Raw genomic sequence first — 115,343 nt, forward strand, 5'->3', positions numbered from 1 at the left:
GGAGGGCGGGAATAATCATTGCTTTTGTAATGTCTAATTATTGAAGAACTTGAATTGTTCGCTGTGTTCCTTTGTGCCATCTTCTTAGCAAGTTGACGGCATAAATAAAACTCGCTACGCTCGGACAGTGATTTATGCTATCCTCATCTTGCGTCAGCGATAGACAGTCGGAACATTAGGCTTCCAATTCATTGTCCTCCAGTTTTGAACAGACTACAACACTAAAGCGAAGTCAGTTATTCCTTGCCCTTCATTTTAATCGATTTGGTTGTTGGAGAGTGATGGAGAAAGAATGCAAACAAAATGAAAAAGATCTTTAACAAAATAGGACAGGTGCTGCAGCTGGTGCTGGCGGCGCCTGTTAAACTACCGGGTAAGGTGGGGAATGTATTGCGGTATGTGGCTATTGGATTGGGAATATTGGAGACCGTACTGGATGAGGAGGAGCAGCCGCCAGAAGTAAATAAGCCATCTGTCGATAGTCCCCCTGACTTTAGCGAAGAAAGGAGTGGTGCCGATGAAGCTGAATGATCTCCGTATCTCCACTATCGGTGGAACAATCTGCTCCATCTGGGCGAGTATTTCCCTCGGTGATGTACTGCAGACTGTCCTTACGGCTGCTTTGGGTACACTGGTAAGTTTTGCAACCAGTCGTTTACTGGGTCGTTATAGTAAGCGAAGACGTCCATAATGGATGACAAGGCGCACCCAAACGGTGCGCCTTGCTCATTTAGATGAGGTCGGAGATGGATATATATAGGAATATCACGAATCGTGATTAAGAATTGAAACCTTAATTTCCATGGTGCAGCAATTCCAGTTCGCGATATTTTTCTCTAATTTCCATACTGCGGCGAATGATTTCATCAAAATTTTCTATACTCATATCTTTACTATTGTTTAGTCCACATTGGATTTGTTTCTAATATAGTCATAATCCGTAGATAATTCTCACCGTTAGTTTTGAAACTAATTCAAAAAGTGTTATACTTATTTTTTACTAAAAATATTAGTTTTATTAAATTATTTTTGCGATATTTACATGCAACAACCAATTATTGAATCTATGAGCGAGCCAGTTTATATAGATCTAGTTTCAGACTATGCTTTTAAGCGCATTTTTGGATCCGAACCCAATAAGGATTTATTGATTTCACTATTGAATGGGTTATTCCGTGGACGGAAATCTATTGTCGATTTATTGTACGAAAAGAATGAACATGTAGGAGATAGCGAGGAGATCGGTACCGTGATCTTTGACCTTATCTGTACTGCTGATAATGGTGAGAAGTTTGTGATTGAAGTACAACGTACTGCACAGATAAATTTGAAAAAACGTATGCTTTACTACAGCAGTAAGCTGATTGCGGATCAGGCTCCCAAAGGAAAACGGCGAGCGTGGAATTATGCGATAACCGAAGTATACATTGTGGTACTCATGGATGGATTTACTTTTTCACAAGCAGAAGAATCCAGCGCTGTTATTCACGATATCTGTTTGTGTAACAGGGAGACAGGTCGAGTTTTTTATGAAGAGTTGGGGTTTATTTACGTTCAATTGCGTAACTTTACAAAAGTAGAGGCAGAATTAGAAAATGATCTTGATCGTTGGCTTTATGTTTTACGTAATATGTCAAAACTGAACAAGATCCCGGTCTATCTGAAGAAGACTATATTTGAAAAATTATTTAAAATAGCGGAATACGCAAAGTTGAATAAGGAGGAACGAGCAATGTATGATGTAAGTCTAAAACGTAAATGGGATGCTGAAGCTGTGCGCCAATATCAGGAGCAACAGCTTAACGAGGCTATTCAGAAAGGCCTCGAAACAGGTATCGAACAAGGTATCGAAAAAGGTATCGAACAAGGTATCGAACAAGGTCTTAAGAAAGGGATTAAAGAAGGAATTGAGAGGGGTGCTGAGGCGAAAAGCTATGAGGTAGTGGAAAATTTGATTAATGAACTTAAGCTTACCGATGATATTATTGTGCGTGTTGCTGAGGTTTCGCTTGATTTTGTACAGAAAGTACGGGCTGATCTAGCCAGAGACAAAAAGTAAGTATTCCCAATATAGACGAAGACCCGATTTGTAGGCAATTGTATCTTTTGGACCTACAGGAAGAACGCCTGAAACTACGATAGGGGATCGGCCAAACGACTGGGAGCCAATCCAAATTGCTTTTTGAAAGCAAATGAAAAATGGGAGAGATTTTCAAACCCTACCTCATAACAGACTTCCAAGGGCTTTTTTTTCTTTTCTGTAAGCTGATAATAGGCAAGTTCCAAACGTTTACGGGTTAACCAACGTTGTGGAGTCATGGTGAAAGCCTTTTTAAAGTCCCGCTTAAAGGTTGTAAGACTTCTGCCTGTGAGGTAACCAAATTTTTCCAGTGGAAGATTGAACATAAAATTCTTTTCCATATAATCGACAAGGTTGATTTTTCCGGGCTCCTCAAAATTAGCAAGCACATGATCGATCTCTTGGTTCAGCGTTCGGAGAATACTGATGGCTTCGGTAATTTTAATGGAAGCAATATCCACAGGGATATCCTTCATATCGAAATAGGGGATAAGCGATGCCAGGCAACTTTCCAGGAGCGGGTGATTATTGAAACAAAAAATCTTTGGTGAATTTTTGGGTTGGGGATTTATATTCTTGCCTGCATAGAAATTCTTTAAAGTCTCTAATGATAGATGCATGACAACAGTTTTATGAGGCTCACCGTCTTTAGGATAATTAATAATAGTCGCCAACTGATTTCTGGGAATTAGAAAAATATCCCCTTTTCCAAATATATAGGTAGCATCAGCCTGTACAATCTTGGTTTCTCCGGAAAGAAACCAGACCAGCATATGCTGGTCAAACATAATATCTGATTTGAAAAACTTGTCTTCGTAGCTTGAAAGCTTTATATCTTCGGTAATGTATCGGGCTTGGTATTCCATGATTTTTGCTTTTTTATGAAGGAAATTAATAACTTAAAGATAAGAAATAATAGCATTTACTTTGTTTAAAAGTTCATTGCGAAATTGGGGCAAAATGCAAATCCTGCCCCAGTAGTAAGCTGATTTACGGATTGAAGCGAATACCCGTCATCTCTTCTGTCAGTTTCCATAGTTTCTTCGCATTGGTTTCATCAAGTGAATAAGGATGTACGCCTTTTTGGTCGGTCATATCTGATGATAGTATTGCAATGTCCCCATCCTCACAATAGACTCCTCCAATATGCTCAAGCAAAGGGCTTGTAGCACACCATACTGTTGTAGCTGCTCCTTGTGGGATCGTTTTTAATGATGCCGCTACCTCAGGCAACATATGGCCATCAGCATCCACAAAACCCATTTTCTGAAATAGTTCCAGGGGAGCTTCTCTGCCTAATTCAGTTCCACCAATAGAACCTGGATGAACGGCATAGCTTCTGATATTGGAAGATTGTCCCCGCACATCCAGTTCCATTGAAAAAAGATTGACAGCGGTCTTGGATTGTCCGTACCCCTGTAACGTTTCATATGCTCTGTGGAGGAAATGGGGATCATCAAAATTAAAAGGCGCAAAATGATGACCGTGGGAAGAAACATTGATCACGCGTGCTCCATTGGCTTTTTTTAGTGACGGCCATAATCTGGCACTGAGCTGGAATAGGGCTAAATAGTTGGTCGCCAGCTGGGATTCTATACCCCGTGCATCTCTGCGAAGTGGTACCCACATAATACCTGCATTGTTGATCAGTAAATGTAAGGGCCTTCCTGAGGCAATAAAATTTTCCGCGAAAGCATCAATAGATGTGGGAGACATTAAATCCATTGCGACAATTTCGACATTTCTAATTCCTTCCAGATTCTTCCTTGCCTTTTCAATATCGCGTGCAGGTATGACTACTGTAGCTCCGGCTGCGGCGAGAACTTTTGTGGTTTCTAACCCAATTCCTGTGTTGCCGCCAGTGACAATAGCGATTTTTCCGGTAAGATCGATGTTTTGAATGACATCATCAGCTGTTGATTTTGCATTGAAGCCCGAACCGATAGGCTGTTGTTGAACTCCCTGATAATTATTCTTTTCCATTTTGAATACGTTTAATTGTTATTACTGAGACAAAATTAGGACGGATTAACATGCGCCGTTTTGTTCAAAAGTCCTAATTAGCTTTGTTCAAAAGGGCAGGTGATTTTATAACAATACCAGTAGTTCGTTTTTCTTTGTTTTGGTTAGGATAATCCTCATTTTGGCAACGTAAGGTATAGCTATTTAGGAGCAACTTTGCATTAAGATTAATACAATTAACAAATGAAAAATAAACAGAAAGAAAAAGTTTGGTTCATTACAGGATCTTCAAGAGGATTTGGAAAAATATGGACAGAAGCCGCTTTGAAGCGTGGAGACAAAGTGGCAGCTACAGCACGTAATATCGATAGTATTTTCCCATTAAAAGAAAAGTATGGCGATCAGGTTTTGATTCTCGAAGTGGATGTAACTAATGCCTCGCAAGTGCAAAACGCTATTAGCAAGGCCAATGAATATTTTGGAAGATTAGATATTGTATTCAATAATGCCGGGTATTCTTTGGTAGGGACCATTGAAGAGGGCAGTACTGATGAGGTAAAAGCGATGTATGAAACCAATATTATTGGCCCTATCCATGTAATTCAGGCAGCATTACCTATATTTCGAACTCAAGGTTATGGCCATATTTTGGGGACGTCGAGCGCTGTTGGTATTTATAGTAATCCTCTTATTGGGTATTATTGTTCTTCAAAATTTGCGTTTGAAGCGATATACGATAGTTTATCTAAAGAAGTCGCGGCCTTTGGCATCAAAGTAACGCTGATTGAACCGGGGGCTTATCATACTGAATTTGGAAGTGCTGAATCCCTAAAAATAGCCAGCAAAAAATTGTCGGAGTATGATGCTTTAAAGAGCAGTTTGATGGAAAATTTACAAAAGCTGGAACGAGGAAATCCTATTGCCACTATCGAGGCTATATTTGCTGTTGTAGATGATCAAAATCCACCATTGAGATTACTACTGGGTAAAAACGATTTGCCACATATTCAACAAATCTATGCTGAACGCATTCAGGAATGGGAAACTTGGAAAACTATTTCAGAAGCAGCCCAAGGTTGATCCATCTATGATGTTTTTGACATGCTTTTATTCGCTTTTCTTTTTTGTGAGGAAAAGCGAATATTGCCTAACTTGTAATCTGGAATTTTTATAACATGGCTTCAAAAAAATCGAATCATTCCTTAAAAAGATTTAATACACTGGCTGAGGTAATGGAGGCATCTGGTTTTCCGCCCCCAAAGCACCCTTTAATCGTTTTGTTAAACGGTGTAGACAAACCTCTTAAAGGTCGTGCACCTAATAGATCGCACGTACTGAATTATTATAAAATAGCTTTTAAACCGGATGCTGGAGGAGAGTTAATGTATGGTCGTACTAAATTTGACTTTAAAGAGGGAGGTTTGTTTTTTGTGGCTCCACAACAAATTCTCTCTTCAATAGAAGAGAAGGATAAAGAGGAAACTGTGGAACAAACAATACTTAGTCCGCAGGTCACACTCCTTATAGATCCTGACTTTTTACTACAATACCCTTTGGCACAAAAGATCCATCAGTATCACTTTTTCTCTTATGCGACCAATGAAGCGCTGCATCTTTCGACCAAAGAAAAGGAAACCATGCTTTCGCTATTCAGAGCTATAGAAGACGAGCTTGAAAGCCGTATAGACGACATGAGCCATAATGTGATCATCTCCCAGATTGAACTGTTGCTAAATTATGCCCAACGATTTTATAACAGGCAGTTTCTGACCAGAAAACAAAATTATCCTAGTCTTACCGACAGTATAGATCAGTTGCTGGAAGGTTATTTTAATAGTGATAAGGGCATGAATGCCGGAGTTCCAACCGTCAATTATGTAGCTGATCAGCTGCATATGTCAGCAAGTTATTTAAGTGATCTATTACGAAATCTTACAGGGCAAAACACGCAGCAAATTATCCATGATAAAATGATTTACCGGGCTAAAAATAAGTTATCTACTACAGCGCTAACTATTTCCCAAATTGCGTTTGAATTAGGTTTTGAACAGCCCCAATCCTTTAGCAGATTATTTAAATTGAAAACAAACCAGAGTCCACAGCAATATAGAGCTCAATTCAATTAATTTTTTACAGCAATTGATTTTGCAGGAGGTTCAATAACCGAGGAGTACACTTAATAGGAATTATTCTTGCCGATAGACCAGGTCTTTGCTGATGCAATGTTCTTCCCAGGGCATTTCTATAAGCCGGCTATGTGCGTTTTGTGGAATGATGCTTTTTGATGTCGGCAGGTAAAAATGGTTTTTATTTCCACTTCTCAAGGTATCGCGTAGATCGGGGATCTTTTTGAGGTTGCGCTGCAAGGCCGCAAAAAATGCTTTTGCGGATTTGTCAGCTTGCTTCATGATCTGCCGCAGGTGGATGATTTCTCTTGTCTGATCAGTTTCATACCCGCCGCTTCCTGCGATTGTATATTCGCCCACAGGCGAATCGTAGAAGAGACTGGAGCTTGTTATATCCTCCTGATCTGAAAAGGGATAAGTGGTTAGGAAAAATCCATAATAATCCGCTGATGAAAAGCTTTCCAAAAATGCCGACTGATTTTCCTTGCTATATTTTACATAATTACGCTTGCCTGAACGACGGTTTATCGTTTCAATATAGGCGTGTGCATGATGTTTTTCCATCGTTTCGCCGCAATACTGAAAAAACAGCTGTGCAGGTATTGCAATCCAAAAGTATTGACCCATTTTCTTTCTTGTATTTAATTTACGTATATGGCGTTCTTATCGTAAAGCTTCTATCCAGCCACATCCTTTTTCAGCTTGGCAAATGCGCGTACAGGAAATGTCCCCACACCTTTAAACTTCGGTGGAGCAGCCGTAAACGTAAAGTTGTCTTCAGGCAGTAGGTCCAGATGGCACAAATGTTCGACAATCAGGATTTCTGATCCCAGAAGAGTGGAATGCACGGGACGTGATCGTCCACTGGTATCATCGATATTGTGTGAATCAATGCCCACCAGTTTAACACCACATTCCACAAGGTATGTTGCTGCCGCTGCGGTCAGGTAAGGATGGTTTTCATAATAGGCTTCGGTATTCCAATGGCTATCCCATCCGGTATGGATCAGTACCGCACGGTTTCTAATCTCCCTGTTTTTGAGCTGCTGATCGGTAATGGCCAGTCCATTGCGGTAGGGAACCCTGATGACAACGGCGTCCAGATCCACAAAAGCCTTTAAGTCCATTTCGGCGGTATCCTTGCCATGTTCATAGCGGTGAAAAGGGCAGTCAATATAGGTACCGGTATTACTGACCATCTCTATTTTGCCGATCTGAAATTCGGTACCTTCATCGTAATAGCTCCTGGAGTCTGCTCTGGATAGGTAATCGCAGATAATCGGGGCGGGAAGCCCTTTGTAGGTAACAAGGCCATTTTCGATCGTATGGCTGAGGTCAATAAGTTGTTCCGTTGCGGTTTCTACCGGCGCAACTTTACGCTTATGGGCTTCTTCAAATATTTCCTTATTGAGGATATTTACTTTTCCGGCCATCAGCAGCCGGAGATCCTGAATAATATAGTCGGCGAGCTCCGTGTCGCTAATCGTATCGCCGTTGATATCCAAGCGGAAATCTTCGCCTTTGAGGCTGCCACCATTGGTAAAGTATACTTCAAAATCAAATTTTACGCGTTTATCCATGTTGGTCTGTATGCAAGTTGATAAAAATAAACGGAAATGTTATGATAACGAAGTTAATGAAAGTGCGGTTTATTTTTAACATGAGTGTACCAAAATATTTTGGTCTCCATTTGACGGTGTGATAATTTTTGTTGACTTATGCTAGCGCTGAGTTGTTGTGGAATACGCTCAATTGTTTGATTTTTGTAAGCTATTGTTTCTATTTTGTTAACCCTGCCGGGCATTGAAGTGCTAATTTTGTCCTATAAATAAGTTTAATATGAAGACAAATAAAGTATGGTTTATAACCGGGGCCTCCAAAGGAATGGGGCTATCGTTGGTGAAAAAGCTCATCGAAAAAGGGTATAGCATAGCAGCAACAAGTAGAAAATCTCAACATTTAATTGACGCCGTCGGGCATTTTGACGAGCAACAGTTCTTACCATTGGAAGTGGATCTGACAAGTGAGCAATCTATCCGTGAAGCGTTGGAACGTACGGTTGCACAGTTCGGGAAAATTGATGTGTTGGTAAATAATGCAGGCTATGGGATAGGTGGAGCTGTGGAAGAATTAGGTCAGAAAGAAATCAAGGATAGTTTTGACATCAACGTAATGGCCGTTATCAAAACGATGCAGGCTGCGATGCCTTACTTCAGGCAACAGCGATCGGGCCATATTATCAACATTTCATCTATTGCCGGATTTGCCCCGGGAACGGGCTGGGCAATGTATGCGGCAACAAAATATGCGGTAACAGGGCTTTCGGAGGTGATGGCAGAGGATGTGAAAGAGTTTGGTGTGAAAGTAACAGTGGTGGCACCAGGGGCATTCCGGACGGAGTTTCTACAAGATAGCTCGCTGGTTTTAGCTGAAAAGAAAATCGACAGCTACACTGCGATTACAGCCTCTCACGGAAAATATGCAGCAATGAACGGAACACAAATCGGTAACCCCGAAAAGCTGGCTCAGGTGTTTATTGATCTGACAGAGAATCCAAATCCCCCTGTACGGCTATATCTCGGAAGCGATGCCTATAAAAGGGCAACGGAAAAAATTAAGTTGCTTTCAGAAGAACTGGAAAGCAACAAGAATATTTCTTATTCTACTGATTTTAATTAAAATCTTAATCCAAAAACAAAAAGTGTTGCCACTCCCGAGTGGCACCACTTTTTGTTTGATTTTCGTATATTTATCCTATGGAAAAAATGCAGTCGCTGGAGGGATTTTACCAATCTAAATTTGACCGGGTCCCCGAAAATATCCGAAATGGGGTGGGGCATTTCAATGTTTTTAAAATAGATGAATATATAGGTAAGCATACCAAGCCTGTGGTCTACAGCAGGAAAGATTATTTTAAAATTACCTTGATAATCGGCAGAAATAGAATACATTATGCTGATAAGGTCATTGAAATTAAAAAGCAGGCCTTATTTTTTACAAATCCGCAGATCCCTTACAAATTTGAATGGATTGACGATTATAAAGCTGGATTTTTTTGTGTTTTTACAGCATCATTTTTTCACCATTTTGGCAATCTCAACGACTACGAAGTTTTTAAACCCAATGCCATACCTGTTTTTGAGCTCACCGATGAGCAATTGGAAGATATAAAGCAGGTGTACCTCAAGATGCAGGATGGATTAAATTCGGATTATGAACATAAATATGATCTGCTGAGAAATCTCGTGTTTGACCTGCTGCACTATACCCATCGGATGAAAACGGCTTCAAAAGTTGAAAAGCAACAAACGAATGCTTCCCAACGGATCACCCATATGTTCCTGGAACTTTTAGAGCGTCAATTTCCAATTGAAGATGTGAGGCAGCGGATCAGCTTTCGTTCGCCCTGTGAATTCGCGGACCAGCTCGCCGTTCATGTCAACCATCTAAATAGGGCCGTCAAGGTGACTACAGAAAAAACAACCTCCACGGTTATTGCAGAGCGTTTGTTGCAGGAGGCAAAAATATTACTGAGACATACCGAATGGAACGTCTCAGAAATCGCTTACTCTTTAGGTTTTAAAGAGGCTACCCATTTTAATAATTTCTTCAAAAAAATGACGCAGCTGGCACCGATCCGCTTCAGGGAGGTGAATGGGCTAGCATAAAATTACAGGAACATGGACCGGTTACTGAATAGGTTAATAGGGCCATGATGAAAAGCTTTCCAGAAATGCCGACTGATTTTCCTTGCTATATTTTCACATAATTTCGCTTGCCCGAACGGTGCGATTGTGCTGTTTGCTTTCTATCGTATCAAGCCTTCGCAAAAGGATATGTTTCATCAATATATTCTAACCTGAGTGGAAGATATCCAAAGCCAGATACACTGGAAAACTGGACCGTCTTGCCGGCAACGATTGCGTAAATATGTTTAGCAGTTTGTATGATAAATACTTAATTTCAAAATGCAAGCGGTTGCACGACCGCAAAGGGAAATAATTAAATTATAAACTTAACAACCTTATGAGACCAAAGATTGAATGGGAGAGTAGGATCCTACTGCCTACTGCCCTAAGCGCGATGCTTGTTTTGTCCGCGCCCAACGCATGGGGACAGGAACAAAGTGTCAAAGGGACAGTGAAAGATTCCCAGGGGAAGCCGCTGTCTGGAGCGACAATTCGCTCGGTGGGCAACAACTCTATATCGACATCATCGGATGTCAATGGAAATTTTTCACTCAAACTGCCCAAAGAGGTCAAACAACTGTCTGTCACCTATCTGGGGGCAGATGCCCAGAATGTGACGATCGTGCCTGGAAAAGCACTCTCGATCGTTCTCCAGTCCAATGATTCACAACTCGATGAAGTCGTTGTCGTAGGCTACGGTACGGTTAAGAAACGTGACCTGACGGGCTCTGTTGTCTCGGTCAAGGGGGACGAAATTGCCAAAGTACCATCGGCAAATATGCTGGAGTCCGTCCAGGGCAAAGTCTCGGGGATGGATGTGACACGCAGCAGCGGATCGGCATCCTCAGGGGTCAATATCACGATCCGGGGCAACCGCTCCATAACGGCTCAAAATGGCCCTTTGTATATTGTGGATGGGATCCAGTACAGCAATATTCAGGATATCAACCCAAATGACGTAGAATCGATGGAAGTGCTCAAAGACGCTTCTTCTACGGCGATCTACGGTTCCAGGGGAGCCAATGGTGTGATCATCATCACGACAAAAAAAGGTAAAACCGGAGCTGCACAAATTGCTTTCAACGCATACGCTGGTATATCCAAGGTAGCGCGTTATCCCGAGGTCATGAACCTCGACCAATGGGTGAAACTTCGACGAGAGGCTTATCGCACCACAGGTAAATGGAACAGCGAATCGGATGATGCTGCCATCTTTAATACCGCCGAGCTCGATGCGATAAAAAATAACGAATACACCGACTACTTCGATCTTTTGGTCAAGGATGGATTTCAGCAAAATTATCAGGTCGGCATTAATGCCGGGACCGAGAAAACGAAGGTTTACTTTTCTGGCGACTTTTTAAATGAAAGGGGGATCTTCGAGCAGGATAAATCCAACCGTTTTGGTGGCCGGCTGAACATAGATCAAGAACTAGGCACCTACTTTAGGGCGGGGATGCAGTCGCAGGTGACACATTACAAAATTCAGGCAGCCCGCGATCCTTTAAATCAGGCCAATAAGATCAGTCCGCTGGGAAAAATCTATAACGATGACGGCAGTTTGATCCTTTATCCATTAAATGGCTCGGCTATCAATCCGCTGGCCGACCTCGAGCCGAATGCATATGATGCGCAAAATATCGTGACCCGTACCCTTATCAATGGTTATCTCGAACTAAAGCCCTGGAAAGGATTTTCGGGTAAATCAACGATTGGGGTGACACTGAATAATAACCGTGAAGGTTCCTTTGCCGGAATGTACACCATTGACCGTAATGGATCGGCCTCCAAGGCCACTTATGGCACCGAAAATAGCCATTTAGTCAATTGGGAAAATGTATTGTCGTATCAAAACTCATTTGGCGACCATAATTTGACGGTGACAGCGGTCAATAGTATCCTCTGGAACAGATCTGACCATATTGATGCATCGGGTGAAGGCCTCATCCTGGATAGTCAGCTTTTCTATGCCTTGGGCAATGCGTCGAAAAACCTGGCCACCACCACGGGATATAGCATGAATAATTTACTTTCTTTTGCTGGACGGGTCAACTACAGCTACAAAGGAAAATACTTGCTTACAGCCACGGGGCGCTCTGACGGATCGTCCATATTGGCCAAGGGGAGTAAATGGGCCTTTTTCCCATCAATCGCTGCGGGATGGCGCATTGTGGATGAATCGTTTATGAAGAATCAAACCTTGTTTAGCGAATTAAAAGCCAGATTGAGCTGGGGTAGAGCAGGTAACTATGCGGTGTCGCCTTATTCGACACAGAGCAACTTAAGCCGGGTCGCTTTTGCCTACGACGATGCCTCGGCAACGGGATACACCTTTGCGCCTCAGATCGGAAACGCCAATCTGGGCTGGGAGATCACCGCGACGACAAACGCGGGATTGGACTTCGGCTTCATGAAAGGACGTATCTCCGGTACCATCGATTATTACGACTCCAAAACCTCAAAATTATTGCTCGAACGAGGACTTCCGCCTTCGACAGGCGTAAGCAATGTGATCCAGAATATTGGAAAAACCCGGAATCGCGGTTTTGAAATAACCGTAAACGCGGATGTTCTGAAAGACAGTAACTTGAAGTGGAACACCTCCATTTCTTATACACGTAATAAGGAGGAGATCGTCGAACTGGTGACCAATGCCGATGATATCGGAAACGGCTGGTTTATCGGTCAGCCAACGACGGTGTTCTACGATTACGACAAACTAGGCATTTGGCAGTTGGGTCAGGAGGAAGAAGCTGCTAAGTTTAATCAGAAACCAGGCGATATCCGTGTAAGGGACGTCAATGGTGACGGAAAGATAGATGCGAGCAACGACCGCGTTATCATAGGTACGCCAAGACCAAAATGGTTCGGCTCCTGGGACAATACCTTTAGCTATAAGGGCTTTGATCTCAATATATTGCTGTTTGCACGTTGGGGCCAAACACTACAGCCCAATTTTTTGCGGCGCTATGATCCGCAGGGGCTAGGGCAAAGTACAGCCATCATCGACTATTGGACTCCGGAAAATCCGACTAATGCCAATCCTAGGCCAAACTCAGGGCTCTCACTGGCGAGCACACTGTACTCCAGCTCCCTGGGTTATGTGGACGGGTCTTACCTGCGCATCCGGAACATATCACTGGGCTACAATTTTCCGCAATCCATATTAAAAGATGGCTTTATCAAAAAGTTGAGGGTATATGGTACGGCCAAGAATCCGTTTACCTGGACAAAATCGGATCTGCTGAACTCATACGATCCTGAAAGGGGTGGATCGGAGAACTTCCCGATGACCAAATTGTTTGTTTTCGGTGTGAATGTTGGATTTTAATTGCTAAAAAAATGAAAAGAACTATTAAAAATATCCTGTTAGCTGCTGTGGTCGTGCTCGCTTCGTCGAGCTGTTCAAAAATCCTGGATGAATACAATCCGAGTGGGCTGACCTCAGAATCTGTTTTCGCGACGCCCGAGGGCTTTGAGTCGCTGGTAAATGCTGCCTATGCTTATCAGCGCTGGTGGTATGGTAAGGAGGAGGGCTACAGCATGTCCGAAATGGGAACAGATCTTTGGATGAGCGGCGCCGGCGACACCTTTCCTGATCTGATGAAATATATTAATCTTCAGGGTAATAATGCAGCCCTGGAGACCGAATGGAAAGCATTGTATTCGGCTGTCAATGTCTGTAACGCAGGTATTGGCCGTATTGACGCTGCTGGTCTAGCGCCGGACACCAAGGCTATCCGACTGGCCGAACTGCGTTTTCTACGGGCATTTTACTATTGGCATATCCTGCAGACCTGGGGCGGTGTGCACCTGAGCACCACGGAAACCGCAGGCATCATCACGACGGCTAATAAAACTGCGCCCGAAGAGTTTTATGCCCTGATTGAATCGGACCTGCTCGCAGCGATCAAGGATCTACCTAACACAAGCAAAGATTATGGCCGCGTGACCAATCCTGCTGCCCGCGCTTTTTTGTCGCGCGTATACCTGTCTCATGGAAAATATAAAGAAGCCAACGACTATGCATTGTCGGTCATCAAAGGCAACTATGGTTTTGAACTGCTCAAAAACTATGCGGATCTCTGGAATATGGCCAATCTGAAAAATAAAGAAGTGGTCTATACAGTCAATTATTCGACTGACCTGGCGTTAAATGATAAAAGCGATGAAATATTGAATCCCCTCGGACACAACCGGGGCAGCAACAACGGGCACCTGCTATTTCTTATGAAATACGACACGGAGACCGGCATGCTGCGCGACCTGGGAAATGGCCGGCCATTCAACCGGTATATGCCAACACGTTTTCTACTGGATCTGTACCCCGAAGGGGATAGCCGATACGCAGCATCGTTTAAAGAGGTCTTCTATTCGAATAACCCGACGGCAACCGTCAAACTGGGCGATACCGCCGTGTATGCTACGCGCCGGACGGTAAGCAATGTGGGCAAAGCCTATAAGGTATACGACCGAAACTATATTTATGCCAGCGACGGCAAGGTAAAAGATCAATTGCGGTATCCGACACTGAGCAAATTTTTGGATCCGACGCGCCCCTCGTCCAATGAAGCGCAGAGTGCGCGGGATGTGTTTGTTATACGCTTTGCGGAGCTCTATCTCAATGCGGCCGAAGCACAGTTGCGTCTGGGCAATAGGGATTCGGCAGCACACTGGGTCAACATCATCCGTGTCCGTGCAGCACAATCCGGTAAGGAAGAAGACATGAAAGTCACAGCGGCACAGATGACGCTTGACTTTATCCTGGATGAACGGGCAAGGGAGTTTGCCGGTGAACAGATCCGCTGGTTTGACCTCAAACGTACCGGAAAATTGCTTGAACGCGTGAAAGCACACAACCCCGATATCGCCACCTATATCCAGGATTACCATCAGGTAAGGCCGATACCGCAAGCGCAGCTGGATGCCATCACCAATAAAGATGAGTTTACACAAAACCAGGGTTACCAATAATGACAACAGAAAAAGGGTCTATCCAACTTGGATAGACCCTTTTTCTGTTTCATAGACAATAGGTTGGCCGTTAGCTGAAAAAAATCTTTTTTTCTATAACATGATGATGATTTTTCTGAATATTGTATCGCTTAATATTAATATTTCTATAAATTTTATTGTTTTTAAGCTGTTACATTGATAATTGTTTGGTTAAAGTTTAATATTGTTGAAAATATTATTGCCAACTATTATCAAGATTATGTTCGCTAAATTGTTTATTTATGAATAGAAAAATGAAAACAGTAGCTTTCCTGTCGCTATTGTTTATAACGACCGGTATTCAGGCGCAAGTCGGGAAATATCAGTGGAAAGAGACCTCAGAGGGGGGCTATACCTATAAATATGTGACCAACGACCCGGTTCAAACGCGGTTTTACAAATTGAAAAACGGATTGACCGTTATTTTAAGCCCCAATAACAAACAGCCTCGCATACAAGCTTATATCGCAACCAAAGCTGGTAGCAAAACAGATCCAAAAGATCATACTGGACTGGCACATTACCTGGAGCATATGCTCTTTAAAGGAACCGACAAGTTTGGTAGTTTGGACTGGTCCAAAGAAAAACCGCTGCTGGACGAGGTCGACAACCTCTATGAAAAATACAACCATAGTACAGATGCTAATGAACGCACGGCTATCTATAAAGAAATCGACCGTGTATCGGGGGAGGCATCAAAATATGCCATTCCGAATGAATATGATAAACTGATGAGCAGCATGGGCTCCAAGGGTACGAACGCCTTTACCTCCTTTGAGCAAACGGTCTACGTGGAAGATATCCCCAGCAATGTCATTGATAAATATCTGACCGTACAAGCGGAGCGATTCCGCAATCCCATCCTCCGTTTATTCCACACAGAGCTTGAATCAGTCTACGAAGAAAAAAATATAAGTTTAGACAACGATAACAGAAAGTCGATCGAAGCTATTTTTGCGGCCATGTTTCCCAATAATAACTACGGCAAGCAAACCGTTTTGGGGTCTGTGGAGCACCTTAAAAATCCATCGCTCAAAGCAATCCGTGAATATTACAACACCTATTATGTTCCGAATAATATGGGTGTGATTATGTCGGGTGATTTTAATCCCACCGATGTGATTAAGCGCATAGACAAGGCATTTTCAGGCATGCAATCCAAACCCGTGCCGGCATATACCTTTGAGCAAGAGCAGCCCATCACAAATCCAATTTCAAAGACTGTCAAAGGCCCTGCTGCTGAATACGTCTTAATGGGTTTTCGTTTCCCCGGTGCAGCACATCCGGATGCACAGATCCTCAATCTAATGGCTAATGTACTTACCAATGGATCTGCCGGTTTGATCGACCTGAACCTTGTTAAGTCGCAGAAATTATTGGGAGCAGGTGCATTTCCTTATGTTCTAAAAGATTATTCGATGCTTATTCTTCAAGGTAATCCAGGTACCGGTCAGAGCCTTGAAGATGTCAAAAAATTGCTGTTGGCTGAATTGGACAAATTGAAAAAAGGAGATTTCTCTGCGGACTTGTTGACATCTATCATCAATAATGAAAGAAAATCACAGATTAAGCTCTTCGAAAACTACTCCAGTACCGCCGAGCAACTGATGTCTGGCTTTAATTCAGAGTTGGATTGGGCAAAAGAGTTGGCTTATACAGACCGCTTGTCTAAGATTACGAAAGAAGATATTGTTCGCTTTGCCAATAAATATATTTCTGACGTCAATTATGTGACCATTTTCAAGGAAAAAGGGCAGGACGCCAATGTAGATAAAGTAGTCAAGCCAGCCATTACGCCTATTACGGTCAATCGGAATGTGGAGTCTGCATTTTTGAAACAGATTAATGCTATGCCGGAGCAGAATATCAGTCCTAAATGGTTAGATTTTGATCAGGAGATTTCCAAAGCAAAACTGAAGGATTTGGATGTATTGGCTGTTCAAAACAAAGATAACGAACTATTTAGCCTGACTTATCATTATGATTTTGGTAGCTGGGACAACAAGTTACTGGGCTTGGCCGTCGGATACCTGGAATTTTTGGGTACGAAGAATAGGAGCAGTGAAGAGTTTAGCAAAGCATTCTATAAGCTGGCCTCAGACTTTTCAGTTTCTTCCGGAAATGAGGAAAGCAGTGTTTCAATTTCGGGTTTGGGCAGTAATTTTAAGGAGTCAGTCGGTCTGCTGCAAGATCTGATGCATAACTGTGTAGCGGATGAGCGCGCATTTACGGCATTCATTGACCGTGTTAAAAAATCCCGTACCAATGCCAAGGAGAATAAAGCTTCTATCATGGAGGGTCTAAAAGCCTATGCGCGTTATGGTGCCAAAAACCCATTTAATTACACCTATACCGATCAGGAACTGGATGGATTGAAAGCGGCAGACCTAGTCGCGGTATTGCATAAGTTAGCGAATGCGAAACACCGTATTCTCTATTATGGACCGGAGCCTGTAAATACGTTGGTGAAAAATCTGACACCGCTAAAAAATAACAACACGGCCTATGCAACTATAGAAAAGGGCGTGAAATTTGTAGAAAAGCCGACCGACGAGAACAAAGTATTCTTTGCACAGTATGGTATGAAGCAGGTTGAAGTATTCTGGATCAGAAATTCAGGGTTATTTGATAAAAACCAACTGCCGACGGTTGCATTTTTCAATGGCTACTTTGGTGGCGGTATGGGCAGTATTGTATTCCAGACGCTTCGGGAATCTAAAGCTTTGGCCTATACGACTTATGCCTACTATGCACAACCACAAAAGAAAGAAAACCATGGCCTGGTCGGTGCTTATATCGGCACGCAATCGGATAAGTTTAAAGACGCTGTAGGTGGTATGAATGAGCTTTTGAATGAACTGCCAGAATCAGCTGTAGGCTTGGAATCGGTGCGTACGAATTTATTAAAATCATTGGCTAGCGAACGTATCACGGGGACCGGTATCCTTTCGAGCTATATGGCGGCACAACGCCGTGGACTTACCGAAGATTCAAGAAAAATGATCTTTGAAAAAATCCCTCAATTGTCATACAGCGATCTTAAACAATTTCACAGCGATAATATCAGCCGCAAGCCCTATAGCTATTGCATTGTGGGCGAGGAGAAGGACCTAAACCAGGACCATATCACCGCGCTTGGTAAAATCACTAAGCTTAGCTTAAATGAAATCTTTGGATACTAATCCAAACGGAGAAAATATTTTTAATAGTTTATAGTTTTATTAGGGACCGCGTTGGCATACGTCGGTCCCTTTTTTATAAGTGGCTTATTGCTTCGCTCATGTATTGGGTTCTGAAGGTATTGTATTCCTCTCTCCAGACTTCATGTCGTACCATTCAGCTCTACGGCGGGAAATTACCTTTAAACGCAAAAATAGGAAATCAAAAGAACCCCTGAGGAGAGGTCAATGAAATAATTGTCTGAATGCTAAAGGTGAAACATTGGTCTTCTTCTTAAATAGTTTGTTGAATGACTGTGGATGTTCAAAGCCGAGCTTGTAGGCAATTTCTGCCACTGAGAGACTTGTGGCCGTGAGCTTTTCTTTGGCTTCTTCAATTAACTTGTCGTGAATATGCTGTTGGGTGTTTTTACCCGTCAGTGACCGTAGTAAATCGCTTAGATAACGTGCTGAAACATGGAGATTTTCTGCTAAATACTCTACCGTCGGAAGCCCCTGCTTTAATGTTTCTTCGCTGTCGAAATAGGCATCCAGCAATTTTTCCAATTGTGTCAGAAGCGCATTGTTAACAGCTTTTCGTGTGATGAATTGACGCTCGTAAAACCGGTTGCTGTATTGCAATAGCATATCAATTTGTGACAAAATAATACCTTGGGTATGTTTGTCGATATGTTGATACTCTTTTTCGATTTTAAGAAAAATTTCTACAATGTCTTTTTCTTCCCGTTCGGAGAGATGTAATGCTTCGTTAAGGGCATACGAAAAGAAATTGTAATTTTTTATTGTGCTTGCAAGTGTGTGCTTATACAAAAAATCAGGGTGAAACATAAGCATATAACCTTTTCCGCATTCAATGTTCATTTTTCTGATTTCAGAAATCGTTAACGACTGAATCTGTCTGGGCGCTATAAAGTTCATGGTTCCTTTGTCGAAATCGTAATATTGTTGTCCGTACTTTATTTTTGCGGTAACATCTTTTTTGAGGGAAATGCTATAAAAATTGACGCAGAACTGCTCCCAAATGTTGCTTTCATCAGGTTTTATTCCAGCGACATCAATTACACTGATGAGCGGATGTAACGGCGCCGGCAATGACAATTGCTTATGAAATTCGGATATGGAATTGATAATATGCATCCTGTTTTTGTTTTACAAATTTACAAAAAACAACTGCCTGTAAAGACAGTTGCCGATTTAAAAATTAAGCCTCAAATTGTTTCGCGATTTCTTGCCTGAAAGCTTCTTTTCCGATTGACAGACGTCTATCATATAAGGCATTTGCATCTACACCCGCCAAATAGCGTACCTGATCTTTATTGTCCGTTGCGGCTTCATATACCACCTGGGCAATTTGCTCCGCCGTGGATGCGTTTTGCATCATCAGATCCATTTGTTCTAACAGTTTGTTTTCGATGTCTCCATAGTCGGAAGATCGATTCATATCCAATGAACGACCTGCAAAATCTGTCGCGATTCCTCCTGGAGCAACAGTCTTGATCGCTATCCCAAATTTTTTCAATTCAAAGGACATACTTTCGCTCCAGCCTTCCAAGGCGAATTTTGTTGCATGATAGATCGAATTTAGCGGGAATCCCATAAAACCACCAATTGATGTGGTCGAAATAAATAAACCACTTTGCTGTGCCCTAAAATGTGGGATAAATGCTTGTGTAACACGCAATACACCCAACAGATTGGTGTTGATTTGACGAAGTATTTTTTCGTCACTCAAGGTTTCAAACGCGCCCATCAATCCATAACCTGCATTATTGAAAACGACATCGATTTTGGCCAAAGAGATTGCTTTTTCAACAGTTTCTTTGATCTGTGCAGGATCGGTTACATCTAATTTTAATAGCGTAACGTTTTCGATTTCGGTAAGCTCGGTTTCATTTTCGGGATTTCGCATTGTTGCGATAACATTCCAGCCCGCTTGTCGGAATAGCTTGGCAGTTGCTTTCCCTAGCCCGGAAGAAGCTCCTGTAATGAAAATTGTCTTTCTCATAGTGTTATTATCTGATTCAATAATACAAATGTCTAAAGAAGGCATAGGGTATTTGTTGCCATATTGAGCTTGGTTGTAGCCAAAATGACGAAATCAAAATGGGTAAAAAAATCATCGACTTTGGCACGATTATTTGTTGATATTCGTTATAAAAATTATGCACTGTTAAGCTGATTTTTGCTCGATTAGTAACTTTTTAGCGTAATCATATTGGCGTAATTGCTTTATTTTAAAAATTTTAGAAGATCTATATTTATGCAAGGCACGATTGACGGGATAAGCGGCGAGCCACATCGTTCACAGGTGTTCCGTTTAACTTACAAAGGACAGGATTATCAGCTGGTGTTGTTGAAAAAGTCTTTATCAAAGCTCGATACGGAATTGCCAATTTTGCTCGACGGAATTGATCAAAAACTAGTAAAAAGGGGCGACTACTGGTTTTTTGAAAACAGGCATTCGGATCAGCACTTTGCGACAGAGATTTGGCGTAATTTATCTCTTCGATATCGCCTTTAAAGCCAAAAATTCTACTGTATCGTGGCCCGCACTCCAAGAGATTAGAAGGGCCACGTAATGGTATTGAGATCAATACTTAAGGATTGCATTTTCATTATAAATCATAACGTGTGAATTCTTATTTTTAAGGTTTAGCTATCCTGTTTATCATGCCCCTGAATATAAAGCCATGAAATGGCAATACAGCGTACCAATAGAGTCTTCCAGCAATACCCAGGGGTCTAAAGGTCGCTGTTTGTATCAGCATATTATCTTCGATTTTAAATTCTAGCCATGCTTCTCCCGGCAGTTTCATCTCTGCATAAAGCAATAATCTTTTTGTCTTTCTATCTGCTATTAGCACGCGCCAAAAATCAAGTGCATCACCGGCAGCCAGATCGCTTTTATTTTTTCGTCCCCTTCGCATACCCACGCCACCGACTAATTGATCCATGAATCCACGGATTTTCCAGAGCCAATTGCCATAATACCAGCCCGAATTCCCGCCAATGGACCAGATTTTGGTCAACGAAGCTTCACTATCTTGGAGCGGAGCCTGACGGATATCCTTAAAGCAACCATAAGTGGGTACTTCGAGTAGCCTGGTGAGCCCGCCCGATAAAATTTTACTGGTCTGTGCATCTTTCCAGCTGGACACCACATTGTCGCTTTCAATTTTTTGAAAAGCTAATTGTATCGATTGTCTGTAATTGATCAATTTTATACCGAGCTCGTCCGCTAGAGTATTGGGCTTACAGATCACTTCGACTTTCATGCTATCGACTAGGTTTTTCGCGAGGTTATAGGAAGTCGAAGTAACAAAATAAAGCCAGTAGGAGGAGAGCCTCGGTGTCATCAATGGGATGATATAAATCTGTCGCCTCAGTTTTCGTTCGGCAGCGTATTGCAGTAGCATCTCTTTATAGCTCAGGACGTCAGGACCGCCAATATCATAGCTCTTGTTAAATGTATGCGGATTAGCGATGACACCGATCATAAATTCGATCACGTTGCGTATGGCGATGGGTTGACATTTGGTTTGCAACCATTTGGGTGTAATCATAATGGGGAGTTTTTCGACCAGATCTCGTATGATCTCGAAAGAAGCACTTCCCGAGCCAACGATGATACCAGCCCGTAGGGTGGTGATTGGTATCCGTCCGCTTGCCAATATGCTTTCAACGTTTCTCCGCGAGTCAAGATGTTTGGATAATCTATCGGAATTGATTATTCCACTCAGATAGATAATCTGTTGCGCCTTGGTTTTATCAATAAAGTTGCTAAAGTTGGTCGCACATTCGGCTTCCATCTGTTGGAAATCACCTGATTGCGTAGCCATCGAATGGATCAGGAAATAAGCGATATCTATTTCAAGCGGAATATTTTTTAGGCTTTCCTTATCCAAAAAGTCGACTTCAACGACTTGAACATGATCCGAAATTGCCGATGGATCAAAACGATCCTTATCCCTGACGCAACAGATAACTTCATGTCCCTGTTCCAGCAACACAGGCAAAAGACGTTTTCCGATATACCCTGTAACACCGGTTAAGAGAATTCTCATATCCTGAATTGTTTATTGCAGATACATATTGTACATAAATATACTAAAATAGCAACTAAATTGTTTTATTTGGTGCAATTTTATTCTATTAGAACTAAATCATCCTTTGGAAAAATAGGGTTACTGAAGTTATGAAACCTGAGTCAGTATAATCAGAAGTTACTCCATAATCGCGGATCCCTTTTTTTAGTTTGCTGCTGAATCATAAATTTGAATGGTCAAGTTTTTAAATTTCCTAACTTAGTTATTGAAAAAAATAATTCTTATATGGCAAATACTATTGTGCAAAAAAAAGTGGCTGACCACCTCGCTAACGAAAGGACATTTTTGGCGTGGATCCGGACAAGCTTGGGTATTATGGGCTTTGGATTTGTGGTTGTTAAGTTTTCGCTTTTTATTCGTCAGATCGAGCTGGTTCTGAAAACCGGAGCGGTCACTCAATCACATCATGGCTATTCGGGCGTTGTAGGTGTATCCATTGTGATCATTGGCGCATTGACAGTTATATTGGCGTTCTTTAAGTTCCGTAAGACAAAAAGGCAAATCGAAGATGAAAGTTTTGCTCAGGGCTCTTTCGGAATCACTATTACAGCAGTATTGATTTTTATTATTGGAGTTATTCTGAGTTGGTATCTTATCGATAGTTTGTAAGAAATAGTAATTCAAATACATCATGACTTTTGTCCAATTCATCCATAGTTTATGATAAATGCCACGAATAATCGCTATTCGTGGCATTTATAGAATAAACACTTTAAAACTTGACTTAGCTTAAAGGGTGGCACCCAATAATATTATTTCAATTTGTCTTTTACAGCTTTACTGTGCTCCAAATGTGTCCTTAAAGTCGGTAGGGTCTTATCCACAAATGCCTTTAATTCGGCATCTTTCAGATTTTTACTGGCGTCCTCAAAAAGCTTGACGTCTTTTTCGTGATCCTCCACCATTTCATCGATATAGGCTTTGTCAAATTCTCTTCCTGTCTTTTTAGCCAAATCATCTTTTACTTTTTGCTGTTCAGCGCCTACTGTAGCAGGGACAGTAATGTTTTTTGCCTTGGCGAGTGTAGTCAGTTCGTCATTGGCCTTGCTGTGATCTTTGATCATCATTTCTCCAAAAGCTTTGACATCGGCATGCTGTGCTTTTTGCTGTGCCAACTCCCCGAGCTCTACTTCGGCCATACCGCCATTTGCCGCTTCGGTGACAAATTTAGCATCCTCTTCGCTGACGGATAGAGGCGTCGCTGCGACCTGATTATCATCCATATTTTCAGGCGCCTTTTCTTCGTTGATACTGTCTGCCGTTTCCTTACTGTCATTCTTTGCACCGCCGCCGCAACTTTGGACGGCAACAATCGAAAATGCAATTGCTAGGGTCAGAAATATTCTTTTCATATGCTTATGAGTTTGATTTCAAATTAAACGGTACTCAAAACAATATGGTTCAAAAAAAGTGATTATTGCTGCTCGTCAAGTGGTTAGGATATAGACCAATTGGACTTAAAAAATCCTTTTGTGTATAAATATGCTCTATCTGTATTATTATATATTATACGTCGCCAGCTGCGGTTGAGATCGCCCACTTTGATAAATCTTCTTGCTCCTTTGTCAGCACGATAGGATCTGTCATTATTTTTTGAACATCAATAGCGCTAGCATTCCGAAAGCTTTCAACAAATTTCTCGAGATCAGCTTCGCTTTTGGGTAGGAAAGATGCCGCATTATTCTTTGCGTTGGTCTGAAATTTTTCGATAATCGGTTGCATCAAGGTGTTATAGCTTTTACAGGCGGTTAGTATGTCGTTTGGATATTCTCCAATAAAATGTGCCAATGCCTTTGCACCATAAATAGACAGCGAAGCGCCCATTCCTGATAGGGCGGTGGGACAATATCCAGCATCGCCCAACAATACCACCCGCCCGTTCACGAGATTTGTTGCATGTACCATACCCATTTTATCAATGAAAAATAGGCCATCATCCAAGAGGCTGTCCAGTAGTTGCTGTACCTCAGCATTGTAATTACCAAAAGCATTTTTAAGAATCGATGGCGCATTATTTTTTAGCGTGCCAATGTCTTCGGGTCTGCGTATGTAGCATTGGATAGCGATTTCGTCCTGCGCGATAGGGTAGATAGAAAGCATTCTGTTGACATCGATATAGACCTTAAAAACGCCTACTTGCTTATTATGTCTTTGCTTTAATTTACCGCCCACGTAAAGGGTATTGAAGTCTTCCAATTGCACATTGCTAAAATACCGTTCTCGTGTAGCAGATCGTAATCCTTCCGAAACAATGACTAAATCAACCGTTAGCGTACTTCCATTAGAAAGTGTAACATTCGTATAGTCTTCCCGTTCTTCGAGTTGTGAAATCGTTGTATCAAATACTATATGGACATCGTTTTTGATGGCTTCGTACAACACCTGATGTAAACCGCCCCGCGATATAAGAACAGAACGTTCAATGTTTTCATTCATTTTATCGTAATCAATGCTTTGAATGATGTCCTCATTTGTTTCTACGAAATGAACGGTTTCAGAAGGCGATGATGCTGCCTGTAAGTTTTTGGTTAATCCCAATTCTTCCATGATTTTTACACCAAAGCTTTTTAGGGAAATCAAGAACCCTGCTTTATCGAACGAAGTCGACCGATCGATTACTGTAATGGTGTGACCTTGTTTTGCTAAAAAATTTGCGGCCGTTAACCCGGCAATTCCTGCGCCAGTTATTAAAATATGTTTTTTCATTTTTTTTATTTTTTTATTGATAGCGCAAATTTATATATACTTTTAATGCTAAAATAGTTCAATAAAAAGCAAAAATAGTCTGATAAAATGAGTGGTATACATAGAAAAGAGGAAATGAGCTATTGGGTGGAGCGCTTGGGTGTTTCGCTTGCACCAGCTGACTCCGCATTAGAAAAACTTGACCTGAATGAGCTTAAAATTATAGATCTGCTACCCGAAATGCTGGTCATGATCCGTTCTGTGGTGGCCAAGGAAACGTTTTGTTTTCGAAGGAAACCAATAAAAATTATTGAAAACGGAATATCCATTTCTTTTCAAAATATTATCAATTCGCCTTCAACAATCAATAGCGCAACTAAGAAAATGATACCACAGGCAGGGCCACACGTTCGCATTATACCATTGCATGTAGAAAGTGAGGTGAGCTTTCCAAAAGATATCAATATCCAGCAGGTAACCATTATCGTAAGCCTTGATTATTTAAAAAGTTTTATCGGGAAAGACTACGTTACGTTCGATTATCTATTTGATAATGAAAAAACGCTTTGGATCGAGGAATTCATGTCACCGGAAATTGCCGAAGTGACCAATGAGATTTCAATGGCACTATTACCAGATACGCTATCAGATGCCTACTATAGGCTAAAATCGCTGGAACTACTATTTTATCTGTTTAAAAATTTATCCTTAAGAACGCATGTTACGCATCAGCATATATCAAAATATGAACTGGAATCGGTATATCGCGTCCGGGATAGAATTGCGACTTCGATAAACAAACCATTTCATCAGGAAGAATTAATAAAAATAAGTGGTATGAATGTCATTAAACTTCGGAAACTTTTTACGCAAGTCTTTGGTAAAGGAATGTATCCTTATTACCAGCATATGCTTATGCAAGAGGCTGCAAGACTGTTAAGAGACGAATATCTATCGGTTTCTGAGACTGGCTACCAGTTAGGTTTTAGCAATTTAAGTTATTTTGGACGATTATTTGAAAGGCATTTTGGATCTAAACCGAAAAAATGGGCTCAGCAGAATCAGAACACATAATTTTCATACTCAAATAGTCCAAGCCGATCAATGGTGCCTCGAGCCCCCAGCTGCCTATATTTCTTGTTTTCAAGCACCGCGGGCGACTAGCTTGCTCTTAGCTGCTACGTGGGACAGCATGTGCCGCATCTTATGAATTTGACTATTGGAATGCTGGAAATGGTGGATGGATTCCCTTGCATGTCAAAGTAAAAGTAAAAAGAGCAGATCCAGATGCAGTGAATATGGATCCATACGTTACGAATTGTAAATGATTGCTGTTAAATATGAAATGGAAGTAGATAGCCGCGCAGAAAACACGTAATTTACAGGAAAATTAAGGTCTTATTACAATTAGATGGCTAAATTAATAAAATCATGATGAGAAAATATTCTTGTATAATGCTTCTTTTTGTTGCTGCAATGGTTAGTCTACGTGCGCAGACGGTGACAACTAAATTGGTCCCAAGCAAATTAAAGGCAAGTTTTGAACGTGTAAAAGAAGCTATCCCCGATATGACTGGTCAGTATCTTGATACCAAGATGCAAATTACGCCGCTGGCCCATACAGATACTACGGCTAGCTTTGAAATCGAGGAGGGAGGTTTAAATATTGAAATTCTTGTGGATAACGAAAAAGAGTATAATAAATTGGTTGCAGCGGCGGCAAAAGACGTCTCCAAACCAAGTATTCATATGCTGTATACTTTTTCGCTAAAGGCTAAAAAGCTGAAGGTACCACCACCGAAAAAAAACTTTTTCTTTCCTGAGTTTGGGTTAATATGGACGGTGACCATAAAAAAAATAGCAGAAATGGAGACCGAGCTTTTATTTTCCTATAAATCGCTAGCTCCCGAATTCGCAAAGAAAATTGAGAGTGAATTTGAAAGCGATGTCTATTACAACAACAAAATTATAAAAATTTCTGTCAATGATAAGCGAATGCGCCACCTGTTCAACGAGATTCTGATCAATAACATGCATGTTGACAGGGATTATCCGGCGCCAAAATATCCAGCGCGCAATTAGTTTTTTTGCTTTGGGCCAAGCTATAATTACGCCAGGCCCAAAGTAAAAGCTAAAAAAGTTTAGGATTTTTTGGGAAAAGATTTCTGTTAAATTCTACAACTTCACTATTGGACGGATAGGAAAGCAGCGCAGAAAGTTTCACAATTGCACTATCTCTTATTGTTGCTGCGTTTTCTTTTACTGCGTCAGAAAATGCCTGTTTCAGTTCTTCTGCGGTGAGTTCGGTACAATATGCCGGTGTTCCCGGCTGATGTCTCCAAGACGCAGAAAGGCTACCAGAATCGACGGCATCAAAACCCGCATCATTTATTAAACTGGCAATCACTTTTTTTGCCCTTTCATCATCTCCGGCTATTGCCATCGCAATTCTGTTTTTAGTCCCCTCTACCTTTCCTTCATTAGCCAAGGTTTCAGCTAATAAGTTATTAAATGCTTTGACCACGGGTCTTCCCAATTGTTCCGATACCCATACACTCTCGACCTTACCGTTTTTGATCTCTTCAATATCCGCATCACGGAAAGGATAATAATTTGAAGTATCTACAACGATTACATCCTCCGGCACGTTAGTGAATAGATTTTTGGGCAAACTGGGAATTGCCAAAGTTGGAAGAGATAAGACAATTACTTCGACATCTTTTACGACTTCTTCTGACGTTGCAGGCGACGCCCCCAATTCTTCAGCGCGTGCCTTCAGTTTTTCAGCCCCTTGGCTGTTGTTAATTTTAACGCTGTGACCAGCATCTACCATCTTTTTTGCGATTGTGCCACCTATAGCTCCGGTACCGATTATTCCTATTTTCATAGTACTGTATTTTGAATTAATATTTTATAATCTGAATGATTATTTTGCCACCTATCCTGTGTTGGCCATCGCCAACCGCCGGGCGCAATACCCCCGTCGCCCGGAAGCTGGATCACAAGGTGCATTTGTTTAATATCTTTCATAGCAATACTTAATTGTACGACAAAGCTACCTACAAAATACTTTCATTTGTATAGTGCTTTCCTAAAGGAAAGTGTATTTTTACTCCTCTGAAGACCGAATCAAATCGACTCAATTGTTTGCAGAGGTTATGAAGGGAATTAACGTAAATTTATAAGCGTAATTAAGAGAAGCTATGGCACATAAAAAAATGCATTGCGATTGTTTGGACACGATAAAGCCTGTCCGGGATACACTTGATGTAATCAATGGAAAATGGAAAATACCCATTATCATTTCTATCAGTGTAGGAAACGACCGATTTACAGACATCCAGGAAAGCATTCCCGGGATAACTCCAAAAGTTTTGGCAAAAGAGCTCAAAGATCTGGAGCAGCATAAACTAATACGACGAATAATAATTGAGGGCTATCCTGTAAAAATTTCCTACAAAACAGAACCCTATGCAGATACCTTGACACCTTTAATCTATGCAATGAAAGATTGGGGGGTAAACCATAGAAAAGTGGTAACAGGTAGCTAAACACTTTTCAGTACCTAAGGGCGGTATATTCCCCTTGGTGCCGTCCGATTACTACTAATTATATAAAAATCAGCTGATATTATGTAATTTATATTGGTTTATATTTCAGAACTTTGTAATAAGTTGATGATTTCACTTCGAAGGTTTGTCCTTCCGAAGACAAATACAGCGATAGGATTAGTCGGTATTAAAATTTAAGCAAAAAAATTTGATATCATGAAAGCGCTTCCATATTTCGTAGTTATTTTTTTCGCTATTCTCTCCAATGCGATCTACGGGCAGAATGTGTCAATAGGTATAGAAATTACAAGAGCGCTAAAGGACAATACCTATCTTTCGGGGCTGAATTATCCAAAATCGGTCGTCAGGTTTTATACGGATAATTATTCAGGATATAGCTGGACAGATCGTCAGCAAAAACGAGATCAATCGGAAATGGCGCTCTCACTGCTGGTACGGGCCAACCATTATGGGCTGTCGCTCTCTGATTACCATCTAGAAAGCCTTTCATTTGAAAAATTAAAACAATGGTGGGATTTTCCTTCTGAACAGAATCAAAAGGAAAGAATCATGTTTGATATGCTGCTGACCGATGGCCTGATTAGCTTTATTAATGACCTGCACTTTGGAAAATACAATCCATTATATCATAAGTCGCGCATTGATACCAGCAGGATCAATGGATTCTGCGCGGATGAGATATTGTCAACAGCACGACTGCAGCCAGATTTTCAGGGCGCTATACTTCAGGCCCAGCCAACGATCAAAGCTTATGGTGATTTTCAGGCTTACCTAGATCGTTCCTATACTGCGAATGATGGTATAACTTCTCAAGCGGAAATGGATAAGATCATCCTAAATATGGAACGCCTGAGATGGATCGGCACGCAAAGTGTGAACTATATTATGGTCAATATCCCTTCCTATACGCTGGAATTTCATCAGGGAGACGAGATAACCGAATTTAAGGTTGTGGTCGGAAAGCCTGCAACAAAAACGCCTGTTCTGGAAAGTGAAATTAATTATTTTTCAACGGCACCCGACTGGCGAGTTCCCCAAAGTATTTTCCGTAAAGAAATGCTTCCCGAAATTTTGAAAAATAAGAGCTATCTAGCTGATCACAATTATTCCATCTATGACGGATCGGGCAATAAAGTCACCGTGAATGCATCAAAATTGAGACAGATCTATAATAATCCTTATAACTATAGTGTAAGGCAATCCTCGGGTCAGGACAACGCACTGGGTGCGGTTGTATTTAGATTTCAAAATCCCTATGGTGTATATCTTCATGATACCGCTCAGAAACAATTTTTTAATAGGGAAAAAAGGGCGCTCAGTCATGGCTGTGTACGTGTGGAAAATGCGGATCGCCTCGCCGCTATGCTATTATCATATGATGGTTCAGAATACAAAATTTCAGAGCTGGAAAATGCAATCCTATCTTACGAAAAGAAGGATTTTGTCCTCAACCAGCCTGTACCTATCATAATAACTTACCTGACCTGCCTTATAAAAAACGGGAAGCCTGCTTTGTACGCCGATATTTATAACTTCGACAAATCATTAGAAGACAGATTTAATCAAAATAAATAATAGATCAGGACAACATAGTGCCGCTGGTCATATGAGCTATATTTAGAATAAGATTCTTACTGCTTTGCGCAAAGTGATAACGATCATCATAAAGAATAGCAGTGATCATGATCTGAAAATTTTTATAGATGTAACTTTAGGGTATCAGACCAAAAATAAATTCATTATGAAAACTGCAGAAGCCCCCGATCAAATTGTTCAGTCTCCAATGAAAATGGAAACTATTATTATAAAATCTCTCGGAGGAGCCGGAACAGTGACCGGATCAAAGCATTTATTAAAAACTCCCGAACTTACCATATTAGTCGATTGTGGCTTGTTTCAAGGCATTAAATCCTTGCGTGAACAAAATTGGGAATCCTTAAATATTCCGATAGGAGAAATTGATCTGGTCATTCTTACCCATGCCCATCTGGATCATTGCGGCTATCTACCTTTGCTCATAAAAAACGGATTTAGAGGTAAGATCTACATGACCGAGCCTACCGCGGAACTGGCCAAACTGATCTTGCTTGATAGCGCGAAGTTACAGGAAGAGGATGCGAAAAAGGCTAATCAGCATCATTATACCAAACATCATCCTGCAAAACCGCTATATACTAAAGTGGATGCCGAACAGGCTTTCGAGCATTTTTATACTGTTCAGGAAAATACCAGTATTAAGCTAGGCAATCAGATTCAATGCCAGTTCAAACCTTGCGGCCATATCATTGGCGCCTGTTCGGTGGCAATTACCTGCTTTGACAAAACGATCGTATTCTCGGGTGATATCGGACGAAGCCATAGCGAGATTCTGCCTATCCGTGACTTTTTTACCGAAGCGGATTTTTTGGTCATGGAGTCTACTTATGGTGACAGATTGCACGACAAGACCGATTTGTATGATAGTCTGGCACATTGGATCAACCTTACGGTTAAAAACCACGGTAATATCATTATTCCTAGTTTTGCTGTGGGTAGGGCACAGGAGCTGATCTATATGCTCTTTCGTTTAAAGGAACAAAACAAAATTCCGCACGATCTGCCGATCATCCTGGACAGTCCTATGGCTGCTACCGCCACAAAGATTATGGTTGATTATGCTGAATACACCAGTGTTGATAAAAGAAAATGGTTGAAAATTGTTGAAAGTATTGAAATTAACAGAGATTATATGAATACTGCGGAGATTATTCAGGATAAAGCGAGTAAAATCATTATTGCGGGCAGTGGTATGATCACCGGAGGAAGGGTGCTTGAATATTTGAAACATGATATAGGAAATAGCCGGAACACGGTATTGATCGTAGGATTTCAAGCCGAAGGTACACGTGGCAGAGCTTTGCTAAATGGGGCTTACGAGTTGAAGATTCATGGTAGTTATTATCCGGTAAAAGCAAATATCGTAGAATTGACAGGTTTATCGGCACACGCTGACCAATACGAACTGCTGGAATGGATCAAAAAATATAAAATTCCTCCTCAAAAGATCATGCTGGTACATGGAGAACCATGTGCATTGGAGGCATTACGCGTAAAGATTCAAACAGAACTAGAAATACCCGTAAAGATTTTAGTCAAAGATGAGCGATTTGCGCTCATATAGCTTGCCCGATTCACGTGATGACTAGCTAACATCCAATTTATAAATGTAAAATTTTGGAGAACATATTCTGGAAAATAGTGTTTCTTATACAGTCAGTAAATAAAGGTTTCTATATTAAGCAATTTCCTTATGGCATATAATATCCCTGGTCATCTCAAAGGTCTCAGCCAGGACGAAGTAAATCAAGCGAGGGCAAAATATGGGTATAATCAGTTGGCGGCAACGCATAAAAGTACCTGGCTGGAATTGCTGATGGGTATTTTAAAAGAGCCTATGCTGATCTTACTGATTGTTATTTCACTGATCTATGTGATTGTGGGCGACTATGCTGAAGCAGCTTTTATGATGGCGGCGATCGTGGCGGTCACTGCGATCTCGTTTTATCAGGACAACCGTAGCAAGAAAGCGTTGGAAGAGCTTGAAAAACTCAATGAGCCCCTGAGTGTGGTCATCCGGGATGCGCAGGTGGTCAAGATTCCTACACGGGAAATTGTCGTAGGCGACCTTTGTATCACAGAAGAGGGCCGCATGATTAATGCGGACGGAGTAATCGTACACAGCAACGACTTTTCTGTCAACGAGTCATCACTCACAGGAGAGAGCTTCTCCGTGTTCAAGGATAGTACGACTACCGATAACTTCGTTTATAGCGGCACAATAACGGTGTCGGGACTTGCTGTCTTTCAGGTGCAAAAGATAGGCAAAGAAACGCGCGTAGGCAAAATTGGCGAATCCATACGAACGATTAAAGAGGAGATCTCGCCCTTGCAGATCCAGATCCAGAAATTTGTCAAAGCAATGGCAATCGTCGGAATTGTTATTTTCCTGCTGGTCTGCCTGTTCAGTTATCTCGATAATCACAATATCGTAGTGAGCCTGCTCAATGGGCTCACCTTGGCAATGTCTGTACTACCCGAGGAGATTCCTGTCGCATTTACAACTTTTATGGCCCTGGGGGCATGGAAACTCATGCGCGAGGGTATTATCATCAAAAGGAGCAGTATCGTAGAAACCTTGGGGAGTACCACGGTAATCTGCACCGACAAAACAGGTACCATTACTGCCAATATCATGCAATTAAAAAACCTGTATGATTATCGTTCCGACAGGGTGTATGCCGAAGGTGAATTTGAACATGAAGCACTTCATGAGCTTATTGACTATGCTATGTGGAGCAGCGAGCCCGTGCCTTTTGACCCCATGGAGATCACGTTGCATAAAGTATACGAAAAAACACAAAAAAATGATTTAAGACGGAGTTATCAGCTGTTTCATGAATATCCGCTCGAAGGCAGGCCGCCAATGATGACACACCTTTTTGAAAATAATGAGCATGAGCGGATCATCGCGGCCAAGGGGGCACCCGAGGCGATACTTAGCGTTTCACAGCTCTCCGATGCCGATCGAGATAAGATTAGGGCGGTGATTAAAACTTTTGCTCAGCAAGGATATCGGATTCTGGGTGTTGCCAAATCACATTTTGCAGGAAATGCCTTCCCTGCAAAACAGCAGGATTTTACGTTTGAGTTTTTAGGGCTCACGGTGTTCTATGATCCGCCCAAAGAGGGGATAAGGGAGGTCTTTCAGCAAATTTATGCTGCTGGAATCAAGGTAAAGGTGATTACGGGCGATAACGCCGAAACAACAAACGCGATTGCATTGCAGGCAGGAATTGTCAATGATACGCCGGCTGTAAATGGTAGCGAAATCGTTGGGAATACCGAAGATGACATCATAAAGCTGGCTGAGCGGACCACGCTATTTACCCGCATGTTTCCCGATGCCAAACTTGCGGTCGTCAATGCACTGAAAAAGAGTGGTGAAGTTGTGGCCATGCTCGGAGACGGAGTAAATGACGGTCCGGCGTTGAAAGCTGCGCATATTGGTGTGGCCATGGGAAATAAGGGAACCGAGATTGCCAAATCAGCTGCCGCACTGGTCATCACCAACGATGATTTGCAGAAACTCATCGTCGGCATCGCTGCTGGTCGCCGGATTTATACCAACATCAAAAAGGCTGTGCAGTATATTATTTCCATTCATATTCCCATTATTCTGACAGTATCCTTGCCCTTGTTTTTGGGCTGGATCTACCCGCAGATATTTACCCCTGTGCATGTGATCTTTCTGGAACTGGTCATGGGGCCTACCTGTTCTATCGTTTATGAGAATGAACCTATCGAAAGAAATACGATGAATCAGCCTCCAAGAGCGATGGGGAAGACTTTTTTGAGCATCAGTGAACTGGGCATAAGCATCATCCAAGGGGTAGTGATCACGCTTGGGGTCTTATTTAGCTACCAGTTTACGGTCCAGCATGGCGGGAGCGAAGAAAAAACAAGGGCGATGGTGTTCTGTACCTTGATCTTTGCGAATATATTGTTGAGCTATGCCAACCGCTCGTTCTATTATAGTATCATCGAAAGCTTTAAGAATCGTAATTTCCTATTGTTCGGGATCTCTTTAGTTGTGTTGATCTTGCTATTTGTCATCTTGTATTGTGGGCCAGTTGCTGCTTTCTTTGAGGTAACAGCACTCAGTGGATCTGAATTGGCGATTGCTCTTGCCGTTGCAGGTGTATCTGTACTTTGGTTTGAAATTTACAAGCTCATGAGGAGAGCATAGATTGAGTTTTTATATAATTTAATACGAATCATTAATCGTATTTCGCATCAACATCGAGCAAGGAAGCGGACGCTTCGAATCGCATGAAGACTAGATGAGTACTTTAACGAGTCGATGCCATCTCTGTAGTGGTCAGAGATATTAATGGCAACATAAACGTATCTATTCTTTTTAACACCTATTTTCTGATGTTTTTGGGATATCAAAAAAGAACATAATGGTTATCAAAAGTTAGTGGATGTTTGTCCGATAAATATTTAAAAACAAATTGTTTGGCAAACATGTTTAATATATAGCTAGTTTGTTTCTTTTGATAGATAATTTTGCCCATATATTATTTGTGCTATTGGACCAACAGACATGAAATTAATCATCCAAAATATGGTGAGCCGCCGTTGCAAAATGATGGTAAAATCTGAACTCGACAAATTGGAGATAGCCTATATATCAATCGAATTAGGCGAAGTCAGGTTAGCACAGCCTATTTCTGAAAACGTCAAGCTAAAGTTGCAGGAAGCATTGCATCAATCCGGGCTGGAGTTGCTCTACGATAAGAGAGCCGAATTGATCGAAAAGATAACCAGTATTATTGTCGAAATGGTCCATTATTCCAAAGAAATCCCGGAAGTTAATTTTTCTACTTTATTGAGTGACAGACTAAAAAAAAACTATCACTATCTGGCCGAGATATTTTCCAAAACAAAGGGGATCACGATCGAACATTTTATCATACAGCATAAAGTAGAGAAAATCAAGGAACTGATCCTTTACGGCGAATTGAATCTTACAGAAATATCGTATCTACTGCATTATTCAAGTGTGTCACATCTCTCCAAGCAGTTTAAACAGGTCACCGGACTGACACCCACATTTTTCAAAAAGCTTCCAGTAAGAATGCGAACAAATCTCGAAGACCTCTAATACCCATAAGATTACCTACCAATTATACAAGAATACATGCAAATTGTATAACGTATATTGTTTTATTAATCAGAACTTTATTAGGAAGCAACAATCTAGTTGTTGTTATCTCTTGTCCAAGATATCGTTGTATGACCATAACGTCTATACCCGTTAATAATCATATAATGTTTTTGTAATTAGAGTTGCTTATACGGGCATTGACAGAAAATTAAAAGATAAAGGAGATGAAAAATGTTGTCCCGCCCATCGTTGCCGATACAGTTTCGGCAAAGAAAAAAATAGCTGTGATCGTAGCGCACCCCGACGATGAGACCCTCTGGGCGGGGGGGACTATTCTTGGTCACCTGGATTGGCAGGTGTATGTGATCACTGTGTGTCGCGGCGATGATCCTGATCGGGCCTCAAAATTCAATGCTGCACTTAGGGTGCTACGCGCAGAAGGGGCAATGGGCTGTCTGGACGATGGGGTCCGACAGATACCATTGCGCGAATCCGTAATTCAACATACCATTCTCGCGTTGTTGCCGCCTATTACGTATGATCTGGTAATTACCCATAACCCTTCGGGCGAATATACCTACCATCGACGGCATGTAGAAGTCAGCGAAGCTGTCATCAAACTCTGGAAAAAGCGTAAAATAAAAAGCAAGGAACTCTGGACATTTGCCTATCACGATGGGAATCGTCAATTTTATCCGCGACCTCATAAAACTGCCCCGATAAAAAATCAGCTCGACCTCGCCATTTATGATATTAAGTATGAGATTATGAATAGGGTATACGGTTATCCAAAAGAGGGCTGGGAGGTGGTCACAACGCCGAGCACAGAGGCCTTTTGGTCCTTTACTGATACCGGTAAAGCTATGGCCTGGCTGTCCGGGGGAGGGGTATTGGCATGAGGGTGTTATTATTATATGATTATCCGCCCTCACCGGGTGGCTTGTCCACACAGGGGGATTTACTTTATAGGGGCTTGCTCGCCATTGGTGTTGATGTCCATGCGGCACATTGGCAGTCGGATCAGGAGAAGGAATGGTACTATGACTGGTTCAGGCCCGATGTCGTTGTCGGTATTGGATATTGGGGACATGTTCCCTCCATCGTTGTGCATCCAAAACTTTTTGGGCAACGGGCTGTACCCTGGCTTGTCGCCGACGGATATATCGCCAATTACAGAGATACACTCAACCAGTTGCCACTTATCCTAGTCACCTCCAATTGGGTAAAGCAAATGTATGTAAGAGATGGCATTGCAGGGGAAAAGATCGAGGTACTTCCTGTGGGTTGTCATACGGATTCCTTTGTTCCCCACGCAAGTAACGACCCCAAGATCCTTGCGGTGCGGCAACAATTGGGGGTGTCTCCGGACGAGATTATGTTGCTGACCGTTGGTGGGGATGCGGCTTCAAAAGGATCAAATGAAGTCATGCAGGCACTGGCCCTAATCGACAAAGATGTGCCGCCCTGGAAGTATGTATGTAAAGTCTGGCCACAACCGCGCACTTCTTTTCAAAATCAATATGATCACGATCTCGCCGAAAGGCTTGGCATCAGTAAAAAAGTAATTTATGCCACCAATATAATATCACGGGATTTTATGCCTTATCTGATCGGCGCTTGCGATATCTATGCCGCACCTTCCAGACTGGAAGGCTTTGGTATGCCACAGGTAGAGGCTGGTGCATGTGGTAAGCCGGTAATTGGTATCCGCGCCATGGGTATGCTCGATACACTGATACATGGTGAGACTGCTCTACTGGCAGGTGTGGCCAAGGAGATTGTCGTCGACAAAGTCACTTTGGGTACCGAATCCGGGTATGAAGATAATCATGTGATCCAGTTTGACGTACCTCGTACGGTAGACTATAGAGCAGATGTCAGCGATATTGCAGATTGTTTACTGACTTTGATGCGAGATACTTCACTTCGTACGGCAATGGGCGCAGCAGGACGGAAAAGGGTCGAAGAGCGGTTTGACTACAGGGAGGTAGCCCGGCGCTTTGTTAAAATAATGGAACAATATTTCAGGTTCAACTAAATTGAACAGCAGATGCTTACAGAAAACCAACTTGAAGCGATAGATTCCGCAAAGATAGCGGCTGAGGGCGTGTTGTTAAATAATAGCAATGGACCATTTTATCATCTCCCACGCACTGCTGCCTGGGGGTACCCGGAGCCCTACAGCCGGGATCTTTTATTCTCGGTCCTTGGTATTGCCAGCACCCACAACATACAGCTTTATGATAGCATCAAAAGTGTGTTGGAAGTTTTGGCAATCACTCAAACCGCACATGGCCATATCCCGTCCATCGTGTACGATCCTAATAATTTAGGTGCCAGCGATACAACACCGCTGTTTCTTATGGCGGTGGGTATATATCGTAAAATGACCGGAAATTCAAATTTTCTTCAACTGGCTGTTAACAAATCGCTGCGGTGGATGATGTACCAGAGTCCCACGGATGACGGAATGGTCGCCCAGCAGCCTACCAGTGACTGGCGCGATGAACAGTGGGTGCTGGGGTACGGACTATATGTCAATGCCATATACCACAGTGCGCTCCAGCTGTTAGGCTATCAGGAGCGTGCAGATAGACTCGCCAAAGCTGTAAATACCCTGTTTGCAGGACAATATCCGTATTATGCCTTATGGACATTTAAATTATACCATAGCGACAGGTTCGATCTGCTGGGTAACAGCCTTGCAATAATTGGAGGAATAGCATCTGCAAAAAAAGCAGATACAATCATAGACTGGGTCGAATCCTCCTGTCAACTCATGCGGAAGGAAGGGATCTTGGCAGTGGACCTTCCGCCCAACTTTTTTCCATTTATTTATCCGGAAGATCGCGAATGGCATGAGCGGTACAGGCAGTTTAATCAGCCCGGTGATTATCACAACGGTGGGGTATGGCCATTTATTTGTGGCTTTTATATTGCAGCGCTTGTGAAAGCACAACGATTTGACCTCGCTGAGGCAAAGCTTTTGGCGCTTACCACTCTTATCACCAAGGCTGTGGATCATCAATTGGAATACGGATTTAACGAATGGCTCAAAAGTCAGGACGGAATACCTTATGGGCAGGACTGGCAAACCTGGAGCGCGGCGCTATACTTATATGCCGCACAATGCGTTCAGACCCGGACTGTGCCATTTCTGTAGTGTTGAGAGGTATCAATTAGACTGATATCAAAATCGTACGGTATTGGGCGATTGTCATTTGCAACATTATTTAACATCAAAAAAGAAGGTGTCCATTTCGACACCTTCTCGCATAGTTTGTGATTTTTACGAAGTTTTCTTATTTATTAAAATGTAAAAACGCAGTTAAAGCCTACCTTATTTGATTGACAATAAGGCATGATGAGCGCCTGCTTGCCCATGCTATTTCCTAACAATTTTGACATTGTGGGAAAGGACCAGTAGGCAATTTCAGTTGACAATATCCCTATGCCCGCACCAGCGACCACGTCGCCGACCCAATGTTTATCGTTGAACGTACGATAGGTACCCGTGAATATTGCAAAAGGATAGCCGAGCAAACTTAACCAGAGATTATTCCCACGATATTCGCGAAACATGAAATGCGCTGTAGCGAAGGCTGTGGCGGTATGACCGGACGGAAACGACAGGTTATTGGAACCATCGGGTCGCTGCTCTTTGACCAGCTGTTTGGTAGGTGTCACAATGGCTGTTGAAATCAGCAGTGAGGTTGCCAAAATTATGCTTCGATCTTTAAAGCCATGTTTACCCTCTAAACCGAAGGCATTTAATCCATAGACTAATGCTCCGGGAATAAACTGCGTATAATTATCAGCTTTAATACGTGAAGGACTATGTTCGCCAATTTCAAAACGCGTGGAATTATTCAGTTCTTTTAATCGGTCGTCGGTGAGGCTAAGCACACCATATCCGATACCTATCGCTGGGATAATCAGTTTTTTGTAACTAGCCTGATAAATTTCATCCACCGAATTTTCCTGAATAAGGTTGTTCCTAAATAGCGTATCTCGATTCGGATTATCGGAACTTCCAAATGCTAAATTCACGAAAAGGGAAAATATTGATGCTATTATGGTTACTATTTTCATCTACTTAAATTTAATATTCAATGATAATATCAGAGGTCATTCCAATTACTCTTCCTCTTCTGCTGTGTTTTTGAGCTGCATCAAAAGGGTATAGGCATTTTTGCTCACGATTTGCTTACCCTGGAAATCCTGAAAGTTCAATACCTTAACCAGTCCTTTTTGAGGCTCCTCTATGGATATCCTCGTCATCCGGTAATTCCTATTTCCTTCGGAGACAAACACAAAGCTTTCGCCTTCAAAGTCCACGATACTTTCTTCAGGGAGGGAATGTCCAAATGTTGCAGTTATTTGAACCTCTGCATTCATATACAGCCCGGGGATCAGGTCCGGATCATATTGATCCAGATGACAGTGAACATCGGCCATACCACTTGGATCAATATCCTTACCGATCAGATGGACCTTTCCATTGTATTTTTTATTGGGGTTAATATTGGAGTAGGCCAATAGGGGCTGTCCGGGACGCATCTGCTCGAGGTCTTTTTCGTAGACCCTGAGGTTGAGATGGATGTTATTCGGATTGATCAGTTCGAAGAGTATATCCGACGGGTTTACATATTTTCCGATATTGACATTGACTTTGCTCACATAGCCATCGATACTACTGTACACAGGTGCACTTTTACGAATATTGCCGGTAGCAATTGTACCGGGCGGGATATTGACAAGCTCAAGCTGTCTGGCAAGTGCATTCATAATGATTTGCTGACTGTTCATCTCAGCTTGGGCCTGCTGCATTACCTTATCACTACTCGCTTGGTTGTGGTTGAGCTCTTTTTGGCGTATGTAGTCAAGCTGGGCAAAGTGTAACCTTGATCGGGCAGCGAGATAGTCCTGTTGGAGCTGTACAAACTGTGGATTTTCTACAATTGCAATTACTTCGCCTTTAGACACTTTCATTCCCGGAAGTAGTTGCGTACGCTTGAGATACCCGCCCAGCGGGATACTTACAGACACCATATTCTGTGGTGGGACATCTATTTTCCCATTCAGTTTTAGGAAGCTTGCAACAGCTTGGTCCGAAAGTGTCACTGTTTCGATTTGAACGTTCCGGAGCTGGGCAGCCGTTAAGGAAACGAGATTTTCATCCTCTTGATTGCTGGCGGCCACTGGTTTGTTTTCCTTATTTCCACGACAGGAAATATTGACACAGAAAATGACTGCCAGTAGACAGATCATATATTGAGATAAAAGATTTTTCGTTTTCATTTTTATTGATTTAGCATGATGTAATGAAGCTGAATGGCACTTTCGTTGAGCTGCCACAACGCATCTGCATAGTTGCTTTTTAGCGAGATTGCCTGATTGACCAAAGTGACAAATTCGAGGTAGTTAATAGCACCGTTGGAAAATTGTCTTTGCGCCGTTATAAAGATCGTATCTGCATTTTTGAGTTCGGATGTCTCATATTGGTCGACAATATCGAAGCAGCTCTTATAGCGATGTGAAAGCTCTTGTTTTCGTCTCTCGAGTGCAAATTCCGCATTATGATATTCATCTTCTGCTATTGCTTCGGCCAGGCGCGATGCCTCCACCCGGGCCTTCTGTCCTTTGGAAAATACAGGTACAGCAAGGCCGATCTGCACGGAATGGAATCTTGGGCTTGCATCGTATGTGTTGTTATCCGGACCTACCCCCTTAAAACTGTTCAGATTATAGCCTAATTGCAGCTGGGGGAGAAGCTTGGATCTTTCAACTGCGGTAGCTTGTCCGGCGACTATTTTTCCTTGTTCCAATACCTTAAGCAAAGGATGGCTTTCTATCGAAGGTGGGTTGAAAACCACTCTCCCGGTTGTGGCAGGAATATACATGATGTCAGTATTCAAAAGCCATTGAAACTGGGATTGAAGCACCTTTATTTCAGCATCTACCTGTCTCAATTGGATTACAATGGCGGTCTTTTGATTTGCGGCTGTAGCACTTTCCAATGCATCACTTTCGCCCGCTTTCTGACGAAGAATAGTTTTATCAAGAAAACTGCCATACAGTGAAAGGGCCTCGTTCAATAGCTCTTTTTTTTGCAACCAATACAAGATATTGTAATAGGTAAGACTGACGGCTTTTTTCAGTTCAAACTCTTTGAGCGTGACATTTAGCTCACTCTTTTTCCACTCTTCGGTGTACCGGGCGCGTAGCTTACGGTAGACAGCCGGGAAAGCAAAACGTTGTACCACGCTGAGCTTAGCGTCTTGGTAGGCGCTATTGATCTGACCGTAATCCAAGCCGATGTCTGTCTGTGGAATATCTGCTGTGGATGTATTGATTAGTGCTTTGGCGTAGGCAGCTCGTAATTTTTCACTTTTCAAACTACGGTTGTTTTGTAGGGCGAGAACAATGGATCGATCCAACGTGACGACAGTCTGAGCACTTGAGTTTTCAATGCTTAGCAAGGCAATGACAAATAATATTGGAGCAATAACCTTCGGTTTTAGCTTAGTACCTTTAAACCCCTTTTCTAGCGCTACATAGAGCAGTGGAAGTACGAACAGCGTTAATAGCGTAGCGATGAGCAGGCCGCCGATGACCACTGTCGCCAGCGGACGCCGTACTTCTGCTCCTGCACCATTACTCAATGCCATCGGAATAAATCCCAAAGAAGCCACTGACGCAGTCATCAAAACGGGGCGTAAACGATTTTCGCCTCCGTCCACCACTATGCGTACGATATTATGTATGCCACTTTTTTGAAGTCTATTGAATTCCGATATCAGTACAATGCCATTCAGGACAGCAACTCCAAATAGCGCAATAAATCCTACACCGGCACTGATACTAAAAGGCATTCCGCGTAGTGCCAACAGAAAGACTCCACCAATAATGGAAAGTGGAATAGCACTGTAGATAAGCAAACTTTCCTTAACTGATTTAAAAGCAAGGAATAGTAGGATAAAGATCAGTGCCAATGCGATAGGAACAGCAATAAATAAGCGTTGTTTGGCATTGTTGAGGTTTTCAAAAGAGCCCCCATATTTGATCGAATAGCCTGCCGGTAGTTTGATCTCTCGATCGATCTTAGCTTGCAGGTCGCGTACGATACTTTGCACATCCCGATCTTTGATGTTAAATCCCACTACAATCCTACGTTGCGCGTTTTCGCGTTGGATCTGATTAGGTCCTTGAACGATCGCTACGCTGGCCAACTGCGAGAGGGGAATCTGATTGCCAGTAGGCGTAGGGATCAGGAGATTGCGGATATCGGTCATATTCTTCCTGTCACTGGCGTCCATACGCACCACCATATCAAAGCGCTTTTCACCTTCAAAAACCAGACCTGTAGGCTGTCCTGCGAAGGCTGTATTGATCGTCCTGTTGACCTCAGCGATGGAAAGATGATGTTGTGCGATCATGGGACGATTGTATTGTATCACGACTTGCGGAAGTCCGGCAATAGGTTCGATATAGAGATTTTGGGTACCTTGGACCGTTTCTATAATTTTGCCTATTTTCTGGGCATGTAGCGCCAGTGAATCCAGATTGTCACCAAATATTTTGAGGACGACATCCTGACGGGCACCTGTCATCAGTTCGTTGAACCGCATTTGTACGGGGTACTGAAAACCGGCTGTAATACCGGGAACATCTTTCAGTGCTTTGCCCATTTTCTCGGCGAGCTCAGGAAATGTGCGCGCTGAGGTCCATTCTTTCTTGTCCTTTAGGATCACCATCATATCTGAGGCTTCCATGGGCATGGGGTCGGTCGGAACCTCACCGCTACCTATTTTAGTCACTACTTTTTCTACCTCTGGAAAACGGCTTTTTAAAATATGGGCGGCCTTCTGGGTACTTTCAATCGTTGTCGTTAGATTACTCCCGGGAAGGACACGTGTATCTACCGCAAAATCTCCTTCCTCCAGTGACGGAATAAATTCGCCTCCCAAACGGCTAAGAATGATGATAGCCAGAATGAAAAATGAAATGACAACTGCAAAAATAATTCTTGGAAGCCGAAGTACTTTGAGCAGTACATGAACATAGATCTTTTCCAGCCTTTTCATCAGCCTGTCCGAAAGGGAAGGCTTGCTACTTCTGGTCCGTAGTAATATTGCGCTCATCATCGGAATATAGGTGAGCGATAGGAGGAACGCTCCCAATAAAGCAAACGCGACCGTTTCGGCCATGGGCTTGAACATCTTGCCTTCGATTCCCTCCAGCGTCAGGATAGGAAGGTACACGACCAGAATGATGATCTGTCCAAATACGGCACTGTTCATCATCCGGCCGGCAGATACGGTAACCATATTGTCCATTTCTGCTGCCGGCACTCTGAGTAGGCTTTTAAATCGCGGCTGTTGCAGGAGCTGATGCATCACGGATTCTACTATGATTACCGCTCCATCAATAATCAACCCAAAATCCAGTGCTCCGAGACTCATCAGGTTGCCACTGACACCAAACAGGTTCATCATGCAGATGGCAAAGAGCATGGCCAAAGGAATGACAGAAGCGACGAGCAGTCCAGCCCGTATATTGCCCAGAAATAGCACCAGTACAAAAACAACAATGAGTGCGCCTTCCAAAAGATTTGTCTGCACGGTATTGATGGCATTGTTGACCATCTTGGTGCGGTCAAGAAATGGCTCTATGATGACTCCTTTGGGTAGTGTTTTTCGAATTTCTTCCACTTTGGCTTTTACATCAGCAATGACCTGGCTGCTATTGGCCCCTTTGAGCATCATCACGATCGCACCGGCAACTTCACCATTGTCGTTATAGGTCATTGCGCCGTATCGCGTTGCATAGCCAGTCTTTACCTCAGCAATGTCGCGGATAAAAATAGGGAGGTCGTTTTGTTTACTTGTGATGGCAATATTTTGGATATCCGCTATGGTGCCGACAAGTCCTTCGCTCCGAATGTAGAGGACTGTCGGTCCCTTTTCAATGTACGCACCACCAGTATTCTGATTATTGGTATTAAGTGCATCAAAGACATCGTTAATTGTAACCCCATAGGCATTTAGCCGGTCAGGATTTACCGCAATCTCATATTGCTTGAGTTTTCCTCCGAAACTACTGACCTCAGCAACTCCCTTGACACCGAGCAGTTGCCGTCTGACAATCCAGTCCTGGATGGTACGCAGCGCTGTCACATTATATTTCCGTTCGTACCCCTGTTGGGGGCGAACGACGTATTGGTAGATTTCGCCGAGACCCGTAGAAATAGGCCCTAGCTGAGGTTGGCCTATGCCCTGTGGAATTTCCTGCTGTACCTGTTGGAGCCGTTCGGCAACCTGCTGCCGGGCCCAATAGATATCAATATTGTCTTCGAACACAATGGTTACAAGGGATAGCCCAAATCGGGAAAAACTCCGGATTTCCTGTAATCCAGCGATATTGCTGTTAACCTGTTCAATCGGAAAGGTAACCAGCCGTTCGATATCTGTCGCTCCAAAAGAGGGCGCAATGGTAATGACCTGCACTTGATTGTTGGTAATATCGGGAACGGCATCAATAGGCAATTTAGTCACCTGGTAAGCACCGACACCGATTAGGGCCAAAATCAATAATGCAACGATGAGTTTGTTCTTGACAGAAAACTCAATGATTTTCGTAAGCATAATAAATAGATTCTGTTAAATCGTAAATCCTTGATGAAGAGATATGCCAGTACAACGATGGAGCAGGGGCGATAAACCAATTAACATAAAGGGAATTGCGCTCGTACCGATAATAAAACGTTGTATAGCGGATTCTTCATCCGAAATAATAAGAAGAGGGTCTGATTAACAGAATTTTGGCGGCTGCCATATTGAATTGAGGAATGTATCATCTACAAACTGATCATTCCGAACTGGTGTATTATCAATTTTTTCAGGTAGGGACCTGTTTTCAATTTCGATCCTGACCATTGGCGGGCATACAAAAACAACACCATAGGATGTCGTGTGCATCATAAAGGGAAGCCGTTGGTCTTCGTCATAATCATCATCATGTGGATGGTTTTGCAGATGATCACCATTGTAGTGTACTTTTAAAAAATCAACTACAGACAGCGCTGGGTTCTTCTCCTTATGCTCAAAATAATGCTCTATCAGCAGCGGAAATCTCAGCAGTTGCGAAATTTCAGTTGCGGACGCGATATAAATCGTCAAAAAGCATATAGCAAGCAATCTTTTCATCCTAAACAAAGTTATTAAAAATAATAATTCATTGCATCGGTACTGTCTGAAGTTTTTTGTTTTTCTTTCGTAGGAGAGAGTTGCTGATGGCAACCACAATTATTACTATTGGTGGGTGTAACAGGGAGGGCGGACTAGAGCAACTCGCCCTTTTCAGCATCCTCCAATAAAAGCTTTCCCCAATCGTTCAATTTCCAAAGCACCGCTACTAATTTTTCGCCCAGTGGTGTAAGTGAATATTCGACACGTGGTGGTAATTCATTAAAGTTCTTTTTACACAAAATTCCGTCCCGCTCCAATTCTTTCAAATGCTGGTTTAAGACACGTCTGTCTACCTTGGCGATACCCCGTAGCATCTCGCTTGGTCTTTTCTCGCCTTCATTGATTCGCCATACAATCGGGATTTTCCATTTTCCGCTGATCGCATTAACGGCAAATTCCAATGGACAGATTTTTTCTTCTATTGCTCTTTCCTCTAATTTCATAAAATTGACTTTTTTATCCCATAGGGATAATTATATGCGGTATTGTGGTTTTGAATTTACTTTCAAAACTTTGCAAAAATATAAAACAATATATGAAAAATTTAAAACAGCAAATTGAAGAACTGAACGAAAACTTGATAAATCAACTACCCACAGAAGTTTTAGCGGTATTCTCTAGATAGATTGGATATTCAGGAATTGATTGAACAAGTGTAAACAACATGAAAAGAAAAGGCGCAAGAAGCACGAAAGATATTCCAAAAGATATTTTGGACCAATTAAACCGTGGAGAAATGGAGACGGTCAACCTCGTGGAATGGCTGGCTGTAGACCAACAACTTTTATTGGAGAATCTACTTGCACAAAATGGAAGATCAGCTTATTTAAGCCCTCTTCGCACAAAAATTGATCAGCTGAACAAACAAACCGTAAATACGGTAAACGAGGCTATCGGGATAGGGCTTTTTGAACAAACGATGCAAAATAATGATAAAGAGTTTTTAGCAATCCTGTCAGATCATCGTGCTGACCTTGTTCGCTGCTGGGCAACATATACCATCGGAAAAAATAAAAATCTGAACCTTTCCGAAACGCTTAAACAGATTCAGCCATTTGCCGCTGATAAACATTTTGGCGTAAGAGAAATCTGTTGGCTGGCCGTGAGGGCCAAAATTGCTGAAAATCTTGATGAAAGCATCAGTCTGCTTTCCGGTTGGACATTAGATCAGGACGAAAATATAAGAAGATTTGCAACAGAGGCAACCCGGCCAAGGGGAGTCTGGTGCGAACATATCGAAATGCTCAAACAACATCCTGAATTAGGCCTGCCCATATTGGAACGGTTAAAATCCGATAAAGCAAAATATGTACAGGATAGTGTGGGGAATTGGTTAAATGATGCAAGTAAAACGCAACCCGCATTTGTTCAGCAACTTTGCAAACGTTGGGAAGAAGAGAGTGATAGTAAAGAAACAAAGTACATCATTAAAAAAGCATTGCGGACAATCAATAAGCAATAGACGATAGGCATTGGTTTTGTCCTCGGCGCGCGGTATATATCGGAGGCGCGCTGAAAGATGCAGATGTAAGTCTCTCGATCACGTACAAGGTAGTGGCCATCGGATTGCTCGTGGCAGCACTTTCGCTGCTGTTGGTGAAGGTAAAGAACAATACAAACAAAATAAAATAGATGAAAAGAAATTAGGATTGTACGCTCCGAGATACCAAAAGAGCTATATTTGTGGTGGTTGGTAGCCAAAAATAACGAAAGAATATCGTTAAAAGTCAGGATGAAAAGAAACAACAAACATATTCCCATAAATAATTTAACCGATAATCCCCAAGTGGGGATACTGGTAAAAAGAAGGAAATTTCAAAAGGATCTTCCTGATGACAGTGAACATATAGCGCATCGGCATGACGAGCACCTCTTTTTGGTCATTGAATCAGGCGAAATACAGCTTGAATTGGATTTCCAGCAGTATACACTCAGACAAAACACTGTCGCCTATATCCACCCCAGCCAGGTGCATCGGATTTTGGACCTTCAGCACTCGTCATTCGCAATTATCGGCATTTCGAGCGTACATATCAAGGATGAATATTTCAATATCCTGGAACAGCTTTTTTTACCGGCCAAACCGATTTTTGTCTCGGGAGAGCATGCCAAAATATTGTCAGGTACTGTTAAGCTGTGTGAAAATATATACAACAGTACGGTAGATAGAGCCTATAGTTCCTTATTATCCGATTATCTAAATGCTTTTATTGGTCTATATGTATCCCAATACTTGCGGAATGTACAAAGTTCGGAGAAGTCAAACCGATACCAGATCGTCACCAAAGCATTTCGGGAACTGTTGGAGAAACATTTTTCGAACATGAAAAAGCCGGGAGAATATGCCAATATTTTGAATATCTCCCCATCGTATCTGCGCGAGTGTGTCCGGACAGCAACCGGAATGTCTGTGACGGACCATATCCAGAACAGGATTATATTGGAAGCCAAACGGCTGCTTTGCCATTCGAAGAAAACGATCAAGGAAATTGCCATTTACCTCGGTTACGATGACCATTCTTATTTTTCAAGGCTTTTCAAAAAGGCAGTAGGCATCACGGCTCATGAATTTAGGAACGAAAACCACCTTTTCTGATCGATCGGCCTGATTTTCTGACAATAACACGCGTGATGTATAAACACTTCGATTTTATACATCGTTTTATCCCTTTTATATTTTTTATACACGGCTCTTTCTCCCAGTTAATCTTCAGCATAGGGATCCCAGCATCGTTTCGTCCTATTGATACCGCTTTATATCCAATAAAATGACTTCTTCTATTTCGTTTCTTTGTGCTATAGATTTGAACACAAGAAATTACAATTATGGAAGATATCAATCAAGAGACCGTACACCGACATGATGCCGGATGTGACGGTCACGGTCACCATCATCACGATGGAATGCATATCCATCCCATAGCGAACAACATGAAAGTAGCGCTCGCTCTCAATGTCAGCTTTACGATCATTGAGTTTTTTGGAGGATTGTTTACAAATTCGGTGGCCATTATTTCAGATGCCGTTCATGACCTGGGAGACAGCTTGGCCATCGCTTCGGCACTTGTGCTGGAAAAGGAATCCGAAAGGGGCAGAACAGCGACTTTTACTTATGGCAAGCGCCGGTTTTCAACTTTAGCGGCGTTGATAACCTCGCTGATCCTTGTCGTAGGATCGGTTGTGATCACAATAAATGCGATACCACGTTTTTTCCATCCGGAAGAAGTGCATGTTCAGGGGGTGCTCTGGCTGGCAATCCTTGGACTTCTGTTTAATGGTGCAGCGGTATTGAGGTTAAAGAAAGGGAATAAGCGCTCACTGAACCAAAAAGCAGTAATGCTTCATCTTATGGAGGATGCTCTGGGTTGGATCGCTGTTTTGATTGGAGGTATCGTTATGTACTTTACGGGCTGGTATTGGATCGATCCATTGTTGTCACTTGGAATTGCTGCATTTATCCTTTTTAACGCTGTAAAAAACATCAGTAATGGCCTCTCTATTTTTCAACAGGCAAAACCTCATGGGATTGATGAAGGTAAACTACTCAATGAGCTCCTTGCGATACCGCATGTATCGGATATCCATGATCTTCATATCTGGACAATGGATGGAGAAAAGCATATTTTGACTTCCCACATTGTTGTACCGGCAAATAGTGATATTACACTCATGCGCCGGGTACGGGAAGAGGTACTGCAAAAATTGAAAAGTTTAAATATTCAGCACCCCACCATTCAGATCGAAACATCGATGGAAACGTGCCGGTTTACAAGCTGTTGATGCAGATAGATTATGGCTTTGCCAAATCCCAGTGATCACAGTTGCTGAAATGCCATTAAACAGTGCACCCGTGGCAAGTAACAGTTTGATCGAAGCGGAAAAAGTAGATCCGTAAATCTTGCAAATCAAACAAGAAATTGCACAATAAAGCGGAGCGCCCTGCGCCTAAATTTGCAATATAGATCTGTATTACTCATGTCGCAATTGCGATCATGACCGTGCCGTAAATGCAAAAGTTGAGCAAACCGTGAAAAAATAACAAGTATGATCTATAACTAATCTTAAATGGAGAAAAATGGTTAAATCGTTTAAAGCACCAGTACTAATATGTTCACTCGTCGCAGGGATATTTTTTACAGCCTGCAACAATATAGAAAAAAAAACTTCAGCTATGAAAAATCATCAACACAGCAACAGTGACAGCGTTTACACCTGTTCTATGCACCCTGAAGTGAGAGGGAAGGAAGGCGGCAAATGCCCTAAATGCGGAATGGATCTAGTACCTATTTCCGATGAAAATTCTGTAAAAATAGACGTTAAGCTCCTGACGGATCCACAAACGATTAAAGCAGGAACAGCAGCAAAGCTGATATTCGCTTTTCAAGAAAACAACAAAAACATACCATTGGATATTTCGCATGAAATGAAGGTGCATCTAATGGTTGTGGATGAAAACCTTTCGTGGTTTCGTCACATCCATCCCAAAGAACAGGCAGATGGCTCATATAGCATCATGGAAACATTCCCTGATAACGGTAAATATCTTCTGTTTTCAGATTTTAAACCACATGGAGCAGCCCCGGTAGTGGACAAAAAGGAGATTATCGTAAGCGGGAGCGGGGGGAATGACAAGATGGATTTTTCAACTAAATTTGTTTCCCTGGTCGACGGCTATACCGTTACACTAGAAAATGGCGATGATTTAAAAACCAACAGGTCGCAACCGCTGGAAATATCGGTTGTAAAAGATGGTAAAAAATTAACGGAAAACGACATAGAACCTTACTTAGCTGCTACTGCCCATATAGCGATGATTAGCAAAGAGGAGAAGGAATTCCTCCATATTCATCCTGTATCAGACAAACGCTTCCCGATTTATGCCGAAACACATATTAAAAAAGCAGGTATTTATAGAATATGGGTTGAGTTCCAAACCAATGGAAAAATACATACTGCTGATTTTACGGTACATACAAAGGCGGGGGAAACAACTAAAAATGGTAATGGTCAACATGATCACCATGCGCATTAAAATGGGGCAGGATAAGTTAACAGCTATGGTTCACTCATTTATAATGCTTATTCGCTCATCGGTACAGTATATATTCTAAAAAAAAGAGTAGATTTAGTTGAGATTAATTTATTACGCCAATTATGATTCGAGCGATAATAATTGATGACGAAGTGAAGGGAAGTACTTTGCTTCATCATAAACTAAAGGATTTTGCCGAAGACCTGACCGTTGAACACATTTTCAATGATCCGTTAATTGCGTTGCGTGAGATTACGGCACTCCAACCGGATGTGGTTTTTTTGGATGTGGAGATGCCGGTAATGAATGGCTTTCAATTATTGGAAAATATTGGTCAGTTTGAGTTTGAAGTTATTTTTGTAACAGCCTATCAGGTATATACCCTGGAGGCTCTCCGGGCCAACGCATTGGATTTTTTGTTAAAGCCCGTTGATCCTGAAGAATTGAGCTGCGCCGTTCATAAACTTAAAATTAAGATACTTACTAAAAGAAAGCTCGCGGCCACAACAACCCGGTCCGGTACGAATCACATGAAAATTTCGCTGCCCACGATAGAGGGTATCTATTTTGTTAAAAAAAGTGATATCATCAAGGTCGAAGCCATGAGCAACTACTCTGTATTCTATCAGGTCAATGGAACCAAAATAATTGTTTCTAAAACCCTGAAAGAATACGAACCGCTATTGGAAATGGACAGCTTTATTCGGGTCAATCGGAGTGTTATTGTCAATCTGGATTATGTGTTGCGCTATAAAAAAGGAGACGGGGGAACTTTGGAACTCGAAGACGGCTCTGAAATCGAAGTCTCTTCTTCAAAAAGAAGCCTGGTCATCGAACGGCTTACCGGACATTAAACCTGATGGTATGAAATGGACATCTCTTATAGCTTGCTTGTCTATTGCTCTGATGGTGTTCTCAATTTCATACGCCCAACAGAGGACTTATAACCTATACAATTTTTCCTCGGCATCAGGCTTGCCGAGCAATGATATTCGGGGATTGGCCGTAGATGCACAAGGTATCGTCTGGATATCAACCAACAAGGGATTGGCATACTACGATGGTACGCAAATACAGCATATTCCATTCAATCAGGCGGCCTTGGGATTTACCAATGATCTCGGAAAGATCGCTGTAGATGCCATAGGACGGGTGTGGATGGCGACTGACAATCAGGGCTTATTGTGCTATGATAAACGCAGACCGCTGTCCAAGTCCATTACTTATTTCCCCGTCCGCCTGGACCGGTCGATACTTAAAAATGAACTGTATGAGGTCTTTGCAAGTAAATCGGGATTGATCTATTTCGGTGGACAGGAAACGGATCTGCAGGTGCTGGACCCTAATACGGGCGAGATAAACCAAATTAGATTTCCACTGAGCAAAAAAAATGAAGTCCTGAGTATTTATACGATTACCGAGGATAACCATGGTATATTGTGGATAGGAACACGCTATGAAGGCTTCTTTAGCTATGACCCCCGCACTAAAATCGCGAAAAATTTTAACTTGAAGCAAGCGGATGAAAATGCAGTATCCAGTTTTGTTTTTCGAAAAGGCGAAGTCTATTGCATGTATTATGACAATGATCTAGTCAAATATAATCCTGCAAAAAATGCATTGCAGACCAAACTGCTCGGCGAACAAAAAAGCAAAAAATTTTATGACAATACTTACCCGTGCATGATATTCGATCCGGTTAGGGATGAAATCATCGCTGGCCATGTATCCAGGGGAATCACGGTATATCAACCTGCAACGGGACATCAGCAGCAAATAAAATGGAGTGAATTATGTCCTAAATGTGAACTTCCGATCAAAGTAAATGTGATGCTGAAAACAGCAAACGGGTATTGGCTGGGTACCTCAAACGGGCTTTTTTGGTATGAAGAATCGATGAATAAGGTTAACCGGCTGATTCCGGCCGATAGCGATCCCATTATCCATGTTTTTAAAGTGGGCGATGATCTCTGGTATAGGACCCAGAATAATTTTGGCCGATTGAGTGCCGATTTAAGGCAGAAAATATCCACTTTTTCTTTAAATGGTGTTAGTATGAGCCAAGTCAATGTGATTGATCAGGTCATTTATTTCTCTAGCTATTATAATGGATTATTTTATTTTGACACTACGCAAAAACAGGCTATCCGCTCCCTGGCAATTGCTGGCGATAAATATGGTTTTGACGTGGCCGACTGCAATACGGTATTGAAAGACTCAATCGATGGTAAGCCTTTTTTGTGGATTGGCACCTGGAACAATGGTTTATATCAGTATAATATATCCGGTAAAACCATTATCCGTTACGACAAAAGTAAGGGGCTGCCCAGTAACAAAATTATTAATCTTGGCAAAGATGGAAACAAGACCATCTGGATGGGATTAGATGGAAATGGCTTGTTGCAACTATTGGACAGGAAAAATTTTCGCTGGCGGCAGTTTACGCAACAAAAAGAGAATGGCGGCTTGCGGTCCAATAAGATTGTTGCTTTTTCGCAGCACAACACGGATACCCTCTGGTTCAGTATGGGCGGCAGTGGATTAAGTGCTATTACCCAAAATCACAGGAAAATATTTATTCAGTATTATCGGGACAACAATGATTTTCCGCATAATTCCATCAATGATATAAAAAGGGATCAGCAAGGGCGCCTGTGGCTACGCAGCAACGATGGATTTATGGTATTTGACCCCCGGACAAAGGCTTTTATCCAGTTGCATAGTGGAAGGGGGATAATCCCGCCATTGCCAACAAAGACCTATGACTTATCGCTGATCAACAACAATTTAATAATATGTACCTCGATCGGTCTGCTGTGGACGGATGTAACCGGGTTGGATTTTTCCGCCAAACTTTCAGAAAAACCAATATTTAGTAAATTTTACATCGCCAACAGGAACCGCAGTGACCTGTTATTTGGTCCTGCGACGATAAGGCTGCAACCCGAAGAAAATAATTTTGTCATTGATTTTTCGCATCCCGCCGCCGCCTTGCGGGACTATATCTTTGCCTATCGTATGAAAGGGGTAGATCCGGACTGGGTAGTGACGAAAGAAGATCCACAGGCCGTATACAACAATTTACCGGGCGGAGATTACGTATTCGAAGCTAGACTCGGTAATAAATATGGACAATGGTCTCCGCAGATTGCAACCTTAGGTATCCATCTCCAATCAAAATGGTTTCAAACCCCTTGGTTTAAAGCCTTGGCCCTGTTAGTGGTCATCGGTACCGTGACCGGTCTATTTCTATATCGACTGCGCCAGCAGAAAAAAATCAACGCACTCCAATTGGCCTATACGGATCGGTTACAGGATGAATTATCTGCGAATGAAAGGAAGATCAAAGAACAGACTAAGATTCTGGAAAGGGAAAAAGAGGAGAAACTGGAAGCTGATTTTAGAAAAAAGTTGATGGAAAGCGAGCTGAAGGCCATCCGTTCACAAATGAATCCTCATTTTATCTTTAATGTATTTAACTCCATCGAAGCCTATGTCATTGAAAATGATTCGAAAAGCGCCAGCAGCCTTATCCATAAATTTGCCACCCTGAGCCGCATCGTATTGGAGAATTCGCGTTACGCCCTCGTAGGAATTTCCTCCGAGCTTCATCTGATCAAATTGTACCTCGAATTGGAGCAGGACCGCTTTGCATACAGCTTTTCCTTTGAGATAGCTGTTGATCCGCAGCTGGATATCCATAACATGAAGATACCCTCTATGCTGATACAGCCACTGGTGGAGAATGCTGTCCACCACGGTATCCGCCATCTCGTCGATCGCCCGGGTATGATCTGTATCAAACTGCGACAGACTGTGGCATCTCTTGTGATTGACGTATTGGACAATGGTGTTGGTTTTGAACATAAAGAGACGTCAAGACTGCAAAACTTCAGAACTACTTCCTTTGGCCTAAAAGGGGTGCAGGACCGGCTCAATCTACTCAATGATAAATCGCCCTATCCCGTAGCTTCGTTGACCGTCCGTTCTTTGCCTGCTGCTGAGGAATTTAGTACAAAGATCAGCATTACTTTACCTATTATTGGCTTCGACCGGGATGATAGCGATCTACAAGATCGTGGACAGATCTGATTTTTAATGTGCAACCCGGCTGTCACTTACTCAAAAATGCCCCTGCTTCACTCATTTTAAACCCCTCCTCACTCATTCTCCAAAAATGACGTGGATTAAATTATTCTATTTGTTTGGAAATACAATTGGCCGAGGCCACTGAGTTTATCACCAATTAGTAACTATAATTTAATCATATATGAAAACGTTATCAGGTAATCGATTTTTTCTATTTAATTTGATATTGGTCTTTTTGCTTTCCTGTACCAAAGAAGGAGATGTGGGACCACAAGGACTGGAAGGTCTCAGTGGGACCAAGATTTATACCGGCAATACAATTCCCGCAACAACGCTGGGCATCGCCGGTGATTTCTATTTTCAATTGACAAATAGTGATTTTTATGGCCCCAAGACCACAACAGGATGGGGTGATCCAGTCAATCTGCGCGGTGCCACAGGAGCTGTTGGCGCTACAGGTGCACCGGGGACTCCCGGAGTTCCCGGAATACCTGGTTCTAAAATACTGAACGGCACTACCGCACCCACCGCTAACTTGGGACAGATCGGTGATTACTATCTCAACCGGAGCAACACGGATCTCTATGGCCCCAAAACAGGATCAGGCTGGGGAATTGCACTCAATCTAAAGGGCGCCAATGGTACTAAAATCTACAATGGCACCGCCGTACCCGCTGCGGGTATGGGGATCAATGGTGACTATTATTTCCAGACCACGACGGGGCAGCTTTATGGCCCCAAGACGGATGCTGGCTGGGGTACTCCCATTAGTTTGATCGGTGCCAAAGGCGCAGATGGCACAGATGGTACCAATGGTACGAACGGGGCTACGATCCTCGCCGGTACAACGGTGCCAGTAGCTGCCATCGGCAAGTTGGGGGATTTTTACTTTCGGAGCAATACAGGTGATTTCTATGGACCTAAAACTGCAGCCGGCTGGGGAAATGCCACCAGCCTCAAGGGAACCAATGGACTGAATGGTGCTCCGGGATCGCAGATCTTGAGCGGCATCAACGTGCCTGATATAGCGCTGGGCCGAATCGGTGATTTTTATTTCCGTACCAATACCAGCGATTTTTACGGACCAAAAACGGCCACAACCTGGGGTACACCCGTTAATTTAAAAGGTGCAACAGGCACCGCGGGAACCAATGGTACCAATGGTGCGGCAGGATCCAAAATCCATAATGGCTATGGTACTCCGCAGGATACACTCGGCAGGGCAGGCGACTACTACATCAGTATCGCTACCGGAAATTTGTATGGCCCCAAAACCAAAACAGGATGGGGGGATCCCATTATGAACTTAAGAGGTCCTGCCGGACCACAAACGGATGTTATCTACAGTGAATGGCGGACGCTATACGGCAGTTACCAGTCGCCTAGCTCGGGAAATATCTCCGGAGATTTTTTTGTACGCGAATTTTACGATAACCCCAAATTACTCGATGAAGCCGCGGTACTAGTTTACGTACGGGAGGATGCGGGGACGAAGGGCTCTTTTATCAGCCAGCTCAATTGCAAAGGACGCCTGTACGACTGGGTGGACTATAGCTTCCACCTAGATCAAACGAACGCACTGATCCGCATATTAATCTCAAATACGGGATTCGATATCGGGCGGAAAGAGGTGGAGGAAAATTTACTGTTCCGCTTTGTGATCATTCCCGGAAATAAGAATGCCCAGGGACTGGCCAAGGCATTGCCGAGAGATTACAATCAACTTAAAGTCATGTATAAGATCGCTGATTAGCATGAAAACCATCATCCATATCGTAATCGTTGTCTGCTGCCTGGGGATGTTAAGACCTATACAGGGACAAGAGCTTAGTAATATTACCAAGCAAAAACCGTTTCGGTTTGACGGAAATCTGGAGCTCCGGGGCATGTTTTACCATGCCTCCGGAATAGCCGACCGCATGGAACCTGTTAATTATCTGATCAGCGGAAGTCCAACGATTTCATTGTATGGATGGAGTATTCCATTTAGCTTCACATTGAGCAAAAAGCAGAGTTCCTTCCAGCAACCTTTTAATCAATTTGGCCTCAGTCCGACCTATAAGTGGATCACCTTGCATGCCGGATATCGAAATATCACTTTTTCGCCTTATACACTGGCGGGGCATACCATCTTGGGGGGCGGGGTGGAGCTTAATCCCGGTAAATTACGCTTTGGGCTCATGTATGGGCGTTTGAATCGGGCAACGGTCATTGATACGGCCTCGATGTCGCTGGTGCCTTACTCTTTTACCCGCAAGGGACTGGCGGTAAAATTGGGATACGGCACCAACGCCAATTTCTTTGACCTGAATCTGCTCCACGCCAAAGATGACAGTAGCTCAATCGCGGGGATTGTCAATAATACAAATCGAAAAGTAACTCCGGCGGCCAATTCTGTGCTCGGCTATGGTACCCGGTTTACGATTTTCAAACAGCTCTATATCGAAAGTGACGGGGCCGTAAGCTTGCTGACACGCGACATCAATTCGACCTTGTCGCTGGATTCCATAACGGACAAGACGCTCCGAAAGTTAGGTAAGATGTTGGATATTAATGGTACTTCCGAATGGTTTTTGGCTTTTAACGCCGGCGTTGGCTATCAGGCCAAAAACTATGGCGTTAAGGTAAACTATCGTCGTGTGGAACCCGGATTTACATCAATGGGCGCTTACTATTTTACTAATGATGTTGAAAATCTGACCATTATGCCCAACTACAGTCATCCTTCGGGCAGATTTCGTTTTAACGGAAGCCTAGGAATAGAACAGGACAATGTCCGGTTGCAGAAAGAAGCAACCTCCAAACGTGTCATCGGTACAGCAATGCTAACGGCCGAATTGACAAAACAGCTCGGAATTGATCTCAACTTCAGCAATTTTTCCAATAATCAGAAACCAAATACACTGCGCTTTGCGGATTCCCTCAAAATTGTACAAACTACCAGAACATTCGGTTTCATGCCGCGATTTACCCTATCTAGTCCGACAAGGGTACAAATGATCCTGCTTTCAGTCAATTTCAATAGCATGAATGACTATAACAGTTATTTTGACGCAAACAATGCTCCGAGCAGGGACATCAACTCCAGTCAATACCTGCTAAATTATACCTTGTCACTTCCACAGGAAAAACTCAGCTTTAACTCGAGCCTGAGCTATACCATGCTAAAATCCAGTGGCAATCGGAATAGCTATAAGGGGATTTCGGGCGGCGCTACCTATTTGATCGCCAACAATAAACTCAGTACGGGTACCAACCTGAGTTACATGCGGGGTAATAGCAATGGCAATAAAAGCGGCATCTTCAATGGCTCTCTAAACCTATCCTATACCATTAGCAAACTGCAAAGTATCCGGGCAATGGTCTACTTTACCAATAACAATCCGGGGTCTGTTGTGACGGGTGTAAATCCGTCATTTTCGGAAACCCGTGGAGAAATTGCTTACCAATTGAATTTTGGATTATGAAACCGATCGCATCTATCAGACGAAATGTATGTATCCTACTTGGGCTTTTGCTCCTATGCTTTGCTTCAAAGGCGCAGATACAGATCACATCGCACGTGTTGCCTCCTTATTTGAACCGCATAGCTGATTATTCTTCGCACCCCGAACTGATGGTCGTGACGGTGACCAATACTTCCACGGTCGAGTTGTCGATACAGCTTACGGCCAAGGTAACCGGGGATAACGGGATTTCGGCCTGGGTCAAACCCGGCTACCGTAGTCCACGCCCGATCATCATTGGGGCGGGTCAGACAGTCAATCTGAACGGCAATGACATTGCGGCTCTTTTTGACATCAATAAAATTGACTATACGGGCATCAGCCGGGCGGATATGAACCGTGGTGTTGGCCTCTTGGAGGGTAACTATATGTTATGTATCCGTGCTTTACAATACAATAGCCTGGAACCGATCAGTCCGGAACAACCGCTGGGCTGTACCAGTTTTCGGATCTCAGACCTGGAGCCCCCGCGCATTATCAGTCCTTTTAATGAACAGAAGGTGGACGTCCGAGGCGTACAGGCTTTGCCGATCACCTGGACGACACCGCCCGGATCTTCGCCCTTTATCCAGTACAAACTACGCATTGTCGAGCTGATCGTCCCACGTAATCCCAATGATGCTTTTTTGTCCAGCAGACCCTTATTTGAGGAGACACTGGGATCCAATATGCTATTATATGGACCCGCGCATCCTGCCCTCATACCCGGCAGGCAATATGTCATGGGAGTACAGGCAACGGATCCAACAGGAAAATCTACTTTTCGGAATCGTGGCTGGTCAGAGGTGAGCTCCTTTATCTATGCCGGAAATATGATTGCGGCCCCATTGATCGTGAGCCCCGAAAATCAAAGTACATTTAAGGGCGTAGAACAATTTAAAGTGGTCTGGAACCCGATCTTGAACGCTGCTCCAACAACAGAGTATACAGTCAATTTTTATAAAATCAGCACAAGCAAGTCCAGCAAGAATTTAAGTAGCACATTACCGATGTATACGACCAAGATCATCGGAAAAAACGAGCTCCTATATGATTTTGTAAAGATGCCCGAACTTAAAAAAGGGGCGCGCTATCAGGTACAGGTGATTGCCAATGACCCCATGCAGCAGCAAATTTTCGAAAATCAGGGTAAGAGTATCCCGGTAGATTTTCTGTTTGATGCCAAAATACACCGCGATACCACCAAGATCAAAGGACGACTGGTTTACCAATTTAAGGATGATGCAAAAGGAAACGTATTTCCCATTGCCAATCAAAAAGTCTATCTCTCAAAAGTGTATGCCAAGGTGGCCCAAGATAGCAACGGCGTGGCACAAAAAACAGAATTGACAGGCAATATCGCCAGTTTTTTCAATAAAGAAGATGTTTTTGGGGGACAATATGTCACCACAGATAAGGATGGAAATTTTGAAATCACCTGTTTCTTTTCATCTCAGGACAGCAGCGGTATGATCCCCGACGACAAATGGGATAACAATATCGGCGGCCAGGGCGCTTCGGCGATGCCTGCCAGTCTGCGATATCATATCGAAAATATGAAAGGTAATGTTGGGCTTTACTATAAAATTGCTGTGCTCAATCCGCATTTCAAAGCAAGCAGCGAATTATTTTCCTTTAAATCGGGCACTGAGCAAAGCGTTAGCCAGATTACCTTGGATGCCAATGCTTATAGCCTGAAAATCAACGTTCGTGAGATCTTTAATAACCTTAAGGGGGATTATGTTGAAAATGCCAAGATCAAAATCTATAGGCAAAAGACGAACAAAGAAAATCCGCAATACGGAATCCCACGATACGAGGGTGATCTGCTTAGTGAGCGTTTGTATGAGCAAGCAATACAGGGCGATAAAATTTTGATCGCCGAGCGCACAACACCACAAATAAGGGATAAGAAAAACGGTAACGAGGCGTACGTAACGATCAATTCCTTATTTAAAAATCTGCCCTCGGACAGTTATAATTATAAGATCGTATTACTCAATGGCAGCACCGTATTGCGAGAAGTGTCGTATGGCACTATCGCTGCCGGGCTCACTGTCAACGGAAATAAAAACAGCAGCAACTTAAAGCTGAATGATCCAGAGCTGGTCAGCTACACGAATGGAAATGCGTTTGAGCATGCTTTAAAATCGCAGGAGGGGTCTGCTAAGTTGAAAATGCTGACCGACAATGGTCTCAAAGTGTCCAACAAACAAGTCAATGTTATCCCAGCTAAAACCGGCAATACGAAAAAGGGCGAACAGCTCGCAGGTACAGATAAAAATGAACCAGGACTAAATCTGGGAAATAGTCTGGCCAAAGGGGGATCGCTCTATGGCAATGGTGTCACCAAAAATGTGCTCACCAAGGACAAATGGACAGATTACCGGTACAACGACCAAACAGAAGAGGCTTTTCTGACCTTGGAAAAGGAATTGGCAGTGGCACCGCGTACCAAATTGACGGGAAACTTAAAGTATGCCTATAAAAATAAAGCGGGACTACCCAAACAGCCTTACGCAAATATGCCGCTAAAACTGGTGGTTACCTATGATTTTGTGGAATCGAAATCTACCGCCGGAACTATTCCTGATATGCAACACGGTGCCAGATTAGCTTCGCAAAACGGCGGTCCTCGGGCAGAAACTGTTGACGTACCTCTTGGAACCGGAGCCATGTCGGCTATGCGCAATGCATCGGCAGTACCATTGCTGCCAGATCAAACGGCTAAGGCTGGCTACGTCGGAGCTATTTCCCCTATAGGAAACTACTACAACAGCATCAGCACGCAGCTGGCAAGCTTTGGATATACCAATTTTGCAAAAACAGAAGTTGTAGAACAAGGGATATCCATCAATAGTGACAATGGCAGTGTACAGGACAACTACAAAGTATTGCAAACTGTAATGACCGATCAGGATGGAAATTTTGAATTTGATTTTCCGAATGCGGACGCCGCCGGTCAATATGTTGATGGAAGCGTAACAAGGGGGGAAGGCGATCTGGCCGCTACCCGTGATGGAAAATTCAGGCGGGTCTTTCGTCTGGTGCCCGATGTAGCTTTCTATTGTGCACCTGATGAGGCCATTGTGGTACAACCTTGGGAGAGTAAAGATATCGGTGCCTATACCTCTTTTGTAAAGACCCAAAACATTCGGGTACTGGTAGGGCGTGTGGACCGGGCCGAACAACCACAGACAGCAATTTCATTTGCCAATGTACCCGTGAACCTGTATTATGATCTGAGCAATAAGGACCACCGTTATATGCCCAGTATCCCGGGACTGGATAAAAATATAAAAAAGAATATCAATACCTCCACGCCCAATTCGGGATACAATAATTCGGCGACACCGATTGCCGCAGCTGGGTCAGGTATGTCCATCAAAGGAATTGCTGCCAGCAACTTAAGCTATACCGCCAATATAGGAGCCAACTATTCCGGTGTATCGCTCAGCAATGGAGCTGTGGTTCAGTCGAATAATCCGGCCTTGGATAATCAATATCAGAATATATTGATGCGGGAGGGAGATCTCAGCAACGACGGTGGTTATATTGAGTTTAAGGATGTGCTTCGCCCGACAACATTGAATATGGCCGGTACGCTGAACTACATTTTGGAAGCTGACGACCGGGGCCGGGAGAACGACGTGGCCTTCTATAAGGATTACTTACTGAGCAAAACCCATGTATGGACCAATCGCAGGGTAGCGGCGGATGGGCCACAGGGTATCGAAGGCTTTATCCCTGAATCGGATATCCTGTTTAACAAAGATCTGAATCCCGACAATGTTGTCGAATATAAATTTAGGGTCGTTCCCAAATCTACCTTGATCAGAGGCCGGGTCACTGATGATTTTACCACCCTGGGTATAAAAGGGGTACAAGTCAAAGCTAGCGTGATCTTAAACGGGAAATCATACAACAATCAACGTTATAATTTCCTTTTTGAAGAAGTTGCAACCACGGATGATAATGGTTATTATTCATTCCCCACAATAGAAAAACGGATCGAATCTTTTAACCCTGAGACGATTAATTCAGGAACGGTCTCTACACAGACCAGCAATGTGGTCAGAATACTCTATGCGCCCGGTTACGAGAAGCAGGAGGTGGATATCGGGGCGCTCGAACCCGGCCTGTCCGGACGGCAGATCGTGCGCAACTTTGCCATTAAACCGCTTGGAAGAGGAGCTTATGGCTATGTGATGGATGCAGAGAACGATGCGCCGGTAACTGCGCGGGTCAAGCTGAAAATGAATGGAAGATGGGTGGATACCGAAGGTGCGCTAAGTAGGAAGGGGGGTACGGGAGCCTTGAATCATTCATTAAATCAATTTGCACTCAATAATTTTCAAACTTTGGTCGATCGGACAGTAAGTGATAAAAAGGAAATTTTGTTTGGCACCAGTGGCAGCAAGATACAATCCACCAAGAATGCCAAAGGCGAAATCAATACGACAGTTTTTATAGCAAGCAAAGCAGATCTGAATACGGGAATAGTGGCTGCTGCCACCCAATCCAAGACAAAATTTGGAAATAATGTCAATTTCGTTTACGCAGCAAATGCGAAAACAACAAACACAGCGCTCACTTCGGGCATCAGTAAAGAAATTCAATCCGTCGGATTGGTTAACTCACAGTTGAATATGCCTTACCAGCGTTTTGAAATTGATCTTCCGACAAGGCCTGATTCCATTATGATCTTGCCTTATGATCCAGCGTATATGCCTAAAACTGCGGCCGTATTTGCTCAGGAACCCAATGCAGATCTTGGAGACTTCAAACTGACCCGCAGAAAACATCGGATCAATATTGTCGTCAAGACGAAAGACGGCTCGCGTGTGACCAATGCGAAGGTCTATATTGAAGGAGCCGGCGATGATTTCAAGCGGACAAACACACAGGGTGAGGCACGGTTTGAATTTGTCAATAATTCGAAGACCAATTTCAATGTTTTTGTCACCAATGATATTGCAAAATATAGGGCTAAATCTAAGGAAAATTCAACAAGTCCGATCGTCGGTGCACAGGCTGGTATCGCCTTTATGCCCACTAGCCTCAACAATGTAAATAGCGAAGACGATCAGGTACTTCGCACGGTTGTGGTCGAAGTGGACCGTGCTAATCTCTTAGCTGGAAAGGTTACGCTAGCAGCAGACGGAACAGCCCTTCAGGGGGCACGCGTCTACCTGGAGCAGGGAGCCGGCGCAAATTCAGAAAGTGAAACGGAGACGGATGCCAATGGTGATTATTCCATTTTGGTTCCTCAACCAAGAGCGGCAAGTCCACTGTTACCTGGCAACGCACTGAAAATCAAAGTGACGGCCAGTTACCATGCACAAAACCGGACTTTTGTGGGCGAAAGCAAATCTATTGCCGTGCAAAGAGATGTCACGGAGCAGACCCTCGATTTCAAGATCAATGAGCTCAATGATATCGACCTCAGCCAGCTGTATGGTTTTAATGTTCGAATCAATAAACTGGAGCAACGACAAGAGGGGGAATATCTAGTTTCGGGCGATCTTGTCGATCTGCCGGAAAACTCTGATTTCAAAGACGATAAGTTTGGGGGGCAGGAGCTGCAGCTGAGGTTTAAAAATATTGTCATTAAGAAATCAGGTCTGGTCAATAACCGTCAGGTCGCTAAAGGGGTACCAGCAGATGAAAAGATTGACCTGCTGGAAAAGAATATCCGGATAGCCGCATTTAAGTCATATAAAGCACAATTGCTCGGAGCCGAACAATTTATCCGCATACGGCGTGGCGAAAACGATACGACAGGTTCGATCGAAGGGAAAGTTCGGATTGTCGACAACTCGTTCAACTTTCCAAGTAGTTATATGACGATCAGCAACCAGGATTTTTATTTGGGCAGATATGCCGACGGCAGTCCCGCAAAGATGAATATAGAAGTTTTCAGATCGAACGCAAGCACCAAAGGACGAAAGTATACGATCAGTAAAGATCAGGGTAAGGCGATACAGTTTAAATATTTGGGTTTTGATGGTGAAAGTGGCATTGACGGAGCTAGGGAGTCCTATATGAAAGATGATAGTATTCATCTCTTCCTTACCTTAAAAACCACGATACAGGGTAATATACCTCTGCGTATAATTGCAGGGAAAGCCATTATTACCAAAGATATGCTGTTGCCTGTCCGTAGCAATGAACCCTTGGAATTTCAACTGGAAAAATGGAAGGTGCAGAGCAGATCTTGGGTCTTGGCACCTAACTCGGGCGGCATCGTGCTGAATGAAGGTAAAATATTTACCAATAAAGCAGACCTGAATATGCGGAAAATGTCGATAATACCGGGGGAACTTATTTTTGACAAGACCGACAATGTATCACAGCAGCTGACTGTAGGTGGCAAAGCCAATATACCACTTCACCTCAATCAAGGTACAGAGTTGGTATTTTCCTACGATGCCGATGTGGGCAATATCCCGGGGAAAGGTCATTTTAAATTTACCTTAAGAAATGACAACGGTGAAGCTGCTTTTCTGGAGAAACTTCCGGGAATGACACATCAGGGTGACCGCATTCAAATCGGGTACATCTCCGTATTGAGTAATGATGAGGAAGTCTTTGGTTTTAGTCAATCTGCAAAGCCCATTACATTGCAAAGTCAATTGTCTTTTACTCCGGGATCTTTCTTTAGCAAACCTGATGGTTTAACAATGAACGGAACTGTTAACCTTCATCTACCCAAGCTGTTGGATAATATCAATGGAAGCATCAGTTATACCGCAAGTGAATCCGGTGTACCTAAATTATCTATTGCTCCTTTGAGTTTCTCCTTTACAGGAGACGGAGGGACGCGTTTCAAAACCATCGCGGCAGCGGGAGGGCAGCTTTATGGCGGCCGTGGACTGGGGATTGCAGGAATGATACAGATGCCGGGTACGGATATTGGTATCAAGGCGAATCTGGTTAGCATGGTTACATCTTCGGTACAAGGGGAAGGAGCACCAGCGGGAGTGACAGGTGAGGCTAAAGCCTTTGCAGAAGCAGTTGTCTCACAAGCCGCAGACGAGGCCAAGAAGCAGGCGGAAATTGTTATTGGCGAATACCGCAAACAAGGAGAGGAGTATGCTGCCCAGCTATTGGACGAAGTGATGAAGGATGAAAATGTACGGCAAACCCGGGAATTTATTGAAAATAATCTTAAAACTGCCAATGACACCTATAATGAGGTGATGAAATTGGGTCAAGATGGAAAACAGTATTACGATCAGATCGCTGCTAAGATGCGGTTGGCGGGTACCGGAATGAATGCCATCAACTCCATGATCGATGGCAATCCAATCGGTGGATTTTTGCAGCTCAACGGTGTTCTGCGCGGAGCGCTCGGTATTGATATTGTCGATGTTGCCAAGCAAAAAACCAAACAGGTCGCCATGCAAGCGGTAAAAGCCATACAAGAGGAATTGCCGGTCGATAACCTGGCCGATGGAATGGCAAAGAATGGCGGTGGTTTCTCGGGAGCAAAATTTGACTATGATTTCAAGACCGGACGTATGTTTGGTGCACTGAGCATGCCAAGGTTGGTGGCCGGAGCCGTGATCCTAAGTAAGGTGGAGCTTGAAATGCTTTTTGAAAAAGAAGGCTGGTACTTTTTCGCAGGAGCAGATGTCCTGGCACCGGTACCATTGATTTTCCCATTGGCTGTCGGTATCGGCATCGGCGATCATAATACGGTCACTCCACAGATGGAAGCGAAGTTTACAAGTCAGTCTTATGTGAAGAAACTGCCGAAAATATTTAAGGAGAATGGCTTTCACGGATTCTTGTTTACGGGAAGAAAGGACATTATCCCCGAAACGCATTTTGCGGTCAATTTTGTTGTAGCAGATTTTGAAGTGGGATTCGGCGCTGGTTTTGATGCCCGTATCTATGGCAGTTTTAACAAGGCAAGTCAGGAGATCGGTGTCGGTGCGATGTTATTTGCTCATGCTTATGCACGAATGGCTGTCCTGGGCGGTGTCTGTGGCGTGAGCGGTTCGGTAGATGCTGAGGTAGGCGTGAAAGCCAAGTTTGCCAATACCGGTGGCAACCCAAGTTTTCAGGTGATGGGCTGCTTTTCGGCCAATATCGGGGCAAGGGTATGGTGTGCCTTCGTGGATGAAAGCATTGACATTGGCGTGATGGGCAAACTGACCCTATGTGCGGGATCGAGCTGCAATAAAGGTGTTGAATTTGAATTTACAAGAAATAGTGGATCTTGTAGCAAAGATCCTGACTTTGATTATTAATAAACGGATTATGAAACATACCGCATGGATTCTTTGGTTATTGCTTGTATGCAGCTCGTCGTATGCACAGCAGGCAAAAGTGGCTATGACAGGCACACCAAAGGGGATTTATATTGATGTCAATGATTTGGAAATGGCAAAGCAGGGCTATCTCGTCCTGCGAAAAGGGGTCGGGGACAAGGAATTTTTGCCCATCCAACACATTAGTGCCCTGCAATCGTTGGAAACTGTTCGGCAGCGGATAAAAGATCTCCTGTTTATTTTTCCGGAATCGGGTAACCTTTCGGATAGTTTATCACAGGGCCTGTGGCAGGCTTGGGAAGATCCCCTGAAACAGCAACAGTACCTGACCTTACAGATTCCGCAGATCCGGATAGGATTTGGATTGGGACTTATGGATACCACAGCCGTACTGGGCCAAAATTATAGTTACAAAATAATCGCTACGGATGGGAGTGAATACAATGCAACGATGACCTATAGTTTACCTAAAGTCGACTTTGCAGCAATAAAAAGCATTGAGGTAGACCCCGGCGAGGCCTATCCGATACTCCGCTTTCAGTCGGCAATCACGCAGGCTGCCCCTCTGTTTGAAATTTATAGACGGGTGCGTGGCTCGGGCTCAGATTTCAGGCCCGTATACAGTACACGGGGGTTGAGTGGGAATAGCCAGAATGATTCGGTCATTTACTACCTCCAGGATACCACAGCATTGCAATCTGTCCGTTATGAATACTATCTTATTGGAAAGGATCTTTTTGGCAATCAGGGCACGAGTTCGGACACCGTTACGCTTCAAGTTGGTGGATTTCGAAATATCAACCGTGGATTTAATGTCCGCACAGCAGCAATAGATGGCGGCATAAAGATCTATTGGGAACCATTGGAGCAACGATATGCCTTACAAAATATCTTGTTGTATCGCAGCGATAATTACGATACAAATTATCGGTTATTAGCTACCGTTCCTGTAACTGATACCCTCTATGTCGACCAATCCGTTAGTGCCGGGAAGAATTATTATTATCAGTTGCTGATGCAGGGGGAGTCTGCCATCTCCTTTCCCACGGCACGGGTTTCGGGGATCGCGACAGGAATTGTCAATATCCTGCCGCCAACACAGGTACATGCGTATATGAAGGGTAATTTCCCAACCCTGGAATGGCAACATGTTGATAGCCTCAATGTGGCGGGATTCTATATCTACCGAAGCTTTGATGCAAATGGAGAACTGCGTCAAGTAAGCAATTTTATCCCTTATCAAACGAAAGAACAGTTCTATCACTATCAAGACAGCTCGGCAACCATCGGCGATGTCATCAGCTACTATGCCATCGCTGCGGTATCACATACCCAGTCATTGAGTCCATTATCTGAGGTCGTTAAACTATCTATTCCCAAGGGACAGCAGGTGGAGATCGCCTCCCCCAAGCAATTGCGCTATCTTTGGATGGACAAAGAAAAGGTGTCTATTACCTGGTATGATATGGACAAAATCGTGAATGGGGTCAATTATTATAACGTGTATAGAAAATCAAAAGACGAACCTGCATTTCCGACAAGTGTATTTGCCAAGGTAGAAACCAATGAATTTGTGGACACATTGCGTCAGGCAGGTGTCTATGACTATGCCGTACAAGTGGTCATCGATTCGACCAAGGCCAGTGCCTTGAGTAGCCCTATTCAGGTAGAAAGAATACTCGAGAAGCCTTTAGCACCCCTGAAAGTTCGGCTATACGCTGTTGATGATACCAGGTTGCTCATTCAATGGGATCATAGTGCGACAGCAATGAAAGCTTATAATATCTACCGAAGTTCAGGTAAAGCTGATCCAAAATTATTGAAAACGATCTTGGGCGATCAATTTGAATATGTGGATACAGAGCTAATAAAAGGAAATAGTTACTACTACTTTGTCACTTCAATAGATACGAACAGTATAGAAAGCGATCGAAGTCAAGAGGTGTTCTATAGCGAATAGCCAATGGCGGTTCAACGCTCGGGAGTGAAAGTAAAAGGTACTTGACGCTGATTTTCTTCGTTCCACACCTTTAAACAAAAAACTCCGCTACCGAAAGATTTTATTTTATCATTCGGTAGCGGAGATCTGCCAGAGTCCGGAGGCATAGGCCGTACCAGAATTTCTTTACGATTGTTTAGCGGTTCTGATATAACCAACGACTATTAAAACGGCTACGATACATAAGAGTCCGGCTGAGAAAAATGCTGTTTGAAAGCGTGCATTTAATGCGTCGGCATCGGATATGGCAGCCATTTTCAAGGCATTGGTTTTCGCCGTGGAAACAGCAACGATAATGGCCAACCCCAAAGCCGATCCAACCTGATAACTTGTATTTACCAGCCCTGAGGCTAGTCCCGTCTCATCCGGCCCGGCACCTGAGATGGAGGCTATCGTCCCGGGGATATAGGTCAGGGACATCCCCAAAGCCGCCAATAGAGAGGCTGGCAGTACATCTCGAAGGAAAGAACCATCTGTCGGAATCGTGCTAAATAGAAATAGTGATCCCGCAAGGATAACCAGTCCCGCTATAATATTGGTTTTGAATCCGAACCTAGTGACCAGTTTTCCAGTAAAACCTACCATCAGGATCATAATGGCTATGGTCATCGGCAACAGGGCGAGACCGCTGTGGAAGGCTGAATAATGCAGGATCTGCTGTAAGTAAAGGTTAAGGAAAAACCATAAAGGTATCCATGCCGCAGCCAATAGCGACATCATCAGGTTACCCGCGGATAGATTAGGGACCTTAAAAATAGCCATGGGTACAAGTGGATCCCTTTTCTTCTTCTGCAGCATAATGAACACCATAAATAATAGGATCGATATGCCCAGCAGGCTTATTGTCTGTAAGGAATCCCATCCGGCATGCTCCGCAGATACAATGGTGTACACCATCAGCACAAGTGCGGTGGTGGCCAGCAATGCGCCGGCAAGGTCGATCCTTCCTTTTTTCGTATCGCCCTTGAACAACAATCGCTTGCTGAACAGCAGGACAATAAGTCCAGCAGGAATGTTGATCAGAAATATCCAATGCCAGGAAAGCCATTCGGTAATCACACCACCTAGAAAAACTCCGGCCGACCCACCGGCTGCTGCTGCCGCGCCCCAAAACCCGAAAGCGCGATTGATCTCTTTTGAGTCGGTAAATTTGGACATGACGAGGGTAAGGGCGGCAGGCGCAATCAGGGCCGAACCCAGTCCCTGTAGCCCACGGCCAATATTTAGCGCCAGTTCAGACCAGGCGATACCGGCCAAGAATGATGCCGCAGTGAGAATACCAAATCCCCACATAAAGATCCTACGCGCCCCAAAGAGGTCAGACAGACGCCCTCCGAGCAGCAGGAAGCCGCCAAATAGGATAACATAAGCGTTGAAGATCCATTGCAGGCCAGATTGTGAATAGCCTAGATCGGCCTGAATTGCCGGCAGGGCAACTCCGATAATGGAGGTGTCCATAATGACGATAAACTGTGCGGTACAAAGTAGGAAAAGTGCTGCCCAGCGTTTTGGATAGGGCACTGTCTTACCCTTCGGTTCTATTGATTTCGTATTCATTTGTACGTCTTCTTTTAATGATTTATGTAAAATTTAATGGTCTGTTTTTGAATGCAGATCCAGCAGTCCCAGGGCATGTTGCATCTCGGTATGGAGCATTCTCAGATTGTAAGTGGCCCGTAGCCGATTTATCCGTGCCTGTGTCAGCGCTAGGTCGGCATCCGTCAGCTCAAGGCGTGAACCTAAGCCATTTTTGAAACGGTCTTCATTCATCTGATAGTTAAGTTCTGCTGAACTGACGGTTTTTTTCTGTATTTCCAATTGCGCAATGGCTTCTTCCCATTTGCTGATGATTGTGGCCAGCTGGGTTTTGATTTCATCTCTAAAATCGTCTAAGCGTATCTGTTCCTGTTTTAATTTAATATTTGCCTGATTGATTTGCGATCGCGTCCTGTTGCCGTTGAAAATCGGTATGGAAAGCTGCAATCCCAAGAATGACGTCCTGGGCCAGGCATAGTCTCCCAGCCGGATATTATCTGCCTGTGCCTGTACCTGATATTGACCTACCAGGGCCAGTCTGGGCATTAGCCCTGCCTCATTGGCTTCCTTTTTTTTCTGTTGAAGATCAATGAGCAGTTGTTTGATAGCGAGATCCTTCCGGTTTTGTGCGGCAGTTTTCAATAGCTCGTCCAACAGATAGGGTTCGTGCTGACCGCTAAATTCCAGTTTATCGCTCAATACAATACCTTGGGATTCATCCATTCCAATTAATCTTTTTAATTCGATAAGTGAAACATTGATACTGTTTTTTAGATACGAAACAGATGACTTGATGTTTTCTACCTCGATAAAGCTGCGCAAAGTATCGGATTTCAGTGCCCTACCTTGTACAAATAGGGAGCGGGCATCATTCAGGGATCTGATATTTCGGAGCAGATTTTGTTCAAATAAAGCAAGCTGTTCATTCATAATCAAAATGTTAAGATAATCTACCGAAACCCGAAGCGCAACCTTGCTTTTAAGGTCGGCTGTTTTTTGACGTTCGATCTGCTCATTGATCAATGCTGTTTTCTTTTGTCTATTGAGATCGGCCGCAAAAATAGGTTGATATAAGGTCAGCATGCCGTTAAATGCATTTTTCCCACCAACAGCTACATCTTGCACGGGTTTACTGGTGCCGGCAAAATAACCCGGTAGAAATATTGTTTGTCGGTCAAAGTAGTAGGAATAGGATACATTTGCTGAAATGGTAGGCAGCAGTGCCCCTTTACTCTCCGCTGTAAGTGCTTTCGCGTGTATTTCCTCCAATAGCTGTGCCTGTACTGTTCTATTTCCTTTCTCTGCGATTTCCAGTGCGGCGGACAGGGATAGCGCTTTATGCTGTGCATGCAGCTTGCCCCCGTACAGCAGCAGCGTGATAATACATGTATATACTGTTTTTCTCATGGTAATGAACTTTGGAATTGATAATTAGTGCGTTGCGTTTTCATGTAGGCTTTCGGTATCTGCTTCAACAATGACTTCCCTGCGCTTATTGCTTGACAGGTAGGAGTAGACGGCCGGAATAATGAATAATGTGAGTATACCGGAGAACACAAGTCCGCCGGCAATGACAATACCCAGAGACTGACGGCTGTTTGCCGTCAGCGCAATAGGCAAGGCACCGAATATCATGGCCAGTGAGGTCATCAATATCGGACGAAAACGTTGTTCAGCCGCAGTAATCGCAGCATCATACTTTGAAAGACCGGTATCTTTGAGGTGATTGGCAAATTCAACGATTAGAATACCATTTTTGGTGATGAGTCCAACGAGTGTAATGATGCCGATCTGGCTAAACACATTTAAGCTCTGACCAAACCAATGTAGGCTGAGGATCGCTCCCGTTACTGCCATCGGTACGGTAAGCATAATGGTGAGCGGATCTCTTAGGCTTTCAAACTGGGCGGCCAATATCATATAGATGAGCAGGAGCGCCAGTATCAGTGTGAAGGTGATATTGCCCTGACTTTCACTGAAATCGCGTGACTGCCCAGCTAAGGAGGACTTGAAATTTTCACCCAACACATCGGCTTTTATTTTTTCGATCTCCTGTATAGCCTCAGCAAGGCTTACACCCGGCATGGGTGCGGCAGATATGGTAGCGGAAGTGTATTGATCGTATCGGTAAATAGCCGCCGGGCTTACGGCTTCTTTCGTGGTAATCAGGTTACTCAAAGGGATCATCTGGCCGTTTGTTGAATGCACATAAATACCATTTAAGTCATTGATATCATTTCTGTAAGGACGTGACAGCTGTCCGATCACTTCATATTGTCGATCGTCGCGCAGGAAATACCCATAACGTTGCCCGGAAAGGGAAAGCTGTAGGGTACGGGCGACTTCTTCGATGGATACGCCCATCAGCGCGGCCTTCTCCCGATCTATCGTTATTTTTACCTCCGGTTTGTTTATTTTAAGATCCGAATCGGCAAACATCAGTTTTTTGCTCTGACGTACCGCACCCAAAAATTTAGGCAGCACAGCGGTCAGGCTGTCCAGATTTTGCGCCTGCAATACAAATTGGACGGGCATACCACCGCCATACCGTGTGCCGATGGTTGGCGGGAGGTAGGGAAATAGGAGGAAGCCCCGGAAATTGCCTGATGCGGCGCCATATTGGTTATACAGATCCTGTATTGACGCTTTCCTTTCTTTGGGGTCTTTTAGATAAATACTTTGCACAGCGACATTCACCGGGGCGGGAGCAGGGATAAAGGAAATGGCCACCATGGAGTAGGTTTGATACAAGCCATCGGTGGAGTCATTCACATATTTACCGACCTCGATCATATTCTTTTTCATGTACTCGAAAGAAACTCCCTCCGGAGCGACTGCAATCAGGTTCATATTGGAACGGTCTTCTACAGGAGCAAGTTCAGATGGCAATTTTTTACCAACGAAATAGATCAGTCCTGTAGTAACGGCCAGAAACACCCAGGCGAGCCAACGTACCCGCATAAAAAGAACCAGCAATTGCGTATAACCGTTATTTAAACGGATGAAAAAAGGTTCGGTCACGCGATAGAACCAGCCCGGACCGGCTTTCTTTTTGAGGAAATATGCACTCAGCATCGGCGTCAATGTCAAAGCCACAAAAGCAGAAACCAAGACGGATCCGGAAACGACGATTGCAAACTCGAGAAAGAGCTGACCGCTGATACCTCCCATAAATACAATAGGTAAGAACACCGCCGCCAGGGTAATTGTGGTTGAAATCACGGCAAAATAGATTTCTTTGGAACCTTTAAAGGCAGCCTGAATCGGGGACATCCCTTCCTCAATTTTCTTGTAAATATTCTCCAGTACGACAATAGCATCATCGACCACAAGTCCTATTGCAAGCACGAGTCCCAAAAGTGTAAGTATGTTGATGGAGAAACCAGCAATATACATAATGAAAAATGCAGATAGGATAGATACCGGTATGGCCAATACCGGAATAATGGTTGAACGCCAATCGCGAAGGAAAAGAAAAATAATAAGCACCACCAATCCAAATGCTATAAATAGGGTTTCTTCTACCTCTTTGATGGATTCGCGAACAGAGCGTGTGAAATCAAATCCTACAATAAGACGATAATCGGAAGGTATATCTTTTTTGAGCTGGGCCAGACGCTTGTAAAATTCGTCCACCACCTCTATGGCATTGGCATCACGTTGAATCTGGATCGCAACACCGATACCGACACGGTTCAGATTGCCCGTTTCATTGATAATGGCGGTACGTTCATTCATTTCACCGAGCTCTGCCACACCGATATCCTTCAGCTTGATAACGCTATTGCCGGTTTTTTTGATCAGCATCTCATTAAAATCTGTTGCACTGTTGAGGCGTCCGAGCGTCCGGACGCTCAATTCACTATGATCGCCTTCGATGCGCCCCGAGGGCAGATCAATATTTTCTCTGAGCAAGGCACGTCTCACATCTTCGGGGGTAAGCTGATAGGAAGCTAATTTAACTGGGTCGAACCGGAGCCGCATGGCATATTTATGCTCACCGACGATAGCGACGTTATTGATTCCCGGAATCGACTGCATCCTGTCTTTGATCACTGTGGATGCAATGTGACTGACCTCCTTGATGTCTTTTGTATCACTTTCTACTTCAAGAAAGGCAACCAGGTTGTCTGCGGAAGAGGCTTTCTGGACAATGGGTGGATCTACATCTGCCGGCAGCTGCTTCCGGGATTTGGCCACTTTATCCCTGACGTCATTCAACGCATCCTCAATGTCTGTCTGGCGGTTAAATTCGACCGAAATAACGCTCACTTGCTCACGCGATTCCGAAGAGATCGTCCGGATCCCGCCGGCTTCGGCAATAGACTCCTCCATGGGACGCGTAAGTTTAGATGCAATGACATCCGGACTCGCGCCTGGATAGAACGTAATCACGGAGATGACAGGAGGTTCGGTCAGCGGGAACTCCCGCACGCCCAACTGTTTCCATCCGACAATTCCCAATATGACCAACAAAAGAGAAAATACTCCCGCCAGTACGGGTTTTTTTATACTTAGTGACGATATACTCATGGCATCTTATTTAGTTGGAATAATGGCTTTTACGGGGGTACCATCCGTAATGCGCAACATATTGGACACGATAATACTGTCTCCGGTGCTCAGACCGGATGTTATAACAGCATCCGCTTCCGTGCGGTTACTGATAGTGACTGCAACAGGCTTTGCTTTTCCGTCGACGATAACAAAGGCATTGTATCCGCCGTCACCGGGCATAAGGGCCTCTGTGGGTACCTTGACACCTTTAGCATCCTTGCCATTGCTGTCAAAATGTATTTTGGCGGACATACCCGGCCTGAATTTTTTATCGGAATTATCCACGCGTGCCTGCACTTCCAGGCTGCGGCCCGAAGCATCCAGTCCCGGCTCCGTGGCGAGCACGGTCGCCTCGAGTTGTGCTGCGGACAGGGCAGTGGTGAAGCGCACTTTTGTCCCGTTATTGATCAAAGGCAGATGCTTCTCGGAAATAGAAAAGTTAATCTTGAGGCTGATCTGATCCTGCAGGGTAACCAGCGCTGTACCGGGGATGACATAGGCGCCCACATGCACTTTTGAGATACCGATTTTTCCGGAGAATGGAGCTCGGATTATCGTCTTGGCCAGTTCGACACGAAGCAGTTCCTGCCGGGCGGTCAAAGAACGAAAATGCATAAGTGCCTCGTCGTATTCCTGCTGTTTTATCGTTTCGGTTTTCAACAGGTTCTGTAACCGCTCTTTATTCAGTTTTGCGAGCTCCAATTCAGCGCCCACCTGATTGAGACGTGCCCTGATATCGGTATCATTCAGGATATAAAGTATCGATCCCTGCTCCACGTAGCTACCGTCCTGAAATGCGACCCGGGCAATTTTTTGAGGCAGTTCGCTCACAATAGACACTTCCCGATAAGGCATCATGGTTCCTATGACGGTCTCGTCCTGACGGAGTTCCTCCTCCTGCGCGATCAGTATATCGACTGGTAACCGGGTGGCATCAGCCTTGGCGCCGCTCGATGCCGCAGCTGTTTTTTCGGGCTTGCTCTCACAGGCTATTAGTATAATACCCAGTAGGGGAACTAACATGCCCGTTCTGGATTTTGTTAATTTGTATAACATGGTCTTGCTTTTTAATTGTGCAATAAATGATTGAACGCTACTATCTTTATCAATTGATCATTGAAATTTTCCCGGCATTGCGCCGGTGGTTTACCCAAATACAAAATTGACGATACTCGTGCAGGCGCAGCGTATGCAACTCCTTATTCGATTTATAAGATTTACTGATTTTCACGGCAATTCTGATACCCTCGCGAATGCTGTTAGACGCTACTCTCTATTGCCCGCGCATCAGATGGTAAAGCTCTCATTTGTCGCCAATAGATTAAATGCGCAGGTAGGGTGTATAAACGTAGGGAAGTATAAAGGTAAAGGGGGATAAACAAGGCGAGCTACTGGTGTTTCAGTAGCCCAGTTGAATTTCTGGCCTGTTTAAAATGGCCAGACGTGAAGCCCGTGTATTTTTTCAGTTGGTTGGATAAGTATGCCTGACTACTGTACCCCATGGCATAGGCAATTTCAGTCAGGGACATTTCGGTGTAAATCAACAATTGCTTTACCCTTTCGAGTTTCCTAAAAATAATGTATTTTTCAAGCGTTATCCCCTCAGTCGACGAAAATAGGGCACTCAGGGTATCGTAATGCTTGTTTAGCTGATCGCTGATCAAGGTCGCAAACCGGGTCGGAACCCCACTCGCCAGCTGCATGTCAATACCTTTTTCAACATACTCTTTTATGCCATTGATTATCTTCTGTTTCTTTTCGTAATGCAATTCGAAGCCGTTTCCTTTCAGCATCGGTTCCATTGTATCCATCTTTTGAGGAAAATCATCTGTAGCCTTTAGTACGACTTGCCCCAGCATAATGTCCAGTACCTCAAAACCCAGAATCGTCATTTCTCTTTCCAGTACATATATACATCTATAGCACACCATTCCTTTTATTAACAGAGTCATAGTTTTCATCATGTATTTGTCCCTCTTTTTTATATTCGGATAAAATTCAGCATTTGTGCTAAATATGATTATATGATATTCCGTCTTAGATTTGCGAAATTTTAGGTTATTCCTTTTGACTACGTAAAATGTTATAACATAAAGGGGGGAAAAATATATAGCCGGTCCCATTGATCTTTCGGAACTTTGAAACAGATAATAATAGGTTAGCAAGATGAAGAACAGAGCAAGTAATGAACATCAGATCAGCAAGGTGCTGAAAGACTATAATTCGGGAAAAAGTGGCCTGGAGCTTTTTGATAAATATGGGGTATATGGCGCAACGGTTTACGAACTGAAAGATAAATATAAAGATGTCGCAATGGATATTCTGGCCGTACTGGTGAATTTGAACGAGGAGAACAACAGGTTGAAAACGATGTATACGGAGCTGTGTCTGCAGCATCGGAATCTTAAGGAACTGTTGAAGGAAAATTTTTGAGCCGTATGTGTTACTGTAGAGTAACACATACATCCCCGTTTTGGGGATAACTTTGACAGAGCAAAACTATTCCCGCTGCAATATCCTGCTCGGGCAACGCATCATGACGGAGCATATGAATTGTACCCATTGTTTTGACCGCCCAGCATGTACCGCAAGTTCCGTTGTTGCAAGAACTTGCTACATTGATATCATGTTTCTTCATGGCCTCCAATATCGATTGCCCCGATTTAACGCTGATAAGGGAAGTGCATTCGAACGTCTGTATTTCATCACCGACATAGGTATCCTCGAAATGTGTGACAATAACCTCATTTGTGCAGCCATCGGTTTCAAAATTGACCGCATTTCCGGATATCGCATTGAAATATTCCATATGGATATTTTCCTGCGGAATTTTTAGGCCTGTCAATGCATCCCGGTAGAGATCCATCAACGCAACCGGACCACAGATATAATATTGCGTGTCATTAATTGCCGGAACAAGCCTTTTGATAACCGATCGGAGCACAAGTAAAGAAAACCTCCCGGGGATATGGTTCATTTTTGTGGAAACAAATTCCGGATCCGTAAAAGAATAGCAAATATCCAGACTACGATCCACTTCAAGTGATGCTAATGAATTCTGGAAAATAGTCTGTTCCGGTGATTTGCTACTGTAAATCAATAAGGGATTATGTTTTGTAACGCCGATACTCTTCAACATCGAAAACAATGGTGAAATACCGCTTCCCCCTGCGAGCAGAACAACCTGCTGTTGATCTGCTATCTTTTGATCCAAAATAAAATTCCCAAATGGCCCCTCTATATTCCATGACTCAATATTCGCTGCATGATCTACAATATAGGAACTTACCTTACCGCCTTCAACCTTTTTTACCGTAATCGCAGGATAGTGATCCGAAGGTATGGAACTCAATGAATAAGACCGTATGAGCGATTCGCCGTTGAAATTAATCCGGACATTCAGGTACTGTCCGGGCAGATGGTTCATACGATGCCCGCTTGTATCGAAGTATATTGTTACGGTATCGTCTGTTTCCTTTACAATTTTATGTGTATGCCAGATATATTTTTTCATGCTATGATTCCTTGTGTGACAATGCTCATAAGTGTCAAACAGCTATATTTTGTTCTGTTGCCGACTGATGTTCTCAAGTTTGATTTTTCGGATACGTTTGAAGTGTGCCGATGTTAACCCGGTATAGTGCATTAATTGCTCCGATAGATCATTTGACGTTTCGTAACCTAGTGCTTTTGCGATCTGTGACAGTGGCTGTTCAGTATACACAAGCAGCTCTTTTACCTTCTCGACAATCTGTTTTAGAAAAACCGCTTCCAGACTCATATCACATCGGGCAAGGAACAGACTGTTCAATTCCTGATAATCTGTTTTTAGTTCGTTGCTAAGTTCCAGTGCGAATTGGACGGATTTTCCGGTTTCCAATTGCGATTGAATGATCTGCTCCGCTACGCGATAAACTCTCGTTATCATATACGGCCATTCATCTGAATTGTACATATTTATCATAACTTTTTTATAAAAAGGGACTTTTCGCAGAAATTCCTATCAGAAGCGTAAAGAAACAGGTAGTCTGCTTCTTTACGTTTCTGGGCACTACCCACAGCAACCTGTTGTGCAGTTTGAAGATTTTTCATCACGCTCAGCCATTACAGTATAACCTGCGTTCGTGATCGCGGACAGCAGTTCTTCTTCGATTTCATTGCGTCCAATTGAGACAGTAAGCTTTCCTGCTTCCAATCTTTCGATTTTGACATCATCAAACGTGTTGATCACAGCGTTCACTCTTGCTTGACAGTGTGTGCTCTGCATATCGGGTATGCTCAATGCTACATTTTTCATCTTGAATTTATTTTAGTCCTACAAATTTCCTGATTACATATCGGGGAATTACTATAGTATTCCGTGAAAGAGTTGTGAAATTTACTGATATGCAAGGATAGCGACTATTGGTTAATTGTCTTATCTTGAAATAATGGCAGTAGTTTTATCGGGCTGGGATCAGCTGCCATATGATTCTTTTGTTTTGACAAGATACTCATATACAGTTGCTGCTCCTTTGTTGTGATGGCCTGTATTAATGTACCATATCTTTTAGGCAGGGAAAATATGCCATTGTAATAATTATAAAGTATACTATTCTTCCTGAAATAGATTGCCCGAAGAAGATTGAGCTCGGCTATCAGATGCGGATTGTCCGAACCTGCCAAAAGAGTACGCGCGATAAACTCATAACTGCGCTCAAGCTCCTCTGAGATGACCAATTCCAAAATGATATTCATATTTCCAAAGAAACGAAAGAACTTACTTCTGGAGAGATTCAACGCTGAAATAAGATCTGATACTTTGAGCTGTCGTATTTTTCTGGTTGATAAAAGATCCTTGGTATGTGCAATTGACTTTCGAACGAGATTCGTGTTTTTTATATCATTTTTATCCATAAGAAATTTCCGTTAGTACAGTTGAAATTAATCCTGTCAGAAACTTGGGGTATAACAAGTTTAATCACAGGTAAAATTCGCAATATTAACATATTTGCGCCTATGGAATTGTTGAGGTGATTTGTAAGATTTTGTTTTTGGGAAAAATGTTTCTATGTCTTTTGGCATAGCAGCGATAGACCTACATCTGAAGATACCGCTAATCTGTCCTATGCCCGGAACCCCACGCGGATAGCTTTGAGACCGATCAGCCCCTGTAAATCCTCCACCTCAAATTTTTCGATATCTTCGTTTAATAAGCCTTTGTGCTGCAACAAATTGATATAACCTAAATATTCGGTTTCTTCATGTACATGAGAATAGACGATGACCAATTTCCCTTTTTGGGTAATACGCTCGGTAGACCCTTTTATTTTGGCTTTGTCGATGCGTTTTTTAGCAATTTCGTAACGTACGTTGTAGGATCCGTCGATATCAAACTGTTTTTCATCCATTTTGAAACGGATAGAAATCGGGGTGGCAAAAACCAAAACTAAGGAGGTCACCTCCAGCTGGTGCGGGAGCTGGGGCTGCAATATCCTAAACTGACTTTCCATTTCGCACATGACCTGCAATTGCCATAAACGTAAATTTTTGAGGTAATAGAGCTCAAAATTTTTGTCGGGTGCAATGGAAGCACCGATATAGAGGTTATGCTCAATGCCGTCGGTTTTATAACGTTCGTAATAATGCGGGAAATACTCCTGTGCTTCAACCTGCTTTTCGTCAAGAATAGTCACCAGCTTTTTATTGATCAGCGTGATCGAGTTGTCGTAATCCTGTCGTGCCTCATAAAATCCGCCTATGGCAAGGTTTATACGTTCGAAATAGGCATCAATCGCCTTTGCAATGTCGCTGTTTTTATTGTTTTTGCGGAAGTTGTCCAGAATGGGATGCACATCCAGATTAAAATGATCCAGGATGACCTGTTCGGTATCGGTTGTGAGCGTATGATCAAGCGTTTCTAGGTTTCGCTCCAGGTCAAAGATTTTCTGTTCAAACAGGGGTAAGCTGTGCTCTTGGTTGATGGCGGTAAACAATGCGATCAGGTCGGTCGCCTGATTGATCAGATCCTGCTTAATGGCCTGATTGCGGGATTCCGAAGAGCCTTGCACGTCAATCTGACCATAGAGTGGATACACGTGTTCAAAGATGATCTCCTGTAGGGTATAATCCTTTCCAAAGGCTCTGTCATTCAGGTAGTGGATTGCCTCTTCCTGAAAACGCCATTTGACACTGGGATGGATTGACGTATATTCTCTTTGAATGATCGCTTCAATCTGGTTCTCCGTTTCAGAAAATGCTTTGGATACTTTGTCCTTGATAAAAGGTAAAATAAAGTTGAGTTTGTTGGCATTGACCGAATTCAGTGCGCGGACTTTGGAAGAGGACATTTCCAAGATGCCGAGCACTTTATCGTCTTGTATCAAAGGGGCAAAGATAAAGCTCTTGACCTGTTGCTGTTTGAGTTTGTTGATAAAAAACTCTTTTTTCGGATCTAACGTGGGCAACTGGTCAATATCCGGAACAACCAAAAGCTCCTGGGTTTTTAGCATGCTTTCTAAGGTTTCATTACAAAGCATTTCTTCACACTCGGCTATCGTTGAATCGTAAAGCAGGTGGCTGTACAGCTGTTTTTCGACGATTCTCAGATTAAAGTCTTCCTTGATTTTTTCAAATGAGGTCAGCCCGATCCGCAGATCATCTATTCTGTAAATGGATCTGAAAATGTCCCGAATTTCTTCCAGCTGGGCAGGCGTATCTTCACGTAGCAAGTTGCTTTTGAAGCTGGATACAGCGTTCTCCGTCGTTGCATCGAAAAGGGTCATCAGGGAAAAACCTTTCATGATCCAGCTCTGTTCAGGAAATTTAGATTTCCACAGGGCGATATCCGAAAAATTATCAATCAGCTCAATAATGTCCTCCGAGGAAAGTTCCAATGCACGGTCCGTAGGAATAATATCTACAAAATCGGCATTGAACAGCACCCGGTAATGATGCATGATGTTATTTTTATCCGGAATATCCAGAAATATCGGCATATCCATGGCATCTACTTTAATGCCATAATACTGACTGATGATCATGCAGCAGTTTAGAATATAGTAGGTATCCGGAGAGAGGTCGCGGTAATTAAAATCATAATGATCACCGGCATCGCGGAGGATATTGTCCAGGCGTTCAGTATGATTGAAGGTGTATAGGTAAAAGGGGATCGTAACAGCCTTGATCTCATTCCTGGTCAGCGACCTTGGAAAAAGATCCGCCAAAAGGACTTTGATAATAGGCTCATATTGACGTAAATCTTCCTTTTTTTCGATCCCATCTGTCAGCATTGGGTATTTTTTAATTTCTTCCAGTAAAGATCGGGCATAGCTAGCCTGAAAATCAACTTCGGACAGCGCCGTCTCCTCAAAAGATCCGATAATCTTATGAAAGGCGATAAGAATCTTAAAAGGACTGGAGTCAAAGTTGAAGTTAAATTGCATAATGCGTTTTGCTGACTAAAATGTGCTTGTTATTAGATTCACACAAAAGTATAAAATAATCGGGTATTGAATGGCAAAAACTTAGGTAAACATCTCGTTCTCGATATATGGTTGTTTATTTATTGCATTTCGTTATTAAAAAGGGTAAATTGGACCTATTCTTATGTAAAGGTAGTTCAATAAAATAGTAGGTGAAAACAGCATTATGTTTAGGCATCGAGATAAGGGGCGAAATTATATCCATAATGTACAATTAGCTGCATTATTGTCCGTAGTAGCCGGAGTGGTAAATATAGTAGGGGTACTATCCTTTAAAACATTGACAACAAATGTAACTGGCCACTTTGCTTTTTTTTCAGAGGAGCTTTATCGAAATAATTACTTGTTTGCCTTGTTGAGCATACTTTATGTTATTTCCTTTTTGCTGGGTGCATTTGTCGCTAATACGACTATGGAACTTACATCCCGTGGGACGGCTCATTTTTCGTATAGTGTACCCATTGCTATTGAAATTATTTTACTCGCCTTTGTTTCACTTTTTAATTTTTCCATTTCCAACAATTCTGTTTGGCTTTCCTGTACACTTTTACTTGCTATGGGATTGCAAAATGCCTTAGTGACGAAAATATCCGGATCAGTTGTTCGCACGACGCATTTAACGGGATTGTTTACCGACTTAGGAATTGAGCTGTCCCAAGCGATTTTCTATAGGAAGATAAATGAACGCAAGCATTTAAGAAGAGGTATCCTGCTTAAGATCATCATTATCGGAGGTTTCTTCCTCGGCGGTATAATGGGGGCATTTATATATGGTTCGTTGGATAGGAAGACGCTATTATTGCCTGTTATTATATTGCTGATTGCACTTTTTTATGATCGCTTACTGCTCGGATTTTATAGACTGAGGAGGAAGAAGCAAGATTATAGGCATAAATCCGCTAGAAGCTCCCTGCGCAGCAAATAATCACTACAAACTGAACTATTTTGCATCGTCCGATGTTCTTCAAGTAATCCGCCTCTAAATGTACAGGAGGTTGAGAAACTAATACAAGATAAAATGAATGTATTTAACAAAAATATGTTAGGTGGACTAATCGGCGCGATAATCCTCAATGTGATCCACAGCGCAGCAAAAAGATTTGATACCGAAGCGCCAGCAATTGATGAAGTGGGCGAGGAGGCAATGAAAAAGACGGTGCAAGCTGCCGGATTTGAACCACCAAAGGGAAATGCATTGGTGGCGGCTACCTTTGGTGCTGATATTGCTTCAAATGCGATGTTATACACCATGATCGGGTATGGCGGCGATAAACATATCCTTCTCCGCGGGGCGCTGCTCGGGACTGTCGTCGGCCTGGCGACATTGACAATCCCGGAGCAAGCCGGACTCGATGCCAAGCCTATAAAAAAGACTGAACGCACAAAAATAATGACCGTATCCTGGTATATTATCGGCGGAATGGCAGCGGCGCTGGCCATAAAAGCTATGCGGAGAAAAGGATAAATATTTCGGGAATCTGGATAAATGGAAACATTCTTTTGGATTATACCATCCATCCGGTTTTAATTCTGTACATTTATAAAACCTCCCTACGTGCAGCACCTTGTTCAAGATACAAGACGATCGTATGCAAGGACTTCACATAAATAATCGACGATGATTTCAACAATGAAAAGAGGAATTGCATTCCTGTCAACTTTTCCCCCTCGCGCCTGCGGTATTGCCACCTACACAACAGATCTGATGAAGGCTATTTCAAGTAAATTTCGGGATTCATACGAGCTCATTCCCATACCAATTGTAGCACCTCAAGGTCTTACAAATTATGACAAGGCGCCTTTAGGTCTATTGCAGATTGCCGATCCACTTGCTTTTGATACGCTATTTGAAAACATTCAGTTCCAAAGGAATATTGATTTAGTCTGTATTGAACATGAATTCGGTTTATTCGTCGGTCAGGAAGTGAAATTCAGATCTTTCCTTTCTGAACTCAATGCGGCAAAGATCACCGTTGTGATCACTTTTCATACCATATTGCCGAGGCCAGATAGCAGGTTGCTTGAACAGGTAACTGCTATTGCGGCGTACTGTTCACAGATTATCGTCATGACACAAAATTCTGCTGATATTCTTATGAATACCTATGGGATCTCCACAGATAAAATCACGGTGATTGCACATGGCACGCATCTGGCTCCCGCAAATAATAAACAAGAAACACTGGAGCAGTATAATCTATTGAGCAAAAAGGTCCTGAGCACTTTTGGCCTTTTGGGTCCAAGCAAGAGTATCGAAACAACATTATATGCGCTCCCGGCTATTATCAGACAAAATCCTGATGTGCTATTTCTTATTCTGGGACAGACACACCCGACATTGCTACTTCAGGAAGGGGAGGCCTATAGAAATCTACTGGAAGAAATAATTGAGCGGTATGAACTTTCGGATCACGTCAGGTTTGTAAATGAATTTCTTTCGATCGAGTCGCTGTTAGCTTATCTATCGATCACGGACGTCTATCTTTTTACCTCAAAGGATCCCTTTCAGGCGGTCAGTGGAACCTTTTCTTATGCGTTGAGTTCGGGTTGTCCCATTGTTTCGACGCCGATTCCCCATGTCAGGGAAGTTCTGAAGGCAGACATGGGAACAATGATCGATTTTGAAGCATCGGACCAACTGGCTGAGGCTGTCAATCAAATTTTGGACGATGCACCGCGGCTGGAGAGAATCCGTCATGTGAACCTCCAAAAAATGGTTAAAACTTCTTGGCAAAACGTGGCTATTGCCCACGTCAATCTATTCGAACTGCTCGTCGACGAAAAAAGGGACATGATGTATTCTATGCCACCGCTCAATCTGGACCATATGTTTCGGATGTCAACGGAGCGTGCATTTGTCCAATTTGCGGACATCAGTATGCCCGACCTGAACAGTGGTTATGCGCTAGATGACAATGCCCGGGCCCTTATTGCGATGTTACATCACTATAAGTTATATGAATCTCAGGAAGACCTCGGACTGATCAAGAAATACCTGGATTTTATAGGCTATTGCATGCAGGAGGATGGTACATTTTTGAATTACGTGGACAGTGACGGTCATTTTACCGAACAGAACGAGCAGGAGAACCTGGAGGATGCCAATGGACGCGCGGTGTGGGCTTTGGGCGAAGTGGTCGGATTAGCGCATCTTTTACCGGAGCGAATAGTCAAACCTGCGATTGAACTTTTGGAACGAGCTTCCGCACATGCTTTGCTTTATTATTCAACTCGGTCGATGGCCTTTACAATAAAGGGCTTAAGTTTTATGAGAGGCAAAAATTATCAAACTATCGTAACTGTACTGGCGGACCGTCTGGTCGCGATGTTTACGCATGAAAGTAGGGGCGATTGGCAATGGTACGAATCCTACTTGACCTATGGCAATAGCGTAATTCCAGAAGCATTGTTGGCCGCTTACGAGACAACCGCTGATACAAGATATCGCGACATCGCTTACCAGTCCTTCGACTTTTTGTTGAGTAGAATCATTGTTGATGATGAGATCCATGTGATCTCCAATAAAGGCTGGGCGCAACGTGAACAGCCGCGATCTGAAGCTAAAGGCGGAGAACAGCCCATAGATGTGGCCTATACCATTATTGCGCTGGACAGGTTTTACAGACATACAAAAGATGAGCATTATAAAAACACGATACGGACAGCGTTTGAATGGTTTCTGGGACGCAATCATATCCAGCAGATCGTTTATAATCCGGTGACGGGTGGTTGTTTCGATGGTTTGGAAGAGCGTACCGTAAATATTAATCAGGGGGCAGAATCGACCATAAGTTATCTATTGGCAAGGCTCAAGATGGAGGCTTATTTGCCTGAGCATGTAAGCTAGCCTATAGCACCCTGATGGAACTGGGATACCTATGTGAATTATCAAACTCGATCTTTTTCATTTTAGAACTTTGCGCACGCGTACAATGTTCTTGGGGAATCAAATTTTCTATTTGGCGGACAGCTTGGAATTGTTTATCCTTGGGGATGAGTTATTGCTGCCGTTTTAATCCGGAAAATAAATGTCAATGGTAAAATTCAAACAAGGTATACCCATTAAAAAAGATATCCCCGTCAGGACGCTACCCAAAGAATTTGGGAATGGTATTGCTATCGCCAAAGTCTCACCCGATTCTTTCTGGGAGGACGAGGAAACGATGCAGGCCCATCGACACGATTATCATTTTTTTGTTTTGCAGAAAAGTGGTGTCACCGTCATGGAAGTAGATTTTAAGCAGTACCGCACAGATAAGCCCACCATCCATTATCAATCGCCCAACCAGGTACACCGCGCATTGAAGGTGGAAAACATCGAAATGTTTATGCTGATCATGAGCAATGAAAATATTCCCGCCGACTACCTGAATATTTTGCAGAGCATCTCGCCTCTAGAGCCTCTGGAGATCGGACCGGAAGATCTTGAGATTATTGAGAAGAGCTATAACCTCTGCGTTGATTTATATGAGCGGACGACGGACAAGCTGTATCCTTCTTTGCTGCGCGACAGCTGCAATGCATTGATCGGGTTACTGATTTCCATACATCTAAAATATACCAAATCGGCGGATTCACTTTCGCGATTTGAACGGATCAATAAGGCCTTTTTCCTAGCCTTGGAACAAAACTTCCAAACGCTGAAACGTCCCGCTGACTATGCCACCAAATTTAATATTTCTGTTTCCTATCTCAACGAATGTGTAAAAAATGTAACCGGCTTTTCGGTTTCCTACCATATTCAGCAGCGCGTGATTCTCGAAGCTAAACGATTACTATATCACTCAGACAAATCGGTTAAAGAGATTGCCTTTGAATTGGGTTATGAAGATTATCCTTATTTTTCCCGTCTGTTTACCAAGATATGCGGCATGAGTGCTAAAATGTTCCGTAGCAAAAACCACGATTAGTCCAATCAATACAGCTGTCCATTCTTTTTTTTGCTGCCGCTGCTGGCTTTCTTTGTATTGAATAAAAATAGAAGATTATGCCAAGCGCTCCAAAATGGGTTTTTGATACCCTGAATCTTTTCGTACCTCAAATTCCCAATGTACGGGTAAGCCAGATTGAACATTTATCAATTTCTCTCAAACGAATCAGTTTACAGGGGAATTTTGAAAAACTGCATTTTTCGGTAGGTGCTTTTTTTGACATACGCGTCTCTGATACAGACGCCCGAAGATATACCATTGCCGAAATAAACAACGAAAAAGACAACTTAAAATTAATTGCACATATCCATGGACATGGCCTTGGCAGTGACTATATGAACCGGCTGCAAATAGGTGATCGTATCATGCTCAACAAACCACGGACAGAACAAAAGTATTACGACCATTCGGCGGAGAAAATCGTATTCTTTGGCGACGAAACGTCACTGGCATTAGCCTGCTCTTTTTTGCCGGTGATGCAAGAACAAAAAAAGCAGTATCTGTTTCTTTTTGAACTGGATGCTGAGAACAATATTATCCCTGAGCTGCTGGGACTGGAAAACAGTATCATCTTTCCAAAATCAACGGTATTCACTCATCTCGAACAGATCAATGACTTACCTATTTTCAAAAATGGGGACTGGTCCGATGCTTACTTTGTGCTTACCGGAAATGTGAAATCGGTACAAAATTTTAGAAAAGTGATAAAAATACATACGAAAGCGCGGATCAAGCACCATGGCTATTGGCTGCAGGGAAAAAACGGACTTTAACCTTGAACAATGCATTATTTAGTAATAGAAAATAAACAACTGGAGGAATTGACCTATGACATCGTAGGCTTTTTGTGGGACAATGGAAACGAAATATCCATACAGGAAGGGTATACAGGTAAAAACAACAACTACCAGCGCATAGATTTTATTGTTTCGTTGGACAATTGCTGCTTTTCGGAACCACATATCTTAAAAACAAAACAGTTTATCCATTTTTGTAAGGATGGGGTGTACTCCAATGTCATTCCTTTTCCCTACAGGATATTTGAATTTAAAGACCTGAACAAACATACACTCGCGGCTTTCTTTTCCTGGAGCAAGCGTCTGAATCTTTTTAAAAGTAGTCGAGAGCTATAGCTGTAAAGAAAATACACTGATCTTAAAATAGATCAGTGTATTTTCTTTCTGCCTCAGGCATCTAATCTGTTGTTATTAAAGAGCAGCTTTGATTGCAGCCAAACAGTCAGATTGATATTTCATGATATTATCTTTTTCCGTGGCTGTTATTTTTCCATCGACCGCGTTTTTGTCGATCTCATTTTTAATATCTAGCAACGCTTTTTCCTTATCTACTGCTTTCTCATGTGAGTCGGCATTGATACGGTCCACCCAAGTTTTACCTAATTTCGTATAAAGCTCTTTCGCTTTGTCATTAGTTAGGGTTGGGGCAGGTACCGATGCAATAGCTGCATTGGCAGCAGCCTTATTTGAATAAACAACAGCTTCAGCATCTTTAGTCGCTGCATCTTCTGAAGTTTTCATCGCTTCTTCAGTCGCATCAGCAGCTTTGTCCTCTGCATGTTCCATGCTGTCGGCTGCTTTTTCCTGTGGTGTTTGATTGTTACATGAAAATAAGATTGCTGCGGTCGCTAATGATGCGAAAAATGTTTTGTTTAAATTCATATATATTATTTGTTTAGTGAAACTAATTAAATAACAAGTTACTTTGAGAATTCGTTTGTTATAATTTATTTTTTTACTTATCCAAACTTATTCTTCTATTCTTTTGGCAATTTTTGAACTAAATGAAATTATTTCAAACAGTTTTTAGCTGAGTATTGTTGGTTATATAGAATGCTTGTCCATTCATGAAGAATTTTTTTTAAAAGCTAGGCTCCTTTCCAACCTGGCTTTTTTTAAGTTTAAAGGCTAGTGAGGATTACCATTGGAATAGGAAAAGCAAGATTCTGAAAGATAATAGGATTTAAAACAATCGTTTAATTTAACTCAGATAAATATTTTTTTGATATATTTAGCGATCAATATGATTTGTTTGAAGAGGGGTGCAGGATTTAACTATTTGTGGCAAAATATCTCTTGGAAGATTTCCTATGATGAGCAGATTTAATTACTAAAAATTAGCAGTATGCGGCAGATAGAATGCCATGAAGAGGAGATTCATCTATGTGGTAAGATTCAGTTCTTTGGTTTCTTATTTATTTTTGATGACAGTGGATGTATCGCCGCAAGTGAAAACCTAGTTGAGCTCCTAGGGACACCAATGAAGAATATTTTGGGATTGCCAATGAACAGGGTACTCCCGCTATTGTCGACAGAGGTGGAATGGAATCTCGTAGAGATTGACAAGCAGATCAATGGCGAGATATTCGTTCGTTTTGTGGAGCGGATACGTGTCAAGGAAGTGGATTATTACCTCAGTATCTATCGATATGACAGGAAAACATATGTTGAAATAGAAATATGTAATGAGGATCATTTAAAAGCCACCCGTTTATTTTACTATGCCAAATATTTAGAAGAGCAGCATGGCAATGCCTGGCAGTCATTAACGGTGCTCATCCGACAGATCATTGGTTTTGACCGCGTGATGGTCTATCGTTTTGAGGAAGACAGTAGTGGCCAGGTCATCGCCGAATCGTTGGCCGACGATATGGACTCGTTGATCGGTTATCGCTATCCGGAATTTGACATCCCGGCCCAGGCAAGGGCACTCTACACCAAGTTTCTTGCGCGGCATGTAGCGGATATCGGTGCCCCCACAATAGCTGTACAGGGACGTGATGCGGCCGAAATTGATTTGACCCGCTGCAGCCTAAGGGCACTATCGCCTGTACATTTGCAATATTTAAGCAATTCGGGGGTACTTGCCAGCGCCAGTTTTTCCATCGTTATTGAAGGTAAACTTTGGGGATTAGTTGCTTGCCAGAATCGTAAACCGCTCAATGTGGATCTAGCCCAACGACATTTATGCGCGTTTTTGACACAATATGCAATAAATTATTACCTTTCGGAACATCAGAAGGAAAACCTTATTGCACAGACGATAATGGGCGTCATGGAGCGCGATTTAAAATCTGAATTGCTCGTAAATCACGATATAGCAGTGGTGCTGGAGCGCTTTGCTCCGCAGATCATGGAACTCGCGGTAGCCGATGGACTGATGATCAAACATGACCGTGGTTTCAAAACTTGGGGCGATGTTCCAACAGAGCAATTTCAACAGCAAATTGACCGCCATCTGGATCAACTGGGAGACAACGAGCTATTCGCCACATCAAATTTTGTTTATGACGTAAATGAAGCGATGGAATCCACCATATTCCCGGGGATTATTCGAATAAATATTTTGCCCAGTAATACCTGGTACATTTATCTTTTCCGAAAAGAACATGTATACGAGGATGTTTGGGCAGGCAAACCGGAGAAGATCTATCAGTATGATCCCGAACGAAAAGTAGAATTCCCGTCACCGCGGACTTCCTTTGAAGCGTGGCGTGAAATTATGAAAGGTAAATCCACCAAGTGGAGCAGGTCCGAAATTGCTTTTGTAGAAAAAGTTGCACAAATAACTCAACAAGCTATCGCACAGAGAGGAGGTGAGATCGCGCAACTCAATAAGGAACTGATGCGCTCGAATAATGCATTGGATACCTTCGGGTATACATTGACACACGATCTTAAAAATCCATTGTCATCCATTAAACTTGCGGCGCAGATGATGCTTTTAAAGGATGATCTGCCCAAAGATCTGCTGCGTAAAATGGCAAACAATATCATGGATGCCACAACACTGATCACCGAAATGATGGATAAGGTCTATCAATTGACACAATCCAATTCTGTTTCTTTTAAATTAGAGTTGATAGATCCTCAAATAAAAATCATGAACATCGTGGAAAGCTGCAAGCAACAGTTTGGGGTGACGCATCTAGAGTTTGTCCTGGGGCAAACTTTACCGGTGCAGGCCGAGCGGACCCTGCTGTACCAATTGTTTTTAAACCTGATCGGAAATGCGATTAAATATAGCAGCAAGAAAGAGCAGCCATTGGTGGAGGTCTATAGTGAAAAACAGGATAATTCAGTCTGTTATTATATCAAAGACAATGGGATAGGCATGGATATTCAGGATAAAGCCAATATCTTCGAGATTTTTAAACGTTTGCCCAACTCACAGGCGTTTGAAGGATCAGGCATTGGTCTTTCCATCGTGAAGCGTATAGCCAATCGACTTTCCGCAAAAGTATCCGTAGAAAGTGAGCTGAATGTAGGCACGACGTTTTGTGTTAAATTCAAAGGATAATAAGAGCGGTAATTCAAAATGCTATCACCGGGACTGACGGACCATGAACAATAAACGTAATGAAACGGTCAGGAATTTTTCTTGACGACATCAACCATATGATCGAGATCAAAAGGTTTTTCGATAAAATCATCTGCTTTGCAGGCGTTTGCTTTCGCCGGTAAATCAAAAGATGTAGAAGTTAATACCGCCGATATATCCTCGGTGTCCGGATCCGATTTCAGTTCTTCGATGACTTTGGCTCCTTTTTTAGCCCCCTTGATATGCTCATCAACAATGACGAGATTGGGGTCAATTTCATCAATTTTTTCAATGGGTTCGGTGGTCAAAGATGAAGTGACGTCATAACCTTCGTCTTCCAGCACTTCATCCATAATATTTAGAATATCTTCGTTATCCTGAATAAGCACAATCTTTTTCTTCTTCATCATTTTAAAAATTTGTTCAAATATATAAAATAAGAACGCTTGTTTTATGTGAATTTTTCAGGTCACTTTTTACATGATAGACCAACGATTTTGCCCTTGCTTTTGTTATGTATAAAGTTGATGCGCAAGACTGTTAAAACATTAATTATTCAAGTATAAAATTATGGGTATAAATAACAATGGTCCTAAGAGAGGCATAGAGGATGCAAAGGACGAAGAAAAAGAATTGAAAAAAGAAGGTAATGCTTTTGCAAATACACCCGATACGCGGCCTTTGTCCAAAGCTATTGTGAAGGAAAAGAAAAAAAGAAACTAATATGCTCCATGGGGAAATATTTTCTGAGCGACAAAAAAGGCATAATTCTTGCTAAAATGAAAAAAGTTTAACTCAATAAATTATAATAAAATGGATAAGTATAATCAGCTGAAAGCTCTTATCGAAGGAGCAGAGAAAGATGCAGAAGCATTCTTTAACAAAAACAACAAAGCAGCAGGCACACGTTTGCGCAATGCGCTTCAAGAGACAAAAGCTCTTTCACAAGAGATCCGTAACGACGTTACTGCTAAGAAAAACGCAAAATAACTCCCCATTAGTTTGTTACATGAAGCCTGTTCTCCATATGGATATAGGCTTTTTTAATTTTAATCAATCCCAGACATCCTGATCGGATTCTCTTCCAAAAAAACATCGTTATGATACATGGATTTATTCCCTATATTGCAAAAAAAAATAATCGGTAGGAGATGCACGCGAAGTTTATTGAACTAATTACACAACGGGTCACACTTTCAAGTCTGGAAAAGGATTTGTGCCAACATTATCTGGAACCGGTAAAGTTTCCTAAAAACCATATCATCGAGGAGGAGGGGAAGGTGCCCGCTTATCTGTATTTTGTTGTATCGGGCTTTGTCCGATTGTTTCATTATAATGATAAAGGCGATGAGGTAACTACACATATCAACTGTCCACCGGGATTTATCACTTCTTTTGTAAACTTCAATAATCAAACCCGATCGGATGAAAATCTGGAATGCATCACAGAATGTGAACTACTGCGAATCGGCAAAAGTAATCTTGACCTTTTAACGGAACAATCACCCGCATTTAAAGATTTCAGTATATATGTGTTTCAACTGTCGCTATCCTACAATGAGAAAAGATCAAAGGAACTGGCTACACTTACAGCTGAAAAACGTTATCTGAAATTGATGGCTGAGCAGCCGGAATTGCTCCATAACGTACCGATGCAGTATATTGCATCTTTTCTGGGCATGAACCCCAAAAGTTTGAGCCGCATCCGTAAACGGATCATTAGGTAACATTTGTGAAGTGATTTTAAATCGCAAGGGCAGAACTTTGTCGTAACATTTAAAATCAACGCACATGACAACTAAAAATTTGGTATTGGTGTCCGGAGCAAACGGACATTTAGGTAATAACCTTGTCAGATTACTGATAAGAAAGGGCTTTCAGGTACGCGCCTCGGTGCGGAATATCAACCGCAGCGACAGTCTAAAAGGATTAAACTGTGAAGTCGTTCAGGCAGACATTGAGGATAAAGCCGCATTTAAAAATGCGTTACAGGGCGTCGAAACCTTCTATGCTGTGGGCGCCGCTTTTAAACTATGGGCGAAAGATCCACAAAAAGAGATCTACGAAGTGAATATGCAGGGGACACGAAATACTATTGAAGCTGCCGCTGAAGCAGGTGTCAAAAAAATCGTCTATGTAAGCTCCATAGCCGCGCTGAACTATAGTTACACGCCCACCAAAGAATCCAACGGTTACAATCCGGATCGCAGGGATGCCTATTACAATTCGAAGAATGACGGGGAAAAGCTGGCATTCAAACTGGCGGAAGAACTGAATATCGAATTGGTCTCCGTGATGCCCGGCGCCATGATCGGCGCTGAAGCTGCTCTTCCCCTGAATGTCTCCTATGATATCCTAAAATTGATATTAAACAAACAGATTCCTGTCGACACGGGTATTGCCCTCAATTGGGTGGATGTCAAAGACGTCGCCGAAGGCTGTTACCTCGCTGCTATGAAAGGGAAATCAGGGGAGCGCTACATACTCGCAAACGAAAAGTGTATGCGCATTACTGATACCACCAAAATAGCACAAAAACTATACCCTGAGCTCAATTTACGTATTCCAATGTCAGTGCCCAAGTTTGCGCTCTATGGAATTGCTGGACTGATGCAGTTGTCAGCGAAGTTAAAAGGGAAACCACCCATAATCACGACAAAAGATATTGCAATGTTCTCAGGTCTTCAACAGGATTTCGATATTTCTAAGGCAAGAACGGAACTGGGATTTAACCCAAAAAGCAGCGAACAGGCAGTCACCGAAGCATTGGCCTATCTGATGGAACACAAAATACTGCTTTAGCGTTTGCGCGGAATAAATGCATCATAAATCTATTTATGATGCAGTTTTTATTGTATGATGCATAGCTTGTCAACATATAGTCAACAAGCTTGTCTTTATATGATAGAGCTCTTAAATTTTTATCTGCGGTATATGGTTTTTTTATAAGCTACCTTAAATAAAGATGCATTGTTCGCATTAAAAAAGCATATTGGGATTTGCTGGATCTGCTCAATTTTTTGTATCATTGGGGAGATCATAACCAATGCAGCAGCTTAAGTCTTTTTTATACGCGTATATCCACCTCTTTTTTCTCCTTTTGTTAGGGCAATCTTCGGCTTGGAGCCAGGTCAATAGCTATGCTTTTAAAACCTTAACTTCTGACCAAGGCCTGGTTCATAATCACGTCAATTGTGCACTCCGGGATAAGTATAATTACCTTTGGTTTGGTACCGAATCGGGCTTGAGCAGATTTGATGGTGTACAATTTACAAATTTTCGTTATGCAGCCAGTAAACGTACAGGACTGAGTGGCAATGTCATTTCTGGGCTCTTTGAAGGGCCCGAAGGAAATGTATGGATTCGTACCGCGAATCGGATGAATGTATATGATCAACATTCGGGCATCATTATCCAACAAATAGATTCCATATTGACTGCCCTAAAGCTGCCTGTGATGGATGTCTATTCCATCAGGCCTTTGGATGAGCATTGCTTTGCACTTTTGTATAGCGATCGTTCTCTGATCTTGTTCGATTATCTAAAGAAAACGTATCGCAAGGTGCCGCAGTTGACCAAGGACAGCAGAATCACCGATGTAATTCCCGGCAGAGGCCAAACTATCTGGGTAATCTACGAAAACGGCCTACTTGGCAACATCGATACAAAGTCACTGCAAAGTATAAAGACCAGCAGGCTGCCAATGCCGAACAAACTGATAAATTATAACCTCTTTACCGACCGCGATGGCGCAATCTGGATCTTCTCAAAAGATATTCCGATCGGCGTTTACTGGCTTGATCCCAAAGTCGGACAAATTCATCATCTACAAAAAGAACTGTCCAATCCTTTTGTGGGTAATATTGTTCAAGACGATCAGGGACAGCTTTGGCTGGGCACCGATCATGGCGGCATCAACATCTATGACAAGAAAAATAATAGCATCCAGCGAATTGGCAATGATAGATATGACTTAAGGAGCCTGCCTTACAATAGCATTACGTCGCTATACCGGGATAAATCAGGAATTATCTGGGTCGGAACTTATAAGGGCGGGATCAGCTATTATCATCCTAATTTATTGTTGTTCTCCCTAATCAAAAATTATCCCGGACTCCCCAAATCGCTCCCTTTTGATGATGTCAATAAGTTTGTAGAAGATCGTAAAGGCAACCTCTGGATCGGAACAAATGGGGGTGGATTGCTCTATTATGATACCAAACAGAAGACTTTTACTCAGTATCTCCATGATCCAGCTAACCCAAATAGTCTGAGTAGCAATGTGATCGTCTCCTTATTTTTGGATGCAGACAATGTACTCTGGATAGGAACTTATCGAGGTGGTATGTGCCGTTTTAATGGCAAAGATTTTCAGGTTTTCCACCGAGATCCGGCTCCCGGAGGACTAAACGACGATAGTGTATGGGAGATCTATGAAGATAGTCAGCATCGTTTTTGGGTAGGAACACTGAGCTCGGGCCTTTATCTTTTTGATAAAAAAACGCAGCGCTTCGCAAAAAAACATACCCGACGGGGTGAAACTGTCAATAGCAATTATATATCGGTGTTGTTTGAGGATTCAAAAAAACGCCTGTGGATCGGTACAGCGACAGGTCTGGCGCTGCTGGCGCCTGACGATAAGATCAGCTATATCAGCACCGTTAGTTCTCCGCTAAAACTTCGTAACGATTTAATTTATGATATAAAGGAGGATAAAAAAGGTCGTATTTGGGTAGCGACACAAGAGGGATTGCATGTGATAGATGAAAAAAAAATTAGCTACCTGACACAAGCAGATGGACTCTGTGAGGATGCGATCCTGGCCTTACTGGTCGATAATCAAGGTGATATTTGGGCATCAACCAATAAAGGACTGTCAGAGGTCGTCGGTACGGGGCGGGCACAAAAATTTATTATCCGCAACTTTACACAGGAACTGGGCCTTCAAGGGAATGTATTTAATGAGAACGCTGCGTTAAAATTGCAGGATGGAAGACTTGTTTTCGGCGGGCCAAAAGGATTTAACTTTATCGATCCTTCAAAAATCAGGGACAAAAGTGAACTGATACTGCCGGTTTTATCTAATCTCTACTTATTCAACAAACGCGTGGCAGTAGGTGAGGAATTTGCGGGTCGTGTGATTTATGGTCAATCCTTAAATAATCTCAAGAAGCTGACTCTCCCGTACACCCTGAATGCCATCTCCCTGGAGCTCTCCACCTTTGATTATCTGCAACAGCATAACGGTCTCTACCAATATCAGCTTAGTGGCCTAAGTGATAAATGGTTTGATTTTGAACCGGGGACGATGCGCGCCAATTTTACCAATCTGGACAGCCGGACCTATAGGTTGTACATCCGGCATGCCATCGCTTCGAATAGCTGGTCGGAGGGAGTGCTCCTCCTAACAATCGACGTACAACCGCCGCTTTGGCGTTCAACATGGGCCTTCCTTTTATATGGAGGCCTGATATTGGTCGTACTTTGGACGTATATTTATTTAACCAAGCTGCGTGCCAAGACGCGCAATCAACTCTACCTGGCGCAGGAACAGGCCTCACAAGCCAAAGAACTGGATGCCCTAAAAACGCGATTCTTCACAAATATTAGCCACGAGTTTCGGACACCGATCAGTTTGATTCTGACACCAACGCAGCAGTTGTTGGATGGCGAACAACATCCGGATAAAAAAGCAGACTTAAACTTGATCAAGAAAAATGCAGACCGTCTACTCAAACTCGTCAATCAGCTCCTGGACTTCCGAAAGCTGGAAAAAAGTGAATTGGAACTGAGCGAAGAATATGGAGACCTTATGGGTTTTATACGCGAACAGCTCGATGCTTTTATAGGGCTGGCACAGAGCAACCAAGTTATATTGCAGGTTAGTCTCGCCCCACAGGTTTATTCGGTCTGGTTTGACAAAAATAAGCTGGAAAGCATTATTTTCAATTTGATGTCGAACGCAATCAAATTTAGCCCACTATCCGGCATCGTGACATTCAGGGCCAAAATAGGTGAAGAAGGTATGGCAAAGATATTGTCTATTGAAGTCCAAAACCTGGGGACAACAATTCCCGAAGCCCTTCAATCCCGTGTTTTTGAACGCTATGTTCAACTGGACGTTCCTAATGGTAAACTGAACCAGGGTACAGGTATCGGGCTTTCTATCGTCAAGGATTATGTAGAGTTTCTGGGAGGTAACATCAGACTGAACAGCAATGCGGGACGGACAACATTTTACGTGGAGTTGCCTATACACAGCGTGGAGACGAGCAACGATAGCAACGAAAGTAGCACGCGGGATAAACCTTGTATTTTATTGGTCGAAGATGATGCTGACTTTCTTCACTACCTTGAGCGAATGCTCAGATCAACCTATCTAATTACTTCTGTACAAAGTATCAATGAAGCAAAGCTGATTCTAAATAAACAACAGGTTGATCTGGTGATCACTGATTTTAGCTTGCCCGGCGATAGTGGATTGGATCTGTGTCGCTATATAAAAGCTCATACCAAGCTGGTCCATATCCCTGTACTTATCATAACCGCCATCGTCAATCAGAAAACCGAACTGGAAGCCCTACAAGCTGGCGCCACAGATTATATCAACAAGCCTTTTAATGTGAGTCTGCTGCGTTCTAAATTGGCCCAAATACTTAGTCAGCAGCAGACCTTGGTGAAACGGTACAAAAAACACATTAACGTACAGCTGACGCAACCCGATATCGCGTCTGCCGATGAACAGTTTATCCGTACGCTTGTAAAGGAAATTGAACAGGACATCAGTGACTCGTCGCTTTCTGTCGAACTGCTGGCCAAAAGAATGAATATCACGCGCGTAGGACTTTATAAAAAAGTGCTTGCCATTACAGGCTATTCACCGATGGAATATATCCGTCATATCCGGCTTAAACGTGCTATGCATCTGGTTCAAAACTCAAAATTATCGATGGCCGAAATTGCGTATGCAGTCGGATTCGGAAATCCCAAGCAATTCAGTAAATATTTTAAATCTGCTTTCGGTAATTTGCCTTCATTCTACCGTAAACGACTGTAAAACTATCATTTAAGTATAATCAATACCCTGCATTATATTTTGTATGTTAACAAAACAACCCCTAAAAGTTAACAAATCATAACCTTTATACAACCGGTTGCACCCTATATTTGATTTGTTCTTTCGATGGGAAAGTACACGTAATAACCAAGGGAAATATAGTAACCAATAATCTTATTTTAAATGCGCAACTTAACATATGCTTTAAGTGGTTTGATGCTCTTCGCAATGCTGCAGCAAGGGCTCGGACAGGCCAGCAAAGCTCATTATGAAAAAACACCAACCGGTATCAAAGTCAGCTTCAAAAATTCGGAAACTTCCATCGATCAAGATGTCTATTTGGATGTCGTAACGGATAAAATCGTGCGTGTCACGGCAGTTCCGGCCGGTGCCACCTTTCCAAAACAAACGAGCATGGTGATTATTGATTCATTGCGTCGGCAAGTGAAATCACTGGTTGTCAGTTCAAGCGATTCGACGGTAAATGTGCAAACAGCAAATATAAAGGCAGTCGTCTCCTTGGTAAGTGGCAAAGTAGAATTCTTGGATCTCTCGGGGCAATCCATCTTTAGAGAGGCGAAGCGGAATTCAAATTCCTTTTTACCGAACAGTTATCAGGCTGATGCATTTTATCAGACCAACCAAGACTTTATCGTCAATTCCGAAGAAGGGATTTATGGGCTTGGCCAACATCAGAATGCCGTCATGAACTATAACCGAGGGAAGCAAGTTTCTTTGCTGCAATACAATACGGAAATCGGGATCCCTTTTTTGCTATCAACCAATAACTACGGGATCTTATGGCACAATTACTCCATTACAAAGGCGGGTGACGTCAGGCCATTGCTGCCCTTAAATGCCTTCAAGCTTCTGTCAAAAGAAGGTGAACCGGGCTGGCTTACCGCGACCTATGTAAATCGGAACCAGGCCGACGAAGTGTTCGTATCCCGACCGGAATCGATCATCGATTATGGTTATCTAACGGATCAGCACAAGTTTCCAACGGGGATAAAGCTGGCTGACAGTAAAGTCATCTACGAGGGCAGCCTTGCTTCGCCCTATACAGGCAAGCATGTGCTGCATTTCAAATATTCAGGTTATATGAAAGTCTGGATAGACGGTGAACTTGTAGCCGACCGCTGGCGGCAATCCTGGAATGCAGGTACTTTTGAAATCGAAAGGAATATGAGCAAAGACCAGCCGCAGCAAATCCGAATGGAATGGATACCTGATGGCGGTGAATCTTATTTTACCTTAAACTGGCAGAGCCCTATTCCCGCAGCGCGTGAAAATATATTCTCTTTTAATTCGGAAGCTGGTGATGCCATTGACTATTACTTCGTTCGGGGTACATCGATGGACGAAGTCATTTCGGGCTATCGCCAATTGTCCGGTAAAGCACCTATTATGCCACTTTGGAGCTTTGGGTTTTGGCAGAGCAGGGAACGTTATAAGACCCAGGAGGAAATTGAACAGGTGGCCGCGGAATTCCGGAAGCGTAAAATTCCGATTGACAATATTGTTCAAGATTGGTCTTACTGGTCTGAAAACGACTGGGGGAGCCAAAAATTTGATCCGAAACGCTTTCCGGATCCTCAGGCAATGATCAAAAAATTACATGATCAACACTTTAAAATCATGATTTCGGCATGGCCCAAAATCAATGAGGAGTCTACAGTATACCAAGAATTTAAAGCCAACAAATGGATCTATCCACGCAATATCTATGATGGCCGTAAAGATTGGATAGGAAAAGGGTATACGTCTACTTTTTATGATCCCTTTAATAAAGGAGCGCGCGATGGATTTTGGAAGTTGTTGGACGATAACCTCTTCAAAATTGGAATTGACGCCTGGTGGATGGATGCCAGTGAGCCGGACATCCATTCCAATATCGATTTAGATGAACGCAAATCGGTCTTTCAACCCAGTATAGGTTCATCTGTTCGCTACTACAATGCATTCCCTTTGCAAAATGCCAAGGGTATCTATGAGGGGCAGCGTGTGACAGACCCCAATAAAAGAGTTTTTATTTTGACACGATCCTTTTTTGCCGGACAACAACGCTATGCTGCGGCAGCCTGGAGCGGTGATATTGCCTCCAGATGGCATGATATGAAAGATCAGATCGCCGGGGGGATAAATTTCTCGATGTCGGGCACGCCCTATTGGACAATGGATGCAGGCGGCTTTTTGGTCGAAAACAGATTTCACAAACCGAATGCAACTGATCTGGAAGAGTGGCGCGAAATCAATAGCCGATGGTACCAATACGGCGCATTCTTACCTTTATTTAGGGCCCACGGACAGTTTCCATATCGGGAACCTTACAATATTGCTCCCTCGGATCATCCTGCCTATAAAAGCATGACTTATGCAATCAACCTGCGTTATAAATTGCTATCCTACAACTACAGTCTTGCGGCAAAAACATTTTTTGAAGATTATTCGATGATACGTGGGCTCGCCATGGATTTTCCAAGGGACAAAAACGGCTTTAACAGCAACGATCAATACCTCTGGGGGCCATCCTTACTGGTCAATCCAGTCACCGAAAAAGGTGCGATATCCCGCAAAGTACATTTCCCGAAGGGTACTACCTGGTATGATCTATATCATGGCAAGCAGATCGAAGGAGATCAGGATCTCCTTGTTGCAGCACCTTATGAACGCATGCCAGTCTATGTCAGAGCGGGCGCAATACTACCCATTGGGTCGGTCATGCAGTATACAACAGAGAAAAAACAGGATATACTGGACCTTTATGTCTACGATGGAGCAGATGGTCATTTTTCACTTTATGAAGACGAAGGAAACAATTATAATTATGAAAAAGGGAAATATAGCCGCATAGATTTCAACTATGACAACACGACAAAAACGCTGTCCCTGCAAGAACGTAAAGGTGATTTCGACGGGATGCTGACCAAAAGGAAGTTTAATATCATTTTTGTCACTGACAAGAATGTAGTCGGGCTGGATGTACCATCAAAAAAATCAACAGCAGTATCCTATACGGGTAAAGCTGTACAGATCAAATTAAAATAAATAAAAAACCAACTTATAAATCAAGACGTATGATAAGCAAACAATTGTTGAGCAGGGGCGTGGCCGTCGTGGTCATGACCAGCGTGACCTCTTTGGTCTGGGCACAATCCTTCACAGGATCGGTTGTTTCGGCTGATTCAGGCTTGCCAATCGGGGGAGCGAGTATCAAAGTAAAGAATCAGAAGATTTCAACAAGTAGCGATGAATCGGGCAAATTTTCATTGAAGGTCGGTACTGGAACAATTTTAACGGTCTCTTATGTGGGGTATAAAACCGAGGAAATTACAGTGACCGGTCCCAATATGGTGATCCGTCTACAACCACAAGCTTCCGATCTCGAAGAAGTAGTTGTCATTGGCTACGGTGTGCAAAAGAAAAAATTGAATACAGGAGCCAATCTGAAGGTAGAAGGTGAAGAACTGCAGAAACGCAATCAGTTGAACCCCCTACAATCCCTTCAGGGGCAAGCGCCGGGGGTATCCATCACCTCCACTTCCGGTCAGCCAGGAGCAGATATGAAGGTCGTCGTCCGCGGACTGGGAACAATCGGCAATTCCGGTCCTCTATATGTCATTGATGGCGTCCCCGGTGGCGATATTTCGGTCTTGAATGCCGCCGATATCCAATCCATTGATGTTTTAAAAGATGCCGCCTCCGCAGCCATCTATGGCTCGCAGGCAGCAAATGGGGTTGTCCTCGTCACCACAAAGATGGGGGCCGCAGGTAAAAATGTACTTTCGTTCGATGGCTATACAGGCATTCAGAATGTTTCGCGCAAAGCGAAATTATTGGATGCAAATCAATACAAGCTGATCATGAATGAGCAATCGCTGAATTCGGGTGCGTCGCCGATCAATTTTGATGGTATGGAAGGCTTAGCTAACACAAGATGGCTGGATTACATGTTCAAGGACAATGCAAAAATGGACAATTACAACGTGGCGCTTACGGGCGGATCGGAAAAATCCACCTATGCCTTGTCGATGAACTATATTGGTCAAGAAGGAATAGCAGGTGGTAAAGAGGTGTCCAATTACCAGCGTTATGGTTTTCGAACAAACTCGGAGCATAAACTCTTTGATAATTTTGTAAAAATCGGCCAGCACCTCAACTTTAACTATATAAAAAATCGGGGTATTGGTGTCGGCAATCAATACAACAATACGCTACGCGGCGCATTTGCCACGTCGCCCTTGTCACCGGTCTATTCGGACAATGGCCTATATGGCAGTCCTTTCAATGACACCTCCAACTCGCCCTGGTATAATGGGGACAGTAATCCATATGGTGTCATGATGACCAATTCGAATAACAATAACGATGGTCAGAAATTGCTAGCCGATATTTTTGCAGAGATCGAACCGATCAAGGGGTTAAAGGTCCGCTCGCTATTGGGGTTCAATTATTATGCCTCAGAATATCGGAGTTTCACGCCTTTGTACCGCTTTTCGATTTATACCTACAACCAGGATCATACGACTACCTCGCAGAATATGAGCAAGGGGCACACGCTTACCTGGACAAATACCGCATCCTATGACTTTGATATCAACACAGACCATCGCTTTTCGGCCATGCTGGGTATGGAGTCGTTACGTTATCAGGGAACCTATCTGTCAGGATCCAACTGGAACTTGCTTTCCCAGTTTAACGATTTTGCGCACGCTTACCTTGACAATACCACAGGGCAGGCGCATTTGGATGAAAAGGGTAATGTCGTGGAGACCAGGACGGTCTCGGGAAAGCCTGAAAATATCTCCCGAAGGGTTTCATATTTCGGAAGACTGGGTTACAATTACAAGGAAAAGTACCTACTGAATGCGACAATACGGGCAGATGGGTCCTCCAAATTTTCACGTAACAACCGCTGGGGATATTTCCCTTCGGTGTCGGCTGGCTGGGTCATTTCTTCGGAAGATTTCTTTAAGGAGAATTTAGCTGGTGTAAACTTCTTCAAGCTGCGTGCTTCATGGGGACAGGTGGGCAACCAGGATATTGCTGATTTCCAATATGCAGCGCCCATTAGTACCTCAACAGGTATCACCTCATCCAATCCCGGAGCGCATTATGTCTTCGGAACAAGCAACAACAATATTGCTGGCGCCTATCCAAGCCGTTTGTCCAATCCAAATTTGACCTGGGAAACCTCCGAGCAAACCAATATTGGGTTTGATGCCAAATTTGCGAATAACCGCCTGGATGTGGTTGCCGACTTTTATGTCAAAAAGACTAAAAATTGGTTGGTTACAGCTCCAGTCTTGGCAACGACAGGAACACTGCCTCCATTTATCAATGGGGGCGATGTAAAGAATACAGGTGTGGAGCTTGGGCTGAATTGGGCTGACAAGATCAATGAACTCAAGTACCGGGTGGGGGTAAACGGAGCCTACAACAAAAATAAAGTTGGCCAGATCCCTACCGAAGACGGCATTATTCACGGACAGACGGCCATGTTGTACGATAATTCAGAGGAATTCTATCGTGCTGAAAATGGCCTGCCCATTGGTTACTTCTGGGGATATAAGACCGATGGTCTATTCCAAAATCAATCCGAAATTGATGCTTGGCGAGCAGCTGGAAAAGGTATCCTGCAAGCGGATGTAAAGCCTGGCGACGTAAAATATGTAGACCAAAACAACGATGGCATTATCAATGCCTCAGACAAAACAAATCTGGGAGTAGGCATGCCTGATTTTACCTATGGTTTTAATATTGGTCTAGATTATAAAGGTTTTGATTTATCGGTGAACGCCTATGGTTCCCTCGGGAACAAGATTGTACAGTCCTACCGTAATCATACCAATAAACAGGCAAACTATACAACGAGAATACTAGATCGATGGACCGGGGAAGGTACTTCCAACAGCATCCCGCGCGTCACTGAAACGAACGTCAACTGGCAGTTTTCAGACCTTTATGTTCAGGACGGGGATTTTCTGCGGATCAGCAATGTTACCTTAGGCTATGATCTTTCCAAACTTATCAAGTGGAAGTATGGCAATCAGATCCGTTTCTATGTACAAGGACAAAATCTGTTCACGTTCACTAAATACGACGGTATGGATCCCGAGATTGGCTATGGTACGGACGGCTGGGTATCGGGCATTGATCTGGGCTATTACCCAAGACCCCGGACAGTTCTTTTTGGCCTAAATGTTAAATTCTAAATCAAGAAATCATGAAAAAAACGAGCTATATCTATCATTCCATGTTATTGGGATCCTTACTATTAGGGTCATGTTCTTCCAATTTTTTAGATGTCGAACCGATGACAAGCGTTTTGGAGAGCAATTTTTATAAAACAGTGGCCGATGCTGAAATGGCTTTAGTCGGCTGCTATGACGGTTATCAAAGGACGACGTCCAACGGCAGCCAAGCCTTTTATATCTCGTCGGAGATCGCCTCGGACAACTGTTTTGGAGGTGGGGGGACAACAGACGGCCGAGGGTTTCAAGCAATAGACCGTTTTGATATTGCACAATCCCAATCGGACAATAATATCTTTGACGGCACCTGGTCAGATTACTATGCCGGTATTTTTAGATGCAATACGCTACTGGGGAAATTGGATGGCACCGACTTCTCGGGAAGCACAACCGCACGCACGCGAATTGAAGGTGAAACCAGATTCCTACGTGCCTTAATGTACTTTGATCTTGTACGCCTTTTCGAAAGAATACCTTTGTTAACGAGTCCGACCAACGAGAATATTCCGCAATCGGATCCTAAAGCGATTTATCAATTGATTGTTTCGGACCTCAAATTTGCGGCTGCGAACATTCCGGAGACAGCTTATCCGAAATCGGCAGCCGCCACCAATGACGGTCGGGCTACGACATTTGCTGCAAAAGCGCTCTTGGCCCGTGTTTATCTCTTTTATTCGGGATACTATGGCAGCGAGGACATCGGCGTATCCAGAGCAGAAGCTCTGACGGGGTTGGAAGACGTGATCAGCAGCGGACAGTTTGCCCTGGTGGCAGATTTTAAGAATCTATGGCCAGCAGCAAGTTATATTCCAAATGCCAGCAACAATACACTAGATATTTCCAAATATGCCGGCAAGGGAAATTCTGAGGTCGTATTTGCGCAGAAATTTAACAATACCTCTAACTACAGCGGGTATGTCGATGGTAATCGCTGGGTAGTATTTCTAGGCCTGCGGGGCAAAAATTGGTCGCCCTATGGACAGGGATGGGGTGTATGCACGGTAAGTAAAAACTTCTTCAATGAGCTTGACAATAACGACACACGTAAGACGGCGTCCATCATTGATATCGAGGGCGAAAAAATAACGGGCTTTGACCTCAAAGATCAGCGCGAATACACGGGATACGCCGTAAAAAAATATGCACCCACCGCATTGCCGGATGGCACCACGAATACGGGTGGGGATAAGGATATGCAATTATCACAGGATCAGGATTACTTTGTGATCCGCTATGCCGATGTCCTGTTGATGGCAGCCGAACTGGGTTCCGTAAATGCACAAAAATATTTTGACGAGGTGCGGAAAAGGGCTTATAAAACCAATTTTGTAGCGCTGCCCGTATCAAAAAGCAATATTCTAAAGGAAAGAAAATTTGAGTTTGCATTTGAAGGTATCCGCTATTGGGACGTGCTGAGACAAGGGCTGGATATGGCAGCGACCACGCTACAAACATCAGAAGATGTGCTTAGTGGTTCGGTGCCTGAGAAAGTTATTGTAAACCGAGAGCGTTTTTTGACAACAAGAGGCTTTATGCAAATTCCAAACAAGCAGATCACCCTTTCCAACGGTATATTGAAACAGAATGCGGGATGGAATTAAGCGTAAACACCGTACAATGGACTATTGGTTTAACTATAATAAATTGATAAAAATGAAAAAGATACTAACAGTTATCATCTGTTTTTTTGCGGGGATGATATTCTTTGGGAGCTGCACTCCGGAGAACTATACACTGGGGGACATCGATGTCACATCGGCACAGTTGGAGAAGGGAAAAGCTTTTACCGTTGAACATGACGCCAGTAATCCGAATATTGTCTATTTGACCAGTTTAATGGATCCCAAATATACGCCTTTATGGGAACATCCACAGGGACGCAGCCAGGAAAAAAAGGTAACGCTGAAAATGCCATTTCCCGGGGAATACACGGTCAAATTTGGTGTCGAGACCCGAGGTGGCATTGTCTACGGCGAACCTGTGACATTTAAAATCGATCAGATGTATGCCGAATTTATCAGCGACGAGACCTGGACTTTGCTGACGGGTGGCGCAGGGGAGGAGAAAACATGGTATCTGGATCTAGACGCAGATGGCATCTCCCGCTACTTTAAAGGCCCCCTATATTTTTACGGCACCGGTGACTGGTGGGGAACGATAAACAAAACCGGTGAGCCGCTCAATAGTGACAGCTGGAGCTGGGAGCCCGATTGGAAAAGCAACAGCTGGCTTATGCCCGCGGGTGACTATGGTAGCATGACTTTCGACCTGAAAGGCGGTGCAAACGTCAACGTGAAGCACGCGATGTTGGGTAAAGTTCAGAAAGGGACTTTTAATATTGATACGCAAAAGAAAACCATGCGTATGACAGGGGCTTCACCTTTGCATGGAAAGCCGCAAGATGGGATAGTCGTCGACTGGGGAGATGTACGTATTATGTCGCTGACGCAAAATACCATGCAACTGGCGGTACTACGGGATCCGGTGCTGTCGAATGACGGTGCCGCCATGCTGACCTTCAATTTTATCAGTAAAGCCTATAAGGAGAGTTTGACTGAAAATGGAGCGGAAACCAATAACGATAAATAAGATAATTGATCCTGACTATTTACCTAAAGCTTATTCAATACATACCATTTGTACGATCTATCACCATCAGGATAGGTCCATGTAAGTAAATATGCATGAGACAAATGACTATATGATTGATCAAATTTGGTGCTTACAACGGGAGATAAATTTATGTGGAAACGACTATTTTATAAAGGATATTGCCAAATAATGGGCCTGCTGTTCCTAACATTGGTAACAACAGGCTCTTCCATCGGGCAATCCAGACAGGTTATTAATTTTAATCCGGGCTGGTGGTTTAAACTGGACAGTAACCAACAATATATTGATGACCGAAGGGGAGAAGGCTGGCGCTACGTCGACCTACCGCACGACTGGAGCATTGAAATGCCATTCAGCGCAAGCAGCCCTGCGGCTAGCGGCGGGGCTTACCTAGATGGTGGAATTGGCTGGTACCAAAAATCATTTAAGCTGCCTAAGGCTGAAAGGGGACAACGGATATTTATTGCATTTGAAGGGGTGTATGAAAACAGTGAAGTATGGATCAATGGGCATTTCTTAGGCAAAAGACCCAACGGTTATATCGGATTCGAATATGAAATGTCACGCTATCTGTTCCAGGATGGCAGGGAGAACCTGCTTTCGGTCAAAGTAAATAACAACAACCAGCCCAACTCGCGTTTCTATTCAGGTTCCGGGATTTATCGGGATGTAAAATTAGTTGTCCGAAATCCGATTAGCGTAGCCAGCAACAGTACCTTTATAAGAGCCTCACAGCTCAATGAAAAACACGCAGTCGTAAACCTGTCGCTGGAAATTGAACAGACCCTTAAGGAAGCAAAAACGATCACGGTACTGACGCAATTGCTTTCGCCAGACGGCCTGTCTATTGCAAGTGAACATACGATTTTGTCAAAATTAAAAACAGGGCTTCACCACATCCAGCAGCAAATATCCATTGACAATCCTATTTTGTGGAGTATTGAAACGCCGCGGCAGTATACGGCACGCGTACAGTTGATTGCGGATGGCCAGGTGCTGGATGAACAGAATAACAAATTTGGTTTACGTAATTTTAACTTTGATCCTCAACAGGGTTTTACGCTAAACGGGAAGCGTCTTAAAATCCGAGGTGTGTGTCTACACAGTGATCTCGGTGCACTGGGTATGGCATTCAACCGTTCTGCAGCATTACGTCAGCTACGATCCATGAAAGCGATGGGTGTCAATGGGATACGAACATCACACAACCCTGCAGCACCGGCATTTTTGGATCTCTGTGATAGCTTGGGTTTTGTGGTGATGAGTGAAACATTTGACGTTTGGAAGGGGCACAAAAACCCGTATGACTATCATTTATATTGGGATCAATGGTACAAACGGGATTTTGTGGACCATGTCAAACGCGACCGTAATCATCCGTCGCTGTTTATCTGGTGCCTGGGTAATGAAGCGCAGGAACAGTGGCATTCAAAACCGGATGGAACAGCTATTCCAATCGCTCTGGCCTCGATCGTCGACAGCTTGGATGGAACCCGTCCGACTACCATTGCAAACAATGAACTTTCCAAAGCGAATCCGGTGCTGATGAGTTCTGCAGTGGATCTGATAGGCTATAACTACAATCATAAAAAATGGGCAAGTTTTCCAGAGGATCATCCTGGCAAAAAGTTCATCGTAACGGAAAGTACTTCTGCATTGGAAAGTCGTGGACAGTATGATTTGATTCCTTATGATTCCGTTCGCATGTGGCCCGAAAGATGGGATATCCCTTTCGATGGAGGCAACAAGGATAAGAGTATATCGGCTTATGACCATGTATTTACGCCTTGGGGGTCAGACCATCAGACGAGTTTGAGGTTAATGGAAAAGTACGATCATATCGCGGGCATGTATGTATGGACGGGATTTGATTACCTTGGTGAACCCACGCCTTATACTTGGCCAGCAAGAAGTTCGTACTTTGGAATTGTGGACTTAGCAGGCTTCCCGAAGGATATATACTATTTGTACCAAAGCGTATGGACATCGAAGCCTGTCCTACATGTATTGCCTCATTGGAATTGGAAAAAAGGAGATAAAATAGATGTGGTGGTTTACTTTAACCAAGCAGACCGGGTAGAACTTTATCTCAATGGCAAAAAGATAGGCGATAAGAAAAAAGATTCCGACCGTTACGAACTCGTTTTTAAGGGTATAGCATTCGAACCCGGCACGCTTGAGGTTATCTCTTATCAGCAGGATAGAAGAGTGTTAAGTAAAACAATCCGTACAGCAAAAAAGGAACAGCGCATAGCACTGATTGCAGAAAACGACTCACTTAGTGTCGCGACGAATGAACTTTCTTTTGTACATGCCTATGTTGTGGACGAGTTTGGCACCCTTGTTCCCGATGCAGCAAATAAAATTGATTTTGAGGTGGAGGGAGATGGGGCAAAAATTGTGGCGACGGATAATGGGAATACAACAGATCATACGCGTTTCCAGTCGACATCGCGACGGGCATTTCATGGTAAAGCGTTGGTTATTGTGTCAAGTAAAAATAAAGGCCAAATTGTCGTAAAAGCAAAAAGTAAGGGGCTTATTTCGGGGGATGTTCGCATCAAGGTTGAATAGGGGTATCAGCCCTATTTTTGTTGGACTGTCGGCAATGCCTTGTCATCTTACGTAGCAAAGCATTGCCCACTCGTCCATTCGAATAATCCTGTTAATTACTTAATATTGTATTGATTTTGGAAGTAATCTCATCCAGATCAAAAGGTTTAGCAATAAATCCATTGGCACCTAAATCGTCTGCAATGACAGCTCCATCAACACTCGCAGAAAGGATAAGAACTGGTAAGTCTTTCACTTCAGGCGTATTTCGGATAATTTTTATGACCTGATCACCCGATAGCAACGGCATCCATAGGTCCAATAACAAGAGATCTGGCCGGTGCGTCGTGAGCTGTTTAATGAGATTGGTACTGTTGATCTCGCATATAACATTAAATCCTTCTAATTCGAGAAATAGTTCAAGCATCTCTACTATTCCTTGATCGTCATCACAGATCATTATTTTTCTACGCTCCATGGCTTTCGTCGTTATTTGTAATTGGTAATGTGAAATTAAATGTAGACCCTTCTCCGGGTTCACTTTCTACCCATAGCGTTCCATTATGATTGGCAATAATCTCATGCGATACATAGAGCCCGATCCCTAATCCGGGAAATTTTTTCTGTATATGGCTAGCCCTGAAGAATCGTTCGAATATTTTCAGTCTGTCCTGATAATTGATACCCATGCCGTAATCTCTTATGGAGATTTTTACAAAATTGGCAACTTTGTGCATCCTTACTTCCACCTTATTTGAATCGGGTGAGTATTTAATAGCATTAGATAATAGGTTATTAACTACTTGGATGATCTGTAGCTCGTCCCCTTGGACAATGGCGCCTGTAGCACCTGATAGCTGGATTTCATAACCGGGCACAGCGAGCGTAATATTATCAATTGCCTCGCGAATTGTCTGATCAATATCAAATGGCTCCATATGCAATTCAATATGACCGGACTGTATTTTTGATGTATCCAACAGTTTAGTGATTAAGAGATTCAAGCGATCGACATAGGCCGACATCTTATCGAGCGTGCTCACAAACTTGTCATTCGAATGATCTTGGCTCATGCGCTGTAAAATTTGAACCAAACCTTTAATCGTCGTGAGGGGCGTCTTGAGCTCATGGCTAGCAATGGACAAAAAATCGTCTTTTCGCTGGTCTTGCTCTTTTTTCTCCGTAATATCTTCGAAAGCAATCAATATGCGATCTTTGTAATGCCCTTCAAATTCAATGCGATAAGCATTTAATAGCATCACTTTACGGCCTATATGGGGAAATATATTGTCGACCTCGTAATCAATAACAGGATTGTTGGTCGGTAGAATCTGGGTCAGGAGCTCTTTCAAGGATTTGATATTCCACTGTTGCATCCCAAGTTCAAAGAGAGGTTTTCCTAACGTTTCTTCGGAGGAAACCTTAAAAGAATTTAAAAAATGTTTATTCGCACTCAACACGATATAATTGGCATCTAATACCAATAAACTCTCCCGGACAGTCTCAATGATACTGGAGAGAAAAATTTCCTTTTCCTGTAATTCTTTTGTTCGTTCCTGTATTTTAAGTTCGACATGCGCTTTCTCTTCCCTAAGGTCGTACTCGGCTTTCTTGCGCGCCGTTATATCATTTTGTACACCTATAAAATGGGTTACCTGTCCCGCTTCGTTTTTAACTGGAGATATAAAAAGCTCATTCCAAAAAAGTGTACCATCCTTGCGGTAATTACGAATTTCGACTTTACATTCTTCACCCCGCTGGATACTTTCTTTTAAAAGCTGGCGTTGCGGCTGTGAACGATCCTGAGCCTGCAAAAAACGGCAATTATGTCCAATAATCTCGTTGTGCGAATAGCCACTAATAGTTTCAAATGCTTTGTTGCAATAGATAATCGGATTGTCGTATTGCATATTATCTGTAATAATAATGCCTGAATAGGCGGAATTTAAGGCTTTAAGATAAAGATCGAGATCATTGCTCGAATTATGAATGGTATGTTTTGATTTATCAATATACGTGTTTTTTTCTTCCATATACGTTTAAGACCCTAACGAATTAATGTCCTACAATTTAATTTTTAATTTGAAAACTAAATGCAAACCATATGCCTTTTCTGTATTGACCGTATTTTTTTAAACAAAATAGGTATTTATCCCTATAAGGCATGTGAAAGGGCGGATCAGAAGTTAAGCCCTTCCAGGTGTTCATTCTGACGAATTCGGCCAGTGACCTCATCAAGCAACATTGACTACACGCCGCTTAGTGATGCCGATTTCCTTTTTGATGGTAGGGTACATGCTGAGGTGAATTTATCACTTGGGCATGTTTGTTGTCGATGACCACCTGCGGATCAGCATGTTGCAAGGCAACAATATCTGGATTAATTTCCGTAGCCAGATCTTTAAATGGCCGATAACCGATAGGTTTATTTTGTTGTTTACCTTTTGATTTATTTTTGGCTTTCTTTTCCTGTTCTTTATGTTTAACTTTTTCTGTATGACGCTTGAATAAAATCAATGCTGCTCCAGTAATCAGGGCAATAGCAAATTTGAATTTGAGATGCATAATAATTCTTTTTAGTTGATCTTTTCTGAATGAACAAAGCCAGGACATAAATCGTTTACCTTTTAACACAGGCATTCCTTGAGGCAAAGTTGTCTATAAATCACAAAGAGCGATATGGTTGTAGCCATATCGCTCTTTGTGATTGGAATATTACAAGACACCCTTACCCGGAATTATATAGCTATGGTAGGGTAGTGAAGTCAATTGCAGGAGCGGGATTACCATTGTTGACCGTAAATAAAGTGCCCGGGCTAACAACAGTATTGAAAAATCCACCATTTTTAAGGAAGAAACTGCTTCCATTGGTACCGCCCATGGCATCTATACGCTGGTTGCTGGAATAGGTGCCGTCTACGGTAAATTTGGCCTGAACCACCGGCAACCAGGTGCCGGATGCGGTGCGTACCCATTGATTTTTATAATCCGCCGAGCGTCCAAGATAGCCGTTATCCGCATTGAAATTTTCCAAAAAACTGTGGAAATTGGTCAGATAAGTTGCTATTTTAGGTCGTTTCCAGCTTGCGATCAAGGTCCAAGTATTTACCGTCGGATCATTGAACCAGGCTGTAAAATCGGTCGCGCCGTTGCCATCGGGTTCACCCTTGAGTAGGAATTTATAGTTATTGCCGCTTGTCCAACCATACTTCATATAACTTTGTCCGCCGGAACCTTCACCGCCAAATTCGCCTGTTGTAGTATTTGCCCCCTTACGGTTAAGGGTAATGCGGTCCTCAGCAGGTATTTCCGCCGGATTGTCGGTGCTGTAGGGACTCCATACCGAAAACAGAATGCGGCGCTCGCTGGCCGAATTAACCTGCATGCCAAAATAGCCCTGACCAAATCCATTGGCCATAAAGTAAGAACCTATTTTGTCTTCGCCCGTAGGAACATTGATTTCGCTATAGTAGTAGGAAACCTGCTGGTTGGTCGGCACCGAATAACTTAAGTGACAGGAAGGCCCGCGTCGTGACCAGTAGTAAGTATTGTCGACATTATTGTCGCTATAGATGGTAGTTCCACTAGTAGCGCTTCCGCTCAAAATAAGGTGCGAAACATCCGCAAAGTAACCCCCAGTCTTGGAGACACCCTGAAGGTCCATTTTTACGTAACCAGCAGCATTTAATGTGTAGTTGCCCACTGCATAATCCTTCACGGTACCGCCTTTTAGACTAATTTGTTTGCTGACGCCATTAATGGTTAGCTTGACCACGCTACTGTCCCCATTTGGCAAGACTTTAGCCCGGATTTTTACGGTTAATGTACCTGCCTGCGGCAGCTTGGCGTAAGTACTTACGATGCTATTGGCATTGGTCCAGTTGGCTAGGCCATTGCTATTGATCACTTCAGCAGCGCCGATAGGTGCCGATGTGACAAAGGCATTTCCTCCAAGGGGAACTTCATAACCGTTAGGCCCTGGGGTGGCCGCCCGCAGTGATAGTTTTTCTTCGGTCTCCGTTTTCTCCACAGTCTTTTTGCAGGAAACAAAACAGACTAATGCAGCACCGAGCAGTGCTAGAAATTTGATTTTTCTCATAATTTATTTTTAATTGTTCAGTATGAATTTATTAAACAACTTTCATATTGTGAAAATGAATTAAACGCAATCGATTGTGCTATTTACTTTTGTAACAGAATATACAATTCAGGGTAATTTACAGACAGCTGACATTTGCGCAGTTCATTGGGTTGCTGATTTTTGTATATTGCGCTAACCGCTATTAGCCCAAATTTAAGCGGATATCATTACACATTATAAAAAAGCATAAGGAATGGATTTAAAAATCAGACAGGCACAGGAACATGAAATCGATGTATTATTGGAATTTGAACAGGGAATCGTGGCGGCAGAACGCCCGTTTGACGATACATTGGAAGAAGGTGAAATTCACTACTACGACCTGCTGGAACTCATAAAATCACCAGAAGCACAGGTATTGGTCGCTGTGGTCGGCAGTGAACTTGTCGGATCTGGCTATGCGAAAATAGTCGATGCCAAGCCATATCAAAAGTTTGCCCGATATGTGCATTTGGGATTTATGTATGTTAAACCAGATCACCGTGGGCAGGGGATCAATAAATTGATTCTGGAAGCATTGTTAAGCTGGGCAAAAGAAAGAAATATCTCGGAAGTGAGGCTTCAGGTTTATGATCAGAACGACAGTGCAATAATCGCCTATAGTAAAGTCGGGTTTAAGCCCAATTTATTGGAGATGAGAATAGAAATTTAGAGATTCCCCAGACCAGAAGTGCCAAGGGAAGATATTAAGGGGCTTATGTTTTTCTTTTCATCCAGGACGGGACCAGAAACAGAAACAAAAGAAGTACAATACTGTTATACCAGGCATGAAAGTCTTGATCAGCATATTTTTTATTTTTCTATACGTTTCCGTTATTGGACAGACGGGCACCTATCGGCTTGTGACTACCACTGGTGCTTCAAGTACGATGGTGATCAGATCCATGCAATCCACTGTAGTTGCCGATGTTTTCGCCTGGTGGAATATTCCTTCTGGTACCCATGGCACTTTCTCAGGGAACGGTACCTGCACTGGCAATAGCTGTATCCTAAAAGAAAAGGACGATCAGGGCTGCACACTGAAATTGACTTTTGTGGGAAAGCAGCTTAAAGTTCAATTTTCGGGTTGCAACAGACAGAATATACCCGAGGATTTTTCGGGTAGTTATAATCAACTGACACTACGAACGCATGGCACCTATCGGACCAGACCGGCTAAAACCTATTTTTATAAATATCCAAGACTTACTAAAACACGGAAAAATTATCTCCGGAAAGGGACTACAGTCCAAGTGAATATTGAAAATATCGTCGACGACCGTTGGGTTTACATCAATTATCGTGACAACCTAGGCAAGCTATCCAGCGGTTATATTTTATGGTCCAGCCTAGGACAATAAAACGCTATTTGCTATTGTAACGTCTGCTTTCAAATCGGCCCGTATCAACCCCGTGCTTCCCAAAGTTTGATAAGACCAGCATTTTTATTTTTTCGAACTGTTGTGCAGAGAGTCCATCCTGTTCTTTGGCAACCATATAAAAATAGGTCCCTTTGTATTTCTGAAGTATAGAACGGACGGAAGCGAAGTCCATATTATCGAGGATTTCCGGTTTCGGTTCTCCAGCGCGCGGCATTGCAATTGAAGTACTATACCGGATGGGTCTAAAAGTCGAATCTACGGCTTGCTGGCCAAATGGAGTAGGCAGAGATTCTTTGGGGTTA

General features: G+C 43.0%; 84 protein-coding genes (1 of these 84 running past the window's edge). 52 read left to right on the forward strand and 32 right to left on the reverse strand.

The annotated features are described in order from the left end of the window. Positions 1-303: 303 nt before the first annotated feature. From B4G94_RS02170 to B4G94_RS02180, 3 genes are all read left to right on the forward strand, one after another. Complete coding sequence (locus B4G94_RS02170) at positions 304-531, forward strand: hypothetical protein (protein ID WP_286856854.1); 228 nt, start codon at positions 304-306, stop codon at positions 529-531. Next, positions 518-691, forward strand: a complete 174-nt coding sequence (locus tag B4G94_RS02175; RefSeq protein ID WP_286856855.1) for a hypothetical protein — start codon at positions 518-520, stop codon at positions 689-691. The genes B4G94_RS02170 and B4G94_RS02175 overlap by 14 nt, the downstream gene beginning before the upstream one ends. A gap of 375 nt (positions 692-1,066) precedes the next feature. Beyond that, a complete protein-coding gene (locus tag B4G94_RS02180; protein ID WP_286856856.1) occupies positions 1,067-2,059 on the forward strand; it encodes an Rpn family recombination-promoting nuclease/putative transposase in 993 nt (330 codons plus the stop codon). Positions 2,060-2,133: 74 nt separating this feature from the next. Here B4G94_RS02180 and B4G94_RS02185 read toward each other — a convergent pair whose 3' ends face one another. After that, positions 2,134-2,946, reverse strand: a complete 813-nt coding sequence (locus B4G94_RS02185) for a helix-turn-helix domain-containing protein (RefSeq protein ID WP_108634111.1) — start codon at positions 2,944-2,946, stop codon at positions 2,134-2,136. 124 nt (positions 2,947-3,070) lie between these two features. Further along, complete coding sequence (locus B4G94_RS02190; RefSeq protein WP_286856857.1) at positions 3,071-4,063, reverse strand: SDR family NAD(P)-dependent oxidoreductase; 993 nt, start codon at positions 4,061-4,063, stop codon at positions 3,071-3,073. 222 nt (positions 4,064-4,285) lie between these two features. Between B4G94_RS02190 and B4G94_RS02195 the strand changes: the two genes are divergently transcribed. Next, positions 4,286-5,122, forward strand: coding sequence for an SDR family NAD(P)-dependent oxidoreductase (locus B4G94_RS02195; RefSeq protein WP_286856858.1), 837 nt, complete (start codon positions 4,286-4,288; stop codon positions 5,120-5,122). 95 nt (positions 5,123-5,217) lie between these two features. Next, positions 5,218-6,168: a helix-turn-helix domain-containing protein gene (locus tag B4G94_RS02200; RefSeq protein WP_286856859.1), complete on the forward strand. Its 951-nt coding sequence runs from the start codon at positions 5,218-5,220 to the stop codon at positions 6,166-6,168. 60 nt (positions 6,169-6,228) lie between these two features. On the opposite strand, the gene B4G94_RS02205 is transcribed toward B4G94_RS02200, so the two are convergent. Together B4G94_RS02205 and B4G94_RS02210 are read right to left on the reverse strand one after the other, a co-directional pair. Beyond that, positions 6,229-6,732, reverse strand: coding sequence for a hypothetical protein (locus B4G94_RS02205; RefSeq protein WP_286856860.1), 504 nt, complete (start codon positions 6,730-6,732; stop codon positions 6,229-6,231). 113 nt (positions 6,733-6,845) lie between these two features. After that, positions 6,846-7,748 carry a cyclase family protein gene (locus B4G94_RS02210; protein WP_286856861.1) on the reverse strand — a complete coding sequence of 301 codons (903 nt, stop codon included), beginning with the start codon at positions 7,746-7,748 and terminating at the stop codon, positions 6,846-6,848. Positions 7,749-8,007: 259 nt separating this feature from the next. On the opposite strand from B4G94_RS02210, the gene B4G94_RS02215 reads away from it, so the two are divergent. The 5 genes from B4G94_RS02215 (at position 8,008) to B4G94_RS02235 (ending at position 18,034) form a co-directional block, all read left to right on the forward strand. Further along, a complete protein-coding gene (locus B4G94_RS02215; protein WP_286856862.1) occupies positions 8,008-8,847 on the forward strand; it encodes an SDR family NAD(P)-dependent oxidoreductase in 840 nt (279 codons plus the stop codon). A 77-nt stretch (positions 8,848-8,924) separates the two neighbouring features. Continuing rightward, positions 8,925-9,836, forward strand: a complete 912-nt coding sequence (locus B4G94_RS02220) for a helix-turn-helix domain-containing protein (RefSeq protein ID WP_286856863.1) — start codon at positions 8,925-8,927, stop codon at positions 9,834-9,836. A 358-nt stretch (positions 9,837-10,194) separates the two neighbouring features. Beyond that, positions 10,195-13,188 carry a SusC/RagA family TonB-linked outer membrane protein gene (locus B4G94_RS02225; RefSeq protein WP_286856864.1) on the forward strand — a complete coding sequence of 998 codons (2,994 nt, stop codon included), beginning with the start codon at positions 10,195-10,197 and terminating at the stop codon, positions 13,186-13,188. An 11-nt stretch (positions 13,189-13,199) separates the two neighbouring features. Then, positions 13,200-14,831 (forward strand): RagB/SusD family nutrient uptake outer membrane protein, encoded by a 1,632-nt coding sequence (locus tag B4G94_RS02230; protein WP_286856866.1) that lies wholly within the window; start codon positions 13,200-13,202, stop codon positions 14,829-14,831. Positions 14,832-15,094: 263 nt separating this feature from the next. Beyond that, entirely contained in the window at positions 15,095-18,034 is a 2,940-nt protein-coding gene (locus tag B4G94_RS02235) for a M16 family metallopeptidase (RefSeq protein WP_286856868.1), read from the forward strand. Between the two features lie 222 nt (positions 18,035-18,256). Here the strand turns inward: B4G94_RS02235 and B4G94_RS02240 are convergent, their stop codons facing one another. Both B4G94_RS02240 and B4G94_RS02245 read right to left on the reverse strand, forming a co-directional pair. Continuing rightward, the gene (locus B4G94_RS02240; RefSeq protein ID WP_286856870.1) at positions 18,257-19,168 is read right to left on the reverse strand and encodes a helix-turn-helix domain-containing protein; all 912 of its coding nucleotides are present in this window, start codon (positions 19,166-19,168) and stop codon (positions 18,257-18,259) included. Between the two features lie 64 nt (positions 19,169-19,232). After that, positions 19,233-20,036 (reverse strand): SDR family oxidoreductase, encoded by an 804-nt coding sequence (locus tag B4G94_RS02245; protein WP_286856872.1) that lies wholly within the window; start codon positions 20,034-20,036, stop codon positions 19,233-19,235. Between the two features lie 255 nt (positions 20,037-20,291). On the opposite strand from B4G94_RS02245, the gene B4G94_RS02250 reads away from it, so the two are divergent. Next, positions 20,292-20,552 (forward strand): hypothetical protein, encoded by a 261-nt coding sequence (locus tag B4G94_RS02250; protein ID WP_108634120.1) that lies wholly within the window; start codon positions 20,292-20,294, stop codon positions 20,550-20,552. A 124-nt stretch (positions 20,553-20,676) separates the two neighbouring features. Here B4G94_RS02250 and B4G94_RS02255 read toward each other — a convergent pair whose 3' ends face one another. Beyond that, positions 20,677-22,095, reverse strand: coding sequence for an SDR family oxidoreductase (locus B4G94_RS02255; RefSeq protein WP_286856875.1), 1,419 nt, complete (start codon positions 22,093-22,095; stop codon positions 20,677-20,679). A gap of 267 nt (positions 22,096-22,362) precedes the next feature. Between B4G94_RS02255 and B4G94_RS02260 the strand changes: the two genes are divergently transcribed. Further along, positions 22,363-22,746, forward strand: coding sequence for a YidH family protein (locus tag B4G94_RS02260; RefSeq protein WP_108634538.1), 384 nt, complete (start codon positions 22,363-22,365; stop codon positions 22,744-22,746). 143 nt (positions 22,747-22,889) lie between these two features. Here B4G94_RS02260 and B4G94_RS02265 read toward each other — a convergent pair whose 3' ends face one another. Together B4G94_RS02265 and B4G94_RS02270 are read right to left on the reverse strand one after the other, a co-directional pair. Then, positions 22,890-23,489, reverse strand: coding sequence for a DUF4142 domain-containing protein (locus B4G94_RS02265; RefSeq protein WP_108634122.1), 600 nt, complete (start codon positions 23,487-23,489; stop codon positions 22,890-22,892). A 154-nt stretch (positions 23,490-23,643) separates the two neighbouring features. After that, a complete protein-coding gene (locus B4G94_RS02270; protein WP_286856879.1) occupies positions 23,644-24,843 on the reverse strand; it encodes an FAD-dependent monooxygenase in 1,200 nt (399 codons plus the stop codon). Positions 24,844-24,930: 87 nt separating this feature from the next. Between B4G94_RS02270 and B4G94_RS02275 the strand changes: the two genes are divergently transcribed. Together B4G94_RS02275 and B4G94_RS02280 are read left to right on the forward strand one after the other, a co-directional pair. Continuing rightward, positions 24,931-25,896 (forward strand): helix-turn-helix domain-containing protein, encoded by a 966-nt coding sequence (locus B4G94_RS02275; RefSeq protein ID WP_286856881.1) that lies wholly within the window; start codon positions 24,931-24,933, stop codon positions 25,894-25,896. 357 nt (positions 25,897-26,253) lie between these two features. Then, positions 26,254-26,904 carry a transcriptional regulator gene (locus tag B4G94_RS02280; RefSeq protein WP_286856883.1) on the forward strand — a complete coding sequence of 217 codons (651 nt, stop codon included), beginning with the start codon at positions 26,254-26,256 and terminating at the stop codon, positions 26,902-26,904. Positions 26,905-26,953: 49 nt separating this feature from the next. On the opposite strand, the gene B4G94_RS02285 is transcribed toward B4G94_RS02280, so the two are convergent. After that, positions 26,954-27,709 (reverse strand): NADPH-dependent F420 reductase, encoded by a 756-nt coding sequence (locus B4G94_RS02285; RefSeq protein WP_286856886.1) that lies wholly within the window; start codon positions 27,707-27,709, stop codon positions 26,954-26,956. 316 nt (positions 27,710-28,025) lie between these two features. Here B4G94_RS02285 and B4G94_RS02290 point away from each other — a divergent pair, with 316 nt between their 5' ends. The 8 genes from B4G94_RS02290 (at position 28,026) to B4G94_RS02325 (ending at position 38,266) form a co-directional block, all read left to right on the forward strand. Further along, complete coding sequence (locus B4G94_RS02290) at positions 28,026-28,373, forward strand: winged helix-turn-helix transcriptional regulator (protein WP_286856888.1); 348 nt, start codon at positions 28,026-28,028, stop codon at positions 28,371-28,373. A 216-nt stretch (positions 28,374-28,589) separates the two neighbouring features. Continuing rightward, the gene (locus B4G94_RS02295; RefSeq protein ID WP_286856890.1) at positions 28,590-29,969 is read left to right on the forward strand and encodes a L,D-transpeptidase family protein; all 1,380 of its coding nucleotides are present in this window, start codon (positions 28,590-28,592) and stop codon (positions 29,967-29,969) included. Between the two features lie 166 nt (positions 29,970-30,135). Next, positions 30,136-31,554, forward strand: coding sequence for an MBL fold metallo-hydrolase RNA specificity domain-containing protein (locus B4G94_RS02300; protein WP_286856892.1), 1,419 nt, complete (start codon positions 30,136-30,138; stop codon positions 31,552-31,554). Between the two features lie 129 nt (positions 31,555-31,683). Beyond that, positions 31,684-34,179 (forward strand): cation-translocating P-type ATPase, encoded by a 2,496-nt coding sequence (locus tag B4G94_RS02305; RefSeq protein ID WP_286856894.1) that lies wholly within the window; start codon positions 31,684-31,686, stop codon positions 34,177-34,179. 360 nt (positions 34,180-34,539) lie between these two features. Next, the gene (locus B4G94_RS02310) at positions 34,540-35,100 is read left to right on the forward strand and encodes a helix-turn-helix domain-containing protein (RefSeq protein WP_286856896.1); all 561 of its coding nucleotides are present in this window, start codon (positions 34,540-34,542) and stop codon (positions 35,098-35,100) included. Between the two features lie 227 nt (positions 35,101-35,327). Next, positions 35,328-36,002: a PIG-L deacetylase family protein gene (locus B4G94_RS02315; protein ID WP_286856898.1), complete on the forward strand. Its 675-nt coding sequence runs from the start codon at positions 35,328-35,330 to the stop codon at positions 36,000-36,002. Beyond that, complete coding sequence (locus B4G94_RS02320; protein WP_286856899.1) at positions 35,999-37,141, forward strand: glycosyltransferase family 4 protein; 1,143 nt, start codon at positions 35,999-36,001, stop codon at positions 37,139-37,141. Before B4G94_RS02315 ends, B4G94_RS02320 begins: the two co-directional genes overlap by 4 nt. A 12-nt stretch (positions 37,142-37,153) precedes the next feature. Further along, positions 37,154-38,266, forward strand: a complete 1,113-nt coding sequence (locus tag B4G94_RS02325; protein WP_286856902.1) for a glycoside hydrolase 100 family protein — start codon at positions 37,154-37,156, stop codon at positions 38,264-38,266. A gap of 146 nt (positions 38,267-38,412) precedes the next feature. Here the strand turns inward: B4G94_RS02325 and B4G94_RS02330 are convergent, their stop codons facing one another. From B4G94_RS02330 to B4G94_RS02350, 5 genes are all read right to left on the reverse strand, one after another. Continuing rightward, positions 38,413-39,195 (reverse strand): phosphatase PAP2 family protein, encoded by a 783-nt coding sequence (locus B4G94_RS02330; RefSeq protein ID WP_286856904.1) that lies wholly within the window; start codon positions 39,193-39,195, stop codon positions 38,413-38,415. A 45-nt stretch (positions 39,196-39,240) separates the two neighbouring features. Then, positions 39,241-40,404 carry an efflux RND transporter periplasmic adaptor subunit gene (locus B4G94_RS02335; protein WP_286856907.1) on the reverse strand — a complete coding sequence of 388 codons (1,164 nt, stop codon included), beginning with the start codon at positions 40,402-40,404 and terminating at the stop codon, positions 39,241-39,243. 2 nt (positions 40,405-40,406) lie between these two features. Beyond that, the gene (locus B4G94_RS02340; RefSeq protein WP_286856909.1) at positions 40,407-44,750 is read right to left on the reverse strand and encodes a CusA/CzcA family heavy metal efflux RND transporter; all 4,344 of its coding nucleotides are present in this window, start codon (positions 44,748-44,750) and stop codon (positions 40,407-40,409) included. Positions 44,751-44,915: 165 nt separating this feature from the next. Continuing rightward, on the reverse strand, positions 44,916-45,311 hold the full coding sequence (locus tag B4G94_RS02345; RefSeq protein ID WP_286856912.1) for a hypothetical protein: 396 nt from the start codon (positions 45,309-45,311) through the stop codon (positions 44,916-44,918). Positions 45,312-45,445: 134 nt separating this feature from the next. Further along, positions 45,446-45,796: a winged helix-turn-helix transcriptional regulator gene (locus B4G94_RS02350; protein ID WP_286856915.1), complete on the reverse strand. Its 351-nt coding sequence runs from the start codon at positions 45,794-45,796 to the stop codon at positions 45,446-45,448. 221 nt (positions 45,797-46,017) lie between these two features. Here B4G94_RS02350 and B4G94_RS02355 point away from each other — a divergent pair, with 221 nt between their 5' ends. From B4G94_RS02355 to B4G94_RS02400, 10 genes are all read left to right on the forward strand, one after another. Beyond that, on the forward strand, positions 46,018-46,815 hold the full coding sequence (locus tag B4G94_RS02355; RefSeq protein WP_286856916.1) for a DNA alkylation repair protein: 798 nt from the start codon (positions 46,018-46,020) through the stop codon (positions 46,813-46,815). A gap of 270 nt (positions 46,816-47,085) precedes the next feature. Beyond that, a complete protein-coding gene (locus tag B4G94_RS02360; RefSeq protein WP_286856918.1) occupies positions 47,086-47,949 on the forward strand; it encodes an AraC family transcriptional regulator in 864 nt (287 codons plus the stop codon). 230 nt (positions 47,950-48,179) lie between these two features. Further along, complete coding sequence (locus tag B4G94_RS02365; protein ID WP_286856919.1) at positions 48,180-49,133, forward strand: cation diffusion facilitator family transporter; 954 nt, start codon at positions 48,180-48,182, stop codon at positions 49,131-49,133. 391 nt (positions 49,134-49,524) lie between these two features. Then, positions 49,525-50,385, forward strand: a complete 861-nt coding sequence (locus B4G94_RS02370) for a heavy metal-binding domain-containing protein (RefSeq protein ID WP_286856921.1) — start codon at positions 49,525-49,527, stop codon at positions 50,383-50,385. Between the two features lie 122 nt (positions 50,386-50,507). Next, on the forward strand, positions 50,508-51,239 hold the full coding sequence (locus B4G94_RS02375; RefSeq protein WP_286856922.1) for a LytR/AlgR family response regulator transcription factor: 732 nt from the start codon (positions 50,508-50,510) through the stop codon (positions 51,237-51,239). A 10-nt stretch (positions 51,240-51,249) separates the two neighbouring features. Next, the gene (locus B4G94_RS02380; RefSeq protein ID WP_286856924.1) at positions 51,250-54,477 is read left to right on the forward strand and encodes a sensor histidine kinase; all 3,228 of its coding nucleotides are present in this window, start codon (positions 51,250-51,252) and stop codon (positions 54,475-54,477) included. A 178-nt stretch (positions 54,478-54,655) separates the two neighbouring features. After that, complete coding sequence (locus tag B4G94_RS02385; RefSeq protein ID WP_286856925.1) at positions 54,656-56,227, forward strand: hypothetical protein; 1,572 nt, start codon at positions 54,656-54,658, stop codon at positions 56,225-56,227. A gap of 1 nt (position 56,228) precedes the next feature. Continuing rightward, positions 56,229-57,941 carry a hypothetical protein gene (locus B4G94_RS02390; RefSeq protein ID WP_286856927.1) on the forward strand — a complete coding sequence of 571 codons (1,713 nt, stop codon included), beginning with the start codon at positions 56,229-56,231 and terminating at the stop codon, positions 57,939-57,941. Next, on the forward strand, positions 57,938-66,217 hold the full coding sequence (locus B4G94_RS02395; protein ID WP_286856928.1) for a carboxypeptidase-like regulatory domain-containing protein: 8,280 nt from the start codon (positions 57,938-57,940) through the stop codon (positions 66,215-66,217). The genes B4G94_RS02390 and B4G94_RS02395 overlap by 4 nt, the downstream gene beginning before the upstream one ends. Positions 66,218-66,227: 10 nt before the next feature. Beyond that, complete coding sequence (locus tag B4G94_RS02400) at positions 66,228-68,198, forward strand: hypothetical protein (RefSeq protein WP_286856930.1); 1,971 nt, start codon at positions 66,228-66,230, stop codon at positions 68,196-68,198. A 165-nt stretch (positions 68,199-68,363) separates the two neighbouring features. Here B4G94_RS02400 and B4G94_RS02405 read toward each other — a convergent pair whose 3' ends face one another. From B4G94_RS02405 to B4G94_RS02425, 5 genes are all read right to left on the reverse strand, one after another. Further along, complete coding sequence (locus B4G94_RS02405) at positions 68,364-69,794, reverse strand: MFS transporter (protein WP_286856932.1); 1,431 nt, start codon at positions 69,792-69,794, stop codon at positions 68,364-68,366. Between the two features lie 33 nt (positions 69,795-69,827). After that, on the reverse strand, positions 69,828-71,180 hold the full coding sequence (locus B4G94_RS02410) for a TolC family protein (protein WP_286856934.1): 1,353 nt from the start codon (positions 71,178-71,180) through the stop codon (positions 69,828-69,830). A 24-nt stretch (positions 71,181-71,204) separates the two neighbouring features. Next, positions 71,205-74,306 carry an efflux RND transporter permease subunit gene (locus B4G94_RS02415; protein ID WP_286856935.1) on the reverse strand — a complete coding sequence of 1,034 codons (3,102 nt, stop codon included), beginning with the start codon at positions 74,304-74,306 and terminating at the stop codon, positions 71,205-71,207. 6 nt (positions 74,307-74,312) lie between these two features. Next, on the reverse strand, positions 74,313-75,386 hold the full coding sequence (locus tag B4G94_RS02420) for an efflux RND transporter periplasmic adaptor subunit (RefSeq protein WP_286856937.1): 1,074 nt from the start codon (positions 75,384-75,386) through the stop codon (positions 74,313-74,315). Between the two features lie 332 nt (positions 75,387-75,718). Further along, positions 75,719-76,282 (reverse strand): helix-turn-helix domain-containing protein, encoded by a 564-nt coding sequence (locus B4G94_RS02425; protein WP_286856939.1) that lies wholly within the window; start codon positions 76,280-76,282, stop codon positions 75,719-75,721. Between the two features lie 214 nt (positions 76,283-76,496). Between B4G94_RS02425 and B4G94_RS02430 the strand changes: the two genes are divergently transcribed. After that, positions 76,497-76,763: a hypothetical protein gene (locus tag B4G94_RS02430; protein ID WP_286856940.1), complete on the forward strand. Its 267-nt coding sequence runs from the start codon at positions 76,497-76,499 to the stop codon at positions 76,761-76,763. Positions 76,764-76,773: 10 nt separating this feature from the next. Here the strand turns inward: B4G94_RS02430 and B4G94_RS02435 are convergent, their stop codons facing one another. From B4G94_RS02435 to B4G94_RS02455, 5 genes are all read right to left on the reverse strand, one after another. Further along, positions 76,774-77,844 carry an iron-sulfur cluster-binding domain-containing protein gene (locus B4G94_RS02435; protein ID WP_286856942.1) on the reverse strand — a complete coding sequence of 357 codons (1,071 nt, stop codon included), beginning with the start codon at positions 77,842-77,844 and terminating at the stop codon, positions 76,774-76,776. Between the two features lie 42 nt (positions 77,845-77,886). After that, a complete protein-coding gene (locus tag B4G94_RS02440) occupies positions 77,887-78,258 on the reverse strand; it encodes a helix-turn-helix domain-containing protein (protein WP_286856944.1) in 372 nt (123 codons plus the stop codon). A gap of 123 nt (positions 78,259-78,381) precedes the next feature. After that, positions 78,382-78,627, reverse strand: a complete 246-nt coding sequence (locus B4G94_RS02445) for a heavy-metal-associated domain-containing protein (RefSeq protein WP_286856945.1) — start codon at positions 78,625-78,627, stop codon at positions 78,382-78,384. A 104-nt stretch (positions 78,628-78,731) separates the two neighbouring features. Continuing rightward, a complete protein-coding gene (locus tag B4G94_RS02450; protein WP_286856946.1) occupies positions 78,732-79,226 on the reverse strand; it encodes a hypothetical protein in 495 nt (164 codons plus the stop codon). 209 nt (positions 79,227-79,435) lie between these two features. Continuing rightward, positions 79,436-81,754, reverse strand: coding sequence for a GAF domain-containing protein (locus B4G94_RS02455; RefSeq protein ID WP_286856947.1), 2,319 nt, complete (start codon positions 81,752-81,754; stop codon positions 79,436-79,438). A gap of 205 nt (positions 81,755-81,959) precedes the next feature. Here B4G94_RS02455 and B4G94_RS02460 point away from each other — a divergent pair, with 205 nt between their 5' ends. The 6 genes from B4G94_RS02460 (at position 81,960) to B4G94_RS02485 (ending at position 87,857) form a co-directional block, all read left to right on the forward strand. Beyond that, a complete protein-coding gene (locus B4G94_RS02460; RefSeq protein WP_286856948.1) occupies positions 81,960-82,718 on the forward strand; it encodes a YoaK family protein in 759 nt (252 codons plus the stop codon). Positions 82,719-82,811: 93 nt separating this feature from the next. Then, the gene (locus tag B4G94_RS02465; RefSeq protein ID WP_286856950.1) at positions 82,812-83,258 is read left to right on the forward strand and encodes a hypothetical protein; all 447 of its coding nucleotides are present in this window, start codon (positions 82,812-82,814) and stop codon (positions 83,256-83,258) included. 165 nt (positions 83,259-83,423) lie between these two features. Next, positions 83,424-85,640 carry a glycosyltransferase gene (locus B4G94_RS02470; protein WP_286856952.1) on the forward strand — a complete coding sequence of 739 codons (2,217 nt, stop codon included), beginning with the start codon at positions 83,424-83,426 and terminating at the stop codon, positions 85,638-85,640. A gap of 187 nt (positions 85,641-85,827) precedes the next feature. Next, the gene (locus B4G94_RS02475) at positions 85,828-86,703 is read left to right on the forward strand and encodes a helix-turn-helix domain-containing protein (protein WP_165306897.1); all 876 of its coding nucleotides are present in this window, start codon (positions 85,828-85,830) and stop codon (positions 86,701-86,703) included. 77 nt (positions 86,704-86,780) lie between these two features. Further along, positions 86,781-87,497 (forward strand): FAD-binding oxidoreductase, encoded by a 717-nt coding sequence (locus B4G94_RS02480; protein WP_286856954.1) that lies wholly within the window; start codon positions 86,781-86,783, stop codon positions 87,495-87,497. Between the two features lie 9 nt (positions 87,498-87,506). Then, on the forward strand, positions 87,507-87,857 hold the full coding sequence (locus tag B4G94_RS02485) for a hypothetical protein (RefSeq protein WP_286856955.1): 351 nt from the start codon (positions 87,507-87,509) through the stop codon (positions 87,855-87,857). Between the two features lie 75 nt (positions 87,858-87,932). Here the strand turns inward: B4G94_RS02485 and B4G94_RS02490 are convergent, their stop codons facing one another. Then, on the reverse strand, positions 87,933-88,403 hold the full coding sequence (locus B4G94_RS02490) for a hypothetical protein (RefSeq protein ID WP_108634154.1): 471 nt from the start codon (positions 88,401-88,403) through the stop codon (positions 87,933-87,935). A gap of 463 nt (positions 88,404-88,866) precedes the next feature. Here B4G94_RS02490 and B4G94_RS02495 point away from each other — a divergent pair, with 463 nt between their 5' ends. Then, positions 88,867-91,041 (forward strand): ATP-binding protein, encoded by a 2,175-nt coding sequence (locus tag B4G94_RS02495; RefSeq protein WP_286856956.1) that lies wholly within the window; start codon positions 88,867-88,869, stop codon positions 91,039-91,041. A 68-nt stretch (positions 91,042-91,109) separates the two neighbouring features. On the opposite strand, the gene B4G94_RS02500 is transcribed toward B4G94_RS02495, so the two are convergent. Then, a complete protein-coding gene (locus tag B4G94_RS02500; protein WP_286856959.1) occupies positions 91,110-91,472 on the reverse strand; it encodes a response regulator in 363 nt (120 codons plus the stop codon). A 160-nt stretch (positions 91,473-91,632) separates the two neighbouring features. On the opposite strand from B4G94_RS02500, the gene B4G94_RS02505 reads away from it, so the two are divergent. The 10 genes from B4G94_RS02505 to B4G94_RS02550 all read left to right on the forward strand — a co-directional run bounded on the left by B4G94_RS02505 (position 91,633) and on the right by B4G94_RS02550 (position 109,560). Beyond that, entirely contained in the window at positions 91,633-91,785 is a 153-nt protein-coding gene (locus B4G94_RS02505; protein WP_165306893.1) for a hypothetical protein, read from the forward strand. Between the two features lie 90 nt (positions 91,786-91,875). Beyond that, positions 91,876-92,052, forward strand: a complete 177-nt coding sequence (locus tag B4G94_RS02510; RefSeq protein ID WP_108634157.1) for a histone H1 — start codon at positions 91,876-91,878, stop codon at positions 92,050-92,052. Positions 92,053-92,213: 161 nt separating this feature from the next. Next, the gene (locus B4G94_RS02515; RefSeq protein WP_108634162.1) at positions 92,214-92,789 is read left to right on the forward strand and encodes a Crp/Fnr family transcriptional regulator; all 576 of its coding nucleotides are present in this window, start codon (positions 92,214-92,216) and stop codon (positions 92,787-92,789) included. A gap of 64 nt (positions 92,790-92,853) precedes the next feature. Next, a complete protein-coding gene (locus B4G94_RS02520; RefSeq protein ID WP_286856962.1) occupies positions 92,854-93,864 on the forward strand; it encodes an NAD-dependent epimerase/dehydratase family protein in 1,011 nt (336 codons plus the stop codon). A gap of 244 nt (positions 93,865-94,108) precedes the next feature. Further along, positions 94,109-98,119, forward strand: coding sequence for a two-component regulator propeller domain-containing protein (locus B4G94_RS02525; protein ID WP_286856965.1), 4,011 nt, complete (start codon positions 94,109-94,111; stop codon positions 98,117-98,119). A gap of 183 nt (positions 98,120-98,302) precedes the next feature. Next, complete coding sequence (locus B4G94_RS02530) at positions 98,303-101,167, forward strand: TIM-barrel domain-containing protein (protein ID WP_286856966.1); 2,865 nt, start codon at positions 98,303-98,305, stop codon at positions 101,165-101,167. Between the two features lie 29 nt (positions 101,168-101,196). Next, complete coding sequence (locus B4G94_RS02535; protein WP_286856967.1) at positions 101,197-104,334, forward strand: SusC/RagA family TonB-linked outer membrane protein; 3,138 nt, start codon at positions 101,197-101,199, stop codon at positions 104,332-104,334. 11 nt (positions 104,335-104,345) lie between these two features. Further along, on the forward strand, positions 104,346-105,974 hold the full coding sequence (locus tag B4G94_RS02540; RefSeq protein ID WP_286856969.1) for a RagB/SusD family nutrient uptake outer membrane protein: 1,629 nt from the start codon (positions 104,346-104,348) through the stop codon (positions 105,972-105,974). 52 nt (positions 105,975-106,026) lie between these two features. Beyond that, positions 106,027-106,962 (forward strand): hypothetical protein, encoded by a 936-nt coding sequence (locus tag B4G94_RS02545; protein WP_286856971.1) that lies wholly within the window; start codon positions 106,027-106,029, stop codon positions 106,960-106,962. 153 nt (positions 106,963-107,115) lie between these two features. Further along, complete coding sequence (locus B4G94_RS02550) at positions 107,116-109,560, forward strand: glycoside hydrolase family 2 TIM barrel-domain containing protein (RefSeq protein ID WP_286856973.1); 2,445 nt, start codon at positions 107,116-107,118, stop codon at positions 109,558-109,560. Between the two features lie 91 nt (positions 109,561-109,651). Here the strand turns inward: B4G94_RS02550 and B4G94_RS02555 are convergent, their stop codons facing one another. The 4 genes from B4G94_RS02555 to B4G94_RS02570 form a co-directional block, all read right to left on the reverse strand. Next, positions 109,652-110,017, reverse strand: coding sequence for a response regulator (locus B4G94_RS02555; protein WP_108634169.1), 366 nt, complete (start codon positions 110,015-110,017; stop codon positions 109,652-109,654). After that, on the reverse strand, positions 110,007-111,572 hold the full coding sequence (locus B4G94_RS02560) for a PAS domain-containing sensor histidine kinase (RefSeq protein ID WP_286856974.1): 1,566 nt from the start codon (positions 111,570-111,572) through the stop codon (positions 110,007-110,009). Before B4G94_RS02560 ends, B4G94_RS02555 begins: the two co-directional genes overlap by 11 nt. 226 nt (positions 111,573-111,798) lie before the next feature. After that, entirely contained in the window at positions 111,799-112,104 is a 306-nt protein-coding gene (locus tag B4G94_RS02565; protein WP_146191057.1) for a hypothetical protein, read from the reverse strand. A 181-nt stretch (positions 112,105-112,285) separates the two neighbouring features. Then, positions 112,286-113,638 (reverse strand): DUF3472 domain-containing protein, encoded by a 1,353-nt coding sequence (locus tag B4G94_RS02570; protein WP_286856976.1) that lies wholly within the window; start codon positions 113,636-113,638, stop codon positions 112,286-112,288. A gap of 235 nt (positions 113,639-113,873) precedes the next feature. Between B4G94_RS02570 and B4G94_RS02575 the strand changes: the two genes are divergently transcribed. Together B4G94_RS02575 and B4G94_RS02580 are read left to right on the forward strand one after the other, a co-directional pair. Beyond that, complete coding sequence (locus B4G94_RS02575; protein ID WP_286856977.1) at positions 113,874-114,332, forward strand: GNAT family N-acetyltransferase; 459 nt, start codon at positions 113,874-113,876, stop codon at positions 114,330-114,332. Between the two features lie 115 nt (positions 114,333-114,447). Continuing rightward, positions 114,448-115,020, forward strand: coding sequence for a hypothetical protein (locus B4G94_RS02580; protein WP_286856978.1), 573 nt, complete (start codon positions 114,448-114,450; stop codon positions 115,018-115,020). 4 nt (positions 115,021-115,024) lie between these two features. Here B4G94_RS02580 and B4G94_RS02585 read toward each other — a convergent pair whose 3' ends face one another. Next, on the reverse strand, positions 115,025-115,343 hold the final stretch of the coding sequence (locus tag B4G94_RS02585; protein WP_286856980.1) for a hypothetical protein. 1,040 nt of this gene lie beyond the right edge of the window; only the last 319 of its 1,359 coding nucleotides appear in the window; its start codon lies beyond the right edge, outside the window — the gene reads right to left on this strand; it ends in the stop codon at positions 115,025-115,027.

This window comes from Sphingobacterium sp. UBA7625 (assembly GCF_002484085.1).
Classification (GTDB): Bacteria; Bacteroidota; Bacteroidia; order Sphingobacteriales; family Sphingobacteriaceae; genus Sphingobacterium; species Sphingobacterium athyrii.

Excerpts from the sequence above, each read along its gene's own strand:
- B4G94_RS02565 (WP_146191057.1), bottom strand. The coding sequence starts at position 112,104 with ATGCATCTCAAATTCAAATTTGCTATTGCCCTGATTACTGGAGCAGCA.
- B4G94_RS02515 (WP_108634162.1), top strand. The coding sequence starts at position 92,214 with ATGCACGCGAAGTTTATTGAACTAATTACACAACGGGTCACACTTTCA.
- B4G94_RS02450 (WP_286856946.1), bottom strand. The coding sequence starts at position 79,226 with ATGGATAAAAATGATATAAAAAACACGAATCTCGTTCGAAAGTCAATT.
- B4G94_RS02305 (WP_286856894.1), top strand. The coding sequence starts at position 31,684 with ATGGCATATAATATCCCTGGTCATCTCAAAGGTCTCAGCCAGGACGAA.
- B4G94_RS02190 (WP_286856857.1), bottom strand. The coding sequence starts at position 4,063 with ATGGAAAAGAATAATTATCAGGGAGTTCAACAACAGCCTATCGGTTCG.
- B4G94_RS02185 (WP_108634111.1), bottom strand. The coding sequence starts at position 2,946 with ATGGAATACCAAGCCCGATACATTACCGAAGATATAAAGCTTTCAAGC.
- B4G94_RS02560 (WP_286856974.1), bottom strand. The coding sequence starts at position 111,572 with ATGGAAGAAAAAAACACGTATATTGATAAATCAAAACATACCATTCAT.
- B4G94_RS02475 (WP_165306897.1), top strand. The coding sequence starts at position 85,828 with ATGGTAAAATTCAAACAAGGTATACCCATTAAAAAAGATATCCCCGTC.
- B4G94_RS02270 (WP_286856879.1), bottom strand. The coding sequence starts at position 24,843 with ATGAAAAAACATATTTTAATAACTGGCGCAGGAATTGCCGGGTTAACG.
- B4G94_RS02380 (WP_286856924.1), top strand. The coding sequence starts at position 51,250 with ATGAAATGGACATCTCTTATAGCTTGCTTGTCTATTGCTCTGATGGTG.
- B4G94_RS02365 (WP_286856919.1), top strand. The coding sequence starts at position 48,180 with ATGGAAGATATCAATCAAGAGACCGTACACCGACATGATGCCGGATGT.
- B4G94_RS02540 (WP_286856969.1), top strand. The coding sequence starts at position 104,346 with ATGAAAAAAACGAGCTATATCTATCATTCCATGTTATTGGGATCCTTA.
- B4G94_RS02405 (WP_286856932.1), bottom strand. The coding sequence starts at position 69,794 with ATGAATACGAAATCAATAGAACCGAAGGGTAAGACAGTGCCCTATCCA.
- B4G94_RS02375 (WP_286856922.1), top strand. The coding sequence starts at position 50,508 with ATGATTCGAGCGATAATAATTGATGACGAAGTGAAGGGAAGTACTTTG.
- B4G94_RS02320 (WP_286856899.1), top strand. The coding sequence starts at position 35,999 with ATGAGGGTGTTATTATTATATGATTATCCGCCCTCACCGGGTGGCTTG.
- B4G94_RS02355 (WP_286856916.1), top strand. The coding sequence starts at position 46,018 with ATGAAAAGAAAAGGCGCAAGAAGCACGAAAGATATTCCAAAAGATATT.
- B4G94_RS02440 (WP_286856944.1), bottom strand. The coding sequence starts at position 78,258 with ATGATAACGAGAGTTTATCGCGTAGCGGAGCAGATCATTCAATCGCAA.
- B4G94_RS02470 (WP_286856952.1), top strand. The coding sequence starts at position 83,424 with ATGAAAAGAGGAATTGCATTCCTGTCAACTTTTCCCCCTCGCGCCTGC.
- B4G94_RS02175 (WP_286856855.1), top strand. The coding sequence starts at position 518 with ATGAAGCTGAATGATCTCCGTATCTCCACTATCGGTGGAACAATCTGC.
- B4G94_RS02525 (WP_286856965.1), top strand. The coding sequence starts at position 94,109 with ATGCAGCAGCTTAAGTCTTTTTTATACGCGTATATCCACCTCTTTTTT.
- B4G94_RS02205 (WP_286856860.1), bottom strand. The coding sequence starts at position 6,732 with ATGGAAAAACATCATGCACACGCCTATATTGAAACGATAAACCGTCGT.
- B4G94_RS02330 (WP_286856904.1), bottom strand. The coding sequence starts at position 39,195 with ATGAAAATAGTAACCATAATAGCATCAATATTTTCCCTTTTCGTGAAT.
- B4G94_RS02245 (WP_286856872.1), bottom strand. The coding sequence starts at position 20,036 with ATGAGAAAGACAATTTTCATTACAGGAGCTTCTTCCGGGCTAGGGAAA.
- B4G94_RS02495 (WP_286856956.1), top strand. The coding sequence starts at position 88,867 with ATGCGGCAGATAGAATGCCATGAAGAGGAGATTCATCTATGTGGTAAG.
- B4G94_RS02240 (WP_286856870.1), bottom strand. The coding sequence starts at position 19,168 with ATGCATATTATCAATTCCATATCCGAATTTCATAAGCAATTGTCATTG.
- B4G94_RS02550 (WP_286856973.1), top strand. The coding sequence starts at position 107,116 with ATGTGGAAACGACTATTTTATAAAGGATATTGCCAAATAATGGGCCTG.
- B4G94_RS02485 (WP_286856955.1), top strand. The coding sequence starts at position 87,507 with ATGCATTATTTAGTAATAGAAAATAAACAACTGGAGGAATTGACCTAT.
- B4G94_RS02220 (WP_286856863.1), top strand. The coding sequence starts at position 8,925 with ATGGAAAAAATGCAGTCGCTGGAGGGATTTTACCAATCTAAATTTGAC.
- B4G94_RS02255 (WP_286856875.1), bottom strand. The coding sequence starts at position 22,095 with ATGAGAATTCTCTTAACCGGTGTTACAGGGTATATCGGAAAACGTCTT.
- B4G94_RS02460 (WP_286856948.1), top strand. The coding sequence starts at position 81,960 with ATGTTTAGGCATCGAGATAAGGGGCGAAATTATATCCATAATGTACAA.
- B4G94_RS02235 (WP_286856868.1), top strand. The coding sequence starts at position 15,095 with ATGAATAGAAAAATGAAAACAGTAGCTTTCCTGTCGCTATTGTTTATA.
- B4G94_RS02300 (WP_286856892.1), top strand. The coding sequence starts at position 30,136 with ATGAAAACTGCAGAAGCCCCCGATCAAATTGTTCAGTCTCCAATGAAA.
- B4G94_RS02455 (WP_286856947.1), bottom strand. The coding sequence starts at position 81,754 with ATGCAATTTAACTTCAACTTTGACTCCAGTCCTTTTAAGATTCTTATC.
- B4G94_RS02555 (WP_108634169.1), bottom strand. The coding sequence starts at position 110,017 with ATGGAGCGTAGAAAAATAATGATCTGTGATGACGATCAAGGAATAGTA.
- B4G94_RS02360 (WP_286856918.1), top strand. The coding sequence starts at position 47,086 with ATGAAAAGAAACAACAAACATATTCCCATAAATAATTTAACCGATAAT.
- B4G94_RS02410 (WP_286856934.1), bottom strand. The coding sequence starts at position 71,180 with ATGAGAAAAACAGTATATACATGTATTATCACGCTGCTGCTGTACGGG.
- B4G94_RS02290 (WP_286856888.1), top strand. The coding sequence starts at position 28,026 with ATGGCACATAAAAAAATGCATTGCGATTGTTTGGACACGATAAAGCCT.
- B4G94_RS02275 (WP_286856881.1), top strand. The coding sequence starts at position 24,931 with ATGAGTGGTATACATAGAAAAGAGGAAATGAGCTATTGGGTGGAGCGC.
- B4G94_RS02215 (WP_286856862.1), top strand. The coding sequence starts at position 8,008 with ATGAAGACAAATAAAGTATGGTTTATAACCGGGGCCTCCAAAGGAATG.
- B4G94_RS02430 (WP_286856940.1), top strand. The coding sequence starts at position 76,497 with ATGAAGAACAGAGCAAGTAATGAACATCAGATCAGCAAGGTGCTGAAA.
- B4G94_RS02200 (WP_286856859.1), top strand. The coding sequence starts at position 5,218 with ATGGCTTCAAAAAAATCGAATCATTCCTTAAAAAGATTTAATACACTG.
- B4G94_RS02390 (WP_286856927.1), top strand. The coding sequence starts at position 56,229 with ATGAAAACCATCATCCATATCGTAATCGTTGTCTGCTGCCTGGGGATG.
- B4G94_RS02345 (WP_286856912.1), bottom strand. The coding sequence starts at position 45,311 with ATGAAAAGATTGCTTGCTATATGCTTTTTGACGATTTATATCGCGTCC.
- B4G94_RS02535 (WP_286856967.1), top strand. The coding sequence starts at position 101,197 with ATGATAAGCAAACAATTGTTGAGCAGGGGCGTGGCCGTCGTGGTCATG.
- B4G94_RS02400 (WP_286856930.1), top strand. The coding sequence starts at position 66,228 with ATGAAACATACCGCATGGATTCTTTGGTTATTGCTTGTATGCAGCTCG.
- B4G94_RS02260 (WP_108634538.1), top strand. The coding sequence starts at position 22,363 with ATGGCAAATACTATTGTGCAAAAAAAAGTGGCTGACCACCTCGCTAAC.
- B4G94_RS02285 (WP_286856886.1), bottom strand. The coding sequence starts at position 27,709 with ATGAAAATAGGAATAATCGGTACCGGAGCTATAGGTGGCACAATCGCA.
- B4G94_RS02425 (WP_286856939.1), bottom strand. The coding sequence starts at position 76,282 with ATGACTCTGTTAATAAAAGGAATGGTGTGCTATAGATGTATATATGTA.
- B4G94_RS02295 (WP_286856890.1), top strand. The coding sequence starts at position 28,590 with ATGAAAGCGCTTCCATATTTCGTAGTTATTTTTTTCGCTATTCTCTCC.
- B4G94_RS02420 (WP_286856937.1), bottom strand. The coding sequence starts at position 75,386 with ATGTTATACAAATTAACAAAATCCAGAACGGGCATGTTAGTTCCCCTA.
- B4G94_RS02465 (WP_286856950.1), top strand. The coding sequence starts at position 82,812 with ATGAATGTATTTAACAAAAATATGTTAGGTGGACTAATCGGCGCGATA.
- B4G94_RS02180 (WP_286856856.1), top strand. The coding sequence starts at position 1,067 with ATGAGCGAGCCAGTTTATATAGATCTAGTTTCAGACTATGCTTTTAAG.
- B4G94_RS02395 (WP_286856928.1), top strand. The coding sequence starts at position 57,938 with ATGAAACCGATCGCATCTATCAGACGAAATGTATGTATCCTACTTGGG.
- B4G94_RS02510 (WP_108634157.1), top strand. The coding sequence starts at position 91,876 with ATGGATAAGTATAATCAGCTGAAAGCTCTTATCGAAGGAGCAGAGAAA.
- B4G94_RS02570 (WP_286856976.1), bottom strand. The coding sequence starts at position 113,638 with ATGAGAAAAATCAAATTTCTAGCACTGCTCGGTGCTGCATTAGTCTGT.
- B4G94_RS02580 (WP_286856978.1), top strand. The coding sequence starts at position 114,448 with ATGAAAGTCTTGATCAGCATATTTTTTATTTTTCTATACGTTTCCGTT.
- B4G94_RS02335 (WP_286856907.1), bottom strand. The coding sequence starts at position 40,404 with ATGAAAACGAAAAATCTTTTATCTCAATATATGATCTGTCTACTGGCA.
- B4G94_RS02325 (WP_286856902.1), top strand. The coding sequence starts at position 37,154 with ATGCTTACAGAAAACCAACTTGAAGCGATAGATTCCGCAAAGATAGCG.
- B4G94_RS02545 (WP_286856971.1), top strand. The coding sequence starts at position 106,027 with ATGAAAAAGATACTAACAGTTATCATCTGTTTTTTTGCGGGGATGATA.
- B4G94_RS02170 (WP_286856854.1), top strand. The coding sequence starts at position 304 with ATGAAAAAGATCTTTAACAAAATAGGACAGGTGCTGCAGCTGGTGCTG.
- B4G94_RS02415 (WP_286856935.1), bottom strand. The coding sequence starts at position 74,306 with ATGAGTATATCGTCACTAAGTATAAAAAAACCCGTACTGGCGGGAGTA.
- B4G94_RS02500 (WP_286856959.1), bottom strand. The coding sequence starts at position 91,472 with ATGATGAAGAAGAAAAAGATTGTGCTTATTCAGGATAACGAAGATATT.
- B4G94_RS02370 (WP_286856921.1), top strand. The coding sequence starts at position 49,525 with ATGAAAAATCATCAACACAGCAACAGTGACAGCGTTTACACCTGTTCT.
- B4G94_RS02210 (WP_286856861.1), bottom strand. The coding sequence starts at position 7,748 with ATGGATAAACGCGTAAAATTTGATTTTGAAGTATACTTTACCAATGGT.
- B4G94_RS02265 (WP_108634122.1), bottom strand. The coding sequence starts at position 23,489 with ATGAAAAGAATATTTCTGACCCTAGCAATTGCATTTTCGATTGTTGCC.
- B4G94_RS02315 (WP_286856898.1), top strand. The coding sequence starts at position 35,328 with ATGAAAAATGTTGTCCCGCCCATCGTTGCCGATACAGTTTCGGCAAAG.
- B4G94_RS02520 (WP_286856962.1), top strand. The coding sequence starts at position 92,854 with ATGACAACTAAAAATTTGGTATTGGTGTCCGGAGCAAACGGACATTTA.
- B4G94_RS02350 (WP_286856915.1), bottom strand. The coding sequence starts at position 45,796 with ATGAAATTAGAGGAAAGAGCAATAGAAGAAAAAATCTGTCCATTGGAA.
- B4G94_RS02505 (WP_165306893.1), top strand. The coding sequence starts at position 91,633 with ATGGGTATAAATAACAATGGTCCTAAGAGAGGCATAGAGGATGCAAAG.
- B4G94_RS02445 (WP_286856945.1), bottom strand. The coding sequence starts at position 78,627 with ATGAAAAATGTAGCATTGAGCATACCCGATATGCAGAGCACACACTGT.
- B4G94_RS02575 (WP_286856977.1), top strand. The coding sequence starts at position 113,874 with ATGGATTTAAAAATCAGACAGGCACAGGAACATGAAATCGATGTATTA.
- B4G94_RS02435 (WP_286856942.1), bottom strand. The coding sequence starts at position 77,844 with ATGAAAAAATATATCTGGCATACACATAAAATTGTAAAGGAAACAGAC.
- B4G94_RS02490 (WP_108634154.1), bottom strand. The coding sequence starts at position 88,403 with ATGAATTTAAACAAAACATTTTTCGCATCATTAGCGACCGCAGCAATC.
- B4G94_RS02195 (WP_286856858.1), top strand. The coding sequence starts at position 4,286 with ATGAAAAATAAACAGAAAGAAAAAGTTTGGTTCATTACAGGATCTTCA.
- B4G94_RS02225 (WP_286856864.1), top strand. The coding sequence starts at position 10,195 with ATGAGACCAAAGATTGAATGGGAGAGTAGGATCCTACTGCCTACTGCC.
- B4G94_RS02530 (WP_286856966.1), top strand. The coding sequence starts at position 98,303 with ATGCGCAACTTAACATATGCTTTAAGTGGTTTGATGCTCTTCGCAATG.
- B4G94_RS02480 (WP_286856954.1), top strand. The coding sequence starts at position 86,781 with ATGCCAAGCGCTCCAAAATGGGTTTTTGATACCCTGAATCTTTTCGTA.
- B4G94_RS02385 (WP_286856925.1), top strand. The coding sequence starts at position 54,656 with ATGAAAACGTTATCAGGTAATCGATTTTTTCTATTTAATTTGATATTG.
- B4G94_RS02340 (WP_286856909.1), bottom strand. The coding sequence starts at position 44,750 with ATGCTTACGAAAATCATTGAGTTTTCTGTCAAGAACAAACTCATCGTT.
- B4G94_RS02310 (WP_286856896.1), top strand. The coding sequence starts at position 34,540 with ATGAAATTAATCATCCAAAATATGGTGAGCCGCCGTTGCAAAATGATG.
- B4G94_RS02280 (WP_286856883.1), top strand. The coding sequence starts at position 26,254 with ATGATGAGAAAATATTCTTGTATAATGCTTCTTTTTGTTGCTGCAATG.
- B4G94_RS02250 (WP_108634120.1), top strand. The coding sequence starts at position 20,292 with ATGCAAGGCACGATTGACGGGATAAGCGGCGAGCCACATCGTTCACAG.
- B4G94_RS02230 (WP_286856866.1), top strand. The coding sequence starts at position 13,200 with ATGAAAAGAACTATTAAAAATATCCTGTTAGCTGCTGTGGTCGTGCTC.